Annotated in this window: 108 protein-coding genes, 1 tRNA gene and 1 other RNA gene (2 of these 110 cut by a window edge); 88 read left to right on the top strand and 22 right to left on the bottom strand. The window is 38.5% G+C overall.

Going from position 1 to position 115,343, the window contains the following annotated elements; genetic code table 11:
• Positions 1 to 25: the 5' end (the start) of an RNA polymerase-binding protein DksA gene (gene dksA, locus PCNPT3_RS11170; protein ID WP_015465977.1), read on the bottom strand. It extends 425 nt beyond the left edge of the window; the window shows 25 of its 450 coding nt (coding positions 1-25); its start codon is at positions 23 to 25; its stop codon lies off the left edge, out of view.
• 223 nt (positions 26 to 248) lie between these two features.
• On the opposite strand from dksA, the gene hrpB reads away from it, so the two are divergent.
• The 4 genes from hrpB to rlmF are packed head-to-tail and all read left to right on the top strand — an operon-like array spanning position 249 to position 6,184.
• Entirely contained in the window at positions 249 to 2,729 is a 2,481-nt protein-coding gene (hrpB, locus tag PCNPT3_RS11165; protein ID WP_015465976.1) for an ATP-dependent helicase HrpB, read from the top strand.
• Positions 2,730 to 4,871 (top strand): penicillin-binding protein 1B, encoded by a 2,142-nt coding sequence (gene mrcB, locus PCNPT3_RS11160; RefSeq protein ID WP_015465975.1) that lies wholly within the window; start codon positions 2,730 to 2,732, stop codon positions 4,869 to 4,871.
• Between the two features lies 1 nt (position 4,872).
• The gene (locus PCNPT3_RS11155) at positions 4,873 to 5,295 is read left to right on the top strand and encodes a SufE family protein (RefSeq protein WP_015465974.1); all 423 of its coding nucleotides are present in this window, start codon (positions 4,873 to 4,875) and stop codon (positions 5,293 to 5,295) included.
• On the top strand, positions 5,285 to 6,184 hold the full coding sequence (gene rlmF / locus PCNPT3_RS11150) for a 23S rRNA (adenine(1618)-N(6))-methyltransferase RlmF (protein WP_015465973.1): 900 nt from the start codon (positions 5,285 to 5,287) through the stop codon (positions 6,182 to 6,184). The genes PCNPT3_RS11155 and rlmF overlap by 11 nt, the downstream gene beginning before the upstream one ends.
• A gap of 59 nt (positions 6,185 to 6,243) precedes the next feature.
• Here the strand turns inward: rlmF and serA are convergent, their stop codons facing one another.
• The 9 genes from serA to PCNPT3_RS11105 all read right to left on the bottom strand — a co-directional run bounded on the left by serA (position 6,244) and on the right by PCNPT3_RS11105 (position 14,703).
• Entirely contained in the window at positions 6,244 to 7,473 is a 1,230-nt protein-coding gene (gene serA / locus PCNPT3_RS11145) for a phosphoglycerate dehydrogenase (protein WP_015465972.1), read from the bottom strand.
• A 161-nt stretch (positions 7,474 to 7,634) separates the two neighbouring features.
• Complete coding sequence (gene rpiA / locus PCNPT3_RS11140; protein ID WP_015465971.1) at positions 7,635 to 8,291, bottom strand: ribose-5-phosphate isomerase RpiA; 657 nt, start codon at positions 8,289 to 8,291, stop codon at positions 7,635 to 7,637.
• Between the two features lie 77 nt (positions 8,292 to 8,368).
• Positions 8,369 to 8,962, bottom strand: coding sequence for a 5-formyltetrahydrofolate cyclo-ligase (locus PCNPT3_RS11135; protein ID WP_015465970.1), 594 nt, complete (start codon positions 8,960 to 8,962; stop codon positions 8,369 to 8,371).
• Positions 8,963 to 9,186: 224 nt separating this feature from the next.
• Positions 9,187 to 10,377: an ABC transporter permease gene (locus PCNPT3_RS11130; protein ID WP_015465969.1), complete on the bottom strand. Its 1,191-nt coding sequence runs from the start codon at positions 10,375 to 10,377 to the stop codon at positions 9,187 to 9,189.
• Positions 10,367 to 11,494, bottom strand: coding sequence for an ABC transporter permease (locus PCNPT3_RS11125; protein WP_015465968.1), 1,128 nt, complete (start codon positions 11,492 to 11,494; stop codon positions 10,367 to 10,369). The genes PCNPT3_RS11130 and PCNPT3_RS11125 overlap by 11 nt, the downstream gene beginning before the upstream one ends.
• On the bottom strand, positions 11,491 to 12,465 hold the full coding sequence (locus PCNPT3_RS11120) for an HlyD family secretion protein (RefSeq protein WP_015465967.1): 975 nt from the start codon (positions 12,463 to 12,465) through the stop codon (positions 11,491 to 11,493). Before PCNPT3_RS11120 ends, PCNPT3_RS11125 begins: the two co-directional genes overlap by 4 nt.
• The gene (locus PCNPT3_RS11115) at positions 12,462 to 13,874 is read right to left on the bottom strand and encodes a TolC family protein (RefSeq protein ID WP_015465966.1); all 1,413 of its coding nucleotides are present in this window, start codon (positions 13,872 to 13,874) and stop codon (positions 12,462 to 12,464) included. The genes PCNPT3_RS11120 and PCNPT3_RS11115 overlap by 4 nt, the downstream gene beginning before the upstream one ends.
• 232 nt (positions 13,875 to 14,106) lie before the next feature.
• Positions 14,107 to 14,290: non-coding RNA, 6S RNA (gene ssrS / locus PCNPT3_RS14010), on the bottom strand.
• 119 nt (positions 14,291 to 14,409) lie between these two features.
• On the bottom strand, positions 14,410 to 14,703 hold the full coding sequence (locus tag PCNPT3_RS11105; protein ID WP_015465964.1) for a cell division protein ZapA: 294 nt from the start codon (positions 14,701 to 14,703) through the stop codon (positions 14,410 to 14,412).
• Positions 14,704 to 14,837: 134 nt separating this feature from the next.
• Between PCNPT3_RS11105 and PCNPT3_RS11100 the strand changes: the two genes are divergently transcribed.
• The 12 genes from PCNPT3_RS11100 to PCNPT3_RS11050 all read left to right on the top strand — a co-directional run bounded on the left by PCNPT3_RS11100 (position 14,838) and on the right by PCNPT3_RS11050 (position 27,752).
• Positions 14,838 to 15,407, top strand: coding sequence for a UPF0149 family protein (locus PCNPT3_RS11100; protein WP_015465963.1), 570 nt, complete (start codon positions 14,838 to 14,840; stop codon positions 15,405 to 15,407).
• 14 nt (positions 15,408 to 15,421) lie between these two features.
• Positions 15,422 to 16,720, top strand: a complete 1,299-nt coding sequence (pepP, locus tag PCNPT3_RS11095; RefSeq protein ID WP_015465962.1) for a Xaa-Pro aminopeptidase — start codon at positions 15,422 to 15,424, stop codon at positions 16,718 to 16,720.
• A gap of 4 nt (positions 16,721 to 16,724) precedes the next feature.
• Positions 16,725 to 17,945, top strand: coding sequence for a 2-octaprenyl-6-methoxyphenyl hydroxylase (gene ubiH / locus PCNPT3_RS11090; protein ID WP_015465961.1), 1,221 nt, complete (start codon positions 16,725 to 16,727; stop codon positions 17,943 to 17,945).
• Positions 17,942 to 19,150, top strand: a complete 1,209-nt coding sequence (locus PCNPT3_RS11085) for an FAD-dependent monooxygenase (RefSeq protein WP_015465960.1) — start codon at positions 17,942 to 17,944, stop codon at positions 19,148 to 19,150. Before ubiH ends, PCNPT3_RS11085 begins: the two co-directional genes overlap by 4 nt.
• A 189-nt stretch (positions 19,151 to 19,339) precedes the next feature.
• Positions 19,340 to 20,542, top strand: coding sequence for an enoyl-ACP reductase FabV (gene fabV / locus PCNPT3_RS11080; RefSeq protein WP_015465959.1), 1,203 nt, complete (start codon positions 19,340 to 19,342; stop codon positions 20,540 to 20,542).
• A 127-nt stretch (positions 20,543 to 20,669) separates the two neighbouring features.
• Positions 20,670 to 20,746, top strand: a tRNA-Pro gene (locus tag PCNPT3_RS11075).
• A gap of 838 nt (positions 20,747 to 21,584) precedes the next feature.
• On the top strand, positions 21,585 to 22,598 hold the full coding sequence (locus PCNPT3_RS11070) for an HNH endonuclease domain-containing protein (RefSeq protein WP_015465958.1): 1,014 nt from the start codon (positions 21,585 to 21,587) through the stop codon (positions 22,596 to 22,598).
• Positions 22,598 to 23,188 (top strand): class I SAM-dependent methyltransferase, encoded by a 591-nt coding sequence (locus PCNPT3_RS11065; RefSeq protein ID WP_015465957.1) that lies wholly within the window; start codon positions 22,598 to 22,600, stop codon positions 23,186 to 23,188. The genes PCNPT3_RS11070 and PCNPT3_RS11065 overlap by 1 nt, the downstream gene beginning before the upstream one ends.
• Before the next feature lie 553 nt (positions 23,189 to 23,741).
• On the top strand, positions 23,742 to 24,974 hold the full coding sequence (locus PCNPT3_RS11060) for a serine/threonine protein kinase (RefSeq protein ID WP_015465956.1): 1,233 nt from the start codon (positions 23,742 to 23,744) through the stop codon (positions 24,972 to 24,974).
• 236 nt (positions 24,975 to 25,210) lie between these two features.
• Complete coding sequence (locus tag PCNPT3_RS14295; protein ID WP_198006665.1) at positions 25,211 to 25,363, top strand: hypothetical protein; 153 nt, start codon at positions 25,211 to 25,213, stop codon at positions 25,361 to 25,363.
• Positions 25,360 to 26,286 carry a DMT family transporter gene (locus tag PCNPT3_RS11055; RefSeq protein WP_015465955.1) on the top strand — a complete coding sequence of 309 codons (927 nt, stop codon included), beginning with the start codon at positions 25,360 to 25,362 and terminating at the stop codon, positions 26,284 to 26,286. The genes PCNPT3_RS14295 and PCNPT3_RS11055 overlap by 4 nt, the downstream gene beginning before the upstream one ends.
• Before the next feature lie 11 nt (positions 26,287 to 26,297).
• Positions 26,298 to 27,752 (top strand): sodium:solute symporter family protein, encoded by a 1,455-nt coding sequence (locus PCNPT3_RS11050; protein WP_015465954.1) that lies wholly within the window; start codon positions 26,298 to 26,300, stop codon positions 27,750 to 27,752.
• Positions 27,753 to 28,050: 298 nt separating this feature from the next.
• On the opposite strand, the gene PCNPT3_RS11045 is transcribed toward PCNPT3_RS11050, so the two are convergent.
• The gene (locus PCNPT3_RS11045; RefSeq protein WP_015465953.1) at positions 28,051 to 28,956 is read right to left on the bottom strand and encodes a helix-turn-helix transcriptional regulator; all 906 of its coding nucleotides are present in this window, start codon (positions 28,954 to 28,956) and stop codon (positions 28,051 to 28,053) included.
• A 223-nt stretch (positions 28,957 to 29,179) separates the two neighbouring features.
• On the opposite strand from PCNPT3_RS11045, the gene PCNPT3_RS11040 reads away from it, so the two are divergent.
• Positions 29,180 to 30,136 carry a KpsF/GutQ family sugar-phosphate isomerase gene (locus tag PCNPT3_RS11040; RefSeq protein ID WP_015465952.1) on the top strand — a complete coding sequence of 319 codons (957 nt, stop codon included), beginning with the start codon at positions 29,180 to 29,182 and terminating at the stop codon, positions 30,134 to 30,136.
• A gap of 287 nt (positions 30,137 to 30,423) precedes the next feature.
• On the opposite strand, the gene PCNPT3_RS11035 is transcribed toward PCNPT3_RS11040, so the two are convergent.
• Both PCNPT3_RS11035 and rsmC read right to left on the bottom strand, forming a co-directional pair.
• Positions 30,424 to 32,142: a methyl-accepting chemotaxis protein gene (locus PCNPT3_RS11035; protein ID WP_015465951.1), complete on the bottom strand. Its 1,719-nt coding sequence runs from the start codon at positions 32,140 to 32,142 to the stop codon at positions 30,424 to 30,426.
• Positions 32,143 to 32,679: 537 nt separating this feature from the next.
• A complete protein-coding gene (rsmC, locus tag PCNPT3_RS11025; RefSeq protein WP_015465949.1) occupies positions 32,680 to 33,726 on the bottom strand; it encodes a 16S rRNA (guanine(1207)-N(2))-methyltransferase RsmC in 1,047 nt (348 codons plus the stop codon).
• A gap of 93 nt (positions 33,727 to 33,819) precedes the next feature.
• Between rsmC and PCNPT3_RS11020 the strand changes: the two genes are divergently transcribed.
• The gene (locus PCNPT3_RS11020) at positions 33,820 to 35,766 is read left to right on the top strand and encodes an EAL domain-containing protein (protein WP_015465948.1); all 1,947 of its coding nucleotides are present in this window, start codon (positions 33,820 to 33,822) and stop codon (positions 35,764 to 35,766) included.
• A gap of 108 nt (positions 35,767 to 35,874) precedes the next feature.
• On the opposite strand, the gene PCNPT3_RS11015 is transcribed toward PCNPT3_RS11020, so the two are convergent.
• The 5 genes from PCNPT3_RS11015 to PCNPT3_RS10995 all read right to left on the bottom strand — a co-directional run bounded on the left by PCNPT3_RS11015 (position 35,875) and on the right by PCNPT3_RS10995 (position 40,111).
• On the bottom strand, positions 35,875 to 36,507 hold the full coding sequence (locus PCNPT3_RS11015; RefSeq protein ID WP_015465947.1) for a heme-binding beta-barrel domain-containing protein: 633 nt from the start codon (positions 36,505 to 36,507) through the stop codon (positions 35,875 to 35,877).
• Between the two features lie 345 nt (positions 36,508 to 36,852).
• A complete protein-coding gene (gene lipA, locus PCNPT3_RS11010) occupies positions 36,853 to 37,821 on the bottom strand; it encodes a lipoyl synthase (RefSeq protein ID WP_015465946.1) in 969 nt (322 codons plus the stop codon).
• Positions 37,811 to 38,473 (bottom strand): lipoyl(octanoyl) transferase LipB, encoded by a 663-nt coding sequence (gene lipB / locus PCNPT3_RS11005; RefSeq protein ID WP_015465945.1) that lies wholly within the window; start codon positions 38,471 to 38,473, stop codon positions 37,811 to 37,813. The genes lipA and lipB overlap by 11 nt, the downstream gene beginning before the upstream one ends.
• Positions 38,470 to 38,739: a DUF493 family protein YbeD gene (gene ybeD, locus PCNPT3_RS11000; protein WP_015465944.1), complete on the bottom strand. Its 270-nt coding sequence runs from the start codon at positions 38,737 to 38,739 to the stop codon at positions 38,470 to 38,472. Before ybeD ends, lipB begins: the two co-directional genes overlap by 4 nt.
• Positions 38,740 to 38,953: 214 nt before the next feature.
• Positions 38,954 to 40,111, bottom strand: coding sequence for a serine hydrolase (locus tag PCNPT3_RS10995; protein WP_015465943.1), 1,158 nt, complete (start codon positions 40,109 to 40,111; stop codon positions 38,954 to 38,956).
• A gap of 268 nt (positions 40,112 to 40,379) precedes the next feature.
• On the opposite strand from PCNPT3_RS10995, the gene PCNPT3_RS10990 reads away from it, so the two are divergent.
• Positions 40,380 to 40,718, top strand: coding sequence for a P-II family nitrogen regulator (locus PCNPT3_RS10990; protein WP_015465942.1), 339 nt, complete (start codon positions 40,380 to 40,382; stop codon positions 40,716 to 40,718).
• A gap of 21 nt (positions 40,719 to 40,739) precedes the next feature.
• On the top strand, positions 40,740 to 41,957 hold the full coding sequence (locus PCNPT3_RS10985; RefSeq protein WP_015465941.1) for an ammonium transporter: 1,218 nt from the start codon (positions 40,740 to 40,742) through the stop codon (positions 41,955 to 41,957).
• A gap of 374 nt (positions 41,958 to 42,331) precedes the next feature.
• On the opposite strand, the gene PCNPT3_RS10980 is transcribed toward PCNPT3_RS10985, so the two are convergent.
• A complete protein-coding gene (locus PCNPT3_RS10980) occupies positions 42,332 to 43,363 on the bottom strand; it encodes a lipid A deacylase LpxR family protein (protein ID WP_015465940.1) in 1,032 nt (343 codons plus the stop codon).
• A gap of 133 nt (positions 43,364 to 43,496) precedes the next feature.
• Between PCNPT3_RS10980 and PCNPT3_RS10975 the strand changes: the two genes are divergently transcribed.
• The 62 genes from PCNPT3_RS10975 to PCNPT3_RS10665 all read left to right on the top strand — a co-directional run bounded on the left by PCNPT3_RS10975 (position 43,497) and on the right by PCNPT3_RS10665 (position 105,524).
• Positions 43,497 to 44,069 (top strand): hypothetical protein, encoded by a 573-nt coding sequence (locus PCNPT3_RS10975; protein WP_015465939.1) that lies wholly within the window; start codon positions 43,497 to 43,499, stop codon positions 44,067 to 44,069.
• A 125-nt stretch (positions 44,070 to 44,194) separates the two neighbouring features.
• Positions 44,195 to 44,521 (top strand): flagellar hook-basal body complex protein FliE, encoded by a 327-nt coding sequence (gene fliE / locus PCNPT3_RS10970; protein WP_015465938.1) that lies wholly within the window; start codon positions 44,195 to 44,197, stop codon positions 44,519 to 44,521.
• Between the two features lie 37 nt (positions 44,522 to 44,558).
• Positions 44,559 to 46,274, top strand: coding sequence for a flagellar basal-body MS-ring/collar protein FliF (fliF, locus tag PCNPT3_RS10965; RefSeq protein WP_015465937.1), 1,716 nt, complete (start codon positions 44,559 to 44,561; stop codon positions 46,272 to 46,274).
• Positions 46,267 to 47,304, top strand: a complete 1,038-nt coding sequence (gene fliG, locus PCNPT3_RS10960; protein ID WP_015465936.1) for a flagellar motor switch protein FliG — start codon at positions 46,267 to 46,269, stop codon at positions 47,302 to 47,304. The genes fliF and fliG overlap by 8 nt, the downstream gene beginning before the upstream one ends.
• A gap of 28 nt (positions 47,305 to 47,332) precedes the next feature.
• Positions 47,333 to 48,268, top strand: a complete 936-nt coding sequence (gene fliH, locus PCNPT3_RS10955) for a flagellar assembly protein FliH (protein WP_015465935.1) — start codon at positions 47,333 to 47,335, stop codon at positions 48,266 to 48,268.
• Complete coding sequence (gene fliI, locus PCNPT3_RS10950) at positions 48,261 to 49,592, top strand: flagellar protein export ATPase FliI (RefSeq protein ID WP_015465934.1); 1,332 nt, start codon at positions 48,261 to 48,263, stop codon at positions 49,590 to 49,592. Before fliH ends, fliI begins: the two co-directional genes overlap by 8 nt.
• Before the next feature lie 18 nt (positions 49,593 to 49,610).
• The gene (gene fliJ, locus PCNPT3_RS10945) at positions 49,611 to 50,057 is read left to right on the top strand and encodes a flagellar export protein FliJ (protein ID WP_015465933.1); all 447 of its coding nucleotides are present in this window, start codon (positions 49,611 to 49,613) and stop codon (positions 50,055 to 50,057) included.
• A gap of 98 nt (positions 50,058 to 50,155) precedes the next feature.
• The gene (locus PCNPT3_RS13585) at positions 50,156 to 51,661 is read left to right on the top strand and encodes a flagellar hook-length control protein FliK (RefSeq protein WP_015465932.1); all 1,506 of its coding nucleotides are present in this window, start codon (positions 50,156 to 50,158) and stop codon (positions 51,659 to 51,661) included.
• Positions 51,662 to 51,747: 86 nt separating this feature from the next.
• Entirely contained in the window at positions 51,748 to 52,269 is a 522-nt protein-coding gene (fliL, locus tag PCNPT3_RS10935; protein ID WP_015465931.1) for a flagellar basal body-associated protein FliL, read from the top strand.
• A gap of 11 nt (positions 52,270 to 52,280) precedes the next feature.
• On the top strand, positions 52,281 to 53,339 hold the full coding sequence (gene fliM, locus PCNPT3_RS10930; protein ID WP_015465930.1) for a flagellar motor switch protein FliM: 1,059 nt from the start codon (positions 52,281 to 52,283) through the stop codon (positions 53,337 to 53,339).
• Positions 53,340 to 53,348: 9 nt separating this feature from the next.
• Positions 53,349 to 53,738, top strand: a complete 390-nt coding sequence (gene fliN / locus PCNPT3_RS10925) for a flagellar motor switch protein FliN (RefSeq protein WP_015465929.1) — start codon at positions 53,349 to 53,351, stop codon at positions 53,736 to 53,738.
• Positions 53,735 to 54,148, top strand: coding sequence for a flagellar biosynthetic protein FliO (gene fliO / locus PCNPT3_RS10920; protein WP_015465928.1), 414 nt, complete (start codon positions 53,735 to 53,737; stop codon positions 54,146 to 54,148). Before fliN ends, fliO begins: the two co-directional genes overlap by 4 nt.
• Positions 54,138 to 54,887, top strand: a complete 750-nt coding sequence (gene fliP / locus PCNPT3_RS10915; protein WP_015465927.1) for a flagellar type III secretion system pore protein FliP — start codon at positions 54,138 to 54,140, stop codon at positions 54,885 to 54,887. Before fliO ends, fliP begins: the two co-directional genes overlap by 11 nt.
• 8 nt (positions 54,888 to 54,895) lie before the next feature.
• Positions 54,896 to 55,165, top strand: coding sequence for a flagellar biosynthesis protein FliQ (fliQ, locus tag PCNPT3_RS10910; protein ID WP_015465926.1), 270 nt, complete (start codon positions 54,896 to 54,898; stop codon positions 55,163 to 55,165).
• Positions 55,165 to 55,959, top strand: coding sequence for a flagellar biosynthetic protein FliR (fliR, locus tag PCNPT3_RS10905; protein ID WP_015465925.1), 795 nt, complete (start codon positions 55,165 to 55,167; stop codon positions 55,957 to 55,959). Before fliQ ends, fliR begins: the two co-directional genes overlap by 1 nt.
• Positions 55,960 to 55,968: 9 nt before the next feature.
• Positions 55,969 to 57,108 (top strand): flagellar biosynthesis protein FlhB, encoded by a 1,140-nt coding sequence (flhB, locus tag PCNPT3_RS10900; protein WP_015465924.1) that lies wholly within the window; start codon positions 55,969 to 55,971, stop codon positions 57,106 to 57,108.
• 159 nt (positions 57,109 to 57,267) lie between these two features.
• Complete coding sequence (gene flhA / locus PCNPT3_RS10895; protein WP_269571711.1) at positions 57,268 to 59,361, top strand: flagellar biosynthesis protein FlhA; 2,094 nt, start codon at positions 57,268 to 57,270, stop codon at positions 59,359 to 59,361.
• A gap of 12 nt (positions 59,362 to 59,373) precedes the next feature.
• Positions 59,374 to 60,819 carry a flagellar biosynthesis protein FlhF gene (gene flhF / locus PCNPT3_RS10890; RefSeq protein ID WP_015465922.1) on the top strand — a complete coding sequence of 482 codons (1,446 nt, stop codon included), beginning with the start codon at positions 59,374 to 59,376 and terminating at the stop codon, positions 60,817 to 60,819.
• A 27-nt stretch (positions 60,820 to 60,846) separates the two neighbouring features.
• Positions 60,847 to 61,707, top strand: a complete 861-nt coding sequence (locus PCNPT3_RS10885; RefSeq protein ID WP_015465921.1) for a MinD/ParA family protein — start codon at positions 60,847 to 60,849, stop codon at positions 61,705 to 61,707.
• Positions 61,708 to 62,415 carry an RNA polymerase sigma factor FliA gene (locus PCNPT3_RS10880; RefSeq protein WP_015465920.1) on the top strand — a complete coding sequence of 236 codons (708 nt, stop codon included), beginning with the start codon at positions 61,708 to 61,710 and terminating at the stop codon, positions 62,413 to 62,415. It begins immediately after the preceding gene.
• A gap of 159 nt (positions 62,416 to 62,574) precedes the next feature.
• Positions 62,575 to 62,958, top strand: a complete 384-nt coding sequence (gene cheY / locus PCNPT3_RS10875; RefSeq protein ID WP_015465919.1) for a chemotaxis response regulator CheY — start codon at positions 62,575 to 62,577, stop codon at positions 62,956 to 62,958.
• A gap of 4 nt (positions 62,959 to 62,962) precedes the next feature.
• On the top strand, positions 62,963 to 63,709 hold the full coding sequence (locus PCNPT3_RS10870; protein ID WP_015465918.1) for a protein phosphatase CheZ: 747 nt from the start codon (positions 62,963 to 62,965) through the stop codon (positions 63,707 to 63,709).
• Between the two features lie 11 nt (positions 63,710 to 63,720).
• Complete coding sequence (locus tag PCNPT3_RS10865; protein WP_015465917.1) at positions 63,721 to 65,865, top strand: chemotaxis protein CheA; 2,145 nt, start codon at positions 63,721 to 63,723, stop codon at positions 65,863 to 65,865.
• A 110-nt stretch (positions 65,866 to 65,975) separates the two neighbouring features.
• Positions 65,976 to 67,115 carry a protein-glutamate methylesterase/protein-glutamine glutaminase gene (locus PCNPT3_RS10860; RefSeq protein ID WP_015465916.1) on the top strand — a complete coding sequence of 380 codons (1,140 nt, stop codon included), beginning with the start codon at positions 65,976 to 65,978 and terminating at the stop codon, positions 67,113 to 67,115.
• On the top strand, positions 67,108 to 67,860 hold the full coding sequence (locus PCNPT3_RS10855; protein WP_015465915.1) for a flagellar motor protein: 753 nt from the start codon (positions 67,108 to 67,110) through the stop codon (positions 67,858 to 67,860). The genes PCNPT3_RS10860 and PCNPT3_RS10855 overlap by 8 nt, the downstream gene beginning before the upstream one ends.
• Positions 67,860 to 68,783, top strand: coding sequence for a flagellar motor protein MotB (locus tag PCNPT3_RS10850; RefSeq protein ID WP_015465914.1), 924 nt, complete (start codon positions 67,860 to 67,862; stop codon positions 68,781 to 68,783). Before PCNPT3_RS10855 ends, PCNPT3_RS10850 begins: the two co-directional genes overlap by 1 nt.
• Position 68,784: 1 nt before the next feature.
• Positions 68,785 to 69,558: a ParA family protein gene (locus tag PCNPT3_RS10845; protein WP_015465913.1), complete on the top strand. Its 774-nt coding sequence runs from the start codon at positions 68,785 to 68,787 to the stop codon at positions 69,556 to 69,558.
• The gene (locus tag PCNPT3_RS10840; RefSeq protein ID WP_015465912.1) at positions 69,559 to 70,218 is read left to right on the top strand and encodes a chemotaxis protein CheW; all 660 of its coding nucleotides are present in this window, start codon (positions 69,559 to 69,561) and stop codon (positions 70,216 to 70,218) included.
• 87 nt (positions 70,219 to 70,305) lie between these two features.
• Entirely contained in the window at positions 70,306 to 70,800 is a 495-nt protein-coding gene (locus PCNPT3_RS10835) for a chemotaxis protein CheW (RefSeq protein WP_015465911.1), read from the top strand.
• A gap of 14 nt (positions 70,801 to 70,814) precedes the next feature.
• Positions 70,815 to 71,213, top strand: a complete 399-nt coding sequence (locus PCNPT3_RS10830) for a DUF2802 domain-containing protein (protein ID WP_015465910.1) — start codon at positions 70,815 to 70,817, stop codon at positions 71,211 to 71,213.
• Between the two features lie 373 nt (positions 71,214 to 71,586).
• Positions 71,587 to 72,222 carry a cytochrome c biogenesis heme-transporting ATPase CcmA gene (gene ccmA / locus PCNPT3_RS10825; protein ID WP_015465909.1) on the top strand — a complete coding sequence of 212 codons (636 nt, stop codon included), beginning with the start codon at positions 71,587 to 71,589 and terminating at the stop codon, positions 72,220 to 72,222.
• Positions 72,215 to 72,883 carry a heme exporter protein CcmB gene (gene ccmB, locus PCNPT3_RS10820; RefSeq protein WP_015465908.1) on the top strand — a complete coding sequence of 223 codons (669 nt, stop codon included), beginning with the start codon at positions 72,215 to 72,217 and terminating at the stop codon, positions 72,881 to 72,883. Before ccmA ends, ccmB begins: the two co-directional genes overlap by 8 nt.
• A gap of 21 nt (positions 72,884 to 72,904) precedes the next feature.
• Positions 72,905 to 73,657, top strand: a complete 753-nt coding sequence (locus PCNPT3_RS10815; protein ID WP_015465907.1) for a heme ABC transporter permease — start codon at positions 72,905 to 72,907, stop codon at positions 73,655 to 73,657.
• The gene (gene ccmD, locus PCNPT3_RS10810) at positions 73,658 to 73,864 is read left to right on the top strand and encodes a heme exporter protein CcmD (protein ID WP_015465906.1); all 207 of its coding nucleotides are present in this window, start codon (positions 73,658 to 73,660) and stop codon (positions 73,862 to 73,864) included.
• Positions 73,861 to 74,337 carry a cytochrome c maturation protein CcmE gene (ccmE, locus tag PCNPT3_RS10805; protein WP_015465905.1) on the top strand — a complete coding sequence of 159 codons (477 nt, stop codon included), beginning with the start codon at positions 73,861 to 73,863 and terminating at the stop codon, positions 74,335 to 74,337. Before ccmD ends, ccmE begins: the two co-directional genes overlap by 4 nt.
• On the top strand, positions 74,338 to 76,296 hold the full coding sequence (locus PCNPT3_RS10800; RefSeq protein WP_015465904.1) for a heme lyase CcmF/NrfE family subunit: 1,959 nt from the start codon (positions 74,338 to 74,340) through the stop codon (positions 76,294 to 76,296).
• Positions 76,293 to 76,829 (top strand): DsbE family thiol:disulfide interchange protein, encoded by a 537-nt coding sequence (locus PCNPT3_RS10795; RefSeq protein WP_015465903.1) that lies wholly within the window; start codon positions 76,293 to 76,295, stop codon positions 76,827 to 76,829. The genes PCNPT3_RS10800 and PCNPT3_RS10795 overlap by 4 nt, the downstream gene beginning before the upstream one ends.
• A 3-nt stretch (positions 76,830 to 76,832) precedes the next feature.
• Positions 76,833 to 77,321: a cytochrome c-type biogenesis protein gene (locus PCNPT3_RS10790; protein ID WP_015465902.1), complete on the top strand. Its 489-nt coding sequence runs from the start codon at positions 76,833 to 76,835 to the stop codon at positions 77,319 to 77,321.
• Positions 77,318 to 78,586, top strand: coding sequence for a c-type cytochrome biogenesis protein CcmI (gene ccmI / locus PCNPT3_RS10785; RefSeq protein ID WP_015465901.1), 1,269 nt, complete (start codon positions 77,318 to 77,320; stop codon positions 78,584 to 78,586). Before PCNPT3_RS10790 ends, ccmI begins: the two co-directional genes overlap by 4 nt.
• Positions 78,587 to 78,611: 25 nt before the next feature.
• Complete coding sequence (locus PCNPT3_RS14185; RefSeq protein ID WP_015465900.1) at positions 78,612 to 79,382, top strand: MlaA family lipoprotein; 771 nt, start codon at positions 78,612 to 78,614, stop codon at positions 79,380 to 79,382.
• Between the two features lie 9 nt (positions 79,383 to 79,391).
• Positions 79,392 to 80,066, top strand: a complete 675-nt coding sequence (gene cmk / locus PCNPT3_RS14180) for a (d)CMP kinase (RefSeq protein WP_015465899.1) — start codon at positions 79,392 to 79,394, stop codon at positions 80,064 to 80,066.
• A 106-nt stretch (positions 80,067 to 80,172) separates the two neighbouring features.
• Positions 80,173 to 81,843, top strand: a complete 1,671-nt coding sequence (gene rpsA / locus PCNPT3_RS10770) for a 30S ribosomal protein S1 (RefSeq protein ID WP_015465898.1) — start codon at positions 80,173 to 80,175, stop codon at positions 81,841 to 81,843.
• A gap of 83 nt (positions 81,844 to 81,926) precedes the next feature.
• Positions 81,927 to 82,214, top strand: a complete 288-nt coding sequence (gene ihfB, locus PCNPT3_RS10765) for an integration host factor subunit beta (protein ID WP_015465897.1) — start codon at positions 81,927 to 81,929, stop codon at positions 82,212 to 82,214.
• Positions 82,215 to 82,333: 119 nt separating this feature from the next.
• On the top strand, positions 82,334 to 82,621 hold the full coding sequence (locus tag PCNPT3_RS10760) for a LapA family protein (protein ID WP_015465896.1): 288 nt from the start codon (positions 82,334 to 82,336) through the stop codon (positions 82,619 to 82,621).
• A 7-nt stretch (positions 82,622 to 82,628) separates the two neighbouring features.
• Positions 82,629 to 83,801: a lipopolysaccharide assembly protein LapB gene (gene lapB / locus PCNPT3_RS10755; RefSeq protein ID WP_015465895.1), complete on the top strand. Its 1,173-nt coding sequence runs from the start codon at positions 82,629 to 82,631 to the stop codon at positions 83,799 to 83,801.
• 192 nt (positions 83,802 to 83,993) lie between these two features.
• Positions 83,994 to 84,710 (top strand): orotidine-5'-phosphate decarboxylase, encoded by a 717-nt coding sequence (gene pyrF / locus PCNPT3_RS10750; protein WP_015465894.1) that lies wholly within the window; start codon positions 83,994 to 83,996, stop codon positions 84,708 to 84,710.
• 36 nt (positions 84,711 to 84,746) lie between these two features.
• On the top strand, positions 84,747 to 85,433 hold the full coding sequence (locus PCNPT3_RS10745; RefSeq protein WP_015465893.1) for a MaoC family dehydratase: 687 nt from the start codon (positions 84,747 to 84,749) through the stop codon (positions 85,431 to 85,433).
• A gap of 263 nt (positions 85,434 to 85,696) precedes the next feature.
• Positions 85,697 to 87,397: a flagellin N-terminal helical domain-containing protein gene (locus PCNPT3_RS10740; protein ID WP_015465892.1), complete on the top strand. Its 1,701-nt coding sequence runs from the start codon at positions 85,697 to 85,699 to the stop codon at positions 87,395 to 87,397.
• Positions 87,398 to 87,492: 95 nt separating this feature from the next.
• Positions 87,493 to 87,876, top strand: a complete 384-nt coding sequence (locus PCNPT3_RS13580) for a flagellar protein FlaG (protein ID WP_015465891.1) — start codon at positions 87,493 to 87,495, stop codon at positions 87,874 to 87,876.
• Positions 87,877 to 87,986: 110 nt separating this feature from the next.
• The gene (gene fliD / locus PCNPT3_RS10730; protein ID WP_015465890.1) at positions 87,987 to 90,050 is read left to right on the top strand and encodes a flagellar filament capping protein FliD; all 2,064 of its coding nucleotides are present in this window, start codon (positions 87,987 to 87,989) and stop codon (positions 90,048 to 90,050) included.
• A gap of 624 nt (positions 90,051 to 90,674) precedes the next feature.
• Positions 90,675 to 92,651 carry a motility associated factor glycosyltransferase family protein gene (locus PCNPT3_RS10725; protein ID WP_015465889.1) on the top strand — a complete coding sequence of 659 codons (1,977 nt, stop codon included), beginning with the start codon at positions 90,675 to 90,677 and terminating at the stop codon, positions 92,649 to 92,651.
• Positions 92,652 to 92,662: 11 nt separating this feature from the next.
• The gene (locus PCNPT3_RS10720; RefSeq protein ID WP_015465888.1) at positions 92,663 to 94,051 is read left to right on the top strand and encodes a tetratricopeptide repeat protein; all 1,389 of its coding nucleotides are present in this window, start codon (positions 92,663 to 92,665) and stop codon (positions 94,049 to 94,051) included.
• Positions 94,052 to 94,775: 724 nt separating this feature from the next.
• On the top strand, positions 94,776 to 96,077 hold the full coding sequence (kbaZ, locus tag PCNPT3_RS10710; protein ID WP_015465886.1) for a tagatose-bisphosphate aldolase subunit KbaZ: 1,302 nt from the start codon (positions 94,776 to 94,778) through the stop codon (positions 96,075 to 96,077).
• Complete coding sequence (locus tag PCNPT3_RS10705; RefSeq protein WP_015465885.1) at positions 96,077 to 97,234, top strand: SIS domain-containing protein; 1,158 nt, start codon at positions 96,077 to 96,079, stop codon at positions 97,232 to 97,234. The genes kbaZ and PCNPT3_RS10705 overlap by 1 nt, the downstream gene beginning before the upstream one ends.
• 1,042 nt (positions 97,235 to 98,276) lie before the next feature.
• The gene (locus PCNPT3_RS10700) at positions 98,277 to 98,771 is read left to right on the top strand and encodes a PTS sugar transporter subunit IIB (protein WP_015465884.1); all 495 of its coding nucleotides are present in this window, start codon (positions 98,277 to 98,279) and stop codon (positions 98,769 to 98,771) included.
• A 45-nt stretch (positions 98,772 to 98,816) separates the two neighbouring features.
• Entirely contained in the window at positions 98,817 to 99,590 is a 774-nt protein-coding gene (gene agaW / locus PCNPT3_RS10695; protein WP_015465883.1) for a PTS N-acetylgalactosamine transporter subunit IIC, read from the top strand.
• 1 nt (position 99,591) lies between these two features.
• Positions 99,592 to 100,461 (top strand): PTS system mannose/fructose/sorbose family transporter subunit IID, encoded by an 870-nt coding sequence (locus PCNPT3_RS10690; protein ID WP_041771298.1) that lies wholly within the window; start codon positions 99,592 to 99,594, stop codon positions 100,459 to 100,461.
• A 62-nt stretch (positions 100,462 to 100,523) separates the two neighbouring features.
• Entirely contained in the window at positions 100,524 to 100,964 is a 441-nt protein-coding gene (agaF, locus tag PCNPT3_RS10685; RefSeq protein WP_015465881.1) for a PTS galactosamine/N-acetylgalactosamine transporter subunit IIA, read from the top strand.
• Positions 100,965 to 101,108: 144 nt separating this feature from the next.
• Entirely contained in the window at positions 101,109 to 101,939 is an 831-nt protein-coding gene (gene kduI, locus PCNPT3_RS10680) for a 5-dehydro-4-deoxy-D-glucuronate isomerase (protein ID WP_015465880.1), read from the top strand.
• Between the two features lie 109 nt (positions 101,940 to 102,048).
• On the top strand, positions 102,049 to 103,098 hold the full coding sequence (locus tag PCNPT3_RS10675; protein WP_015465879.1) for a glycoside hydrolase family 88/105 protein: 1,050 nt from the start codon (positions 102,049 to 102,051) through the stop codon (positions 103,096 to 103,098).
• 236 nt (positions 103,099 to 103,334) lie between these two features.
• Positions 103,335 to 104,816: a DUF2264 domain-containing protein gene (locus PCNPT3_RS10670; RefSeq protein WP_015465878.1), complete on the top strand. Its 1,482-nt coding sequence runs from the start codon at positions 103,335 to 103,337 to the stop codon at positions 104,814 to 104,816.
• Between the two features lie 111 nt (positions 104,817 to 104,927).
• Complete coding sequence (locus tag PCNPT3_RS10665; RefSeq protein ID WP_015465877.1) at positions 104,928 to 105,524, top strand: DJ-1 family glyoxalase III; 597 nt, start codon at positions 104,928 to 104,930, stop codon at positions 105,522 to 105,524.
• Between the two features lie 101 nt (positions 105,525 to 105,625).
• On the opposite strand, the gene PCNPT3_RS10660 is transcribed toward PCNPT3_RS10665, so the two are convergent.
• Both PCNPT3_RS10660 and fliS read right to left on the bottom strand, forming a co-directional pair.
• Positions 105,626 to 105,925: a hypothetical protein gene (locus tag PCNPT3_RS10660; RefSeq protein WP_015465876.1), complete on the bottom strand. Its 300-nt coding sequence runs from the start codon at positions 105,923 to 105,925 to the stop codon at positions 105,626 to 105,628.
• Positions 105,926 to 105,936: 11 nt separating this feature from the next.
• Positions 105,937 to 106,332 (bottom strand): flagellar export chaperone FliS, encoded by a 396-nt coding sequence (gene fliS / locus PCNPT3_RS10655; RefSeq protein WP_015465875.1) that lies wholly within the window; start codon positions 106,330 to 106,332, stop codon positions 105,937 to 105,939.
• Positions 106,333 to 106,623: 291 nt separating this feature from the next.
• Between fliS and PCNPT3_RS10650 the strand changes: the two genes are divergently transcribed.
• From PCNPT3_RS10650 to PCNPT3_RS10625, 6 genes are all read left to right on the top strand, one after another.
• Positions 106,624 to 108,060, top strand: a complete 1,437-nt coding sequence (locus PCNPT3_RS10650) for a sigma-54 dependent transcriptional regulator (protein ID WP_041771540.1) — start codon at positions 106,624 to 106,626, stop codon at positions 108,058 to 108,060.
• 114 nt (positions 108,061 to 108,174) lie between these two features.
• On the top strand, positions 108,175 to 109,275 hold the full coding sequence (locus tag PCNPT3_RS10645) for a sensor histidine kinase (protein WP_015465873.1): 1,101 nt from the start codon (positions 108,175 to 108,177) through the stop codon (positions 109,273 to 109,275).
• A gap of 1 nt (position 109,276) precedes the next feature.
• On the top strand, positions 109,277 to 110,665 hold the full coding sequence (locus tag PCNPT3_RS10640; protein ID WP_015465872.1) for a sigma-54-dependent transcriptional regulator: 1,389 nt from the start codon (positions 109,277 to 109,279) through the stop codon (positions 110,663 to 110,665).
• Positions 110,666 to 111,090: 425 nt separating this feature from the next.
• Positions 111,091 to 112,110, top strand: coding sequence for a Fe(3+) ABC transporter substrate-binding protein (locus PCNPT3_RS10635; protein ID WP_015465871.1), 1,020 nt, complete (start codon positions 111,091 to 111,093; stop codon positions 112,108 to 112,110).
• Positions 112,100 to 113,731: an ABC transporter permease gene (locus tag PCNPT3_RS10630; RefSeq protein ID WP_015465870.1), complete on the top strand. Its 1,632-nt coding sequence runs from the start codon at positions 112,100 to 112,102 to the stop codon at positions 113,729 to 113,731. The genes PCNPT3_RS10635 and PCNPT3_RS10630 overlap by 11 nt, the downstream gene beginning before the upstream one ends.
• Complete coding sequence (locus tag PCNPT3_RS10625) at positions 113,731 to 114,774, top strand: ABC transporter ATP-binding protein (protein WP_015465869.1); 1,044 nt, start codon at positions 113,731 to 113,733, stop codon at positions 114,772 to 114,774. Before PCNPT3_RS10630 ends, PCNPT3_RS10625 begins: the two co-directional genes overlap by 1 nt.
• 50 nt (positions 114,775 to 114,824) lie before the next feature.
• Here PCNPT3_RS10625 and glnD read toward each other — a convergent pair whose 3' ends face one another.
• On the bottom strand, positions 114,825 to 115,343 hold the final stretch of the coding sequence (gene glnD, locus PCNPT3_RS10620; protein WP_041771538.1) for a [protein-PII] uridylyltransferase. 2,100 nt of this gene lie beyond the right edge of the window; the window shows 519 of its 2,619 coding nt (coding positions 2,101-2,619); its start codon lies beyond the right edge, outside the window — the gene reads right to left on this strand; it ends in the stop codon at positions 114,825 to 114,827.

Genomic DNA, 115,343 nt, shown 5'->3' with positions numbered 1-115,343 from the left:
TTTTTTTAGTCTTATTGGCTGGCATATTCGTTTCCTTTTATTAAAGCTTAAAAAATGGCTTTAATAGGGTTAATTTAAAGCGCCAATAACAGTTTTTTTTTAGCTGTTAGAAGAGCCCCACCTAATTTGGGCGGTATGTATATCAATTAATCATAGTGTAGTCAAATAGAGCTTGTTGATTTATGATGGTTAAGCTTTGTTTTTGGGTTTGATTGTAGAGCCTTTAACCGTTTATCTTTGGAGTTGTTTTGTCTTCGTTACCTATTGATTCTGTTTTAAGTGAGATCAAATCAAGTTTGTCCGCTGCACCACAAGTGATTTTACAAGCACCTCCGGGGGCTGGTAAGTCTACTTTTTTGCCGTTTATGATGCTAAAAAATAAGTGGTTTACGGGAAAAATCATTATGCTTGAGCCGAGGCGATTGGCGACAAAAAATATTGCTTATTATATTGCCTCTTTATTTTCTGAAAAAGTCGGTGAGCGTGTCGGTTATCGCATGCGAGGTGAGAGTCATGTGAGTAAAAATACGCAACTTGAAATCGTCACCGAAGGCGTTTTAAGTAAAATGATTCAACAAGATGCAGAATTAAGTGGCGTGGACTTACTTATTTTTGATGAGTTTCATGAGCGCAATTTACAGGGAGATCTGGCGCTTGCCTTGGCATTAGATTTACAAGCGGGGTTACGCGATGACCTTAAAATACTGATCATGTCTGCAACCTTAGATAATAGCCATCTGCAAAAAAAGTTGCCAAATGCACTTTGTGTTAGCTCACAAGGGCGTGGTTATCCGATCACTATGTATCATTACGGATTTAATACCTCGGCGAACTTAATGGTGAGTCTTATTGGCTTGATAAAACGTGCTTATAAAGAACAAAAAGGCGATATATTAGTATTTGTAGCGGGTATAAAAGAGATAAAACAGTGCACAACGCAGTTAAATGTTTTTTTTGAGAATGCAGTAGAGATCCCGCTTATTGCGCCGTTATATGGCGCATTAAGCTTACAAGTTCAGCAACAGGCAATGCAAATAGCGAAAAATGGACAACGTAAAATCGTGATCGCGACCAATATTGCTGAAACCAGTTTAACTATCGCGGGTATTACGGTGGTTGTGGACAGTGGACAGGAGCGTAGCGCTATTTATCAGGCTAAATCGGGTGTGACTAAGCTACAGACGCAGATGATAAGCCAAGCGAGTGCTACGCAGCGTGCTGGACGTGCAGGGCGCGTGCAAGCGGGATATTGTTACCGTTTATGGTCGGCAGAGGTGCTTCTTCCTGCGCAAAAGACACTGCCGATACAGCGTAGTGATTTAACCTCTTTGTTATTAGAAATATTATACTGGGGAGTGAGTGATGCAGAGCAACTTCCTTTTATTGATCAACCTAATCGCAGTAACCTTGCCCAAGCTCGCACTTTACTCACGACTTTTGGCGCATTAGATGCAAGTAACCAATTAACGGCTTATGGTCGCGCCATGATTGATATGGGCACTGAGCCTCGTTATGCACATCTATTGTTACAAGCAAAACGTTTACATGAAGCACATTATTGTGAGGGAATACTGGAACTTGGCTGTTTATTAGTGGCGCAACTTGAAAGTAATGAGCCGAGTGTTGATGATATTAGTGAGGCGATTTTACAACCTTCTTACCTGGTTAAACAACGCCAAAAAGCGCTATTTAAGCGTTTAAAACTGCGCGCAACGCATACGCCTGCCTCGTTACATGCTTGTGGCTTGTTACTTGCCTTTGCTTTTCCCGACAGGATCGCATTAGCACGTGATAACGCAGGGTGTTATTTACTCAGTAATGGTATTGGCGCACAATTATCTGCGCATTCTTCCTTAATTAACCAAAAAATGTTGGTCGTTGCTGATCTTGGTCTACTTGGCTCGGCACGTAATAGCCGCATTTTTAGTGCTTGTAGTATTAACCTTTGCGATCTTGAAAATAATATAAGCGCTTATTTTAGTCAAAAAAATGAAATATATTGGCAATTAAGTAACAAACGCTTAATTGCTGAAAAATGTACTTACATTGGAAAGTTATTAATACATAAGAAAGCATTGAGAGATTTAAGCGCACAGCAAAAAAGTGATGCGTTACTTTGTGGTATAAAAAAAGCGGGGCTGAGCGCTTTAACTTGGTCGGCTCAAAATGAGCAATTGTTGTGTCGATTGCAATATGCGCATGCACAATATGCAAAATATGGCAGTCATAATGCGTTTGTAGATTTTTCTAAAGAGACGCTTCTTAATACCTTAGATGAATGGCTAGGACCCTATTTAAGTGCACTCAGTAAACCGGATCAGTTAGCGCGTCTCGATTTACAAGGTGCATTATTAGCGCGTTTAAATTGGGCAACGTTAGCGCAATTTAAAACGGATTTCCCAACACACATGCGCGTTGTGACGGGTTCAAATATTAGTATTGAATATCGCGAGACGCAAAATCCATTACTCAGTGTACGTATGCAAGAATTATTTGGGCAAAAAGATTCTCCTTGCATCTTTTCAGGGCGGATCACGTTACAATTGGCATTACTTTCACCCGCAAGACGGGCATTACAGTTAACGCAAGATCTGGCCTCTTTTTGGGCGGGTGCTTATGTTGACGTAAAAAAGGAAATGCGAGGGCGTTATCCAAAGCATTATTGGCCGGATGATCCACAGCTTGCAATCCCAACAAAACGCACTAAAAAGAATATGAATGGAAAATAAATGTTAAAAATAGGAAATCTTTTTTCTAAAAAGAACAAGAAAAAAAAGAAAGTTAAAAAATTGTCAATCAAAGCGCGCTTACTGTCTTTTATTTGGTCTTTATTTTGGAAAGTGAGTTTAGTTACTATTGCCACTATGCTGATTTTAGGCATCTATTTTGATTCTAAAATTGAGCGAAAGTTTGCATCTGGCACTTGGGAGTTACCTGCACAAGTGTATGGGCGCGCCTTGAAACTAGAAGTGGGAGGGGCACTTTCCTCGACTCTACTGATTGAAGAGTTAAAGCTACTTAATTATAGACCTGTGCGTGATGTTCAAGCGCCGGGGCAATTTTCCGTTAATAATAATAGCGTTACTTTTTATCGTCGCGCCTTTGATTTTGCCGATCGTCCTGAAGGGGCAATCGCGGTAAAAGTTAATTTTAAAAACAAAAAAATCCATTCCCTTTATGTGCAAGGTCGCTGGAGTAATAGTACGCGTTTAGATGCCTTGCTATTAACGCGTCTTTATTCTGATGATATTGAAGATCGCCTGTTTATCCCTTTTGAAAAAATACCTGATCTGTTTATTAATACCTTATTATTAATGGAAGACAGAAATTATTACCACCATCAAGGTATTTCTCCTTTTGCCATTGTGCGCGCTTTTATTACTAACTTTAAAGCGGGCCGAACGGTTCAAGGGGGGAGTACGTTAACCCAGCAGTTAGCGAAGAATTTGTTTTTAACACAAAAACGCAGTTTATGGCGTAAGTTTCAAGAAGCTTATATTGCATTATTAATGGATCATAAATACAGTAAAGATCAATTGTTAGAAGCCTACCTAAACGAAGTGTACTTAGCTCAAAATGGAAAAACGGGGATTTATGGTATTGCTTTAGCGAGTCATTTTTATTTTTCACGGCCTGTTAATGAATTACGTATTGAACAAATAGCGTTGCTGGTGGCTATTATTAAAGGGCCCTCTTATTATGATCCCCGTCGCCATCCTGAGCGTGCATTAGCAAGGCGCGATCTGGTGCTGCGCTTGATGGTTGAGAATAACTTAATAGGCACGCAAGATTATCGTTATAGTGTGAGTGATGCGCTTAATGTAAGTGCGCGTAAAGCTTTAAATAAAAGCTCAAATCCTGCGTTCATTAGCCGTTTATATCGAGAACTGGCACAGCGCGTACCGGGCATTATAGAACAGCAAAATGGTTTGCATATTTATACCTCTATCTCGCCTTTAGCGCAAAAACACGCTGAATTTGCAGTGCAAAATGGTATACAAAGAGTACTGACGCAGGGCCAAGAAGATCTGCAAGGGGCGATGCTAGTTAGCGATCGTCAATCGGCTGAGATCCGTGCCATTGTTTCGGGAAAAGACGTGAAATTTAGTGGTTTTAATCGCGCTTTAGACGCAAAACGGCCGATAGGATCTTTGGTAAAATCTGCCGTTTATTTGACCGCCTTAGAAAACGGTTACAGCTTAAAGAGTCGCATTAAAGATCGCCCCATTATTCTTAAAAATGCAACAGGGCAACGCTGGGCGCCAAAAAATTACGATAGGAAATATCGTGGAGAGGTGTCGTTAGAATATGCCTTAGTGCATTCGCTCAATGTACCGACAGTTAATTTAGGCATGCAAGTTGGTTTAAAGCGTGTTATTAACACCTTACATAAAATGGGCGTCAAAGAAAAAATAAAAGCTTACCCATCATTAGTATTAGGCAGTTTATCTTTGTCTCCTGTGCAAGTGTCTCAAATGTATCAGCCGATAACAATGCAAGGTCGCTATCAAAGACTGGCGATGATCCGCTCTATCAGTTCTGCCGATGGAGAATTATTATACCAACGTAACGATCCTATTGAGCGCCACTTTTCAGCATCTGCGGTGCGCGCGCTAAACAGTAGTTTACATGAGGTCACACAATCAGGTACGGCGCGCAGTTTGCGCTGGCGTAATCCACAAGGTTACTTTTATGGAAAGACCGGTACAACAAACAATTTAAAAGACAGTTGGTTTGTTGGTTTTGATGCAAATGAATTAGTGACAACATGGGTTGGTAAAGACAGCAATAAGAGTACAAAATTAACGGGGAGTAGCGGGGCTTTGGTTCTTTTCTCCTATTATATGAAACAGAAAAATAAAGGTAAATAATGTGCAAGAAGCATTAATCAATGTGGCGCAACTTGAAGGCAAGTTTGCACAAAATAAAAGCTGGGACGCGCAATATCGAGTGCTCATTCAATTAGGCAAACAACTGCCTGAAATGGCTGAAAGTGATAAAAACGCTAAAAATGAAGTACTGGGGTGCGCGAGCCCTGCGTGGTTAAAAGTAGAGTTAGAGCATAACCATTACCACTTGACGATGCACAGTGAGACGCGCATCGTAAAAGGCTTGATGATGATATTATTGATTGTTTATCAGCATAAAAGCGCAACGGAAATTGAGCACATAGAAATAAACGCTATTTTTGAGCGACTTGGTTTACTCAATCATTTAAGCCCATCACGTACCAATGGGTTATTTGCTATCGTTAAACGTATTACACAATTAGGCTTGGATGAAAATGACCAATAAACCCTTGTTACACCCGCGCAGTTTACATCATGGGCGTTATGATTTTGATGCGTTATGTGCCTGTCTGCCTGCGTTGTCAGAGTTTGTTATCTGTAATGAACACGGTATTGTGACGATAGATTTTAGCAATCCTGATGCTATATTGACCCTTAATCAGGCCTTATTAAAGTTTTTTTATCATATTGATTTTTGGCAAATACCTAAAGGTTATTTATGCCCACCTATTCCTGGGCGCGCGGATTATATTCATTATCTTGCCGATCTTTTAAGCAGTTCAACGACGCTTAATGTGCATAGCGCGCAGGTAAAAGTACTCGATATAGGTTGTGGTGCAAATTGTATTTATCCGCTACTAGGAAGCCAAATTTATAATTGGTCTTTTGTGGGTGTTGATATTGATACGTTAGCTATCAAAATAGCAAATTTACTGATCAAGTCGAATAAAGTCTTAAATAAAAAAATAAAAACGCGCTTACAAAAACAACCTAAATCTATTTTTAATGGCATTATTCAACCTCAAGATAAATTTACATTAAGTATGTGTAATCCGCCTTTCCATGCATCTATGGAGAAAGCATTAGCGGGCAGTACGCGTAAAGTGAATAATTTAAATAAAGGCAAAACAAACGTGCCCGTTAAATTGAATTTTGCAGGCCAAGAAACAGAGTTGTGTTGCGCTGGGGGAGAGATCGCTTTTTTAAAGCAGATGGTAACTGAGAGCGTGCAATATGCACAGCAAGTATTGTGGTTTACCAGTTTAGTGTCTAAATCTGAAAATATTGCGCCATTAAAAAAACTATTAAAACAGTTAAATGTTCCTAAAGTGCAAGTTATCAAGATGCAGCAGGGACAAAAGATAAGCCGTTTTATTGCTTGGTCATTTGTTTAGTATTGTAAAAATCTACTTTAAATAGTTAAAAATTGCCCCAGATGACTGGGGCAATTAAATTATTTAAGTAAACGGGCGCGAATAGTACCTTCTATCTCTTTTAATTTAGAGAGAGCCAATTGAGAATCATCACTGTTAATATCAATAACGACATAGCCAATATTTGCATTTGTTTGTAAGTATTGAGCTGCAATATTGATATTGCTTTGTGCAAATGCCAAGTTGATTTTAGTCAGTATTCCCGGTTGATTATGGTGAATATGCAATAGTCGACAGGCGTTCTTATGCTCAGGAAGAGACACTTCCGGGAAGTTTTTAGACGATAACGTAGAGCCATTATCAGAGTATTTAACTAACTTTCCTGCCACTTCATAACCAATATTCTCTTGTGCTTCCTGGGTGCTACCACCGACATGTGGCGTTAAAATCACATTGTCGAAGCCGCGCAGTGGAGAGATAAACTCTTCCTCTTTTGATTTAGGCTCTGTCGGGAAAACATCGATGGCTGCCCCTGATATTTTTTTGGTTTTTAAAGCGTCACAAAGCGCCTCGATATCAACCACTGTGCCTCTGGCTGCATTCATAAAAATAGCGCCATCTTTCATGAGTGCAAACTCTTTAGCGGCGATCATGTTTTTAGTTGAAGCAAGCTCGGGTACATGTAAACTTATTACATCCGATGTTTTGAGCAATTCTTCAAGGCTTGCAACTTGTACCGCGTTACCTAAACTGAGTTTATTTTCAACATCATAAAAAGAAACACGGAAACCCAGGCCTTCCGCTAAAATACCAAATTGAGTGCCGATATGACCATAACCAATAATACCTAAGTTTTTACCGCGCGCTTCATACGATCCTGTTGCTGATTTATCCCACTGCCCGCGATGCGCTTTAGCGCTACGCTCTGGTACGCCACGTAATAAGAGAAGGGCTTGACCTAATACCAATTCTGCAACACTGCGCGTGTTAGAGAAGGGTGCATTAAACACCGCAATGCCTTTTTGCTGCGCACTGTCTAAATCGACTTGATTCGTGCCAATACAAAAACAGCCAATCGCGACCAATTTATTGGCTGCGTTAAGCACTTTATCATTGAGCTGGGTGCGAGAGCGGATACCTATAAAATGCACATTCTGAATTTTTTCAATTAATTCATCTTCACTCAAGGAGGTACTAATGCTTTCTATATTGTTGTAACCGGCATGCATGAAAGTATCTAGGGAGCTTTGATGGAGACCTTCTAAAAGGAGAATTTTAATTTTATCTTTATTGAGAGAAAGCTTATTCATTTTATTTCCTTGCGCCTAAGTGGAGCTGTAATGTTAAATGTGCTTTAGGTAATGATTTGTTTTAATTGTTCTTTTATTTAAAAATAGCAAAAAAATGAAGAGATGTGAACATTTGCGTGGCAGTTCACATCTTTTAATTGATATTGGCGCGAATTTCGCGATTATTTTAAGGTTTTAACGCCTTCAGGTGTGCCGACAAGTACAACATCAGCGCCTCTGTTTGCAAATAAGCCATTGGTGACAACGCCCGCTAATGCATTAATAGCCGTTTCTGTTTTTAGTGGCTCTGAAATTTTCATGGCATGTACATCTAAAATAATATTGCCATTATCTGTTATCACGCCTTGACGATAGATAGGCGTACCACCCAGTTTAACCAGCTCTCTTGCAACATAACTGCGCGCCATTGGGATAACTTCAACAGGTAGCGGGAATCCACCTAAAACATCGACGTTTTTAGTGTTATCGACAATACAAATAAACTTTTTAGCAACCGCTGCGACAATCTTTTCGCGTGTTAAAGCAGCTCCTCCGCCTTTGATCATCGCGTTATAAGGGTTAATTTCATCTGCGCCATCCACATAAACACTCAGCTCAGTCACTTCATTAAGATCAAAAACTTCGATGCCGTAAGCACGTAGTCTTTTAGTTGACTCTTCAGAGCTCGAGACAGCCCCTTTTATGCTTCCTTTGATGGTTTTTAGCGCATCAATAAAATGATTGACGGTAGAGCCTGTACCCACACCGATAATACTGCCAGATTCTACATATTCAAGGGCTGCGTAGGCGGCTGCTTTTTTCATTTCATCTTGGGTCATGTGATATTCCTTTTAATGTTTAATGTGTAATGTTTATTGCAAAAGGGAGACTACAACTATTCTCCCCAAAAAAATAATTAGCTAACATTGTTGAACTGATAATGTGCTGATGGCGTAAATATTTCAGCCTGTGGTACATCCCAAGGATTTGTAGGCAGAGTGTCGATGCGTTGACAGTCATGCGCGAGTCCAATGGGATAGGGCCCTGTTTTATTTTTTAACCAAGGCGAAAGCATGCGATCATAAAAGCCTCCCCCCATACCGAGGCGTCGACCTTGCTTATCAAAGGCAACTAAAGGGGTGAAAACAATATCTAATTGTGAAAAAGGGCAGATCGTTAATACATTTAACTGTGGCTCCGCAATCCTGTAGCGATTTAATTGCAGTGGTGTATGTCTTTGATATTCTAAAAAAAGCAGATGCTTAGGGCTAAACGGGTGGATGACGGGAAGGTACACTTTTTTGCCGTTTTCCCAGCACCAGTGAATAAAAGGTAGCGTATCAATTTCAGCATCGTGCGTTAAACTCAGCGCTATTTTTTTGGCGCGTAGGATGCGCGGATTTTTTTGTAATCTATTCAATAGTTGTGCTGCATTGTTTTGTTGTTGAAATGGGCTTAATGCATTACGAGCTCGACGCATATCCAAGCGGATCGTGGTTGCAGATATCATTTAACAAGCTCAGCTAGGCAATGAATAGGTGGCGCTATGGTAAAAGAAATAAGCCTAAAAGTAAAAGTGCATTATTCAGGTATATAGCAAAGGAACTAAAAAAGAGATCCGTCTTGCTTGTGGAAATTATCCCACCCTGCATTGTTAGTTTTGACGTGAGAACAACCCTCTCCTGCAACTCACGCCTTGCTAGTGTTCATTTATCCGGCGTAATACATGAACGTTTAATTAATTCCATTGGTATTTTTTTTGACGACGCATGCAAGCTTTTTTAATTGCATTGGTATTGTTTTTTGACGGCGACGAATAAAGTATAAAGAGAGGCCAAAAAACACAAAAGTAAGCCCCCATAACTGTAACCAAAGAGGCATAATACTGCTCCATGGCGCGCCCATTTGATTTAGCATAAGCATCGATTTAATTGCTGGGATCGCTGGTATTATTTGTGATATATAAACTAAAGGTGCGGGGATAAGGATCAAAGGCCACACAAACCCACTGAGGAATATGATGGGCATCGATACCAGTAGAAATACTTGCGTAGGGCGATCGCGACGTTCAAAAAAGGTACTTAAAACAATACCTAGCATAATAGTTGCGAGTAAAAAAGGTAGCATGAGCAAGACAACTTGGGGGAAACTGGCTAATAAATTGACGTTGTTCATGTAATAACAGTAGCCAATATAATAAATGCCAAGTGCGCTGTAAATCAAAGAGAAAGCGCAACAACGCACCATAATTAATGTTAATGGGCTTATTGTTTTCCAGTAAGTATTTGTATTCCATTGCCCCGCACCGAGGATCGAAAGTGCGATGAGTAGCGTTTGATGTAAAATGAGTAAAAACAAACCAGGCATCAGGTATGAGGGATAACCTAAGCTGTGATTAAATGCAGGTAAGCTATTTAAGGTAATACTATTGAGCGTTTTACTTGCTACTTTATTATTTCCGCCCTTGGCAAGCAGGGAAAGGTGCTGTAGTTTTTTACCCGTATCCATACCGACCTGCGTTAAACTTTTGGCGATGGCAGAATAAACCAAGAAATAGCTCGCATCTCCTGCGTAGCTTAATGTTGCGCCTTTCCCCAGCAGAAGGTCACGTCTAAAGTCGCGTGGTATCACCAATAATCCATACGCCTTTTTATTATTTATCCACTTTTTTGCCTCTTTAATAGAGTCTACTTTGGCGACGATATGCACACCGGGTGACGCGTCGCTATGGCGGATAATTAAGCGACTTAAAGACGAGTTATCATGATCAACAACGACAATATCTTGTTTGTTTGCCACTTGCTCAAGATAAGGTAACGGGTATAAAAAAGAATAGAAAACAACGCCTGCAAAAATAGTCATAATGATAGATTTATCACTAAAAATTGCGCCAAACTCTAAGCGTAAAAGTTGCCTAAAGGTCATGATTTTTTCCTTTATTGACAAAATAAATAATGGGAATGATAAGCATCGCGAATCCCCAGTTATGACTGAGTTTGAAAATAAACTCACCTTGAGATAAGCCATGACTGATAATGCTGATATGCGTTTCTATATATTGCGTTGACGGGATCAATTGACGCCAGTATTGCGCGAGTACGGGCATGTTATGCGTGGGGAATGTTACCCCCATAAACGTCATAGCCGGCGCAAAAAGTGCCGTACAAATACTGACAACACGGGTACTGTCGAGAAAAATGGAATAGATCAGTAACACAATTAAAAAATCAGCAATAAGCATGATCCAAAAGGCGACGCCTAACATCCATAAAGATCCATGGATGGGGAGGGCTAAATAAAGATAAAAGAAGGTAAAAGCAAACATCGCGTGTATTAATATAATGATGCTGTATAGACTGAATTTACAAGCAAGTACTTTCCATATCCCTAAGCTCTCAGCACTCTTTGCTGAGCGGTTTTCGCTCTCCTGCGTTAAACTGTTTAAAAACACTAACATGCCAATGATTTGCAATAGCGCAATGATAAGCGCCGGTACTAAAAAGGCCACATAATTACTATTTTGATTAAACAGCGCTGTTTTTTGTAAGCTAATGGGGCTTAAATTGATGCCAACGCGCCCTTTGGGCACCCCTTGTGCAAGTTGTTTTAGGCTCGCAAGAGAGCTTAATCCACTTCCTAAGCTGATTTGTAATTCACTTGAAAGCAATTTTCCGACCAGTAAAAATTGGCTGTTATAACGTATTTCAATACTGGGTTGGCGCGCGCTTAATAAATTTTTTCTTAGTTGGTATGGTAAAACAACTAAAGCAAAAACCTTACCTTCTTGCATGGCAAGTTTAGCTTTTGGCAATTGCTGGTAAATTATTGGCGCAATAGTGGGGTTTGCTTGTAGGTCACGAATGAGTAAACGGCTGAGACTACTATTATCCATATCAATAATGGCAACGGGCAATGAACGCGGTACGGCGCTGCTAAATATACCCCATAACAAAAGCCCCCCGATCAAAGGGAGATAGGTGACTAATGCTAATTGCCAAGGCGATGCAAGCATCGCTTTAATTTCACGAATAAATAAGTTCATTGCGCGCTTTGGAGTAAAACTGACATGCCTACACGTAAGTTTTCAATGCGCTGACTCGGTTTAAGCTCAACTTGAAAGGTGCGCATATCGAAATCATGACCATTTTCAGTGGCGCGCCATGTCGCAAAATTAGCCATTACAGCGATATAGGTGACCACAAACTCTGCTTCTTTTTCTAAAGCGGGTATGGACAACATGACTTTATTGCCTTGTTGGAATTTTTTAAGTTGATCTTCACGAATTTGAAAAACAGCCCAAGCGTCCTGCATGTCAATTAAGCTCACGACAGGGAATCCACTGGGTGCCAATTCTCCTTTTTGTAATAAAACCTCACTAACTTCGGCGCTTATCGGCGCGCGCATTTGACTGTCTTTTAATACGGCATTGACTTCGTTAACCATGCCCTCTGCAACGCGCACTTGACCTGCCGCCGCAGCTTTCGTTTCAGCGCGGGCGCCTTCACGGCTCATTTGATACATAACAAAAGCGGCTTGTTTCGTATATTTACTCGCTTGCCACTGCGTAAACGCCTCATCGCGTTTTTGTCTGGCGATAACACCCTCATCAAACAGGGATTGAACGCGGTTGTATGTTGTTTTTGCTAGTTTTTCAGCAACGCTTGCTTTTTTCCATTGCTCTTTAGACGCTTGTATTTGTTGTTTACGTGCGCCATTATCGGCTTGTAATAGCATGGCGTTAGCTGCATCTCTTCCGCCTTCTGCCTGCATGAGTTTCGCGCTTAATTCTGGGCTATTGATAGCATAAAGAATATCACCCGCTTGCACGTGATCGCCTCGTTTCACCATCACTTGCTCAATACGCCCAGGCACTTTTGACGAGATATTATATTCGCGCGCTTCTATTTGCCCTTGTAAAACTTCAGTTTTAGGGGAATAAGCGAGGTAGGCACCGTAACTTAAAAAAAGAACGATAAAGATGGTCGCGATAGCGCTTAATAGTCGGTTACTCATGAAGGTTTTTCCTCGGTTAAAAGCGAGTTTGCAATAAATAGGTTAATTTGTCCGCTGGTGGACATTAAGCGGGCATAGGCTTGAATATAGCGGTATTTAGCAAGCAACTGTTGCGTTATCACTGCGCTTAGTTTCAGCTCTGCATCCACTTTTTCAAGTGAGGTAGACAAGCCTTGGCGAAAGGCAATATCACGTAATCTTTTATTTTCTTGAGCCAGGCTCATCGAGGCTTGTAATGATTGCATCTCTTCTTGTGCTTGTAACAGTTGTCGGTAGGTATGTTCAACAAGCAGGCTCAAATCTTGTTTGGTTTGCGCTAAGGTATAACGTGCTTGTAATTGCGCGCTTTTAGCAGCTTGCACTTTACCACTGCGCCCATCACGACTAAACAGAGGTACTTTCAAGCCAACACCGACTAGCCATTCAGGCGCCATCTCTGAGATTATCGAGTCATCATCATAAAGCGTATAATTTGCATATAAAAACACACTAGGGCGATAACTGCTGTTTTCAACGGCAATTAAACTTTTTGCTTGTGCTTCTTTGGCCTTTAATAATTTTAATGCGGGGTGTTCACTTAAGGTGATACTCAGAAGGTTCGGTAAAGAAAGAGGATCAAAGGAGACAACAAAATCGGAGACGGCATTAATCTTGGTAATATGTAGCAACCGAGTTAATGCAATATTTGCCATTTCAACCTGGCGCACTGAATTATTATATTGTAGTTTCGCATTGGCGAGTGCCATATCTGCATTGAGTCGCTCTACTTTGGCTATTTGCCCATGCTCTTCGAGTTTTTGTGCGTGATGCGCGTGCTTTTGTAAGGAGGATAATAATTTTTTCTGGGTACTTTCTAATGCTTCACTGACCGCAAGTGCATAGTAACGATCCACCAGTTGTAAAAACAACTTATGTTTAGCAAGTTGTAATTGTTGTTCTTTTTCTTGCACTATTGCATCACTGATAGCCTGGGCTGCTGTTATTTTTCCGCCGGTATAAATAGGCCACATAGCCTGTAAACTGGCATGGAATATATCTTGTTCGGACAGTGCTAGGTTGGGGATTTGTTGCAATATTCCAGCAACAAGTGCAGGAGAACCTTCACTGCTTAGGCTTGAAGCCTCAAATTCGAGTGGATCAGATAAATGCGTATAATTGGCATTTAAGCTCAGGCTAGGTAAACCTAAGTCTTGAGTTGCATCATTTTTAGCTTGGGCGCGTTTTACCGATTGTTGCTCTGCTTGTAAGGTATCACTGACTTTTAAGAGTTGTGACCAAGCTTGGTTAAGATCCATGCTTTGCGCTTGGCTAAAAGAGGGTAATAATAAAATAAAAAAAGGAAGTAAGAGATATAGTTTACGTACGCTTACATGGGGCTGTTGTTGATGTTTTTTCAGCATTTTTTGCATCCCAATATTCTTATTTTTCATTAGTGCATGTTTAGTGCTTTATTTTTTAAGCATTAGATTTTGAATATATAAAATAAAGTGCCATATAAGCACATATTACTAAGAAAGGTCGGTTAAAGTGTTAGAAAGCTAGTCTACAGCAGTAGATTAAAATGTAAACAAAAGTGAATTACATCAATAGATTATTACAGAAGTGTCGCACAGGGAGGTATTAATTAGGTGTAAGTTAAAAAGTAACCCAAGGGCATCGTTATTGACGTGGACCTTGAACCCGAAGGTCAAGTGTGGTATCCCAGTGTTTGCCGCAGGCTTCTCGATACTAGCCGAGCATGCACAAGAGCATCCAATCCAAGTTACCAGGGTATTACTTATCGGCTCAGAGACTTTGTCAAGATCAGCGAATACCCGAGGGTTAAATAAACTTTACGCTACATTAGAAGGTTTGCATAGTATTTTAGGTCGTAAACATGTTAATTTTATGTGAGAAAGTTATTTTTTTCGCAAATTAATGATATTATCGGCATCAAAGTGTTAATTATTTTTCAGGAGGCAGTAACGCTTCCTCTATAGATTGGTGCAAAGCTTGAATTCGCTGGTTTAATTGTTGCGTTTGTTGTTGGTTTTTTTCTTTTTCAGCATTTAATTCATGGCATAAGTTAAGTGCAACCATCACAATCAGTTGTTCATTACGTAAAGTTCGTGTATTACTTTTCATCTTGTTAAGTTTTAGGTTAAATTGCTCAACGGTTTTTTGTAATGCTTTTTCTTCACCTTCTGGGCAGGCTATTTTATATTGTTGTCCTAGGATAGAAATTTCAATATTTGCCATAATTAACCTATCTAATAAAATTTAATAAATAAATGTAATATTAACTATCTCCGAGCTAACTTTCAAGTGCTTAGTAGCGACATGTTAGGCGCAGTGTTAGTATTAAAATTTTTCAATTTAGAAGAGAATGAGCAATGTGTAAAAAATCTAAATTAAGTTTTGATGATATCACGAAAATATTGAGTGCCACAGAGCTTTATACTACACCTTCAGAAGCACATGGAATTTTATCTGGGCTTATTGCTGGCGGGGTTTCTCTGGAAGATCAAAGTTGGCAAACTTTGTTTAATGACGTGGTAAATGAAGGTATGGGGTTAGATCTACCCGTGAAAAAAATGATAGGCAGTCTTTATGCTCAAGTTATTGCCCAGTTTAGAGACGATGGTTTAGGTTTTTCTCTTTTATTACCTGAAGAAAAAGTGCCCTTAGATGAGCGCTGTGAGTCCATGGCAAAATGGGCGCAAGGTTTTTTGTTAGGATTTGGTTTGGTGCAACAAGGGTTAAACTTAGCATCCGAAGAGATCCAAGATATTATTCGTGATATTCGTGATATATCACAACTGTCTTTAGATTTTGAAAAAGAAGATGAAGCATCTGAAATTGCTTTTGCAGAAATAGTTGAATATTTACGTATGGGGGCCATGCTTTGTTTTAATACATTTTCACGTGCCCCTCATATTCCATTATCCAAAACGCTACATTAAAGGGGTCTCTCAATATGCAACAGTTTAATAAACGCCGTGAACAGTTTTTTGACAAAATGTTAATGAATAGTATGGCTATTTTTGCCAGTGCGACAGAAAAAACACGTAATAATGATTGTGAATATCCCTTTCGTCAAGAAAGTAGCTTTTTATATCTGAGTGGCTTTAATGAGCCAGATGCTTATATTGTATTGCTCAAATCAGAGCAAGGTAATAAATCCATTCTATTTAATAGAAAAAAAGACAAAAGTGCAGAGATTTGGCATGGTTATCGTGTTGGACAAAAAGCTGCCTTAAGTGATTTTCATTTTGATGATGCGTATATTGTTGATGATTTTGAAACGCAGCTTACGAGTATGATGAATGGTGTAAAAGCAATTTATTACCCTATTTTTCAAGCGCCAAAATTAGAAAAATGTTTGGCTGGCGTTATCAATCAATTACGAGCGGGCTCGCGCAAAGGCAAAGTAGCACCGACGCAGTTTTTTGATAATTTAACGATCATTCATGAGATGCGTCTTTTAAAGTCTGAGCATGAGTTATCTTTACTCGCTGAAGCGGGTGACATCTCAGCGGCCGGACATGTACATGCGATGAAAGTGTGTAAAGTGGGCATGTGGGAATATCAGTTAGAGGCTGAGATAAAATGTGAGTTTGCGCGCCAAGGTACTCGTGAAATCGCTTATAACAGTATTGTTGCTGGTGGTAATAATGCCTGTTGTTTACATTACTCTGAAAATAATCAACAACTTAAAGATGGTGATCTGGTGTTAATTGACGCGGGTGCTGAGTATCAAGGCTATGCTGGCGATATTACCCGTACTTTCCCTGTTAATGGCGTATTTAGCCCTGCACAAGCGAAATTATACCAATTGGTGCTGGATGTACAAACGAATGCAATTAGCTTAATTAAACCCGGCATTGCATTGTTAGATATTAATAAGCAAGTGATACAGCAAATGGTTGAAGGACTTGTTGCTTTGGGATTAATGCGCGGTGACGTACAAACTTTAATTAAAAATGATGCGATCAAAGATTTTTACATGCATGGTATTGGCCATTATATCGGTTTAGATGTGCATGATGTGGGTGATTATGGCAGTCTTGAAAATCCTCGTGTATTAGAAGCTGGCATGGTGATAACCATTGAGCCGGGTATATATGTGAGTATGGACGCTGATGTTGATAAATATTGGCAGGGCATTGGTATCCGTATTGAAGATGATATCGTGGTGACTGAAACTGGCGCGCAAGTGTTAACGGCGGGCGTTCCGAAAAGCATCGAGGATATCGAAGCGATTATGGCGAATTAATACAATGCAAAAAAAACATTCTCCTGATTTTGATGTGGATATTGTCATCATAGGTGCTGGGATCTCGGGTTGTATACTTGCCCATGCTATTTTAAAGCAGAGTCCTGCACTCAATGTTTTATTAGTTGATAATAATTCACCCTTAGAAAACGCCGCAAATCATCCCGGATTTGATGCGCGCTCTATTGCGCTAAGTGCGGGAAGCTGCGATATTTTAGAGGCTTTAGACTTGTGGTCACCCTTAAAGAATAAGGTGACAAATATTGATGACATTCATATTTTTGAACGTGCTGGCTGGGGAATGTTGGATTTAATGCGCAAGCAGGATGCTTTTGGCGTGGTTGCGCCATTGTCTACAATGGGGCAACTTCTAACGCTTAAATTAAAAGAACATTCGCAATTGACGCGACTCTATAATGTTAATTTAGCGGCTCTTGATCAACATCGAGAGCATGTTATTTGTGGCTTGCAAGATGGGCGAAAAATCCGCGCAAAATTATGCATTGGCGCCGATGGAAGTCACAGTCTCACCGGGAAACTTGCAGGGGTAGGCTCCCAATGTGTTGATTATGCCTGCTCAGCTATCATTGCCAATGTGCGATGCTCTGAAGATCATAAAAATAGGGCCTTTGAACGTTTTACCCCTTCGGGTCCCATTGCCTTGTTACCACTTAGTGATGAATGTTATTCGCTCGTTTGGTCGCTTAAAACAAGTGAGTTAGAGGCGCTTTTAAATTTAGATGACGAGGCATTTTTAAACGCGTTGCAAAAGGCATTTGGCTACCGCGCGGGGCGCTTTGTGCAAACAGGGACGCGCCATAGCTATGCACTGAAATTAATACATAGTACACCCGCTTACGCACATCGCGTTGTTTGCATTGGTAATGCTGCGCAGAGTTTGCACCCTGTCATGGGCCAAGGCTTTAATTTGGGTTTGCGCGATGTATACGAATTGGCACAACAAATTAAGATCGCCTCTAAAAATGACTCAGTGGGCTCGTTTAAAATGTTAAATCAATATTGGTCTGCACGAAAAAACGATCAAAATCGCACCCTATTAATGACGCACTCATTAGTCACTTTATTTAGCAGTGAAGCTTGGCCTTTAGTGTTAGGTCGTAATATAGCCTTGCAAGCGATGTCTTGTTTACCGCTACTTGCGGGGCCTATCATTCGTCAAGCAAAAGGCCAATTTAACCCCTTTGTAAAAGAAAATATATCATGATGTTATCTTATGATTTAACCATAGTTGGCGGTGGAATGGTGGGGCTTACGCTCGCTGTGTCACTGGCCAAAAGCGATTTGCGCATTGCTATTATTGAAAATAAAGAAAATAAAAAAGTAGATCCGTTGAGCGTATCTCGCGTTAGCGCGATCAATGTAGCTAGTCGCACTATTTTTGAAAAATTAGGCGTTTGGGATCATATTAATGCGGATCGCATTACTGCGTATGCCAATATGTCCGTTTGGGAAAAAGATACCGCTGCTAAAATTGAGTTTTCAGCGCGTGATGTAAATGCTCAGCAGTTAGGTTATATCATTGAAAATGAGCAGATACAAAACGCGCTTATGGCGCGCCTTAAACAGCAAAAAAACGTGACGTTTTATGCGCCCGATAAAATTTGTAAAATAAGCATGGGTGATGGTGAAGCGTGGCTGAGCCTTGAAAGTGATCAGCAGTTAACCAGTAAACTGCTTGTGGGAGCCGACGGGGCTAACTCGTGGTTACGCGAGCAAGCGAATATCCCTTTGACTTATTGGGATTATGAACAAGATGCTTTAGTAGCAACGATTAAAACGCAATTTTCTCATGAGCATTGTGCGCGTCAAATATTTACGCCATCAGGGCCATTGGCTTTTTTACCTTTATTTGAAGAAAACTTATGCTCCATTGTATGGTCAGCACCAAGCGATGAAATTGAGCAGTTAAAAGCATTAAGCGAAGATGAATTTAATAAGCAATTAAGTCGTAAATTTGATAATCGATTAGGGGCCTGCTCGTTACAGGGGGCGCGTTTACATTTTCCTTTACGCATGCGTTATGCTCGCGACTTTGCGAAACATCGTATTGCTTTAATTGGAGACGCCGCGCACACCATCCACCCTCTAGCAGGGCAAGGTGTAAATCTAGGATTGTTAGATGCATTGAGTTTATCTGAATGTATTCTTTTGAATCAAAGTGCGGGTAAAGATATCGGTTTATATGACAATTTACGTTACTTTGAACGTTGGAGAAAAACCGAAGCGGTGCAAATGATCGCTGCGATGGAACTTCTTAAGCGTCTTTTTCAAGGCGATGATCCGGGTAAAAAAATATTGCGTAATATCGCCTTATTGTTTGCCGATAAAGTAAACCCCTTGAAAAAACAATTTATACGTCAAGCGATGGGTTGTAGTGGCGAATTGCCTGCTATTTTGAAGCCATCATAAAAAACGTGTATATTATGCACCTTATTCCGTGAAGTATTGAAAGGGTGCTTTTTTATAGATACATTTAGCGCTTTTGTTGGACTACGCATTCTTTTTATATTGATGATGCGCGTAAACAACATGGGTATATACAGAACTCCTGAAAGGTTGCATTAAGCGACCTTTTTATATTAAAGAAGAGATTTAACTATGATCATAAAACCAAAAATTCGTGGCTTTATTTGTACCACAACACATCCACTAGGCTGTGCTAAAAACGTACAAGCACAGATTGAATACACTAAGCAACAAGGCAAAATCAAAAATGGGCCTAAACGTGTATTGATCATTGGTTCATCTGCAGGTTACGGCATGTCAACTCGTATTGCTGCTGCCTACGGTTCTGACGCCTCTACTATCGGTGTGTTTTTTGAAAAGCCGGCAACAGAGCGTAAAACAGGCTCTGCAGGTTGGTATAATAGTGCTGCTTTTGAAAAACAAGCACACCAAGATGGTTTATATGCAAAAAGCATCAATGGCGATGCGTTTTCGCATGCAATGAAAGACAAAGTAATTGCGCTTATCAAAGAAGATCTAGGTCAAATTGATGCGATTATCTACTCAGTGGCAGCCCCTGTACGTAAAATGCCTGATACGGGTGAAGTTATTCGCTCTAGCCTAAAACCAATTGGTGAAGTCTATGTATCAACTGCCATTGATACTAACAAAGACATTATTATTGAAGCGCAAGTAGAGCCTGCTTCAGAAGAAGAGATTGCCAATACAGTGACCGTTATGGGTGGCGAAGATTGGGAACTTTGGCTTAGCGCATTAGGCGATGCTGGCGTTTTAGCTGCTGGCGTTAAAACGGTTGCTTACTCATATATTGGTACTGAGTTAACTTGGCCAATTTATTGGGATGGCGCATTAGGCAAAGCTAAAATCGATTTAGATCGCGCCTCAACAGCTATCCAAGCGCAACTTGCTCCACTACAAGGTGAGGCTTATGTTTCTGTGCAAAAAAGTGTTGTAACACAAGCAAGTTCAGCGATCCCTGTGATGCCTTTATATATTTCAATGGTCTTTAAAATCATGAAAGAAAAAGGCTTACATGAAGGGTGTATGGAGCAAATTCATCGTTTATTTACCACTCAACTTTACCGTGAAGATAATGCGCCAGTGACAACTGACTCTGCGCGCCGTTTACGTCTTGATGATTGGGAACTGCGTGAAGATGTACAGGCTCAGTGTACAAAACTATGGCCATCAATTTGCACTGAAAACTTATTCGAGTTAACAGATTACAAAGAATATAAAGAAGAGTTTTTACGTCTTTTCGGTTTTGCGATTGAAGGTATTGATTACAGTCTTGATACCGACACATTAGTTGATTTTGATTGTTTAAGCATTTAGTCTTTTTAGGCTAGATAAAAAACACCCACCTTGTGTGGGTGTTTTTGTGATCAAGCCTATGAAACATATACAATAAAAACAAAAAAGTTGCATCCTGAATGTAACTTATTAAAATAGCTCACTTATTCGGTATGTAGCGCAGCTTGGTAGCGCACTGCTCTGGGGGAGCAGGGGTCGTAGGTTCAAATCCTATCATACCGACCATTAACCACTTTTAAGTGGTTTTTTTACACCCAAACTTTGTCTAACACCCTCCTAACTACCTGTGTTTTCTTTCCTGTAAGCGTTTTTAAGTTTTTTTGTCGTTTCGTATTATCCAGTCTCTAGTGGAACATTGAGAATCACTTTAGAACTCAGCGTTCCAGTAATGATGTTTTAGATAGTTAAATTATCTGGTTACGTCTTCGTATGCATAAATAGGGCTGCTCGGGTATTAAGGACTCATGCTGGCTATGGAATATGTGTTTTATAGGAGCGATGAGACAACTATCATAGTAAAGGCTAGTACTAATAAAAAAGGTTTAGTCTTGTTAATCACCATTAAAGAATGCCTACCCTAGCAAAGGTATTTCCTTGTGATATTAGCTAACGCAGGGGCGTAGACTCGTGCTGAACGGGTATTCAGTATTTTTTTGAAAAATGTTCTATTATTAATTAGAGCGATATTTAGCGTGTAATTTTACCATTTTTAATCTGTTTTCTTATCTAAAATGACGGTACTGCTCCCCATAATGTCTGACTATTAGCAGAGAAGGCTCAATGTGTTTAGGCGCGCAATTAAACTACGTTAATGACGATCAAAATTTTGAATAGGTTATAATGTGAAACTTAAGTATTAATAAAAAATATAATTATATTTATACCAAAGGAATTAATTAAGTTTTCATGTATTGCGTAGGAAAAATTAACACTAGCAGGCGTGAGTTGTAGGAGATAGTTGTTCTCACTTCAAAACTCACAACGCAGGTAGGGATAATTTCAACAAGCAAGACGGGTAACCTTTTTAGTTCCTTTGGTATTAGGTTATGACCGAGGCCATAGTATGGAATTTTATCAAGTAGATCCTTCTTTAGAGAACTATTGGCGATCAATTATATTATTTGGGCGTAATGTTGCTTCTTATAAGTTTGCACTAGCTAAGTCTTTATATGAAATGAATAAGTCTGAAAATGACCTGATCACTCTCGAAGCCTTAGCTGAACCATTCAGTCGTCATTTATGTGAACATTTAAAACATACCCCTAAGCAAATTACTTCAAAATCAAGCAAGTTTCTTGATGTCTGTAGTGCTTTCAATGAAGGAACATTGAGTAAAGATCTTTTAGTCACTTCCACAATGAAACTAGGATTCAATAATGTGATTGATGCTTTTCATAATGTAAATAATGAAGAGATAGGAAAACGATTTTTTTTAGATGAGCGTAAAACCCAAAAGGGAATTCGATTAACGGATAACTTTTTCACATTAGCTGAAAGTGAACAGTTTGAGAGCTTTGAAAACGAAACGGAGGCTCGCTGGAGGCTGGTGGAGCAGGGCTGGAAGATGGGGGTGTCACGTAGCTTAATTTCGGTTGAATACGATAGAGAACTTAAGACGCTGTTTACAGTAGATAAAGAGCGAAGAGTAGACATAACTAGTTGTCGTGATAGCTTGAATGGATACCAAAAAGGCCATTGTTTCTATTGCCATGACCATATAAGTGTTGAAAAAAAATCTGAAAAACTAGCAGATGTAGACCACTTTTTCCCTTGGATGCTGAAGGACACAATCAATAATGTAAATGGGATATGGAACTTGGTATTAGCTTGTAGTGACTGTAATCGTGGCCAAGATGGGAAATTCGCTAAAGTGCCAAATATTGAACTAGTTAAACAGCTACACAAACGTAATGAATACTTTATTAATAGCCATCTACCGCTCAGAGAAACACTTATCCAACAAACTGGTAAAAATGAACAACAGCGAAAAAGCTTTTTACAAAACCAATATAGGTTAGCCAGAAAAATGGCCATTCATGAATGGTACCCTGAAATTAAAGGAATTATAACTTTCTAATGAGTATTCAATACTACCAAAATAACGCAGATATATTCTTTGAAAATACAGTTGGTGTAGATATGGAAGAACTGTATCAACCTTTTATTAGCCGTCTACCTAAGAACGCATTAATTCTGGATGCTGGGTGTGGTTCTGGTCGAGATAGTAAGGCATTTATAAGCAAAGGATTTCGCGTCGATGCATTTGATGCATCAAGTGAAATGGTTAAACGAGCTAAAGATCTAACAGGGTTAGATGTACAGTTTAAACGATTTGAAGAAGTAGATGATGTGGCTCATTATGATGCTATATGGGCTTGTGCTTCACTTCTACATGTACCAGAGAAAGAATTAGCCACTACTTTTGAGGTGTTATCGAATGCATTAAAATCGAAGGGTATTTTTTATGTGTCATTCAAACTAGGTGAAAATCAACGTGAAAAAGATGGGCGAATATTTACTGATATGACAGAAGAACGGCTTAAAAAGCTATTATCAAATTTTTTAGACCTATCTGTTATTAATATCAACTTAACAGAAGATAAAAGGCCTACTAGAAATGAAGTTTGGCTTAATGCATTATTAATTAAGAGTGTTAAACATTTATAAGATGCTATCTGGGATGGTGATGAGCTATTTTACTGTTGAATGTCAGAGTGAAAATAAGTTTACAACAAACTTTAAGTAGGATCGAACAGTATCATGACTCTCTAAAAAGGTACATCACTAGATAGACTGTAATGATTTGCCTTTTTTTTGGTACCCTGTTGATTTTAAATGGTATCTTGTTCTTGTTCAAATCCTATCATACCGACCATTATTTTCTCTGCTGTTTTTATTATTCCTATCTCTACTCTTTATATATTTACTCAAAATAACACAATGTGATCTCTAAAAATAAAGAGAGATTGCTTCTTATCTATAAAACTTTATTAATTTCCCCTTTAATATCATGGTAAATACGCAATATTCATGTGTAACTTGTCTCGCCTAACATTTTTTATATGCTCAGCAGAAAACAGTTAATTGTTGTCATTAAAAGACTATTATCTTTTTCTAAATCCTCGATACTGGCTGTGTTGAAAAGGAAAGATGTCATATTTTTTAGTCTAAATACAAAAAAATAAAAACATTTTATATATTACAATATAGGAGATTTAGAATGAGTATTTCCAGTGATTTATATCCAAATGCAATGCCTGCGTTACAAAGAAAAGATTCCGGTGTGCCTATTGTACGTGAAGGTTTACATGTCGAATCTTATAATGATTTTGATCCTTTACGCCACGTTATCGTGGGTATCGCAGATAACCAACATATTCCAGAAGCTTGCCCCGCAAGTAATGAAAAAATTCCAGCCGATTCTCCAATGCGTGGCGGTAAAGCCGGACGTAGAACACAAGAATCGATTGATATTGCCAATGAATGTTTAAATGATTTTTCTAAATTATTAGAAGATCGCAATATTATTGTAGATCGTCCCAGCGCCGTTGACTGGCATGAGCGTATTACTACGCCAGATTTTACGATCAGCTCAGGTTTTGGTGTTATGCCTCCACGTGATTGCCTATTAACTATGGGTAAATCAATGTTAATGGCACCAATGAGTTTCCGTAGTCGTTATTTTGAATATTTGGCGTATGTTGATCTTCTTCGTGAATATTTTGAATCTGATCCAAATTGCTTAATAGAGCAAGCACCACGACCACGCCTAGCCGATGAAAGTTTCCGTATGGATTATGTGGCTGCGTACGAGTTTTTATCTGATAAAGAAACAATGGAGCGCTCATTACGTAAAGAATATAGCACCAAAGAAACGGATATTTTATTTGATGCTGCTGATGTTATGCGCTTAGGTAAAGATATTTTCATCCAGCACGGTCTAACCACTAACTTAGCGGGTATTCGTTGGCTAAAACGTAAATATGAGCCTCAAGGTTACCGTATTCATACCTTAAGCTTTGAAGATAATCATCCCATTCATATTGATGCTACATTCTGCCCACTTCGTCCAGGGCTTATGTTACTCAACCCTAATCGCCCATTATTTAAAGGTCAACGTGAAATCTTTGAGAAAAATGATTGGGAAATTGTGGAAGCGGTTAAACCATCTTGGGATACACCACCGGCACTTTGTTACTCAAGTACATGGTTATCGATGAACACCTTAATTATCGATCATAAAACGGTTTGTGTGGAAGCAACAGAAACAGCACAAATGGAGCAATTTGATAAATTAGGCTTTGAAGTACTGCCTGTTGCAATGCGTGATGCTTATGCCTTTGGTGGTGGATTACATTGTGCGACGGCCGATGTTTGGCGTGAAGGTACTTGTGAAGATTATTTCCCTAATCAGTTTAAAGGTTCACATAATGTAGATCATTGGGATTATTAATCCTTTTATTACAATACCTTAAAGGCTTCTTCGGAAGCCTTTTTTTGTTTTTTATTAATATATGTTATATTTTTCAGTAAGATAGGAATTGTTTTTTCTTTTTTTATTGTTTTGGTCCTCATTGTTTCATGACGAGCAAGGAATCGTTAGTTACTGGCAGTTTTTTACTAGTATCTATTTCTAATTAAAACAGAATATATTCAACCCAATTTATATCGCCACTAAAGGAGATAAAAATGCTCACGAGATACTGGACAATAGATGTTTTTATTATCGCTAATTTATTATTGTGCACGTTTGTTTTTGTGGTGTATTTGTATTATCAAATCGTAGGTGGTGGGGAAATGAGCGAACAAGCTAACAATGACAAAAAAAGGAAAGGATCATGAATACGAAAACATTAGGTTATGTCACGATGATTGCCTCTGCCATTTTAATGGGGTGTGTTGGACTTTTTTCGAGAAATATAAATACCAGTGGTGATGTTATTGCTTTTACGCGCATGCTGGTGGGGGCGATATGTGTCGTCGGCATGTTATTTTATCAAGGTAAAATGCACTTGATTAGAACCACGAAAGTAAGCGCATCTATGCTTGCTAGTGGTATTTGTTTGGGGCTTTGTTTGGCAGCTTATGTCTCAGCAACACAATATACATCACTTGCGAATGCGGTATTTCTTATTTATACCGGGCCCGTTTTTTCTACTATTTTAGCCACTATATTTCTTAAAGAAAAAATATCACCTTTAACCGCAGCGTTGTTAACGGCTGTTTTTATTGGCTGTCTGTTTATCATCGGTATCATAAAATATGATGCTATCAATGGGCTAAGTGCATCATTAACGTTTTCTAAAGAAACATTTAAAGGCGATATGCTGGGCTTACTCTCAGGTATTGGCTATGGCTTATATCTTTTCTTTAGTCGTTACCGCACCGATGTGCGCTCTGATTCGCGTTCATTTTTCAACTTTTTATTCGGCGCGATTGCGATAGCATTGTGCTTTATTGTTAACCCGCCATCACTTGCGGATATGGATACAAGCTCTTGGGTATGGTTGCTTTCAATGGGGTTTTTCATTGGGTTTTGTGCTTTAACGTTATTAACCATAGCAGCAAAACATTTAAAGGCGGCCGAGCTTGCATGTATCTCTTATTTAGAGACGGTTGTGGGCGCAGGTATTGGGATATTAATGTTTGCTGAAACGCTCACTACATTACAAAGTATTGGTGGAGTGTTAGTTATCGCGGGAGGAATGGGCGAGATTGTGATCACCATAACTAAAAAACAAAGAGCTAAAAGACAAGCAATTTAAGGGGTGAACGCATGATTTTATTTAACTGGATGTTACTTATTTTAACTGTCATTTTAATGGTAGGGATAGCGTTATACAGTAATAAAATCATGAAAAAAAGTACGGGCGAAGGGGGGTTTTTATTAGGAGGGAGTGCGTTAGGTCCTTTTGTCGGTGCTGCTACCATTGTCGCTACGGGATTTTCTGGCTGGGGATTTATGGGCTCTCCGGGAGTTGCCTATAAATATGGCGCCATTGAGCTTCTTGGGAACTTCTTTTTTGCACCGGCAATGATACTCGCGGTGCTTTTTTGCGCGCGATTTTTACATCGAAAATCGCAACAAATGGGCAGTTGCACTATTGCTGAATATATTGCGCAAAGTCATCAAGGAAGTGCGCTTGCAAAAAGAATAACGCAAGGCCTTATCGCTATCATAAGCATTGTATTATTACTTATTTTTTTAGTGGGGCAAATCAAAGCCCTTGGGTTATTGACTGGGCAGTGGTTAAATATTGATAATAATAGTGCCTCATTACTGATGATAGGCATTATTATTATTTACACTTCAATTGGCGGTCTGGCAGCCGTTGCATTAACAGATGCAGTGATGGTGGTTGGTATGTGTATTTCTGCCGTGATCATTATCTTTACTATTTTTAGTGATGTTTCACCGAGTGAATTAATGGACGGTTTAAATGCTATCGATGTTAATTTATTGTCACCCGATGATTCGGGGCCGTACGGTTCAACGCCATGGCATGTTTTTATGGTGCTACCTTATGCTTTTATTTATGCGACTACGCTACCTTACATGTCAGTCAGGTTGATGGCGCTTGCCAATACAACCAAAGTGCACCATGTTGCCATGTATATGGCGCCCATCGCTTGCTTATTGAGTTTAGTGCCCTTAGCGGGGTTATATACGCGTCTTAAAATACCGGGACTGACCGATCCCGATACCGCAATGCCCACTTTTCTGATGAATTTTCTCTCGCCGGGTGTTTCTGCCATTGTGACGTTATTTATCATTTTTGCCATGCAATCAACCGCAAATTCTGTGTTACATGCTATCGCGGGGTCAGTATCTCATGATTTACGTCAAGCGATTTGGCCAAAATGTAAGTTATCACAGCGTGCATTACTTATTTTAAATCAGAGCTCTGTCTGTGTGCTGGGTATGGTCGGTTTTGTTTTAATGTTGCTTGCTCCTCCGTTTATGCTTTCAATGTTAGCCATATTAGGCTCTGGCACCTTGATGGCAGCCTTAGTCGCTCCGACGTTATTGGCGCATTTTATACCCGCGAATATTTATGCTGCGCTTTGCTCTATTTTGGTTGGCGTAGGCTCTGCTTGTCTTTTCTTTTTATATTTTGATTTTGGTTGGGTAATAGCGCCAATTATATCCTCTATCCTTGCCTGTATTGTGTACGGAGCATGCGCGTTATATTCATATTGTTGCTCAGTAACAAGAGTCTCACCACGTTAAGTAATCGCAAAGTAACTAAAAAAGGGATCCCTTGCGTGTTGAAATGATCCCAACTGCGTTGTGAGTATTGGCGGGAGAACAACCCATTCTGGAAAATTACGCATGAAAAGCATCCCAGTAGCGGGTAGGTTTGTCGATTTTTAGATTAAGAGGGGGGATTTTAAGAGGTATTAGCCTACCTGAGTTGCCTGCGTTCATATTAATTCTGCAAAGGGATTGATAGGGAGAGCATCTCTATTATATTCAACATGCCTTGACGAAATATTGAATAATATGTGAACGTGTGAACAGCGTATCGTCAGTTTAATTGTTTTTGTAACTGTCCTTTTATAGATTGTCGGGATTCTATGCCAACGCGCATATTTAAATGCGTATGGCGATATTCGCGGGGCGTAACATTTAATAAACTTTTGAACTTAGCATTAAAATTTGAAAGGGATAAAAAGCCCACTTCTGCGCCAATATAAGAGATAGACCAATCTGTTGAGATCAGGTACTTAGTCGCTTGTTTAACGCGTTTACTGATCAAATATTGGCGAAAAGTGATGCCCACATTAGCGTGGAAAAAACGTGAGAAAGTACTGTCTGCCATATAAAGTTGTTTAGCAACTTTACTGACTGATAAGGAGTCTGCAAGATTGTTATTAATAAATTTTTTCGCAAGTTCAATACGATCTTCGACTTTTTGTGTATCTTGTATGTGTGCTTTGTCCTTTGATAAATAACGCTCTGGTGATATTTTAGACAGGTTTTCAAATATATTTAATACGGTGATAACGTGTTTAAAATCAAAGGAATTATCAATTTTATTTAACTCAAAGAGTATGTTTTTAATCGAATCTCCAGTGAATAAAGAAGCATCTCGTGATTTTTCAAGCATCGTTTTTACTTGTTGAAATTGAATGCTATCGACAAAGGTTCGTCCCAGTGCTTTTAATCTAAAATACAACACATGCCCATGATCCTCATTAATAGGATCTTTTTGGGCAGAAATAAACTGAAAAGGTGTAAAAGGAGAAAGTAAGATCAATTGATTTTTATCTAAAGCATGCGACTTATCGGATAAGTGCAATACACACCCCGATTTTTTAGGGAAAATTAAAATATAGTCACTATTATAATTCATGCACGATGTTTCTTGTATTGGTTGTAGATCAAACATTAGAAAATCATAGCTATTTGCTAACAGTCTTTTATTTAACATTTTTTCCCTACTCATAAAGTGCTATTTAAGCGCATGGTCAAGCATTTAATATAAATACTTATGCAGTCAAAACAATCAATTCATCTCATAATTGAGACGGTGGTTTATTTTTTTACATTTTTAATGTTTACGTAATGAAAAATTAATTTTTAATATAATAATTGCTTTAAAAATAAATAAAAAACAGTAAAATTAGCCCTATCAACGTTAAGGGAAATTTTATATGCCAGTCTTATTATCAGAAGAGCAACGATTAAAAGAAGTTCGTAATGTTTTTAAAATACAAAGTGATGCATTAGATGCTCATAGAAAAGGCTTAGGAACAGAGTATTTAGATGCTTTAGATCTTATGAAAAGCTGTACAGGCCGTATTATTGTTTGTGGTATGGGTAAATCGGGGCATATTGGTAAAAAAATATCTGCGACACTTGCCTCTGTTGGTACTCCCTCTTTCTTTATGCACCCTGGTGAAGCTTTTCATGGCGATCTTGGGATGATCACAACAGAAGATTTACTGCTACTTATCTCTTACAGTGGTGAAACGGATGAAGTGCTAAAAATAATTCCATCATTACAACATTTCGGCAATAAAATTATCTCTATTACTGGCGCGAAAGACTCGACACTTGCAAAAAATTCAGATGTTGTGTTAGTGGCCGCTATTCAAAAAGAAACCTGCCCAATTAACTTAGCTCCAACGACATCGACGACGTTAACCTTAGTGATTGGCGATGCGCTATCGTCAGTTTTAACCTTAGAAAAACATTTTACCCCTATGGATTTTGCACGTTTCCATCCTGGTGGCAGTCTAGGTAAGCGTTTACTTACCTTTGTGCGTAATGAAATGCGCCATGAGAATCTACCTTTTGTTAAAACGGACACATCATTAACGGATATTTTATTAGTGATGACGCAAACGCGTACCGGTCTCGCTTTAGTGATGCATGAAGATCATTTACAAGGCGTGATCACGGATGGCGATTTACGTCGTTTTATGCTCTCTGGAAAATCGGTTCATGAGACGATAGCGAGTGATCTCATGAATAGCAATCCTTGCTTTATTTCGCCTAATGCACGCCTCAGTGAGGCAGAAGATTTGATGCGAGAAAAGCATATTAAATGGCTGATTGTGAGCGCGAATGAAAAAGATATCGAGGGTATTATTGAGTGGGGTCAATAAGAGCTTTTGCTTATTAATTAAGTGAATTAAAAAAGTGTTATGCCTTTTACTTAAATATGTCAGGTGTGATTATTTCACTCTGATTTTTTATAAAAGGCCCAACAAGATCAGATACTCGAGGATATTTATGGCTGAGAAATATAATTTCATTTAAGCGTGGCTTTGAGAGTTGATATAAACAAAAAAAAGATAAAAGGCTTTAATACCTTTTATCTTTTTTTGTTTATATACCCAACCGAACACCTAATAAAGTATTTTTAGGTGTTCGGTTAGAGATAAAGCTTATATTAAGACACTTTTCCTAAATCAATGGTATCAAGTTGCTCTTGTAATCCAACTGCCATCGCATTGAGTTTCAGCGCGTTTTTCTGTAGTTCAACCGCTTCACTCGTCGCTTCATTAGATTGATTGTTAATCGACAAGATATTTTGATTCATCTCTTGGGATACTTGGCGTTGCTCTTCAGCTGCCGTTGCGATATGTGAATTCATCGTATTTATCTCTTTAATCGCACTGCTGATACGCGTAAAGCTTTCTTTAGATGTTTCTACTTCAGCTAGGGCTGTTGAAACTTGCTGAATATTGTCTTCCATCGCCTCAACTGCGCCACTAATACCACTGTGTAAATTATCGATCATGCCACGAATTTCACTGGTCGCATCTTGAGTGCGCGAAGCAAGTGAACGTACTTCATCTGCAACGACCGCAAATCCTCGACCTTGCTCACCTGCTCGAGCAGCCTCAATGGCCGCATTAAGTGCGAGTAGATTCGTTTGCTCTGCAATGCTACTAATAGTATCGGTAATGGTACTTATCTTATTACTCTCGTCAGCAAGCCTATTAATAACACTGGCTGTCTCTTTTACTTCATTGGATAATTTTGTCATCGCAGTATGCGCAGTATTAACAACCTCAGCTCCACTTTGAGAGTCTTCATCTGCTCTTTCTGTTTCTTTAGAGGCCGTTTTAGCATTGTTTGATACATCTTCAACAGATGCCAACATTTCATTCATCGCCGTGGCAACTAAATTCGTATCGTCTGTTTGTTTTTGCATACCTTGTTGCATATTAAGGCTACTACTTGATACGTTATCAGCAGAGGCGACAAGTTGCTCTGTTGTTTCAATAAACTGCCCAAAGATAGTACGTAAACGTGCTTGCAGTAATTTTACTGCCATGGTCGCTTTGCCGATCTCATCGGTTTTAGTGGAGTCTACGATTTTAGTTAAATCTCCTCCTGCAATTAAGCGCAGTTGCTCACGAATTTTAATGATAGGTTTTATCATTGAATTAAGCATAAGGAGCCAGAGAGTAATAATAAGGGCTCCTACGACAGCCATTAGGCTAAAGTTTATCAATTGATCATTATTTTGTGAAAGAATATATTGTTGTAAGTTTTGTTGCTCTGCGCTTAAGCTTGGTATATTTTGCAAAATAGATAATTGTTCGGCTAACATATTATTACTGTGATTAGTTTCAAGGCCATAAAAGATGGCTAATGCGACCATTACCATTAATGTCATGCTAACGAGATAGGATAATTTACGAGACATATCAATGTCTCCCCATTTCACCTTATGCTTGATGGTTAAGCTTTTGTTGGCATTTAGCGTCCGATAAAGTGCTTCTGCGCCCTCTATCTGCGCGCGAGTTGGAATGCTACGAATCGATTGATACCCTACTTTTTGGCCATTTTTATAAACAGGGATAACATAAGCATCAACCCAATAAAAACTACCGTCTTTACATCTGTTTTTTACAATACCGCGCCATTCACCATCTGTTTTTATCGTGCCCCATAAATCAGCAAAGGCGGCTTCAGGCATATCTGGATGGCGAACAATATTATGGTTTTGACCGATTAATTCTTCTTTGCTAAAACCTGAAATTTCTTCGAAATCACTATTAATATATTCGATAACACCGTTAGTATTGGTGACTGACACTAAAGTACTACCGACTTTAAAATGCTTCTCATTAGTATTAATGGGTTGGTTATTTTGCATTTTATTTCCTTTTGTATGGCTGCATTTATTTATATTAGTTTCATTACTCCAAAAGGATAATTTATTTACTTTATTTATTTGTTTTTGTGCTGCATATCAAGTTTAAAGTGTGAGATGGATTTTAAGTCAAAAATAAATCGGATTTTTTAAGGTTGTGAATTTAAGGGGGTAAAATAAGGGCGGTTATCGGGAGGTTGATTTGTAAGTTAGGTGTCTCATGGTTATTCACTTTAATTATCAGTGTATTAGATTGTTTTTTATTTTTTTATGTAAAAAAACCAACTGAATTATTAGATGTTTTTATTGCTTTGTTGTTATTCTTTTTGGCTTTAATTTTATGTTTTCACCTAAAAATGAGGCGTTTTTGGGAGTGTTGGTTTTTGCGTGTTAGTTTTTGATGAAATGTGTTTTTTTTTGACAATTAAATATTGTAGACATCGAATTAAAGGGACGATAGTTTGAATCGATTGTAATACAAACTCAAATCTCTATTCACCCATTAGGGAGAATAGGGATTTAATATGCAATAAAATTATCTTATTTAAGGGTGTAACTTAAGACTTTAAATTTATTGTTGTGTTGTACTTCATTTGCTTCTTGTAATACTTTTTCAAGTAGAGGCTCGTAGCGTAAAAACTTATTGGCAACAATATTTAATTTACCGCGACGGGCTAAAAAGTTTACAGATTGCTCGATAAAGGTTTCAGCAGCTTGATAATCAGTTTCTTTACCCGAGTGGAAAGGTGGATTAGAAATTAATAAGTCATATTTTTTATTTACATCAGAAAAAACATCAGAGGGGAAAACCTCGCCTTCTAGGTTGTTTTTTAATAATGACAATTTAGCACTTGCTAACGCATAAACATTAACATCAATAAGATCGACATTAAGATCGCTGTATTTGGTGAGCAAATAACAAGCAATGACACCCGCCCCACAGCCAAAATCAAGAATGTTTCCTGATATTTTATTAGGCAAACTTTGTAATAACAATGAGCTACCTTGATCTAAAGCGCCATAGCTAAAGACGCCCGGCAGTGAGCATATATCTAAGTGCGTCTCATTAATGGTGATGGGGTATGTTTTGATCCAATCTTGTTGAATAAAAGGTTTTACGGGTTTATCGAGCTCAGCATATAAAACAGAGCAGTGTCTTGCTGAATCAATTGCATTGACATTAGAGGCGTAAGTTTTTAATAAGGTACTTGCACTTTTAATTCCACATTTCTTCTCACCCACAAGAATAATGGCTGCACCTTGTTGTAAATGCACACTTAAACTTGCAAGAAGATATAAGGTTTCTTGCTTAGCTTTTGGTAAGTAGATAAGTAATAAATCGAAAACCTCGTCGCCTTGATAATTATCTGTAAAGTAGACCTTTGATGCGCCTAATTTATCTTTAATTTGTCGGTAGTAACGATAATCACTAAAACAAAAAGTACTCGAATGTGCTAGGGTTTGTAGCGCGAGAGGGTACTCATCAGTGATGTTCCCCGCAACTAAAATATTTTTGTTTTCAAACAGTGAGTAATTGCGCTGTAATAATTGACTTGGGTTTGCATATTTTTGCGGCATAACTGGCATTTATGTATCCTGTGTAAAATCGTGATCTATGATATTTATGCATTATATTGTATAAATGCAATAGGATGAAATTATTTAGTAACTAAGGGATTTATGAAATTTACGGACAAATTTACATTGCTGACCACCGCGATTGTACTTAGTTGTATCACTTTGATTTTATTAGGGGGAATATTTAGTTTACGTAGTTTGTCACTTAAATATCATCAACAACGTATGGATGCGATTGTTAATCTAATAGAGATACAACTTGATAAAAATATAGATCATAAAGCCTTAGATGCTTGGCTCCCTGATTTGTTGAAGGTATCTGGGGTGATCCGTTTACAATTAAAAGATCATGAAAATGTTTTAGTCGACAATTATTATGAAAATAATATCGCTTATCCAGATCGCTTATTATTACGTTTTAAATATCCATTAAAAAGATACCCACGCTTAGTTCTCGAACTCGAAACCATCCAACCCTATGATGAAGTCCATTTTAGTTTTTACCCGTTATTAGGCATATTATCTGCTATTTTTTTAAGTTTGAGTTTGCTTTTTGGATCTGTTTTTTGGATAAAAAAACACTTTAGAGGGGCCGAGTTATTAGAGCAAAGAGCTAAGTACTTATTACAAAAAAATCCCACAGCGCGCATTCCATTGGCGGGAGAGTGGCCTAAATATGCCAGTAAAGCTCTGTATGATTTATCAACGCAGCTTGAAGAAAGTAAAAAGCAACGTAGCCACTTTGATGCCTTTATTCGAAGTCAGGTTTTTATTGATACGACAACGGGGCTTGCTAATCACTTTGCATTTATTAACCGCTTAGAAATAGCGACAGAAGATAATAGTGTGTTATCGAGTGCATTATTAATTATCAACTTTAAAGAGTTAGAGTCTGTTTACTGGAGTGAGGGTGAAACGGAATATCATAAATTATTATTGCAAATAAGCTCTTTATTAACGCAATTTGTTAGCCCTTACGAAGATAATTTTCTGGGGCGTTTTTCAAAGTATGAATTTGTTCTTATGATCCCACAAGTCTCATATTCTGAAACTGAGATCTTGTCTAAAAGATTAATGAAACGTTTGTTTTTACTGTATTTGCCGGATTGTCTGGATAAAGACTGTTTCTTTCACATTGGCGTGAGCCATTTTAATAGCGGTGATAAGCCTGCGTTACTCATCGAAAATGTAGAGCGCGCGTTATTAGTTGCTGAGCATCAAAAAGCAAGTGGTTGGTTTTTAGAAGACCAATCAATTTTACAAAATAGTTTACAAAAGGGCTCTATCTATTGGGGGCACTTTTTAGAAAAAGTATACACTGAGAAAAAGGTTTTCTTTTACCAACAACAAGTGATTTCTGCGCGACAAAATAAATGTCACTACGTGCAATTATTAGCGCGTATATGTAAAGATGATAACCCCTTACTTCCTCCCTCTGTTTTTTTAGTGATGGCTAAAAAATGTGGATTCCAGCCTCAGATGGAAAAATATATTCTTACTCAGATTTTGGGTTTATTAACCAAAAGAGGGCGCAATAGTATTGCGATTGGTATCTCTATCAGTACTGATATTTTATTAAACAGGCGTGTTTTCCAATGGTTTATTTATGAATTAATGCAACTCCCTAAGGCACTTCGTAAAAAGTTAGTGCTTGAAATATCAGAGCAATGTATGGCGCATCATTATGAGGACTTACGTAAGCCGTTGGTAACGTTGCAAAAAATAGGATGCAAGATTGCGATTGATCAAGTAGGAAAAGTGGTCATAAGTACACAATATATTATTGATTTTAATGTGGATTATATTAAAATCCATCAAAGTTTGATCCGCGATGTGCAATGCAGAAAAAACAATCAAATTGCATTGCAAAGCTTAGTCGCAAGCTGCTTAAACAGCCGTACTAAAGTGATTGCATTGGGCGTAGATAATGAATATGAGTGGAAATATTTGCGAAAATTAGGTATCTATGCAGGCCAAGGTGAATTTTTGTCCTCAGCATCATCATTAACTAACAGTCCCTCTTTATGCGTTTCTGGGGTGAAATGTTGAGTTTTTGGGCTCCTGATCAGGCGCCCAAAGAGAGGATTTAAAAGGTATCGATAAAGCTTAAATTTAGATCTTAATATATGAGTGTATCAAGCTTCGCCATGTTGCTATTTACTGTATTCTTTTTAAGGTGGCAGAATCAGAATGAGAAAAAGCTTTACCATAAACATTTAAGCTAGTCATTTGAGTGTATTTTAAAATATCTTTTTTAGACAGATCCAGTGACATCGTAAACTTTGTTGTCGTATCCTTTTGGGTCATAAATCCACTCTCTGCAATACCTCTTGGTGCACTTTCAAAATTAATTATTTTACTGCTATTATCTATTTTCGCTTGCGCGACAATGCACACGGCACGAGGTATACAAAAGGAGTTGTATAGCATATTTTTTTTCTTGTCATAAATTAAATAACCGCGCTGATCATGAAATTTTTGATTATCACGCGATCTAAAAACTTCTTGTTTATAATACAACGCGGTTAAATATTGTGTGCTGGCATTGGTTGCATCTGCTACAGCTTGGTAGGTGATTGTTTCATAATAGGGCTCAATTGCGACGCCCCCTTCACCAACAGCGCTTTGTGTCTGCCCGGGTGCAACATCAATGCCTCCGCTATCGATGCTCTTCCATGTGCCAATTAAAGAGGTTAATGGGCCGAGATCTAAGCCGTTAGTTTGTGCTGCTTGCGCTGAGCTGAATGCGCAATATGTCATCAAAGTGCATAATAATAATTTTCGTTTCATTTTTTGTCCCATTTTAGTTTTTTTTAATGTATATGCTTAATATTTGATTTGGATTATTTCGTGAAATTGATTTTAAAAACAATGATATGCTGTTGTTTTGTGAGCAAGTAGACTTTTTATGCAAAGAAATACACGTTAACTAGCCTCTGTGAGTAGATGCTAGGTAGAGAGTGAGAAATGTAGGTGTATAAAAAAGAGGCGTTAAATGGAATGCTTTATGAGAATGAGAAGAGTTGTATATGAAACAGAGGGAATAATGATAAAAAATGAATCGTTATAAGGCGTTTGTAGATAAAAACAGAGCAGAGAAAATGCGATCCTCTACTCTATATTTAATGAATGAAATTACTTAACTTCATGTCCTGATGCTTGTAAATCAGCATGGTAAGACGATCGTACTAAAGGGCCGCAGGCTGCATGTTCAAAACCAATTTCTTTGGCGCGTTTTGAGAAGTTAGCAAACTCATCTGGGTGCACGTAACGTTCAACGGCTAAATGTTGTAAGCTTGGTTGTAAATACTGACCGAGCGTCAGCATTGTTACGCCATGAGCGTGCAAATCTTCTAATACTTGTTCAATCTCCGCATTATTTTCACCCAGTCCCACCATTATTCCTGATTTTGTCGGTACCTGTGGATGTTGTTGTTTGAATTTTTTCAATAATTGTAAAGACCATTTATAGTCAGCACCGGGGCGAACTTTTTGGTACAAGTGTGGCGCTGTTTCTAAGTTATGGTTAAATACATCCGGTATATCATGTTCAAAGCAGGCTAATGCTTTATCCATTCTACCTTTGAAATCAGGTACCAATATTTCAATTTTAATGGCTGGACTTAGCAACCGAATTTCACGAATACAATCTGCAAAGTGTTGTGCGCCTCCATCTCGTAAATCATCTCTATCTACCGAGGTGATCACAACGTACTTTAATTTCATATCGCGCACTGTTTCAGCTAGTTTTTTTGGCTCATCTTTATCGACAGCTAAGGGTTTACCATGGCCAACATCACAAAATGGACAGCGACGTGTACAGATCTCTCCTAAAATCATAAACGTGGCGGTGCCATGATTAAAGCATTCATTTAGGTTAGGACAAGAAGCTTCTTCACAAACAGAAAATAGTTTGTTTTTGCGTAACGCTTTTTTTATTTCATTAACGCGCGTATTGTCGGTTTTTATTTTTATTCTCATCCATGATGGTTTTTTTAATATTGTATTTTTATCTGAAGTTATCACTCTGATCGGGATATGCGATAGCTTATCAGCATCACGTAATTTTTTGCCTGCGGTGAGTTGGCTTGGTTTATTGCTCATGGGAGAAACTCTCTATCTGTACATAATGTAATTGTTGGCTTAGTTTGTCGACTAAGATTGGTGCTAATTCTTTTAGGCTAAGTGTTAACCCTTCATTGATACATTGGGTCATTTTAAGGCCGGGATATCCACAGGGATTAATTTGTAAAAAAGGTGTTAGATCCATGTCTACATTTAATGCCAAGCCATGAAAAGAACAGCCTTTACGAATTTTAAGGCCAAGTGAGGCTATTTTTTTTTGGTTAACGTAAACACCGGGCGCCTCTTTTTTCGCGTTAGCGTCAATATTATGAGCACTTAAAAGTTGGATAATACTCGTTTCGATGATGCTGACTAAGTCGCGTACATTGAAAGCTTTGCGGCGAATATCAATCATCAAATAAATAATTAATTGGCCGGGTCCATGGTAGGTTATTTGCCCGCCACGATCGCTTTTGACCACTGGGATTTCACTTTGAGATAATAAGTGCTCGGCTTTACCCGCACTGCCTTGTGTAAAAACAGCTGGGTGCTCTACGACCCATATTTCATCAATAGTTTGTTTATCTCGTGAGCTGCTTAAGTCGCTCATCGCTTGCCAGGTTGTTAGGTAGTCTTGTAAACCAAGATAACGTATGTTTAATCTTTGGCTTGTTTCAAGAGCTGTGATCATAAAATATGACGGACCAATTCAAGGGCGCTAATATCGCTGTAGATTGATTCAATTTGCTCATTACAGGTGACGGTGACGGGGATATTTAAAGCTTGATAAGTGCCTTTTGAACTTTCTTTTACAGTAGGTGCATAATCACCGGGGGCATGGCGCTGTATCACTGCAATCACGTCGATCATAAGTTTAGGATCGGCAACGCCCATCACTTTAAAGGCAAAGACACAAGGGAACTCTAAGAGTTCATCAAATTTAGTATTTAGGGCCATACATTTCTCTATTTATAAAAAGGCGAAAACGAATGTATATTATTTGCGTCATATTAGCGTTTTTTACTAATAGATACAGATATATTTAGAGGTGATTGTTAAATGAATGTGTTGATGAAGTGGCAATTTGTTAATGATTATATCTCGACGTAAATATGTAAGCATTTGATTAAAATGGAAAACATTATTTAGTCGAGATAAAATTAAAACGAGATCAGTTAAACCAACCGATAAAAAGTAATTTGATATAATCAATAAAACGACTGAAGATACCACCTTCATCGATACTTTCTAACGCGATGAGATCATAAGATGCAATGTTTTTATCATCGAGGGAGTAATTCACTTGACCCACGACTTGACCTTTAGTGATGGGAGCGCGCAGCTCTTTATCAATAACAAAGTCTGCATTTAAGTTTTTGCTCTGACCTCGAGGTAAGACCAAAGTAGTATCAACATTCACACCTAAGTTTATTGTTTCTTGCGTGCCCATCCAAATACGCTCATTGGCTAGTTTGTCACCTGCATGATAAGGCGTTAATGTTTCAAAGAACCTAAATCCCCAGTTTAATATTTTTTTGCTTTCAACATTACGGGCCGTTGAAGAGCGAGTTCCCATAACCACACTGATCAAACGCATATCACCTTTCACCGCAGAGGAAACTAAGCTGTAACCTGCAGCGTCTGTATGTCCTGTTTTGAGTCCATCTACATTTAGGCTTTTATCCCATAATAAGCCATTACGATTGTATTGCTCAATACCATTGTATTTGAATGATTTTTTGCTATAAAGCTTATATTCTTCAGGGAGGTCGCGAATTAATGCTTTTGCAAGCGTCGCCATATCTTGCGCTGTTGTGTAATGATCCTTCGCATTTAATCCATGACTATTCATAAAGTGCGTATTATTCATGCCAAGTTGAATTGCCCATGAATTCATTAAATCGACAAAAGCGCCTTCACTGCCTGCAATGTACTCTGCCATTGCAACACATGCATCATTACCCGATTGAATAATAATGCCGTGGTTTAAATCATCAACACTGACTTCTTTACCCACTTCAATGAACATTTTAGAGGATTCAGGGAAGTTTTTAGACCATGCTTTTTCAGAAATAAGCACTTTATCGTCACGGTGTATATTACCCACTTTAAGCTCATTACCAATGATGTAACTGGTCATCATTTTAGTTAGGCTCGCAGGGGCTAATATTTTTTGACTGTTGTTCTCGGCAAGTACTTTACCTGAATCAAAGTCCACTAAAAGATAAGCTTTAGCCGCAATAACGGGGGCATTGGGGATCACACGTGGCGTTGCTAGCGCATTAACACTAAATGCGAGACCAACAAAGAGTAAACCGAGTCGTTTCATGGAGGAGCCTTTGAGTTATAGAGATATAAAAAGTGCGCTCACTATAGCAGGATGCATGGCAGTTTACTAAGGACCCCTGTGTATTTCTTGATGATTTATGTGTAAAAACCATAGGTACTTATGTTCAAAATAGGACATGTTTGCACTAAGGTGGTGCGTTATTGTTAATTTGTTTATAGAACAACAGTTAAGTCTTTGTTTTTGCTTGCCTTTAAAGTTGGCACGGACATTGATATATGATGTTTACTTATAAAAAAAGGAACGAGCAATGAAAATGTTAGTGGTGATCATTAAACCCTTTAAATTAGACGATGTACGAGAGGCAATCATGGATGCAGGCATTGCAGGGATGACAGTCTCGGAAGTGCGTGGCTTTGGGCGTCAAAAAGGGCATACAGAATTATATAGAGGCGCTGAATATCAAGTTGATTTTTTACCAAAGATAAAATTAGAAATCGCAGTGAAAGATGAAGATGTTGATTTATTGATTGAGGCTATATTAGGGGCCGCTAATACGGGAAAAGTGGGGGATGGGAAAATATTTATTCAAAATTTAGAAAAAGTAGTGCGCATTCGTACGGGCGAATTAAACGATGAAGCATTATAAGTACGAATAAGGAATTTAAACATGGAAAATACGTTAACAGAATTAAAATTTGCACTTGATACCTTTTATATTTTGATCTCTGGCGTGCTGGTTATGTGGATGGCTGCAGGCTTCGCAATGCTCGAAGCGGGATTAGTGCGATCTAAAAACACAACTGAGATCTTGACTAAAAACTTGGTCTTATATGCATTGGCTTGCATTATGTTTTTATTAGTCGGTTATAACATTATGTATATCGGTAATAGTAACGGTGGTTATTTTCCCGCATTTGGGGCGCTCATTGGCGAGCAAAAATTGCATGCAAACTATGCGTTATCTGCTGATTTTTTCTTTCAAGTGGTGTTTGTTGCAACGGCGATGTCAATTGTCTCTGGCGCTGTTGCTGAGCGTATGAAATTATGGGCTTTTTTAGCCTTCGCTGTCTTGATGACTGGCTTTATTTATCCGTTCCAAGGATATTGGACATGGGGTGGCGGTTTTTTATCTGCAGCCGGATTTATTGATTTTGCGGGTGCGGGTGTGGTGCATCTTGCAGGTGCCTCCGCTGCGCTTTCAGGGGTAATATTGTTGGGCGCAAGGCAAGGTAAATATGGAAAAAGAGGCGAAGTGCATCCTATTCCCGGCTCTAATATGCCTTTGGCAACATTAGGTACCTTTATTTTGTGGATGGGCTGGTTTGGTTTTAATGGTGGCTCTCAGCTGTATATCTCGGATATGGAAAACGCCTCTGCGGTCAGCCGTATTTTTGTCAATACGAATACAGCGGCCGCCGCCGGCGCAATTAGCGCCCTACTTATTAATAAATGGAAATGGGGGAAAGCGGATTTAACGATGATTTTAAATGGCGCCTTAGCGGGTCTTGTTGCAATAACGGCCGACCCCTTGTCACCCTCGCCATTGATGGCAACACTGGTAGGCGCATGTGCGGGTGTATTGGTGATCTACAGTATTTTACTTTTTGACAAATTAAAACTAGATGATCCTGTTGGTGCATTATCCGTACATGGTGTTTGTGGTGTTTTTGCGTTATTGGTAGTGCCATTGAGTAATGATAAGGCCTCTTTTTTAACACAAATTTATGGCATTGTGAGTATTTTTGGCTTTGTATTTTTAGCTTCGTTACTCATTTGGTGGTTACTTAAACGGATCATGGGAATTCGCGTGAGTGCAGCCCAAGAAGATGCTGGAATGGATTTGCATGATTGTGGGCTAGAAGCTTATCCAGAATTTACCGATTAATAAGCCATAAAGTTGCTAGGTTATACCAAAGGAATTAATTAAGTTTTCATGTATTACGCAGGAAAAATTAACACTAGCACGGCGTGAGTTGTAGAAGATAGTTGTTCTCACTTCAAAACTCACAACGTAGGATGGGATAATTTCAACAAGCAAGATGGATCACATTTTTAGATCCTTTGGTATTAGTACATGCTTGGTAACGTTATATGCAGAGCATCAAAATGTGAAATCAGTAAATCAAATTTTGACGCTCGCTCGAAGATCGATCCTGCCGGCAACACAATAAAAAAGGGATAGCCATTAACAATGGTTATCCCTTAAGTTTTTATCCGTGCCAGTGTTTGATAACGTAGCGCAAGTAATATGGATCTCTGTTAATAATGGTAAGTTACGCTGAGTGAGCCATATTGATTATTTGACTCTTGGCCTTCAAAGTCTTTATTGGCATGCTGCACAGAAAAAATCATTCCCCATTTTTTGTAGCTTATCGCGACCCCGAGACTCAAAAGCAAGCGTTGGGGAATAATATCAACATAATGACTGTCTGCAAAAGTGTTGCCATTAAGGGTAATATCATTAAAAAGATAGCTAGCATAAAGGGAAGTAAAGGCTTGCCACTGCCAAGGTGCTCCATCAGTTTTAAAACTATTTTGCATGGCACTACTCGTCGGGTTTATGGATGCATAATTATCGTCGAGAGAGGTACCTAAACGAAGCGTTATGCCAGTGCCGATATCACTGCGTAAATTACCGATACCCACTTCACTATAAAGACTGCTGTCAAAGCTAATGTTCGGTGTGAGTTTATACGTATAAAAGCGTTCAACATGCTCTGCGGTAAGTCGAAAAACGGGTTCATTTTTAATTTGATGATCCCAACCTCGTGGCTTAGAAGCTCCGATCCATTGATGCATTAAGTCCTGCGTTTGCTGAGCTAAAGAGGCCGGACCGACAACGCCTAAGCTTAATGCAAGTGAATCGACACGGTTATTTGCATAACTACGTAGTTTAGCCTGCCATAATAAAGTGCCTGCATAGGGACGATCATTTTCGATCAAATCAGGTTGAGAGATATCTTGAGGTGTATACATGGATTGCGATAAAGCATACGCAAGTGAATAATCTTTTTCGGCGCCTTTATCAAGGTAGGTCCATGCGCTGATAAAGCGGATCCAGTCTGGCATGTCAATGCTTTTAAAGTCGTTTACGGGAGCTTTAGCCCAAGCAAATAGCAGGCCGTTAGTATAGCCATCATCGCTGGCATGCAATCTGCTCATTACGTCGTTGTCAAAGGTAACTTGATACCAAGTTAGTGTGTCTTCTTTTTCATTTGCCAAAATATTGGCACTATAAGAGACTGTACTGTACAAATAGGTAATAAATAGAAGAAGAATACGTTTTTTCATTTTATTTTAGATCCTGAGTGCTGTCATGTAATTTGTAAAATCAAAGCAAGTGTTGATGTTTTTTATGCTAGGATCTGCTTAATTTGTTTTTGTGTATATACTTTGGGTTTTAACTATAAAGGAATGGTGAATAATGTTATTGAAATATAAATTAATCGGATTGTCTACTTTATTTTTATTAAGTGCTTGTGCGAGTGACCCTGCACAAGAGACTTCTGTCGGCGATATCCCGAGTTGGATATTAAACCCGCAAGTTGAAGAGGGGATTGCAGTTGCTGAATGTGTCTTGTTTTCGGGTAACATGTCAATTGATAAGCAACAAGTATTAGCAATTGCACGCACATCTTTAGCACAGCGTATCGAAACGCGTGTGAGTGCGATGGATAAAATCTATCGTGAAAAAATAGAAGTTAAAACAGGTGTTCAATCAGGATCTACTTTCTCAAGCGTCTCTAAATTGATAACAGAGCAAGTTTTAGTGGGCACAACGCCCCTTAAAATGGATATTACTAAAATAGCCGGTAAAGATAATTTATGTGTTTTAATGGCGATGGGTCAAGAATCGACTAAAGCACTTTTTGAAAGCTTAGTCACCAAAGCGGATAGACCAATGTCTGCAGATCAAGAAGATGTATTATATCAGGAATTTAAAGCGCAACGCGCCAATGATGAACTGAACCTTGAATTAGAAAAGTTACATAAGTAAGCGTTAAAAAGAGCATAAAGTGAAGTCAGTACTATATGCTCTTTTTTTGTCTATTTTAGCGCAGAGTTTAACTTGGTATAAAAGTTGCTTGTATCTGTCTATGTGTCAAAAAATAGGTAAATACAATGAATATTAATAATTCGGCTTTATTAAACAATTTACAGCTAACGGGTTTACAAAACCGTGGTGTTGATAGTGAACTTTCAATGCCAAGCATGAAATCTAATGCACCTGATTTTTCACAAATGCTTAAACAAGCTATTGATAATGTGAATGGTTTACAACAAAATACATCTTCGTTACGTAATAGTTTTGAGATGGGTGATCCAGATGTTAGTTTGGCGCAAGTCATGATCGCGTCAAATAAATCTGGACTTGCCTTTGATGCGACAGTGCAAATTCGTAATAAAATGGTTGAAGCATATAAAGAAGTGATGAGTATGCCTGTCTAATTCTTATGGCAGGAATGATGAATTAAAAGGAAAGTAAGTGGCAGAATCTGAAAATGCTCCTGAGCTGTTGATTGAAAATAATAATTTTGATGGTGAAGACTCAATGTCTGAACCAACAAAAGGGGCGCTAGCTACCTTTTTTTCTAATGTGGATGTTTTACGTCAAATAAGTATGATCATTGGGCTTTTGATTGTACTTGCTATCGTTGTTATTATTTGGTCGTGGGGAAAACAGCCTGATTATCGTCCGTTGGGAAATTATCAAACAGATGAATTGATCAGTACCTTGGACTTTCTTGATAAAGAAAAAATAACGTATCAGTTAGAAGGTAATTCCGTACTGGTCGAAGCTGAGCAGTATCAAAAAATAAAATTATTGATGACGCGTGCAGGTCTTACCCAAGACACTAATGATAGTGGTGACGATATCTTATTACAAGATATGGGCTTCGGTGTGAGTCAGCGCGTCGAGAGAGAACGTTTAAAACTCAGCCGTGAGAGGCAAATATCGGTTGCTATCATGTCGATGAAAAACATCACAAAAGCACAAGTGTTACTCGCTATTCCCAAGCAAAGTGTGTTTGCCCGCAAAGAGCGAAAAGCCAGTGCGACGGTGGTGATCACCACCTCAAAATCTTATACTCTATCGGCACAAGAGATAGACTCTATTGTTGATATTGTGGCCTCATCTGTCCAAGGTTTATCGCCAAATAGTGTAACGGTGAGCGACCAACGTGGACGTTTATTGCATTCAGGTAGTCAAGATGGTTTATCGTCACGAAGTAGCGCCGAATTTGCATTAGAGCGTGGCCGTGAGAATGAATATAAATCCAAAATTGATGCCATATTAATTCCTATTTTAGGGCTATCAAATTATACCTCTGAAGTCGATTTGGCGATGGATTTTACCATCAAAGAAGAAACCCAAAAAATATTTAATCCCAGTAAAAAATCAGTGCGCAGTGAAATGCTGGTCGAAACAAAATCAACGAATTCAATTTTAGGCAATATCCCGGGTGCATTAAGTAACCAGCCTCCGGCTGCCTCATCTATTCCTGAAGAGTTGCGTAAAGATGGCGATAAAAAGAAATCCGTGATTGGTAATAGTCATAATGAAGAAACGCGCAATTATGAAATGGATACGACGGTCGTACATATTAAACATAAAGTAGGCACCATAGATCGTCTCGCAGTTTCAGTTGCCCTTGATTATGTTCCGACAACCAATGAAGCAGGAGAGGTCACTTATGCGCCTCGAACCGATGCAGAAGTTGAAAAATTGCGCCGTTTATTAATGGGTGGACTAGGGTTAGATATAGAGCGTGGCGATATTTTGGAAATGGCATCCGTGCGTTTTAATCGCCTCGATTTAGATGCCGTGCCGGAAGAAGAATTTTGGAAAACGGAAGCTTTCCAAGGTTATATTCGCTTTGGTGGTAGTATGTTGGTGATATTACTCACCTTGCTACTCATTGTTAGACCTATCATGAAAAAACTGCTTTATCCTGAAACATTAGAAGATGAAGATGATTATGATTTAGGGGGCGCGATTGGTGATCTGGGTAATGATAATTTACAATTATTAACCGCAGATGAAGATGTGAGCATGGAGTTTGATATCGGTGGTGGGCATATTAAATTACCGAACTTACATAAAGATGAAGATTTATTAAAAGCAGTGCGTGCGCTGGTGGCGAATGAGCCAGGGCTATCTGCACAAGTAATTAAAGAGTGGTTAACGTCTGATGAGTGATAACGAAGATAAAAAAAAAGAAGCGGGCAATGAGTTTGATGTGTCGACGTTACCGGGTGTGGTTAAATGTGCGCTATTAATGCTGAGCTTAACACCGGAAGATGCAGCGCAAATATTTCGTAATTTAGAGCCTAAACAGGTACAAAAGCTCGGTATGGAAATGGCTGCTTTAGATGATTCATCACAAGTGCGAGTGGCAAGTGTGCATCGCGCTTTTATTAATGATATTCAAAAATTCAGTAATATTGGCTTAGACAGTGAAGATTTTGTACGTGCTTCTTTGATCGAAGCATTGGGCGCTGATAAAGCCGGTAATTTAGTTGATCAAATTATTCTCGGTAGTGGTTCAAAAGGTCTGGATTCATTGAAATGGATGGATGCACGTCAAGTGGCTTCTATTATTCAAAATGAGCATCCACAGATCCAAACCATTGTATTATCGTACTTAGATCCCGACCAATCGGCAGAAATAATAACCCAGTTCCCTGAAAAAAACAGACTCGATTTGATGATGCGTATTGCAGATCTTGAAGAAGTTCAACCTGCAGCATTACAAGAATTAAATGAGATCATGGAGAAACAGTTTGCCGGACAAGCAGGTGCACAGGCTGCTAAAATGGGTGGCACTAAAGCTGCAGCTGATATCATGAACTATTTAGATACTGCGATTGAAGGGCCTCTGATGGACTCATTACGTGAAACGGATGAAGACATGAGCCAACAAATTCAAGATCTGATGTTTGTATTTGATAATCTTGTGGATCTCGATGATCGAGGCACACAAACGCTGTTACGTGAAGTACCGGCAGAGCAATTACAAATGGCACTAAAAGGCGCCGATGATCAGCTGAAAGAGAAAATATTGAAAAATATGTCTAAACGCGCGGCTGAAATGTTAGAAGATGATTTAGAAGCAATGGGCCCAGTGCGTATTAGTGAAGTTGAAGCAGCTCAAAAAGAGATCCTAACTATTGCGCGTCGATTATCAGATTCGGGTGATATTATGCTCGGTGGTGGTGGTGGTGATTAGTTCTTATAATAAAAAAAGGTAGGCGGACATGTCGGATAATAACGACGAATATTTACAATGGTCCTTACCGGATCTTAGTGATGATAAACTTGATAAAGATATCGACAACACAGAAACGTCTTTATTTGGAAAACCTGCGTCCTGGTATCAAGGCTCAAAAAACACACCAGAAGTTAAAGTAGAAGAGCCAAAGCCTCTTACTATTGATGATATCGAAGAAATTCGTCAATCTGCTTATGATGATGGTTTCAAAGAAGGCTTAGAAACCGGCACTGCGCAAGGTTTGCAAGAAGGTACCGAGCAAGGTCTCGTAAAAGGTTTAGAAGAAGGCACCGAGCAAGGTTTAGCGCTTGGCACCGAGCAAGGTTTAGCGCTCGGAAAAGAGCAGGTTGATGTGCAAATCCAGCAATGGGATTCGCTATTAACGCGTTTACATACACCTTTAGAATTACTCGATGAAAATGTCGAGTACCAATTAGTGACGTTAGCGCAGCATCTTGCAGAGCAAATCTGTCGAGTGGAGTTGAAAACCGATCCTAAAATCATATTGCAGGCGTTAAAACAAGCGGTAGAGGCTTTACCGCTGAGTGAACAAACCCTAAAAATATTATTGCATCCCGATGATTTACTCTTTGTGCAACAAGCATATTCTGTTGATGTTTGTAAGGAGCGCGGTTGGAATTTAAATGAAGATCCCACTTTATCCCGTGGTGATTGCCAAATACACACTAAGACCTCTAGTATTGATTATGCCTTTAATACACGAGTTGATCAGGTGTTAAAGCATTTTTTACAACAAAATCATGAACACATCCCCAAGAAAAATGATGATTCAAACCTTTTAAATAATACGCCTCTACCCGCTCAAGAAAATATTGATAGCGAGGCAGGAGAGCAAGGTGAGGTCGTCGATATTGCAGATGCGCCGAGCAATCCTTCCGTTGGTAATTTAAAGGATGAATAAATTAGGACAACGCTTAGCGCAATATAAAACAGGTGAGTCAGTCACCAAACCGACGGTGTCAGGTAAACTGATACGTGTGGTGGGTCTGACGCTTGAGGCGATTGGCTGTATTGCTGCTGTGGGTAGTTTATGCAAAGTCGAGAGCCAAGATGGATTTATTGACGCTGAAGTGGTGGGCTTTTCGGGCGAACGCTTATTTTTAATGCCCAGTGAGCGCTTAACTGGCGTGTTACCTGGCGCAAAAGTCATCCCACAAACACATCAACAAGGGATCCCTGTGGGCATGGAGTTATTAGGCAGAGTGCTCGATGGCATAGGTAAACCTATTGATGGCAAAGGGGATATCGTTACCGCTCAAACCAGTAATTATACACACGCCAGTATTAATCCCTTAAGCCGTAAAGCTATCACAGAGCCTCTTGATGTTGGTATCAAAGCCATTAATGCGTTACTCACGGTAGGGCAAGGGCAACGCATGGGGTTATTTGCAGGCTCTGGTGTGGGGAAAAGTGTGTTACTTGGCATGATGACGCGAGGCACTAATGCGGATGTTGTGGTGGTTGGGCTTATTGGCGAGCGTGGCCGAGAAGTTAAAGAATTTATTGAAGATATATTAGGGGAAGAGGGGCGAAAACGTGCGGTTGTGATAGCCGCTCCCGCTGATGCATCGCCGTTAATGCGCCTTAAAGGGTGTGAAACCTCATTAACTATCGCGGAGTATTTTCGAGATCAGGGTTTAAATGTTTTATTATTAATGGACTCCTTAACGCGTTTTGCACAAGCACAACGTGAAATTGCTTTAGCAATTGGTGAGCCTCCTGCGACGAAAGGCTATCCGCCTTCTGTTTTTGCAAAATTACCGGCATTAGTGGAACGCGCGGGTAATGGCAATGAAAATCAAGGCTCGATCAGTGCCTTTTTTACGGTTTTAACCGAAGGTGATGATTTACAAGATCCCATTGCTGATGCATCCCGTGCTATTTTAGATGGGCACATTGTGTTATCGCGTGAACTTGCCGATTCGGGGCATTTTCCTGCCATTGATGTTGGTAAATCAATCAGCCGTGTTATGCCAATGGTGACCTCTGAGGAACATCAAACCCTCGCCCGTGTTTTAAAGCAAGCGTATAACTTATATCAAGAAAATAAAGAGTTGATCACCATTGGTGCTTATGCAAAAGGGAGCGACCCGAGAATTGATAAAGCCATTATCATTCGTCCTAAATTGGATCATTTCTTGCAACAAGGAATGAAAGAGAGCATCAGTTATAACGATTGTTTGACGCAACTTGCTACCTTGACGCAAGAGTTTGTTAACAGTTAGAGACAAAAGAGATAAAACATGGCTAAAAACGCATTAAAGCTTGTTTACGAGCAAAAACAAAAGCAAGTTTCAAGCGCCTTGCAAGCATACCAACAAGCACAAACTATGTTGTTTACGCAGCGTCAGCAATTACAAAACCTACAACAATATCGGCGTCAGTATAGTGACCAATTAAGTGTAAAAGGGGCTGCTGGCTTGACCGTGCCAGAATTAAGAAAATACCAGCAATTTATTGTGCAGATTGATCAAGGTCTATCGACACAGCAACAAGGGTTGGTTAAGTTCGAATATGATGTACATACCCAGAAGAAATTATGGTTAGACAGCCAAATAAGCTGTAAAGCCATTGCGATGTTATTGAAAAAAAAAGCATTAAAAGAAGAGCAAATAGCCAATAAAATAGAGCAAAAATTATTGGATGAATTTTCGATATTTCAATACTTTCAAAAAAGATCTAAAACGTAATTTTTTGGTCTAAAAATTGCTTGTTATCATATAAAGTTTAAAATGATGCCTTAAAGGCAATTCTTACCGTCTATCTGTTATGGAAAAGAGACTTATTTATGATGCAATCCATATTAATGGCGCCCGGCAGTAATACCGATTTAAAAGCGGGTAAATTAGAAAGTGGCGCGGATTTAAAAAAAGAGGCGTCAACATCTGAAACAGGTAAATCATCCAACTTGTTTTCTGAGTTACTTGAATCTGCGCTTGGCAAAAACCAAGGAGATGCTTCTTTGTTAAAAGAGGCGAGTCTAAAAGAGGGTTCGCAACTCGAAGAGGCTAGCGACACTGAAACGTCTGAAGACGCAGAAGGCAGTGACGATCTAGCGTTATCGATTGAAGTGAGCTCTGATGTCGCATTAGAAGATGAGAGTCAGATTTCTTTAGAGGGTAATGAAGGCTCTGATGAACCGGCCGTCAATGAGCCAGTTACTAATGAGCTAGTTGCTAATGAGCTAGTTGTGCAAAGCGACGAACATGATGTTCGTGCAGATAGCGTAGATATTGATGATGCGCAGGATGCCTCCGATACACGTGAGAGCATGGATGGATCAGATACATTTGATACGCTCGATCCTTTATATGTAAATTCCCCTGTAGACAATCAAAATAAGACATCAGCATCGCAAGCGGATTTAAACTCGTCGGCAAACAACCCGTTAAATGTAGAAGCGCAAGGCTCAACGCTAAATACGGAGACAGCGCGCCTATTAGCTAAAATAGAAGCAGCTCAAAAAATGGATACAAAGGTGACTAATGTTGGCGAGGGCGATGAGGCGTCGACAGAAGACGTTGATGAAAAATCGTTTAAAGCACTTCTTTTAGATGCAGATAAAAATACCTTACCGAAAGACAAAGAATTACTCTCCGCTTTGGTAGAAAAATCCAGCAATAAAGAGGAACAAGACAAATCAATGGGGATGCTTAAAGCGCAAGCTGCGGTTGCAACCTTAGAAAATAAAGATAAGCCTGAACTTGTGAGTACATTTAAAGCAGAGACTCTACATGGTATGAGTCAACTCGATAATGATTCAAGTAAACATAGGCAGGTATCTTCACTCGATAAATTGGCAAATTTAGGCGTGACGAATGAAAAACAAAATGCATTAGAAAAACCCTTTGAATTACATGCCAAACAAGCATCAGAAATGTTGGGCAAGCGTATTTTGATGATGATAAGTCAAGGCAAACAAGAAGTATCTATTCGCTTAGATCCCGCTGAATTAGGATCAATGCATATAAAGCTTGTGATACAACAAGATCAATTACAATTACATATTCAAACACAGCATGGACAAAGCCGAGATTTGATTGAACAACATTTACCCCGATTACGTGAGCAACTGGCGCAACAAGGTATTAATCTAAATGCGAGTAATGTCGAGCAACATGCCCAACAACAAAGTCAACAACAAAATCAACAGCAGCAAAACGCCACAATGCATCAACAAGATAGTCAATTAAGTGCATCAATGGCAAATATATCCTTATCCGCGGACGAACAAATGTCGTTAATGGGGGCGAAAACAGTGGGTTCAGCTCAAGGAATTGATTTTTATGCGTAAAGCTCTCTATTATTGCTGGATCAATCAGTAAAATGACTTAAAATTAGCACCTAGAGTAAAAACAACATCAGAAGGAATAAAATAGTATGGCAGATGATAATAACGATATTTCAGTTGATGGCGAGTCACAAGGTGGCGGCAAAAAAAAATTAATCATCATGATTGTTGCATTATTGTTATTACTAGGTGGGGGAGGCGCGGGCGCGTATTTTTTCCTTTTTAGTGATAATGAAAGTGTCGAAACTGAAGCGATAACGGAAGAGGTTAGCACTGAAATAGATGAGACGTTACAAGCGATTTATGTGGCAATGCCTCGTCCCTTTGTATTTAATGTAATGGAAGGGAAACGCGACAGATTAGTGCAGATCAAAGTACAATTGATGGTGCGTGGTGATGAAAACCAAACACTTGCAAAAAAACATATCCCTCTTTTAGAAGGCACCTTAGTGCGTATTTTTGGTGCTGCAACCGTGGGGCAATTACGTAGTCCTGAAGGCAAAGAAGAGTTAAGAAAATTTGCATTAGAAGCACTGAATAAAGAAACCATGAAAGTGGAAGATAAAGGGCTGATCAATGCCGTTTTATTTACCGGTTTTGTTTTACAGTAAAAGGGATTTGTATGGCAGATTTATTATCTCAAGACGAAATTGACGCGCTATTACATGGTGTTGATGATGTTGATGATGAGATAGTTGGAGACGAGGGTCAAGATGGTGGTGCTGAAGATGATTCACATATTCATTTTGATTTTTCATCTCAAGATCGTATTGTTCGTGGGCGCATGCCTACACTTGAGTTGGTTAATGAGCGTTTTGCACGACATTTAAGGATCAGTTTATTTAACATGCTACGACATACGGCAGAAGTGTCGATAAATGGCGTGCAAATGCTAAAGTTTGGCGAATATGTACACACCCTTTTTGTGCCAACAAGTTTAAATATGGTACGTTTTCGCCCGCTTAAAGGAACTGCGTTAGTCACTATGGAAGCACGCTTAGTGTTTATTTTAGTGGAAAACTTTTTTGGTGGTGATGGTCGTTACCATGCGAAAATTGAAGGGCGAGAGTTTACGCCGACAGAGCGTCGTATTATTCAAATGCTATTGAAAATAATATTTGAAGATTATAAAGATGCTTGGGCACCGGTAATGACAGCTGATTTTGAGTATTTAGACTCAGAAGTAAACCCGGCGATGGCAAATATCGTCAGTCCAACTGAAGTTATTGTTGTTAATTCTTTTCACATTGAATTAGATGGTGGAGGTGGTGATTTCCATATTGCAATGCCGTATTCAATGTTAGAGCCAATTCGAGAACTGCTCGATGCGGGTGTACAAAGTGATAAAGAAGATACAGATCAACGTTGGAGCCAAGCGCTTGAAGATGAAATAATGGATGTTGATGTTTATCTAACGGCAAAGCTCTTAGAAAAACAGTTACCCTTACGTGATATGATAAATTGGAGTGTTGGTGATATTATTCCCGTTGAACTCCCTGAAGAATTACTTGTTTGTGTTGAAGGATTGCCCTCTTTTCATGCTAAATTAGGAAAATCCAATGACAATCTGGCTTTAAAGATAATAGATCGTATTAAACGCCCTGAAGTACAAAACACCCAATTAAAATTAAGTAATTTAAAGAAAGCGACAGAAGAAGAAGATGCAAATGCAAATGAATAGGAAAACACGATGAGTAGTGAACAAGATATGGCGGATGAATGGGCTGCTGCTCTAGATGAGTCTGGGGATACTGATAGCAGTACTGTCAATAATGTGGAACTAGATGACTTTCAAGAGTCGGGCTCTGATGGTGAAAGCACGGTTAGTATTGACAGTATTATGGATATTCCAGTTACTATTTCTATGGAAGTGGGCCGTAGTAGAATAAATATTCGTAATCTATTGCAGTTAAATCAAGGGTCTGTGGTGGAATTAGAGCGCGTCGCTGGAGAACCCTTAGATGTGTTAGTGAATGGGACTTTAATCGCACACGGGGAAGTGGTTGTTGTAAATGATAAATTTGGTATACGTTTAACAGACGTTATCAGTCAAAATGAACGTATTAGAAAGTTAAAATGATGCGTTTATTGATCCTACTTTGTAGTTTTTATCCCATGACAGGTTGGGCACTTGATGTGAAAAGTGCCCGTCCAGAACTCGCGCTGAGTACTTTATTTGCCTCATTGCTACTGGTAGTTGCTTGTATTTTTTTATTTGCATATTTAATAAAAAAAACCAACCTGTTAAAAAGCCAAACAGGAAAACACGCACTTAAAATAGTCGCGACACAAGCGTTAAACCGTAAAGGTCAGGTGCAAATTATTGACGTGAATGGGCAACAATATTTGTTAGGGGTGACGGAGCAACAGATTACGTTACTGGATAAACTAGATACGCCTCTGCTGATAAAGGAGCCCTTGGAAAATAATGTGAGCTCTCCTTTTTCTATTTTATTATCTAAAATAAGCAAGAAAAACAATGAAAAATAAGCTGATCTTTTTTATCCCCTCTCTTTTATTGTTGATGTCCCCCTCCTTGTCAGCACAAACGGGCGCGCTAACGGCGTTAACCGTGACAACCAACAGTTTAGGTAATCAAGAATATAGTGTGACATTGCAAGTGCTGGCTTTTATGACCGCACTCAGTTTTTTACCTGCAATGCTAGTATTAATGACCTCTTTTACGCGTATTGTGGTGGTGATGTCCATTCTGCGTCAAGCGTTAGGTTTACAGCAAACACCCTCGAATCAAGTGATCAATGGTATCGCCTTATTTTTGACTTTTTTTATTATGACCCCGGTTTTTGATAAAATTAACGAAGAAGCGTTACAGCCTTATTTAAATGAAGATATGAATATCGTACAAGCGATTGAGCAAGGTAAAAAACCATTAATGGCTTTTATGTTAGCGCAGACGCGTTTAAAAGATTTAGAAACTTTTTTAGAAATAGCGAATGTGCAGGTGGATACACCCGAAGAGGTGCCTTTTACCGTGCTTATTCCCGCGTTTGTGACCAGTGAATTGAAAACTGCATTTCAAATCGGTTTTATGATATTTATTCCTTTTTTAATTATCGATTTAGTGGTGGCAAGTATCTTGATGGCAATGGGGATGATGATGTTATCCCCGATGATCGTCTCTCTGCCTTTTAAATTAATGTTATTTGTACTCGTGGATGGTTGGAATTTGATCATGGGAAGTTTAGCAAATAGCTTTGGCTTATTGTAGGAGAAAAGATGGAACCCGAAGTCTTTGTAAATATTTTTAGACAAGCATTGTGGACCGTTTTATTGTTAGTGTCTGCCGCTATCATCCCCAGTTTATTGGTCGGCTTAGTCGTGGCCGTTTTTCAAGCAGCCACGTCAATTAATGAACAAACCCTTAGCTTTTTACCGCGTTTAATGATGACGTTGACGGCGCTTGCTTTTGGGGCGCACTGGGGGTTTGGGAAGTTGATGGAGTTCTTTATCTCTATGATTGATCAGATCCCACAAGTCGTGGGCTGATGAACTTTCCAGCTGAGTATTTATTAGAATTGTTGGCGACCTATCTTTGGTCCTTCTGCCGTATTGCAGCCATGTTGATGGTGATGGTAGCTGTCGGCTCTCGCACAACGCCTGTACGAATTCGTCTTTTTTACGCACTTGCCATTACGATTGCTGTTTTACCTGTTTTACCGATTGTACAAACGAACATTGAGCTGTTTTCATTAGGCAGTGCTTTTATTATCTTACAGCAGTTATTAATTGGCATTGCCATAGGGACTATTTCTGTTTTTGTAGTGCAAACCTTTGTGGTAGCAGGGCAAATCATCGCGATGCAAACGAGTTTAGGTTTTGCTTCGATGGCAGATCCTATGAATGGTCAATCATCCCCCGTAGTTGGCCAATTTTATGTGTTATTAGTGACATTATTGTTTTTTGGCGTTGATGGGCACTTATTAATGATAGAGTTTATTATTCGTAGTTTTGATACGTTACCTGTTTCAATGCATGGCTTGTTAGCCACCGATTATAAAAAATTGGCAGGCTGGTTTTCCGTGATGTTTAGTGCTGCACTTGCATTTTCGTTGGCTTCGATGGTCGCAATGTTACTGGTAAATTTGTCGTTTGGTATTATGACTAAAGCGGCTCCGCAGTTAAATATCTTTAGTTTAGGTTTCTCTATTAGCATGGTTTTTGGCCTTTTTGTATTATGGGTTACACTTGTTAATGTGCCGGCTCATTTTGAAAATCAGTGGCTCAGAGGCATTGATTCTATGTGCGAAATGCTTAATGGCGTTTGCACGACGAAGCCCTAGGAGAAAAGTATGGCTGAGAATGAGAATGGAACAGAACGTTCGGAAGAGGCCACCCCCGAGCGAATACGAAAGTCCAAAGAAAAAGGACAAGTTGCGCGCTCTAAAGAACTCGCAACCGCCTCTGTTTTAATTTCAGCAGCCATTGCCATGATGACCTTTGGTGGGCGCCTTGCCTATGAATTATCTATTATGATGAAACGTTCGTTTACTTTTGAGCGTAGTGTGCTCTTCTCTCCTGAGTATATCTGGCTACATCTATCAACCAGTTTTTATGGTCTTGCTTGGCCAATGTTCATCATTTTATTTATGTTATTTGTGATCTCAATATTAGGTAGTTCATTATTGGGTGGCATGTTGTTTAGCACTAAAGCTTTGATGCCAAAATGGAATCGTTTAAGCCCGAAAGCGGGACTTAAACGAATGCTCGGCATGCAGGCTTGGGTTGAACTTTTAAAATCAATTTTAAAAGTGCTGGTTGTGGTTGGCGCAGCTTGGTGGATCTTAGGCGCTACTTTTGAACATATATTACATTTGTCGGTTTCCTCATTACCAGGAAGTGTTTACGAAGCTTTAGATATGTTGTTGTGGATGTTTTTGATGTTATGTTGCTCATTACTGATAATTGTCGCGATAGATGTGCCTTATCAGATATATAAGCACAAAGAAGAACTGAAAATGACCAAGCAAGAAATAAAAGATGAATATCGAAATTCAGAAGGTAAGCCCGAAGTTAAGCAACGTATTCGTCAATTACAATATGAGGCCTCACAACGTAAAATGATGGAAGATGTGCCTGACGCAGATGTCATTGTTACCAATCCAACCCATTATTCGGTTGCTTTAAAATATGAGCAAAATGGTGAAAGAGCCCCTTATGTTGTCGCTAAAGGGGTAGATTTTATGGCACTAAAAATACGCGAAGTGGCACGTGATAATGAGATACCCGTGATGGAGTCCCCTCCACTTTGTCGTGCGATTTATCATACGACTGAAATTAATGAAGAAGTGCCTGAAGAGCTATTCATCGCTATCGCTCAAATATTGGCTTATATTTATCAATTAGAGCAATTTAGAGCCGGGCGCTCATCACGACCTAAATCATTACCGGATGATCTTAATATCCCGAAAGGTTTTCATTATAAGGATTGATTTTTAAATAAAACATTCTACGCTGTACTTTATGATGTTAACTAAGCGTTTATTCAAATATATAGAAAATATATACTAATATATCGTAAGTTTTTCATTACATGGCACTTTACTTGCTGCATAATGCGCAGTAATCACAATATATTATAGGTTATTCATATCAAGACAGTACTCACCTCTCTTTGGGCTAAAAAAATAAAGGTTATTTCAGGGCTGGGTACGCCTGTGATGGTTTTGGCCGCATTAGGTATGATTATTCTACCAATGCCGACGTTTCTGTTGGATATCTTATTTACCTTTAATATTGCTTTGGCATTAGTGGTTTTATTAGTCTCTATTTATACTAAACGCCCATTGGATTTTGCTGCGTTTCCTACCGTACTTTTGATCGCAACGTTATTACGCCTAGCCCTTAATGTTGCATCGACTCGAATTGTGTTATTAGAAGGTCATCAAGGAGGGGATGCCGCGGGCCATGTTATCGAGGCTTTTGGCTCTGTGGTTATTGGTGGTAACCTTGCGGTCGGTTTAATTGTTTTCCTTATTTTAATGATCATTAACTTTGTGGTGGTGACCAAAGGTGCTGGGCGTATTTCTGAAGTAAGTGCACGCTTTACGCTTGATGCGATGCCAGGTAAACAAATGGCCATTGATGCGGACTTAAATGCGGGACTCATTGATCAAGAGCAGGCGCGACTGCGCCGAGAAGAAGTGACCATGGAAGCTGATTTTTATGGTTCAATGGACGGTGCCAGTAAATTTGTAAAGGGTGATGCCATCGCCGGTATAATGATCTTGTTTATCAATATCATAGGTGGCTTCATTATCGGTATGGTGGAATATGATTTACCGCTTGCAGAAGCGGCTGAAATTTATACGCTGTTAACGATTGGTGACGGCCTCGTCGCGCAAATCCCCTCTCTATTATTGTCTATTGCAGCTGCTATTACGGTTACCCGTGAAAATACGTCTGCGGATATGGGCGAGCGGATGCTGGGGCAGATGTTTGATGATCCCAAAGCGTTGATCATTACATCGGGTATCTTACTGGTAATGGGCATTGTTCCGGGGATGCCTCATTTAGCGTTCTTAAGTTTAGGTGCACTGTCGGCTGCGGGTGCCTATTGGCAAGTAACGAAAGTAAAAGCAAAACAATCGAAAGAAGTAACCGAAGCTGAAAAATCGAAAAAAGGAAGCGCGCCCAAAGAGTCGAAAGAGCTCGGTTGGGATGATGTGCGCAGTGTTGATACCATTGGTCTTGAAGTTGGATATCGATTGATACCTTTAGTGGATAAAAGCCAAGGTGGAGAATTATTAGACAGGATAAAAGGGGTACGTAAAAAACTATCTCAAGAAATGGGTTTTTTGATCCCACCTGTACATATTAGAGATAACTTAGATCTTGCCCCTAATAATTATACAATATCTTTAATGGGGGTTGCCTGCGGGCAAGCTGATATCTATCATGATAAAGAAATGGCGATCAATCCAGGGCAAGTTTTTGGCCCAATTGATGGCGTGGTTGGTATTGATCCCGCCTTTGGGTTAGAAGCTGTATGGATAGACGTACAGCAACGAGAACAAGCTCAAGCATTAGGTTATACTGTGGTAGATACCGCCACAGTGGTAGCGACACATTTAAGTCAAATATTAAGTAATAATGCAGCGCAATTATTAGGTCACGAAGAAGCGCAAAGTTTATTGGATTTACTCGCTAAGAAATACCCAAAATTAGTCGAGGGGTTAGTCCCTGAAATATTATCGTTAAGTACCATTGTAAAAGTATTACAAAGTTTACTTAATGAAAATGTAGCGTTACGTGATATGCGCACTATCGTGCAAACATTGGTGGATTATGGACCTCGTAGTCAAGACGCCGAAGTTTTGACGGCCGCCTGTCGTATTGCACTAAAACGTATGATAGTACAAGAAATTATAGGTAACGAATCAGAATTACCTGTTATTACCCTATCTACAGAGTTGGAACAAATATTGCATCAGTCCATGCAGGCGGGTGGCAGTGATGGTGCGGGTATTGAACCTGGATTGGCAGAGCGCATTCAAAACTCTTTAGTTGAAGCCTCGCAGCAGCAAGAATTAATAGGTCAAGCAGCCGTATTATTGACCTCTGGCGTACTACGTGGCACCTTGTCGAAATTTGTTAAACATACAATTCCGACATTGCATGTACTTTCATATCAGGAAATTCCTGATGATAAGCAAATTAAAATAATTAGCTCAATTGGACAGTAAGTGATTGTATAGATGAAAATTAAACGATTTTTTGCAAAAGATATGCGCACCGCTATGAGCGAAGTCAAAGACGTCTTAGGGCCTGATGCGGTTATTATGTCAAATAAGAAGGTAGTGGGTGGTATCGAGATTGTGGCGGCCGTTGATTATCAAGCGCAACAAGAAAAGATGCAGGAGAGCAAGAGCGAAGATCCTTTTGCATCACTTAAAGATGATCATGTGCAACTGTCATCACAATCAAAAAGTATGCCTAGTAAACCGCCTAAACGGCGTAATGGCGCGAAAGACAGTGGTGAAGATTTTGCGAAATCTTTAAACTCTTTCTTTGGGAAGGTTAATGCGCAGCAAAAACAAAATAACCGTCTGAAAAAAGCAGAAAATAGCCAGGGGCAAGCGCCCTTTAATTTTCAGCAAGCATCTTCTGAAAATGCATCTTCAGCGCCTAAAACATTAGCTGAGCAGCAACGCTGGCAAACACCGAAAAGTAGTGTGAATAATACACAATCAATGCGCAAAGAAGCCTCTGCAAGCCGAATGTCAGAAAACAAAGAGATGGCGAAAATGAGCGCTGAGATGGCTTCATTAAGACAGCTTCTAGAGCATCAAGTATCAGGACTGATGTGGCAGGAGATGGAACGTAAAGAGCCTATCCGCGCTATGCTTATAAAATGGCTTAGTAAAGCGGGATTTTCAGATGACATTGCCGACCAATTAGCAAGTTATGTACCTGAAGATGCATCTGCGACAGAAGCGCACCAATATATGCGCACTTTGTTGCAAGATAAAATATATGTGGGTAATAATGAAATTTTATCGCAAGGCGGGGCTATCGCACTGCTTGGGCCAACGGGTGTGGGAAAAACCACCACCATCGCTAAGCTAGCAGCTCAATTTGCGATGAAATATGGCGCAGATCAAGTGGCGTTAATAACCACCGATACCTATCGGATCGGTGCGCATGAACAATTAGCAACTTACGGTAAAATAATGGGTTGTAGTGTCCGCGTCGCTAAAGATGCGGATGAATTATCAACAATATTATACCAATTTAGAGAAAAACGTTTGGTATTGATAGATACAGCAGGAATGGGGCAACGAGATATTCGTTTATCGGAGCAACTTGATACATTAATGCGTAATAATAGTGTTAATATTAAAAGCTATCTTGTGATATCTTCGACCTCACAACGACGCATTGTCGAAGAGGCCCTAGAGCATTTTAAAAGAATTCCGTTATCTGGTTGTATTTTAACCAAAATAGATGAAAGTATTGGCCTGGGTGAGGTGTTAAGTGTGATGATGCAGCATGCATTACCTATCGCTTATATGACAACGGGGCAACGCGTACCAGAAGATATTGAAATAGCAAATGTAGAGCGTTTAATCGCAAGTACTTTAGAGATGATGAAGCATCTCTTTGAAGATCAGCATCAGTGGTTTAGTAGCTTTGATGAATAGATAATTAATGATGATAATGAGTAGATTATGATTGCAGACCAAGCAAGTGGTTTAAGACGAATGAAACAAGGCCAAATTAAAGTCATTGCTGTCACCGGAGGAAAAGGCGGTGTAGGAAAAACAAATGTGACATTGAATATGGCGGTTTCCCTTGCTCAACGAGGTAAACGAGTGTTGGTGCTTGATGCCGATTTAGGTTTGGCAAATGTGGATGTTTTGTTGGGGATCCGCGTTACTAAGAATTTATCGCATGTTTTATCCGGAGAATGTACGCTTGATGAAGTGATCGTGACTGGCCCAAGTGGGGTGATGATAATTCCTGCAACCTCAGGATCACAATCTATGGTTGAGCTGAGTGATGTTGAGCATGCTGGCTTAATTCAAGCATTTAGCTCACTGCAGACGCCGATAGATATGCTATTAATTGATACCGCCGCCGGTATTTCTAATATGGTGGTGAGTTTTGCACAAGCTGCACAAGATGTGTTGATGGTTGTGTGTGATGAACCAACGTCCATCACAGATGCTTATGCACTGATCAAAATATTGAGTAAACAAAATGGCGTTTATCGCTTTAAAATCGTAGCCAATATGGTGCGCAGTTTACGTGAAGGACAAGATCTGTTTACTAAGTTAACGCGTGTAACGGATCGTTTCTTAGATGCATCCTTAGAGTTGGTCGCATGCATTCCGTTTGATGGGAATGTTCGTCAAGCGGTGCGCAAACAAAAAGTGGTTGTTGAAGCTTATCCTAAAACACCGGCTTCACTTGCATTTAAAGCATTAGCAAATCGGTCTTGTGATTGGCCTATCCCGCATCAGCCCGGTGGTCATTTAGAATTTTTCATCGAAAAATTATTACTAAATAATACAGACGAGCAACAATAAGTGAGCAGAGTGCAAGGTTATTACACGGATACAGCGGAGCTTATAGAAAAGCACACTGGATTAGTGCAAAAAATAGCCTATCATTTGATGGCGAGACTGCCAGCGAGTGTATTAGTTGATGATTTGTTGCAGTCTGGCATGATTGGTTTACTTGAAGCTGCACGTAATTTTGATGGCTCAAAAGGGGCCAGTTTTGAAACTTTTTCAGGGATCCGTATCCGAGGCGCAATGCTCGATGAAATGCGTCGAGGCGATTGGGTGCCTCGTTCTGTGCATAAAAACAGTCGCGAGATTAGTAATGCGATTAGTGCAGTGGAGAAGCGTAATGCTGGAGATGCGAAAGAAAGTGAAATAGCGTCACAGCTCGGCGTAACGTTAGCAAAATATCAACAAATGCTACGTGATGTTAATTGTGCGAAATTAGTTAACTACGAAGATTTAGGTGGTGCAGAAGCGACCTTTAGTAGTAGCGTTAATTCGGAGGTTGATCCAACCTTTAATTGTGTCAGTGAGAGTGAATATTCTGAACAATTATTGTTAATGATCAAACAATTGCCAGAGCGTGAAGCATTAGTATTATCATTGTATTATGATGAAGAACTAAATTTAAAAGAAATTGGCTTAGTGCTTGAACTCGGTGAGTCAAGGGTTAGCCAAATTCTCAGTCAGGCGTTACACCGCTTAAAAGCAAAAGCGCAGACTGTGTAGATTATAAGCAATATTTCAGCTAGGATAAGAGCTCGATCACAGTTGAGTTAAGAAGCTGAAATATCTGCGTTTATAATGGTGTGTTTTTATGATATGTATTTATATTTACTTTACGAGTGCAGAGTAGATAGTGGCAGTTTTTTTACTTAGGGGAATGTTTTGAACCGAAATATGAAAGTACTGATTGTTGATGATTTTTCAACAATGAGAAGAATAATTAAAAACTTATTAAGAGATCTAGGGTTCACGAATACCTTTGAAGCAGATGATGGCCATACGGCTCTACCGATGCTTAAAGATGGGGATTTTGAATTTGTAGTGACGGATTGGAACATGCCTATTATGCAAGGCATTGACCTTTTGAAAGAGATCCGCAAAGATCCTAAATTAAAACACCTTCCTGTTTTAATGGTAACAGCAGAAGCTAAGCGTGAACAGATCATAGAAGCTGCTCAAGCAGGCGTAAATGGTTATATTGTAAAACCTTTTACAGCGGGAACATTAAAAGAAAAACTCGATAAAGTTTTCCAACGATTAGGTTAAATACATGGCAAAGGAATTGATGCCACATCTTACTTTAGAGCAAGCTAGACAGTTAGTGCGTTATTTAGAAAATGAAGATGTTGCAAGTGCAAATGGAATTGTAGAATCGGCTAATGTGATACATGCTGAAACGGATGTTGTTTTTGATAAAGTTGGTGAGTTAACGCGTGAGTTACACGACGCTTTACAGGATTTTAGAAATGATACCCGTTTGATGGATCTGGCTGGAAAAGAGCTTCCGGAAGCAGAAAACCGTTTAAATTATGTGATTAAGATGACCGGCGAAGCTGCGAATACAACCATGGATGCTGTCGATGTTTGTCTTCCTATTGCGGACAAATTAGTCTCTGATTTAGAGAGTATATCTCCGAATTGGCAAGCATTAATGACGCGTCAGTTGGCACTTGGTGATTTTAAAAAATTATGTCATCAAGTCGAAGATTTACTGAAAGATTCAGAACAAGGTGCACTTAGTTTACGTGCTTCTTTGATGGATATTTTAATGGCTCAAGGTTTTCAGGATTTAACGGGACAAATTATTAGTCGCGTGATCTCGTTAGTACAAGAGATAGAGATAAAATTAGTACAGATATTAACGGTATGCTCTGCACCTGAAAATATCGTTGTTAAAGAAGAAACAGATCAGGCTGATATTAGTGCGGAAGGTCCAATTATTGATGCAAGTACCCGAGATGATGTGGTTAATGGGCAAGATGACGTTGATGATTTACTTTCTAGTTTAGGATTTTAAGGAAACAGAAAATGACATTTGAAGTAGATGAAGAGATCCTCCAGGACTTTTTAGTTGAAGCTGGAGAAATTTTAGAACTGTTATCTGAGCAATTAGTTGAACTAGAAAACAACCCCAATGATACTGAATTATTAAATGCTATTTTCCGTGGATTCCACACAGTAAAAGGGGGCGCTGGTTTCTTATCGCTCACCGAATTAGTCGAAACATGCCATGGGGCTGAAAATGTTTTTGACTGCTTACGTCAAAAACATCGCGAGGTGAACTCGTCTTTAATGGACACCATCTTAGCGGCCTTAGATGTTATCAATGAGCAATTTGACGCAGTGCAAACCGGTGATGTTGCTAATGCAGCGCCTCCAGAATTAGTGCAACAGTTACACCGCTTAAGTAGACCTGCCACTGAAGATGAGAGTGCTGAACCTGAAGCCACCGCGACGGAGTCTGTAGACACTCAGGGTAGTATTGATGATATTACTGAAAATGACTTTGATGCATTATTAAATGAATTACACGCCGAATCTGGCTCTAGCATTGAAGCTGCGGAAGCGAAGCCTGAAAATGCAGAAATTGGAGAAGATGAATTTGAATCATTACTTGATGAATTGCACGGTGTAGGGAAATCATTGCAAAATGCGGTAACAACGCCTGTTGCGCCATCAAATAGTAATGATATATCTGATGACGAATTTGAGTCAATGCTTGATGAACTCCATGGTAGTGGATCGCATAGCATAGCAAAACCAGCGCCAGCACCATTGACCTTCAGCACTGATGATATTTCTGATGATGAGTTTGAATCTTTATTAGATGAATTACACGGTGCAGGTAAAAGCGCTCAAAATACAACCGCGCCTGTCGCTGCCCCTGTCGCTGCCCCTGTAGAGCAAAAGAAAGAGCCAGTTGTTGTTAAAGAAGCGCCTAAAGCAACGCCTAAACCCGCGCCAGCTAAAGCGCCTCCAGCGAAAGCTAAAAAGACCGCCGTTGCTAAAGCGGAACCGACAGTACGTGTTGATACTGCGATCCTTGATGAAATCATGAACATGGTCGGTGAGTTAGTATTGGTACGTAATCGCTTAGTGAGTTTAGAGACAACCTCTGACAACGAAGAAATTTCTCGTGCTGTTGCTAACTTAGATATTGTTACTGGGGATTTACAAGGCTCGGTAATGAAAACACGTATGCAGCCTATCAAGAAAGTCTTTGGTAAGTTCCCGCGTGTAGTGCGTGATATTGCGCGCACATTGGGCAAGAATATTCGTTTAGAGTTGGTCGGTGAAGAAACAGATTTAGATAAAAACCTAGTGGAAGCTCTTGCTGATCCATTAGTGCATTTAATCAGAAATGCGGTAGATCATGGTATTGAAATGCCGGACGTTCGAGTGAAAGCCGGTAAAGATAAAGAAGGCCATGTTTTACTCTCAGCGTCACAAGAAGGCGATCATATTTTACTTGTCATTGAAGATGATGGCGCAGGAATGGATGCTGAACTCCTCAAAAGTATTGCGATAAATAAGGGTATATTGGATCAAGATGGCGCCGATAGAATGTCAGATAGAGATGCCTTCTCCTTAATATTTGCGCCAGGATTTTCGACTAAAGTTGAAATATCAGACATATCAGGTCGTGGCGTAGGTATGGATGTTGTTAAAACAGGTATTACTAAATTAAACGGAACGATTTCTATTGATTCTAAGATGGGAAAAGGAACGCGTTTAGAGATAAAAGTACCTTTAACATTAGCCATATTACCAACATTAATGATCGTGGTGTCGGAGCAGACTTTCGCGTTACCACTGACCAATGTGAATGAAATATTCCATCTGGATTTAGAAAAAACAAACATGGTTAATGGGCAACTCAGTATTGTTATCCGAGACCAAGCTATCCCACTCTTTTACCTAAGCGATTGGCTTGCACCTCATTTGGCCCCTGTGACTAAAAGTAAAGGTGTTGGGCATGTCGTTATTGTGCAATTAGGCGTACAACAAGTCGCATTTGTTGTTGATGCATTGCTCGGTCAAGAAGAAGTGGTGATCAAAGCATTAGATCAATTACTTTCTGGCACGCCAGGAATGGCCGGCGCAACTATTACCAGTGATGGTGGTATTGCACTTATATTAGATCTGCCAAGTTTATTAAAACATTACGCATAGGGATAATCGGCCACTTGCATCATCTGTTTTTCATAAACAGATGATCTGTTGTTTAAGTGGCTGTTAGTTTGTAAGTATTTTTTATTATTTATAATTAAATAGGATATAGAATGGCAGTAAAAGTATTAGTTGTTGATGATTCTAGTTTTTTTCGTCGTCGTGTTAGCGAAATAATTAATAATTCACCTGCATTAGAAGTTATTGCTACCGCAAATAATGGGCAAGAAGCCATCGATATGGTGATAAAATATAAGCCTGATGTTGTGACGATGGATATTGAAATGCCAGTTATGGATGGTATTACCGCCGTTAAAAAAATAATGGCAAGTCACCCCGTACCTATTTTAATGTTTTCTTCTTTAACGCATCAAGGTGCCAGCGCGACGCTCGATGCGTTAGAAGCTGGGGCTGCAGATTTTTTACCAAAAAAGTTTGAAGATATTGCACGAGATAAAGAAGAAGCGATTTCTTTATTACAACAACGTATTTTAGCTATATCAAGACGCCGCGTTGCACGAGTGGTTACGAAACCCATTGTGACGGCTACACCCGCTCGTAGTGCATTACGATCTACACCGCTAGTGCGAACACCTCTGGCGACAAGTCGCCCCTCTGCGCCTGTTGCTAGTGTGGTAAAATCGACTATCTCTAGAGCGTTTAAAGCATCAGGTAAAACGTACAGTATTTTAGCGATAGGTACATCAACAGGTGGACCAGTTGCGTTGCAAAAAGTGCTTGCGGAATTACCGGCTAACTTTAAATTGCCGATTCTTCTTATTCAACATATGCCGGGTACGTTCACCAAAGCATTTGCGGATAGATTAAATGGCATTTGTAAAATAAACGTAAAAGAAGCAAGTGATGGAGATGTCTTACAAGCTGGTTGTGCTTATTTAGCGCCAGGTGGTAAACAACTTTTAATAGAAGGGCGCAATGGTAATGCGCGAATTCGTATCCTTGATGGTAATGAAAAGTTAAATTACAAACCAAGTGTCGATATCACGTTTGCATCATTATCAAAAATATATACAAATAAAGTATTGGCTGTTGTTTTAACAGGTATGGGCGCAGATGGACGTGATGGCGCGCGCATGTTAAAAGACAAGGGATCTGTTATTTGGGCCCAAGATGAAGCAAGTTGCGTCGTATATGGTATGCCTCAAGCAGTATATAAAGCGGGTATCGCAACAGAGTCTATTCCACTTGATCAGGTGGCAAAATGTATCAAAATAGAGTTGAAGCATGAATAAACTGGGGCTCTTTGGTTTTTTTGTCATTATTGCAAGTTTGCTGTTTTCTCAAATTTACCATGGTGTGTCAATTAGCGGGTTATTTGATCTGCCCGCGTTTTTAATTGTTTTTGGTGGTACATGTGGTGCGGTATTAGTGCAGTCTTCTGCAAAACAACTGACCCATGCACTACGTTTATTACCTCAGGTTTTTTTCTCCCCTCCTTTACCTCTACACAAGCAATCTTTGTTGATTCAAAAATGGTCTGATAAATCACGGAAGTTGGGATTATTAAGTTTAGAGCCCAATGCTAATGAGTCATTAGATGAATTTACAAGCAAAGCATTATCAATGCTTGTTGATGGTTGTGAGCCTTTGGTTTTACAAGAAATATTACAGCAAGATATTGATCTTGAAAGTGAACATTATGAGCGCAGTGCTCAAATCTATGAATCGATGGGAGGTTACAGCCCTACGATTGGTATTATTGGTGCGGTAATGGGCCTGATTCAGGCGATGGGTTATTTAAGTGAGCCGGATAAGTTAGGGGCGGGTATTGCCGTTGCATTTGTTGCCACTATTTACGGTGTTGGTTTTGCAAATTTTATTTTCCTGCCGATTGCTAATAAAATTAGATTGTATTATCAGTATATTGCACTTTATAAAGAGATGACGTTAATCGGTTTACTGGCAATAGCACATGGTGAAAATAGTTTATTATTAGAGCGCCGTTTGAGTGGTTACCTTGATAGAGGCTCTTATTAATGCGAGTTCGGCCTCGTACGCGCCTTAAAATGCATTCGGGTAATGATTTACACCGTTGGACGGTTTCTTTTGCTGATTTTATGACCTTAATGTTTGCCGTTTTTGTTTTACTGTATGCGGTTTCGATTAATCAGGAAGAACAATATAAAGAGGTGATTGTTAAGATCCAAAAGGCCAGTAAATTATTAAATCAATCGGTTTTTAGTTCTGAACGAGAAGGGATTTTAACAGAAAATAGTAACAGTATTATAGAAGACAGTGGCCCTGCAATTCGCTCAGAAGGTATGATAAATCAAGCGAATGATGAACTGTCGGATGTGGATACCTTAAAAGCTGGCTGGGAACTCAAACAATTAAAAACTGAGTTAGAGGTGCTGTTATCTTCAGAAATAGACGAAGAAGTTTTAAAGTTGGATCTTGATGGCGACTGGTTGACTATTGAAATGGGGGGGGATTTATTGTTTGCAGGTGGTAGTCATACGTTATTGATTGCTGCTAAAAAGCGTTTAAATAAAATTTCAGAAGCATTAAAACCCATTAATAATTTATTACGAATTCGTGGTTATACCGATAATAATTTGATTGCAGATGAAATATACCAATCTAATTGGGAACTATCAGGTGCTCGGGCCTTTAGCGTGCTACATGCTTTAAATAGTCACGGTATTGATGGACGGCGTATGGTAGTTGAAGCGTATGGTCGTTATACCTTAGCCAAAGATGCACAAGGTAAAATAGATAAATTAGGAAGCCGAAGAGTGGTTATCGCTATTTCTAAATATGCGTTAGTTGAGCCGGTTGCTATCATTAAAGCTAAAGTTGAAAAAAAAGAACCGATCAAAGCGAAAGTAAAAGACAGTGAAAATATACAAGAAATATATTTGCCTAATGAGCGTTTAATTATAACCACAAGGATGGACTAGATTGCGAATTTGGACAATTGCAAATCAAAAAGGAGGCGTGGGGAAAACAACCACCGTTATATCGCTTGCAGGATTGTTAGCTGAGCGAGGTTTTCGTGTGTTAGTCATTGATACTGATCCTCATGCGTCTTTAACCAGTTATTTACAATATGATCCAGACCAGTTACCGGTCAGCTTATACGATCTTTTTGAAGAGCCTGCAGAGGTTAAAGGAGAAATAGATCAGGTTATTCTGCCCACTGAAATTGCTAATATTTCGTTGATCCCTGCCTCCATGGCTTTAGCTACATTGGATCGCGTGTTAGGCGAAAAAGAGGGCATGGGATTGTTTTTGAAAAAACAATTAGCCTTTGTGGAAGAAGATTATGATTTTGTGCTGATTGATTGTCCGCCTGTACTCGGCGTGATGATGGTTAATGCATTGGCAGCTTGTGAAAAAATATTGATCCCCGTGCAAACTGAATTTTTAGCATCAAAAGGGTTAGATCGAATGATCAGCACCTTAGGTGTGATGAAAAAATCGGCGGGAGTGAGTTTTAAATATTGTATTATACCTACAATGTATGACAAACGGACGCGTGCATCACTTAATACATTAGCGCTTATAAAGGAACGTTATCAGGAACAAGTCTGGAATGGCGTGATCCCGGTTGATACTAAGTTTAGAGATGCGAGCTTACAACATCTGCCTATTTCTATGTATGCAAAACGCTGTAGAGGTGTTTTTGCGTATGAAACTTTACTTAATTATTTGTTACAAGCAGAGTCTTATTAAATGAAAAACCATAATGATGAAGCAATGCATGCTTATTTTAATGCGATGTTATCCGAGTCAAACAGCGAAACACAACTGACAAAAGAGGCCGTTTTAGAAAGAGATGAAACGCTTAGCGCGCCTATTTTTAGCCGAGAGTTATCTTTTGCAGAGCAAGAAAAAATGCAACTGCAAACAGAGGAAGAGCCTCCGCAAGAGGATGAATGGCAGAATTTACAATTAGAGCCTGAATTTCAAGTTTTGTTTTTTTCGCTTTCTGGATTAAATTTTGCAGTTCCCTTAACTGATTTAGGGGGTATCCATGCATTGAGTGATTCAATGAACAAATTGTTTGGTAAACCTGCTTGGTTTTCCGGGGTAATGACACATCATGAAAAATTATGTAATATCGTGGATACCGCGCAGTGGATGAATACGGGTGAGAGTGCTAACACTCTGAACTACAGTCATTATATCTTATTAGGTAATAGTGAATGGGGCCTTTCTTGTGAGAACTTATTAGGAACACAAACATTAAATCAATCAGAAATAAAATGGCGCGCTAGAAAAGGTGATCGTCCTTGGCTCGCCGGTATGGTAAAAGATAAAATGTGCGCCTTGATCCATACTGACGAATTAGTTAAGCTGTTGAATAATGGAATGAATATGTATGGGCAATAAGTTTTTTGAGATCTAAAAACTGGATAAATTTTAATTTATGGCTAATATGTACATTAAACTTAATTCACTTAATGAATAGAGAATACTATGAATAGAGACAATAACATCCCGAGTTCAGATGCTTCATCTGATGATGAAATTTTTCAACGCGTTACGTTTCAATTAGAAAATGAAACTTACGGTATCAATGTAATGCAAGTTCAAGAAATATTGCGTTACACTGAAATTGCAGCTGTACCGGGAGCCCCTGATTATGTGCTCGGTATTATTAATTTACGTGGTAACGTTGTGACGGTTATTGATACGCGTGCACGTTTTGGTTTGATGCCTGTTGATACGACAGATAATACCCGTATTGTTATTATTGAAGCTGAAAAACAAGTCATTGGAATTTTAGTGGATAGTGTTGCTGAAGTGGTTTATTTGAAAAAATCAGATATGGAAGTGGCGCCACATGTGGGTACTGCAGAAAGTTCTCAGTTTATTCAAGGTGTTACTAACCGTGAAGATGGTTTGCTTATCTTAGTTGATTTGAATAAATTATTAAGTGAAGATGAGTGGGATGAGTTAAGTATTCTATAATTGAAGAGTTATTGATGTATTTACAATATATACCTTGGCTAACCCTAATGTTAGCCTTTGTTTTTTTTATTGGATGTTATTTTTTAGTAAAAAAACAAAATAAAAAAATTGATGCTTTATCACTATTAGTGAAGTCTTTATTAGCAACAAACACTAGTTTTAAAAAGGAATTTTTAGAGCTGCATTCTGGTGCGATTGGAATGGGGCGAAAAATACAAAGTTTAGAGTTAGTGATTAAAAAGACACAAGAAAACCAACAAAGTTTTGTTGATCAATCCCCCGAAAATCGTCTGTATACACGTGCGACAAAAATGGTGGAGTTAGGCGCATCTATTGATGAATTAATGCAAGAATGTGAACTGCCTCGTGCGGAAGCCGAATTGTTATTAAGCTTACATAGAAAAAACAGTTAATATTTAAGAAGTAACAGCAGACTTTGTATATCCCCTGATACGTTAAGATGAAAAATCAGAACGCGAGATAAAGCATCTTGAGGTAACATGCCTATATAAGTCGGCGATGTTCAATCGCCTGTTATTTTTTAGTCTGTATTTCCCCCCATTATAAACTCCCATTTTGTTAATTATCTGAAGCAATCCCTGCCTTTAAAAAGTACTCACTATTAGAACAATAAATGTTAATATAATGTTTTATTGTTGATAAATGATGTTAATTGTTAATATCTTGGCACTTGTCGTTGGCTATTGGTATTATCTCATGACTTCTTTTTGGCATCTGTGTTAGGATCTTTTTTTACCGTGATATATTAACAGTTAGGCGAATAACATGCTGCAATGTAACCAATTAACATGTGTTCGAGAAGAAAGGATCTTATTTGAAAATTTGAGTTTTAGTGCGAATAATGGGCAGATAATTCAAATTGAAGGCCCCAATGGGGTTGGGAAAAGCACGCTATTTAGAACCCTTATTGGATTATCTCGACCTTATTCAGGACAGGTGCTTTGGATGCAAAAAGATATCCATCAACATCGTGAGCCTTTTTATCAAAAACTATTATATTTAGGCCATAAAAGTGGCGTAAAATCAGACCTTAGTGCGTTAGAGAATTTGCAGTTTTTTCAACAAATGCATCAAAGTCATGAGCACGTGAACCTGTATGAGATCTTATCGAAAGTTGGGCTAGCGGGCTATGAAGATATGCTGGTTTCTCAGTTATCTGCAGGTCAGCAACGGCGCGTTGCATTAGCGCGATTATGGTTAAATGATTGTCCTTTATGGGTGTTAGATGAACCGTTCACTGCATTAGATAAATCGGGCATTAAGGTATTAGAAAATTTATTTCTAGAGCATGCAAAACAAGGTGGCATTATATTAGTGACGACGCATCAAGATATGAGCATAGATAGTAGCCACTTTACTAAAATAAAATTACAAAAAAGTGCGAGTGAACACTATGTTTAATGCTTTCTATCAAGTACTTCAAAAAGAAATCATCAGCGCTTTTCGCCATCCCAGTGAGATCCTAAATCCCGTTTGGTTCTTCGTGATAGTGGTGACACTTTTTCCATTAGCAATTGGTACTGATCCTAATTTGCTGGCAAGGATTGCCCCCGGAATTATTTGGGTTGCTGCCTTATTGGCTGCTTTATTATCTTTTGAACGTTTGTTTAAAGATGATTTTGTGGATGGGACGCTTGAGCAATTAATGTTAACGCCTTACCCTCTTGCCTGGCTCATAAGCGCTAAAATATTAGCGCATTGGCTATTAACGGGTGCGCCTCTCTTATTAATATCTCCTTTACTTGCGCTTTTTTTAGGATTAGATATTAAGACATATTGGGCTTTGTTTTTAACGCTACTTATTGGTACTCCGATATTAAGTCTCCTCGGCAGTATTGGTGTGGCGCTTACGGTCGGTTTACGTAAAGGGGGAATATTGCTTAGTTTAATTATGCTTCCTTTGAGTATTCCTATTTTAATTTTTGCAACGATGGCAATAGATGCCGCCGTTGTCGGTCAACCGTACATTGGATTGTTGGCATTATTAGGGGCAATGTTAGTGACATCAATTACCCTTGCCCCGTTTGCTATTGCCGCTTCATTGCGCGTTAGCCTTAGTTAAATTTATTTATAGAGAAAAATTATGTGGAAATGGCTACATTCATTTGCAAAGCCTGAAAAAAGCTATCAATTTGCAGGAAAATTACTACCTTGGTTTGTTGTTACCTGTTTGTGTGCCTTTATGGTTGGCTTAACGTGGGGGTTATTATTTGCCCCTGCCGATTATCAGCAAGGCGATAGTTTTCGCATTATTTATATTCATGTGCCGGCTGCTATGCTGGCGATGGGGGCATATTCAAGTATGGCTATCGCAGCCTTTATTGGTTTAGTGTGGCAAATCAGAATGGCAGAAATGATGGTCGCGACAACTGCGCCTATTGGCGCCGTGTTTACTTTTATCGCTCTAGTGACAGGCGCCGCTTGGGGTAAACCTATGTGGGGCGCTTGGTGGGTGTGGGATGCGCGCCTCACCTCTGAATTGATTTTATTATTTGTATACCTAGGGATCATTGCGCTGTATAACGCGTTCTCTGATAAAGATCTCGCGGGGCGAGCTGCCTCTATTTTAACCTTGGTGGGGGTGATTAATTTACCCATTATTCATTATTCGGTAGTGTGGTGGAATACGTTACATCAAGGCGCAACTATCAGTAAATTTGATAAACCGTCAATGCCCGCTGAAATGTTATGGCCATTGATCATTATGATTTTTGCATTTGCTATGTGTTTTGTGGTATTGAGCTTAATGCGCTTTCGTAATGAAATATTAGCGCGTGAAAGTCACCGTCGCTGGGTTAGTGAACTGGTTATGTATCAATTAAAAGGTAAAATGTAGATGGCTTTTGATTCAATCAATGATTTTTTTGCGATGGGTGGTTACGGCTTTTATGTGTGGTTATCTTATGCTCTTTTTTTATTAAGTTTAGTTATTATTACGTTACATACTATTTATGAAAAACGTAAAATATTTCAGAAAGTTCGTTCACGTCTAGCACGAGAAAAACGTATTAAACAAGCACAAAATTTGGAAGGTACCTTATGAACCCAAGGCGTAAAAAAAGACTTATTATTACCTCTGCGTTAGTGATTGGCCTCTCACTGTCCGTGGGCTTAGTGCTCTTTGCTTTACAGCAAAATATTGATCTTTTTTATACTCCCACAGAGATTGTTAAGGGAAAAAATGAGACCGGAGAAAAACCTCAAATAGGGCAACGTTTACGTATTGGTGGGATGGTGGTCAATGGCAGTGTAAAGCGTGACCAAACGAGTTTAAAAGTCAGTTTTGATTTAATTGATGATGGCGGAGAGAGAGTCACTATCTTTTTTGATGGTATTTTACCTGATCTTTTTCGTGAGGGGCAAGGCATTGTCGCCCAAGGTGTGTTATTAAATGCAACACAAATTAATGCCTTTGAGGTCTTAGCAAAACATGATGAAGAGTATATGCCACCCGAAGTCCAAGAGGCTATCAAGGGTATGAAACATTTGAAAATAAATAAAAAACAGGAATATTAGATGCTGGCTGAAATTGGACAAATTGCACTCGCAATCGCTTGTATGTTAGCGCTTCTACAGGCGGTATATCCGCTGTATGGTGTTTATAGTGGTCATCAAGGTGCAATAAAGTCGGCGAAAACATTTACTATTTTACAATGTATTTTTGTCACCTTGGCTTTTATTATTTTAAGCTACCTCTTTTTAATTAATGATTTCACAGTGGCTTATATTGCCTCGAACTCTAACAGTGCATTACCTTGGTATTATCGATTATCGGCAGTATGGGGATCGCATGAAGGATCCTTATTATTATGGGTATTTTTATTGTCATTATGGAGTATGGCGGTAGCGGTGCTCAGTAAGCGATTACCCATAGAATCGGTTGCGCGTGTCTTAGCTATTTTAGGGCTGTTATCTTTGGGGTTTTATTTATTTGTATTATTTACATCTAATCCTTTTTTACGAACGTTGCCTTATTTCCCTGTGGATGGACGTGATTTAAACCCATTATTACAAGATGTTGGGCTTATTATCCATCCCCCTATGTTGTATATGGGCTATGTGGGATTTTCTGTTGCGTTTGCTTTTGCAATTGCTGCATTAATGGAAGGTCGTTTAGACAGCGCTTGGGCTAAATGGTCTCGACCTTGGACGATGGCAGCTTGGATATTCCTGACATTAGGTATCGCATTAGGCAGTTGGTGGGCTTATTACGAATTAGGCTGGGGCGGTTGGTGGTTTTGGGATCCTGTTGAAAATGCTTCGTTTATGCCTTGGCTAGTGGGCACTGCTCTTATCCATTCTTTAGCTGTGAGTGAGAAGCGAGGCGTCTTTAAATCTTGGACTGTGTTACTTGCCATCAGTGCATTCTCATTAAGTTTATTGGGGACGTTTTTAGTGCGCTCTGGCATATTAGTATCTGTACATGCTTTTGCCAGCGATCCTTCTCGTGGTTTATTTATTTTAGCGTTTTTAATTTTAGTTATCGGTGGCTCGTTATTACTTTTTGCCTTGCAAGCTTCAAAGGTAAAAAGTCGAGGCCGTTATGCTTTTATCTCGCGTGAAACGTTTTTACTGATTAATAATATTTTATTGATAGCCGCTTTAATTGTGGTTTTATTAGGAACATTATTGCCATTAGTGCATAAACAGCTGGGATTGGGGAGCATATCAATTGGTGAACCTTTCTTTAATCGTATGTTTAGTGTGTTGATAGTGCCTTTTGCTTTGTTTTTAGGTGCTGCGCCTTTATTGCGCTGGAAACGCCAAAAAATGAGTGAGCTTTTTAAACCTTTTTTACATTCATTACTGCTTAGTATTTTAGCGACGTTCTTGTTTTTATATACATTTAGTTCGCATTTTACATGGCTTGCATTGATGGGCGTTTTCCTTGGGTTTTGGATAGTGATGACCGTTACTTATGAACTCTACTTACGCTCTACACATCGTAACAGCCTCTTTCCTGGTTTAATGAAATTAGGATATAGTCATTGGGCGATGAGCTTAGGGCATTTGGGTTTTGCTGTGCTTATCATTGGTATCACGATGACCCAGAACTTCTCTATTGAGCGTGATGTAAAACTGGCCGTTGGGGACAGTATTGTTTTTGAAAATTATGAATTTAATTTTGATGCGGTCGAGCCTCTGGTTGGTAAAAACTACACGGGCACTGCCGGTATTTTTAATATTAAAAAGCAAGGCCAACATGTTGCCACAATGAAAGCGGAAAAACGCATTTACAGTGTGCAACGTATGCCAATGACGGAAGCTGCCATTGATGCGGGTATTACGCGCGATTTGTATATTGCAATGGGTGAAATGCTAGAGGATGGATCGTGGGCTGTACGTATTTATTATAAACCGTTTATTCGTTGGATCTGGTTTGGACCTTTATTGATGGCCTTTGCCGGATTGTTGATGATGCTCGATAGCCGTTATCGTGTTAAAAAAACGCCTCTAAAAGGAGGTGTGTCATGAAGAATAATCGCCGAGTACTCACGTTGTTTATTCCTTTTGTTCTTTTTGTGATTGGTTGTTTCTTTCTCTTTAAAGGCTTATATGTAGATCCGCAAAAATTAGAGTCGGTTTTGGTGGGTAAAAAAGTACCCGAGTTTACCTTACAGAGTCTTTATGATCCGAATAAGCAGTTCGATGCCGATATATTAAAAGGGCAAAAGATGCTTCTTAATGTATGGGCAACTTGGTGCCCGACATGTTATGCAGAGCATCAATTTTTAAATAAATTATCAAAACAAGGGATATACATTGTCGGCATGAATTATAAAGATTCACGCGTCAAAGCAATACGTTGGTTAAAGGACTTAAATGATCCGTATAAAATTAGCTTATTTGATAAAGATGGCATGTTAGGTCTTGATTTAGGGGTATATGGCGCGCCGGAAACCTTTTTTATTGATAGTAAAGGAATTATCCAATATCGTCATGTTGGGAACTTAAATGATGCTATTTGGCGATCAAAGCTGTCAAAAATATTTAATGAGATGGAGTGATCAATGAAAAAATTAATACTCATTATCGTGTTTTTTAGTGCGTTTTTTAGTCTGCCTGCGGTGAGTGCGATTGATTCGTTTAAATTTGAAAATGAAGCCCAAGAAAATACATTTCGTAATTTAACCCATGTACTGCGCTGTCCTAAATGTCAGAATCAAAATATATCTGACTCAAATGCGCCTCTTGCTAAAGATTTACGTACTAAAACATATGATTTAATACTCCAAGGTAAGACGGAAGATGAAATATTAGAGTACATGACAGATCGTTTTGGTAATTTTATTTTATATGATCCACCGATGACGATTGCCACCATTTTTCTTTGGGTTGGGCCTTTATTTTTTATTATTTTAGGATTTGGTTATTTGTTCTTTCAGGTCAAAAGACAAGGTAAAAAAGAGTCGTCCTTAGAAGAGCAAGATGCTTTAAGGTTGCAACGTATTTTAAATGCAAACAACGTCGAAACAAAATCCACAGAGGATAGAAAATGATTTTACAATTTTGGTTAGCCACTATCCTATTATTGGTGATTGTGAGTGTGTTTTCATATGTACCATTTATAAAAAGAAAGCAAGATGAGAAGCGACAAGATAATACGCGCAACCAATTAAATCGTTCATTATATGATATTCGTTTATCAGAATTAGAGCGTGATGCTGAGCAAGGCGTACTGAGCGATAAAGATAAGATGCTGACGGAGCTGCAATATAATTTATTAGATGATATTGATGATAACGAAGAAGTAAAACATCAAGGTGCACCTAAGTGGATTTTTTTGCCGGGTCTTTTGCTGTTGGTCGCAGGCTCGCTTGCTTTGTATAGTAGTGTTGGTTCGTATCAAAAAGTAGTGCATTGGCAAGATACGGTGCAGCGTTATCCTGCGCTGCAACAACAACTCTTTAAAAATCCAAACGCACAACCTACAGAGCAAGATCTACGCGATATTATGTTAGGTTTACGCACAAACTTATACAGTAATAGTAATGATGCACAGGGCTGGTTATTGTATTCACGCTTAGGCATGGTGTTTAAAAATTCAGAGTTGGCATTAAGTGCGATTAAAAAAGCCTATCAATTGGCGCCAGAATCAGTGGATATACGTCTTCTTTATATTCAATTGAAAATGCAAAGCGGAGATGAATATTTACAGCAACAAGCACAGTTCATGTTGACTAAATTATTAAGCGATCAACCCAATAATATGGACGCTTGGTCAATGTCAGCTTTTATGGCGCTTGAAAAAGAAGATTATACAGCGGCTATTTTTAGCTGGAAGCGCATGTTAACGATGATACTTCCTAACACGGAACAGGCACGTATCTTAAACGATAGTATCGATTACGCACAAAATAGATTGGCAGAGGGAAAAGTGCAGTTGCCCGTTAAGCGCACTAATATTGATAAGACAGCATTAAAAAAGGGACACTACCGCGTAGAAATAAGTTTAGCAAAAGAAGTGGTGATACCGAAAAAAGGTACTTTATTTGTTTATGCTCAAGCGACAAACGGATCGTTAATGCCGATTGCTGCAATTAAAATGGCAATGCCACGCTTTCCTGTTAGCATTGACATCTCAGATGATAACTCGATGGTCGAAGGTTTGAAGTTAAGCTCTCATAATGAATTTACCATCAGTGCGCGATTATCGATAGATGCGAATGTGAATAACAAAAAAGGTCAATGGCAGGGTCGTAGTGTGGTGATTGAAAAAGATCAACGCACACCCATTTTGATTAAAATTGATAGTGCATTGTAATATGAATATAAACAAGGGTCGTACATTGAAAAAATTAGTGCTGTCATTGTGCGCTTTTATACCTTTTATTTTACATGCGCAAAATGTTATTGATAGTAAGCAAGATATGAGCGACCCCTTTGAGCCTTTAAACCGTGTTATTTGGGATTTTAATTATGATGTATTAGATCATTACATCTACTTGCCGGTAACAAAAACCTATGTAAAAACAGTGCCAAATTTTGGGCGAAAATCTATTAATAATTTCGTATTAAATTTTGAAGAGCCAGCAACGATTATTAATAGTTTGATCCTTTTTAAGTTTGAAGATTCGTTTAATGCCCTTTTACGGCTGTCTCTTAATAGTACGTTTGGTTTATTGGGCTTTATGGATGTCGCTTCTGATTTAGGTGTAAAGCGTAAAACAGAAACGTTTAGTAATGTATTAGGACATTGGTCGGTTCCCAATGGGCCTTATTTAATGATCCCTGTGTTAGGTCCGCGTAGTACACGAATTTTAGTCGGAGGATTTGTTGATAGTTTTTATTTTCCGAGTCGTTATTTAGAGTGGTGGCAGGTGCTTGGCTTATGGACCTTAGATGGTTTGGATATTCGTGAAAATTTACTGGGCCAGGATAAAATACTAGATCAATCGCTAGATACCTATATATTTGTAAAAGAAGCATATATTCAGTATGAAGCGTTTAAATTTGTGCAAAGTAGTGACGATATCGAATTGTTTAAACAAACAAGAGAAGTTATATCAGAAGATGAGTTTGATGATGATTTGTCAGGCTTTATGGACGAGATTGATTAAGAGATAAATATGAATTTAATTACAATTGATGGGCCAAGTGGCTCAGGAAAAGGCACGGTTTGCCATATACTTGCTAAAAAATTAGGCTGGCACTTACTCGATAGTGGTGCGTTATATCGTCTTTTAGCATATTCTGCGTTACAAACAGAAACCGCATTGGATAATGAAGCCGCGTTAGTTGAGCTAGCTTTAAATTTAAACATCGAATTTGTATCTAATGGCACGGGTGTTGATAGTTTTTTAGATGGGGAAAATGTAGGGGATAAATTGCGCACCGAAAACGTTGCCCATGCAGCCTCTAAAGTGGCCTCGCTTGTACCTGTGCGTGACGCTTTATTAGCTCGCCAAAAAGCATTTTATCAAATGCCGGGTTTAATTGCTGATGGGCGTGATATGGGGACGGTTGTTTTCCCAGAGGCTCCGGTAAAAATATTTTTAGATGCCAGTGCAAACGAACGCGCAAAACGTCGTTTTGAGCAGTTGCAAAATAAAGGATTTAATGTTAATATCGCTGAAATTTTAAGCGATATTGAAGATCGTGATCTACGAGATAGAACACGTCTTGTTGCGCCGTTAAAAGCTGCAAGTGATGCGCTTGAAATTGATTCAACTTCACTCTCGATCGATGAAGTTGTGATGAAAGTGCTTGATCAAGTCAAGCTTAAACTAAATATAGTGGTATAATAATTATACTACTTTTAATATTACTTTATGGATGAAGTGATAATTTTTCTTGCCTCCCTCGCAAATGGATGGTGATGGGTTGTATAAAATAAGTGTGAATAAATAGATGATGGAATCTTTTGCAGAACTATTTGAAGAATCTCTTCAACAGGTAGAAACTCGCCCAGGTACGATTGTTAAAGGTACAATCGTAGGAATTCGTAACAACTTAGTATTCGTTGATGCGGGTCTTAAATCTGAAGCGGCAATTGATATTGCTGAATTTAAAAACGCAGCTGGTGAATTAGAAGTTGCTGTTGGTGATGTTGTTGATGTTGCGCTAGACGCGGTAGAAGATGGTTTCGGTGAAACTAAACTTTCTCGTGAAAAAGCTAAACGTCATGAAGCTTGGATCCAGCTTGAGAAAGCATACGAAGATCAAGAAACTGTTATCGGTGTTATCAACGGTAAAGTTAAAGGTGGTTTCACTGTTGAATTAAACGGTATTCGTGCATTCTTACCTGGTTCATTAGTTGACGTACGTCCGGTACGTGACACTGCTCACCTTGAAAACAAAGATATTGAATTCAAAGTGATCAAGCTAGATCAAAAACGTAATAACGTTGTTGTATCTCGTCGTGCTGTTATCGAAACTGAAAACAGTGCAGAGCGTGAAGAGCTACTTGAAAATCTTCAAGAAGGTCAAGATGTTAAAGGTATCGTTAAAAACCTAACTGACTACGGCGCGTTCGTAGATCTAGGTGGTGTTGACGGTCTATTACATATTACTGATATGGCTTGGAAACGTGTTAAACATCCAAGTGAAATCGTAAACGTAGGCGATGAAATTACGGTTAAAGTACTTAAGTACGATCGTGAGCGTACTCGTGTTTCTCTAGGTCTTAAACAACTTGGTGAAGATCCATGGGTTGCTATCGCTAAGCGTTACCCTGAATCAACTCGTTTAACTGGTAAAGTTACTAACTTAACTGATTACGGTTGTTTCGTTGAAATTGAAGAAGGTGTTGAAGGTCTTGTACACGTTTCTGAAATGGATTGGACTAATAAAAACATCCACCCATCTAAAGTTGTTAGTTTAGGTGATATGGCTGAAGTTATGGTTCTTGATATTGATGAAGAGCGTCGTCGTATTTCTTTAGGTCTTAAACAGTGTAAAGCTAACCCATGGGAAGAATTCTCTTCTACTCATGATAAAGGTCAGAAAGTTACTGGTAAGATCAAATCAATTACTGATTTCGGTATCTTTATCGGACTTGAAGGTAATATCGATGGTCTAGTACATCTTTCTGATATCAGCTGGGATGTTGAAGGCGATAAAGCCGTTCAAGAGTACAAAAAAGGTGATGAAATTGAAGCTGTAGTACTTCAAGTTGATCCTGAGCGCGAACGTATCTCTTTAGGTATTAAGCAAATTGAAGCGGATCCGTTTAACAACTATCTAGCAGAAAACAAGAAAGGGTCTATTGTTACAGGTACTATTTTAGAATCTGATGCAAAAGGCGCAATTGTTACACTTTCTGATAGTGTAGAAGGTTACATTCGTGTTGCTGATATCTCACGTGATCGTGTTGAAGATGCTTCTACTGTTCTTAAAGTTGGTGAGTCTGTTGAAGCTAAATTCGTTGGTGTTGATCGTAAAAACCGCGTAATTAGCCTTTCTATTAAAGCGAAAGATGAAGCTGAAGAGAAAGAAGCAATTGATAGCTTGAAAGATCAAGATGAAGCTAGCATGGGTAATGCTATGTTAGACGCGTTTAACGCAGCAAAAGGCAAATAATTAAAAAGTGGCCGGTTTCGGCCACTTTTTAAACGCATGGATGTGTTGGTTTGTTATATAAGTTATTGAATGCGAGGTGTATTATGACTAAGTCAGATTTAATTGAAAAATTGACCAACAAGCACTTTCAATTGTCGGTCAGAGAAGTGGAAGACAGTGTAAAAGAAACTCTACAGCTAATGACTAATTCGCTTGCTCAAGGTGAGCGTATTGAAGTCCGAGGTTTTGGTAGTTTCTCGTTACATTATCGTGCCCCACGTATTGGACGTAATCCTAAAACAGGAGATAAAGTCGAATTAGGGGGGAAGTATGTCCCTCACTTTAAACCCGGCAAAGAATTACGAGAGCGTGTTAATATCCATAATGCGTAATGTCTAAAGAAAAGGTGCTTTAAAAGCACCTTTTTTATCTCAAAAATAAAATAGCAGATTTATTCCCGTGTTGTTTTATAATATAATGTTAAATATTGTTACTTCGTTTAGGATCCGTTATGAAACGTCTTATTACGCTTGTTTTTAGCATTTTATTGTTTATTGTGGCTCTTCTTTTTAGCCTTAAAAATCAGCAAATAGTGAATGTTAACTATGTACTGGCACAAAGTGAATTACGCTTGTCCACGTTACTTGCCATCATGTTTTTCTTTGGTTTTTGTCTTGCAATGCTATTCTCCTTTTATTTCTATTTAAAATTAAAATTTAAAAATAGCCAACTTATCAAAAACAATAAAAAACAACGTAAAGAATTAAATAATTTACGTTCATCAAAAGTCGAAGAGTGAGCGTTTAGTGCAAGAAATCTTTTTCCTCCTGTTACCTGTCGCAGCCTTTTACGGCTGGTATATGGGTGTGCGTAGCGTTCATCAAAAAAAACAAAAGAAAGGTAATAAACTTAGCCGAGATTACGTACAAGGCTTAAACTTCTTATTAAGTGACCAACCGGATAAAGCGGTAGATCATTTTATTGCGTTACTTGAAGTCGATAGTGAAACCATTGAAACTCATCTTGCATTAGGCAACCTTTTTCGCCAACGTGGCGAAGTTGATCGCGCTATTCGCATCCATCAAAATTTGATAGCCCGTCCTAGTCTAACGCGAGAGCAACGTGATTTAGCCTTGTTGCAGCTCGGTAATGATTTTTATCAGTCCGGACTCTTTGATCGTAGTGAGGAGATCTTCTTACAATTAAAAGAGTCACCTGAATATCAGGAAGTTGCCTTAGAAAAATTATTAAATATTTATCAGCAATTAAAAGAATGGCAAGAAGCCATATCAGTGACTGAGCGACTTAATAAATTGGTATCAGGGAAAAATAATAATCGCACATTATCCTATTTATATTGTAGTTTGGCGGACGAACTCACTGAGCTCTCTGATATTAAGAAAAAATTAGGCTTATATAAAAAAGCATTAGCAACTTATCCTGCGTGTATACACGCGATCCTCGCCTTATCTGATTATTATTTAGATCAACAAAAACACCATAAATCATTGCAAACATTAGAGCTTGTTCTTGAGCATGACATTGATTTTACTGAAGTGATTTTGCCTCGTTTGTTACACCTTCATCAATGTATTGGCACCGAAAAAGATTTTATCAATGAGCTTTATCGTATTGTGAGTTTAGGGGGAGGGGCAAGTTCTGTGATCATGCTTGCACAATTAGTGGCTAAATATAAGGGTAATAAAAAAGCGCAAATATTTATGTTACAAGAGTTACGCCGTAACCCCACTATGCAAGGTTTTAGTCACTTAATGCACTATCATTTGCAGCTTGCAGAATCGAATAGCGAAAAAGAAAGCCTGACGTTCTTACAAAAATTAGTCGCAGAGCAAATAAAATTAAGGCCGAAATACAGTTGCAGAAAATGCGGTTATTCGAGCAAGAAAATTTATTGGCAATGTCCATCATGTAAAAAATGGGGGCGGATAAAACCTATTAGAGGTCTCGATGGCGAATGAACATTACCTAATAGCAAAGGAACTAAAAGGTTAGCCGTCTTGCTTGTTGAAATTATCCCTACCTGCGTTGTGATTTTTGAAGTGAGAGAAACTATCTCCTGCAACTCACGCCTTGCTAGTGTTAATTTTTCCTGCGCAATACATGAAAACTTAATTAATTCCATTGCTATCACTATAAAAGAAAAATAAAACATGAAAAACGAAAGTATGGTTAAAAACGATCCCAAAGTATTGGTCGCATTAGATTATAGTAATAAACAAGAGGCGCTCAATTTTATTCGCCGTTTAGATCCTTCTGTTTGTCGTTTAAAAATAGGTAAAGAAATGTTTACCCATTTTGGACCGGATTTTGTTAAAAACTTAGTACAGCAAAATTTCGATGTTTTTTTAGACTTAAAATTTCATGATATTCCTAACACAGTGGCCAAAGCGGTAAAAGCGGCTGCAGATCTTGGCGTGTGGATGGTGAATGTGCATGCCAGTGGTGGCCGGCGCATGATGCAAGCTGCTAAAACGGCGCTTTTACCTTATGCAGATAAAGCGCCACTTTTAATTGGCGTCACTGTGCTTACCAGTATGGACGAAAGTGATTTGTTAGAGCTTGGGATCACTCGATCACTGAGCGAACAAGTTAAACATTTGGCTAAATTAACACAATTAGCAGGCCTTGATGGTGTGGTTTGCTCTGCCCATGAAGCCGCGCAATTGAAGGTTTTATGTGGCGCGAAGTTTAAACTAATTACGCCTGGCATTAGGCCTCAGGGCTGTGACGCTGGAGATCAAAGACGCATTAAAACACCTCGAGAGGCGATGGATTTAGGCTCTGATTATTTGGTTATTGGCAGACCAATAACGCAGGCGACTAATCCGATGCAAGTGTTAACTGAAATTAATGCTTCTTTACTGTAGAATGCGCTTGAAAAAATAGGTTTAACTGGAATTTTAATGAAAAAGTTTGATATACAGAAATATAAAATAGAATTTATGGAAAAATTCCCTTTCGATTTTAGTACATGGATGTCGCCGACTATTCGTGATTACTATTCTCTTTGTATTAAAAGAGCGCATTCGAATCGTGAGCAATTTCGTTTGTGGGTGAAAGAATATAGTATCTTAAAAGATGGAAAAACGATTAATGTAGCGCAAAAGCCGGTCAACCTTTCACCCGAAGCGCGTGAATTGTTTTTAACCTTGCGAGCTCAAATTGGTGAAGAGGTGCATGTGGGCGACTGGTTGGCGATTGAGCAAACGCGTATTGATCAATTTGCACACGTGACAGAAGACAAGCAATGGCTACATACGGATGTACAAAGAGCAAAAAAAGAATCGCCTTTTAAGACGACGATTGCGCATGGTTTTTTAACACTTTCGTTATTGCCTTACCTAACGGACAGTGTAGATCCTGAAAAATCGCCTTATCCGGGGGCGAAGATGACAATCAATTATGGTTTAAACCAAGTACGTTTTCCGTATCCGATAAAAACAGGGAGCGTGGTGCGAGCACACAGTCGTTTAATTAAAGTAACCCCTATAAAGCGCGGTTTAGAAATAGAGAAAGAGATCTCTGTTGAAATAAAAAACACGCGTAGGCCCGCCTGTGTAGCGGTTTCTGTCGTTCGGGTCTACTTCTAAGTTTATATACCTATCCCCCAAAAGCTTTAAGGATGAAACCTTAAAGCTTTTTTTTTAATTAATTTCCTAAAGTTATTTTGTAGGCAGTCGATATAGTATTTAAGTCTGAATATCGACTGTTTTGAAAATGAAGCGACACGGCAAGTAAAATAAATTTTAAAAAAAGTTTAAAGTTATTTTTTAAGCGGTCGATACAAGATATATACACAATTACACTGCTTTATATTTATAAGTAAAGTCAGAAAATAACCTAGGAGTAGATTATGGCTCAAGTAGTAAACACCAATGTGATGTCATTGAATTCACAACGTCAGTTGAATAAATCACAAGCGTTAGGTAACCAAGCAATGGAACGCCTATCTTCTGGCTTACGTATCAATAGTGCAAAAGATGATGCTGCGGGTCTTGCAATCTCTACGGGAATGCAATCACAAATTAAAGGTATCAACCAAGCCGTACGTAATGCAAATGATGGTGTTTCAATGTCACAAACTGCAGAAGGGTCTATGGATGAAATGACCAATATTTTGCAACGTATGCGTGAGCTATCTGTACAGTCTGCCAATGATACTAACTCATCATCAAACAGACAATCCATTCAAAAAGAAGTGGATCAGTTGCATTCAGAATTAGATCGTATCGCTGAAACAACAGAGTTTAATGGAGCAAAACTACTTAATGGTACAGCGGGTAGTACTACGCTACAAATCGGTGCTAATGAAGGTCAAACATTAACTTTTTCTATCGATTCTGTAAGTACTAATGCATTGGGCCTAAATGGCGATTTGAACAAAGCCGACCTTAATGGTGGCCGTGTAGTAAGCGCAATTGCTGAATCAACGATTGATATCAATGGCGTGACTATCGGTACTGCAACGGATATTACCGGTAATACAGCCCAGGCTAATGCCAATGTAATTAATGATAAAACATCAGAAACAGGTGTTATGGCAACAACGTATAATGTTGTTCAAGGTGCATCGACCGAAGCAGGTAAAGCGGTATCTGGTATCACTACGGGATTAGAAATTAAAATTGGTGACGATGCAACGGTTACACTGGGCGCAACATCGTCTATGTCTAACTTAGTAGAAACAATTAACCGTGATGTGGGTGGCGTAACAGCTTCTTTAGATGATAACGGTGGCTTACTATTAACCAATGATACAGGCAAAGATATTACTATCGGTGGTACAGTGGATAACTCTGGTTTAACTGCCGCTACAAGTACTGGTTTTATTGCACTTAAAAGTATTGATGGCTCTGCGATTAGTATTAATGATAAAGGGGATCCGAGTGCGGGTGTTGAAACACTTAAAACAGGTTTCTTAGTATCAAATGGTGCGGGTACATTAACAACTGACTCTACTGTTGCATTAGATACTGCGACCGTGTTAAAAGAAGATAAAATTCAAATTAATGGCATTGATTTGGTATCGACTGGCGGTACTGCCGGTGAGTTACTCGGCGCTGTGAATGCACTGACAGAACTTACGGGAGTTACTGCAACTGAAGTTACAGGTGGTGGATTTGTACTAAGCTCTAAAGATGGTAGCGCAATTGAAGTGACATCTAAAGCGGATGGTCAAGCAGCACAAGCAACTGCACTAGCAAAAATTGGTATGGGTAATGAAATGGGTGGTAAAGTTATCCGCTCTTTAGGCACCAACGTATCTACAATGGCGGGTGCATCAAGTGCAATTACTTCGATTGATAAAGCACTGGGACAAATCAGTGGATCACGTGCGGGCTTAGGTGCATTACAAAACCGTTTGGGCTCTACCATTTCGAATTTAGAAAATGTATCACAAAACTTGTCAGCATCTAACTCTCGAATTCAAGATGCAGATTTTGCTCTTGAAACTTCTAAAATGAGTAAAGCGCAAATTCTACAACAAGCGGGTACTTCGATGTTAGCACAAGCAAATGCATCAGCAAAAAGTGTACTTTCTTTACTTGGTTAAAGATGAGGGTGCTACCTTTATATAGTGTTAATATAGCTCCCTAGCAATAGGGGGCTTTTTCGCTATTTATAACAATGGATTATTGTGGAGGTTATATGTCAGATTTTACTATTTCATCATCACCTATAAATAGACAGGCGAATGAAACCTCGAAGGAACGAGACGTCGAAAAGATCGATACTAAGGATCAGATCAAGGAAGATAAAGCCCTCGATAGTATGAGTGCTAAAAGTGATCCTAAAGATTTGAAACTGGGTATTGATAACATTGAAGAGACCGTTGCTGAGATTAATGATTTTATGAGTAGCATGCAAAGTCACCTTTCTTTTCATATTGATAAAGAGCTTGAACAAGTCATTATATCGGTGATTGATGGTGAAACGGATGAGGTTATTCGTCAAATTCCATCAGAAGATTTAGTGATCTTATTAAAAAAGATGGACGGTGTTAAAGGAATGTTGTTTGATACCAAAGTATAGCTAAAGAGTAACTTAGCTAAATATTAATTATATGTGGTGATGTTGGTTCATTTCTTGCTTAGATAGTGATATTCGTGCATTAATGAGTCATATCAATTAAGGAGTTTCATATGTCATCAGTAACTTCAACAGGGCTTGGCTCTGGACTTGATATTAATGCAATTGTTGGTGCAATTGTTGGGGCGGAAAAAGATCCTGCTTTATCTAAAATCACCAAAGAAGATGCCAAAGCCACCGCTATAATTTCTGCTTATGGATTACTTAACGGTGATCTTGATGATTTTAAATCGTCTTATAAAGACCTCGCCTATAGCTCTACATTTTCAGCCGCCAGTGCTTCAAGTAGTGATACTTCCATTCTTGATACAAAACTCGGTGTGGGTGCTCAAACGGGTACATGGCAGTTTGAAATCAAACAAAAAGCACAAGCACAAACACTCGTTTCTGGCGCTAATAGTAGTTTTTCGAGTGTTAAAGATCCTATTGGTGAGGGTGTTATTTCGTTGCGTTTTGGGGCTTATAATGAGGATGGCAGTGATTTTTCTGTTAATGCGGATAGGCCTATCGAAAAAATCACGATTGATGGTAAAAATAACTCATTAGAAGGCTTACGTAATACCATTAATAATGGTGATTATAGTGTTAATGCTTCGATTATTAATGATGGTAATAATTACCGGTTAGTCTTAACCAGTAAAACAACAGGTAAAGAGAATGCATTAGAAATAACGGTGGCAGATGCCAACGGAGACGCTCTTCCTAGCTCGAATGCTTTAAATAACTTTACGTATACTGCAACTCAGAAAAATTTAGAGCAAACATCTTTGGCACAAGACGCCATCATTGTGATGAATGGCATTCAAATTACTCGTGATAGTAATGAGATCACCAGTGTCATTGAAGGTGTGACTTTAAATATTAATGGTGAAACTGCGCCGGGTAAAAAAGTAACACTTAAAATTGATGCTGATAATAGTAAAGTGAAAGAGCAGATAGAAGCTTTTGTTGAAAACTATAATGCCACGTTTGCTAAAATGAATGAATTAACCTCTTATAAAGGCGCTAAAGCCGATAATAACGGTGTGTTAAACGGTGATTCAACGATCCGTAATATAAAAAGTATGATGCGTGGCGTGTTAAATACACAGGTTAAACATATTCAAGGTAGCATCCATAGTTTTGCTGACCTAGGTATTTTAACGAAACGTGATGGTACGTTAGAATTAAACTCTTCAAAGTTTGAAGATGCATTAAAGAATGACATGCAAGGTATTGCTGACTTTTTTACGGCAACAGGTGTTGCGAGTGATACTTTAGTTTCATTTGATAAAAATAGTAGTTTAACTAAGCCTGGGACTTATGATGTTGAAATTCTCAAGCTAGCGACACAAGCAACACTTAAGGATGGGCTTGTATCTAGCCTGACTCCATCCGTTAATTCAGGTAATGATACGTTTAAAATGCGTATTGATGGCTATCTTTCTGAAGATATTGTACTGAGTCAAAAAACCTATGCATCCATTGATGATTTAGCAACAGAAATGCAGTTGAAAATAAATTCAGATCCTAATTTCATAAAAAACGGGATCAGTATTAGTGTGCTCAATGACGCGGGTAAACTTTCTTTTACATCCAATAAATATGGATCGGGATCAAGCTTGGCTTTTAATGAAGTGGGTGCTGATTTTTATGCTGATTTTGGTGTTGGTGTTGTATCAGCGGGGATTACGGGTAGTAATGTACACGGTAAAATAGACGGTCACTTAGGTTATGGAGATGGTCAATTTTTACTATCAGAAAAAGGCGATTCTACAGGCATCAAGTTATTAATAGAAGGGGGTGCTTTAGGTCCTCGTGGCGATGTGACTTATGCCGAAGGTATGACTAAATTGATGAATAATTTATTATCGGGTATTATTGATAGTAATATATCGGGCTCTAGTGGTGACACGAGTACAAGTAGTGGCATTATCGATGGTAAAGTAGATTCTTTATATAAGAAAATAGCGTTACTTGATACTAGAAAAGAAAGTTTAATATACCGAATGGATAAACTAGAAGCACGTTTATATAAAAACTTTAATGCGATGGATTCGGCCGTTTCTATGATGGGTAATACCATGACCAATTTAAAAAACTCTTTAAAAGCGTTACCGGGTTATACACGAGATTAACATCACGATCCTCTTATTTTCTACATTAAATAATTTAAAATATTTAATGTGGAAAATCGTTTTTTAACACGAATATTCATTACCGCCTTCTTTTTATCGTGCTCAATCCCTTATTTTATATCCATTACCAATCAAAGTGCTTTATTCAGGTGTCAGTTCGGATACTAAGGCAAGGCGCAGTATGATGACAATGCCCCGCGTTTATCAAATACAGCAACGCTGAATTAGTTTTCGGACTGACGAGCGGAAGCTTAAAGGCAAACATCTTCTGCATAAGAACGTTTCAGTTAAAGCCGTTATACCTTCAACTTTCTTCCTATAATATATTTGCTTCGCCACTTTCTTAATTTTTAACCTTGAATGATAACGGGTATATATAGCTGAAAGGGTCATATATTTTTTTGTGTGTAAAGATCCTAAATGGGTCTATCTCGGCGGACTTAGACTAAATAATAATTTATAGTATTTATAGTGAGTACGTCATAATTTATGACGCATTTTCCTTGTTAAAAATACAGGATATTGTATATCTGTTTTCTTTATATTAAAATGATATTTGTTATGTGATCTAAATGATTATATGTGAATATTATTTATCCGTTAAATTAATAAGGTTTTTAAAGCATGCCAGCAGATCCTCTCATTGTTAAAATTCAAAGTCAGTTATTACGAGCTACATTCATAAAAAACATGCTCACGCTGAAAATGGAAATGCCGGATCTTTATAATTTTTATAAAAATTATCAGCCATCAAAGATGCAATTAGGGATCGATGAGCAAGATCAGGTTAATTTAATGAGTGCGGGAAAATTTGTTTATAATGGTGATCCTAAATTATTTAGTCAGGCACAAGTCGATGCTTTTTTTATAGCCCCTCCTAATTTTAGTTTTGATGTTCTTAAACAAGAAAAACAAAATTACCAGCATGAAAAAGTGATCCATGAGATCTTTGAAAAAAGAAGAGAAGAGCTATGCTCCGATAGACCGAGTCAATTAAAAAAACAGGGAGAGATAACTTTTCTCGCTATTATAGGCTCTGGTTTAGGTTATCATATTGAATCTCTTTTTAGTCAAAGTGCTATCCGTTCTGCCTTTATTTTTGAACCTGAGCCTGATTGTTTTTTTGCCACCTTACATTGTCTTGATCTTGCTGAAATCATTCACCATTGCCGTGAAAATGGGGGGGAACTGATCATTAAAGTTGGTGGTGGTGAAATGGAATATGTTAATGAGGTTAACGCCTTTTTTAAGAAAAGAGGTTATTTTAATGTCGTTAACATGTATTTATATCGGCACTATTGTAGTGATAAGACCAATGATGCGTTTAAAACGATTAATGATCTTGCTTATCGTTTTCGCAGTGGTTGGGGATTTTGTGAGGATGAAGTGATCGGCATTAGTCATACATTAACTAATATCTCGGAAGATCAGGCTCCTATTTTATTAAATAAAGGTAAGAAAAATAAGCAGAAAATGCCTGTTTTTATTATAGGAAATGGGCCATCACTCGATCATTGCCTTGCGTATATAAAAGAAAATCAAAATAATGCGATTATTATTTCATCTGGAACATCATTAAAACCCTTATTAAATTATGGCATCATTCCAGATTTACATGTGGAGCAAGAGCGGCCCGCGAGTATCTACCAATGGGTGAAAAAAATAGGCCATGCACAAACATTAAAGAAAATAGATCTTATTTGTTTAAATACCGTTTACCCTAAAATTTTGGATTTATTTAAAAAGACGCATATAGCATTAAAGGCGGGTGATGCAGGCACCTCGTTTATTCATGATTATATTTCTACAAAATACAAAGAACTCTTTTTCTGTAATCCAACCGTTACCAATGCATCAACGGCAGTAGCGGTGGCGATGGGCTTTAAAAAGTTATATTTATTTGGCTTAGATTATGGTTTCAAGTCAGAAGATGAGCATCATGCACAAGGCAGTATCTATTTTGAAGATATGAGCGACTTTAAAATGCAAGGCGAGTTTAAGGTGCCGGGTAGCTTTAGTGACTCTGTCTTTTCTACGCGTATTTTTGATCGATCGCGTGGCGTTTTGGAGATGTTACTCGATAAAAATCGTGATGTGAAATGTATTAATAGCAGTGATGGTGCCGCCATTATGTTTACAAAAGCTATCCGCGTTGAAAATTTTAAAAAATTAAGTCCCATTAAGTATAAAGCGAAGGTCGTACAATCTTTATTAACAAAAAACTTTGACAACAGTTATCATTTAAGTCGAGATCTTAGTGTTGATTTTAGGCGTTTACTGGTTGATTTTCATAAATACATGACACAAATTATTGCCTATACGGATCTTGTGAGTGATAGGGAAACAATGCTGAATGCCTTCTCGTTACAATATGAATTCATACAAAATATTGAAAACGATCGAACAAAAAAACTTTTTCATCGCTTTATGAGTGGCTCCCTTAATTACTTACAATCGAGCGTTGCGAGTAACGTTTATCGTTACCAGGACACGTCTCAACAAGCACTTTTTATCAGATTTAGTTTAAATAAAATGAATGAGCACTTAACCTGGCTGGTTAATGATCTTGCGGAAAATTTTAATCAGCCAGCCAAAGCTTAATAGGATATTTTATGGATGAGCGACAGTTACGATTAAAATTAAAACGCGCTGGCACGCTTGCTAAAAAGCGTGACAATATTAAGTCCATTGCATTATGCAAAAAAATAATCAATGCGGCGCCGCAAGAGCCGCATGCGTATAAATTACTCGTTACAAATTTGATCGCATTAAAGCGTTTTGATGAAGTCGAAGAAAATTTAAAGAAAGTACTCACAATATTGTCAGGTGAAGAATCGAATGTCTTAGTGCATTTATTAGGGTGTAATTATTTAAAGCAAGAAAAATATAGTGATGCGCTCACAATATTAGAAGGGCTTTTTAATCAAACGGGACATAGCCATATATTATTAGATATAGGACTCGCATTATTCCATTTAGGCGAATATAAACAGGCACGAGAGGTGTATTTAAAATTAATCGAAATCGAGCCGGATCATCATCAAGCTAAGTTTAATTTATATCCTATATTATTATATTTTGAAGAATATAAGGCGGCTTGGACATGCTTTCATAGTCGTCTTGAACGCCAAGAAATAAAGGATCAAGTACACTGGTTTGCACCTAAATGGAACGGAGAGTCACTTGTAAATAAAGTTATTATTATTTATCCAGAGCAAGGTATGGGTGATAACTTAGCCTATAGCGGTTGTTTTGATGAGGCAATTTTAGATGCGAAGCAGACTTATATTATTTGCGACCCGCGTTTAAAAAAACTGTATGAATATAATTTCTCAGGGGCAATTATTTTATCTTTTGAGCAAATTAATACAACGCATTGTATTGATCAAAAAGTAGATCTACAAATACTAGCGGGTTCGTTGTCTTATTTATATCGACTTTCAACCTATTCTTTTGTGCAACAGCCCCTCCTTAAGATAGCGCCTCATTTAATCGAGGATAAAAGAAAAAAATCTAACCAAGTAAAACTCCATGTTGGGATATCTTGGTTTCATGGGAAAGTGAATAATAACAATGTAGATTCAATGCCATTAGAAGCGTTATTGCCCTTATTAAAAATACCAGGTATTGAATGGGTTAATTTGCAGTTCGGAGAGCATCAACGAGAACGCGATGAATTAAAGCATAAATATGGCGTTGATATATTACATTTTAATGACTGTGGTGCTGATTCTGATTTTGATCATTATGGGGCTTTAATTTCTAATCTAGATCTGGTTATCTCTGCGAGCAATGCAGCCTTAATGTTTGCGACGCGTTTAGGTGTTAAGTCATGGATGTTTACACCTACAAAAGAGGTGTTTTTTGAAGGGGGGGAGTTTACGGCTCTTTTGGCTGAAAAAAATGCACGTTATTTTTATAAAAAACGAGAGCCCAATTGGGACAATGTCGTTGCAGATTTTTGTGATGAAATTAAATTAATATTAGAGGAGAAGAAATAATACCGGGGATGGATCCTCAATGATCAATCTTTCTTTTTCTCTAAATATTTTATTCTCGATATCTTTCATCGATAAGGCAACGCCTCTTTTATAATAAAAGTATTTTTACATCAATTTAAATCTTTGAATAATTCTGACATGTATTTCTATATTGTTAGCGTCGTCTAAACTGCTTTTTAGTTTTTTCTCTCCCTTTATATATTCTTGCTTTTTTCCTCTTGTTTTTATTGTGTCTTTTGAAAGCGAATGCTTACATATAAAAAAAAAGGTAACGTAAATGTTGCTTGTTGACGCGCTTTTGTCGAAAGACTGTGAAAGAGATCAAGCTTTTTGGTCTTTTTTGTGTTTTCGGTTGTTCTCCTTTGTTGCTTGCGTTACGATAAAGCGAAAGAAAACGAAAGATAAATCTTTCGTTGTATATTTCCTTTTATTTTTACACTTCATTGTAGAGGGTTTATATGACGAAAAGATCCGATCGCTAGTATGGAGCGCATTACGTTTACATTTAGCGAATAAAGAAAATTTTAAATGTACTAATAAAATAAACGTTTCACTTATTTTTGGTTTTTGATTTTAGCTATATAGCTAAGTGCTGAGTATTAATGCGCTATATATAAATGCGCTTAATACTGGGTGTACTTATATAGATGAAAATTTTAAATATCATAAATAAAAAGAAAATGTATTTTTATTAGATCACATTACTATATTTTGGAGTTAGTTAATGAATACCCTTCAACAGATTGTACAACGACATAAATCGGGAGAATCTTGTGGAATTTACTCTGTATGTTCTGCGCACCCTCTTGTTATTGAAGCCGCATTATCTCAAGCCTTAGAAGATGACTCAGTTGTACTTATCGAAGCGACATCTAATCAAGTCGATCAATTTGGTGGCTATACAGGTATGACCCCTAAAGATTTTATTGATTTTGTTCTAGAAAAAGCATTCACACTTAAATTTCCTAGTGAGCGCATTATTTTTGGTGGAGATCATCTCGGTCCTAATCGCTGGCAAAATACTAACGCAAAAGAAGCGATGCAAAATGCAGATGCTCTCATTGTTGCTTATGTATCAGCAGGATTTAAAAAAATTCACCTTGATTGTAGTATGTCTTGTGCAGATGATCCGGTGCCTCTTTCTGATGAGATCGTTGCTCATAGAGCAGCTCGACTCGCTAAAATTGCAGAAGATACTGCCGTAAAAGAATTTGGAAGTAGCGATATCGTTTATGTTATTGGTACAGAAGTACCGGTACCAGGTGGCGCATTAGAAGAATTACTTGAATTAGAAGTCACCTCACCAGAGGCTGCTAAAAAGACAATTAACACGCATAAACAGGCTTTTGCTAAAGTGGGTGTTGAAAGTTGTTGGGATCGCGTTATTGGTCTTGTCGTGCAACCTGGTGTTGAATTTGATCATACGGGCGTTATTGATTATTGCCCAGAAAAAGCCAGTGAACTTAGTGCTGTTGTCGATGCTTATCCGCATATGATATTCGAAGCGCATTCTACCGATTATCAAACAGATAAAGCCTATCATGCCCTCGTTGAAGGACACTTTGCTATTTTAAAAGTGGGTCCAGCGCTTACTTTTGCAATGCGTGAAGCATTATATGATCTTTGCTCTATCGAGGAAAATATGGAGCCTGAAGCAGATTGCAGTCATTTACGTGAGACCGTTGAAGCTAAGATGTGCGCTTCACCTGAATATTGGGAAAAATATTACCAAGGCAATGAGGTAGAGCAACGTTTTGCTCGCACGTTTAGTTTCAGTGATCGTGTTCGTTATTACTGGCCTGATAAAAAGATACAAAATGCACAAGAAATATTATTTTCTAACATTGAAAAATCAAAGATCCCTTTTCCTCTATTAAGCCAATATATGCCTCAACAATTTGATGCATTAAGAAAAGGGTTGATCACTGATTCACCTAAGGAATTGGTTTTAGATAGAATTCGTCATGTATTACGTAGTTATGCGCAAGCCAGTAAACAACGAGTTGCTGTTAAAGGAGACTTGTAATGGAAAAGTATTTGGGTTATGCGGAAAAAGAACTACATGAATTATCCGCATTTTGGACAGCAAAAGAGATATCTCAACAACCAAGTTCTTGGTTAAAAACGGTCGATCTTATTAGCGACGCCAGTGATGATATACAGACTCTTTTAACTAAAATTGATGCCTATTCTGATTTACGCATCATATTAACGGGTGCCGGTACATCCGCTTTTGCAGGAGAGTCGATTGCACCCGCATTAACTGAAAAATTAAAACGCCGTATTGAGGCTATTTCTACAACGGATCTTGTTGGAAACCCAAAACAATATTTCTCTGAAAATATTCCAACATTATTAGTGTCATTTGCTCGCTCTGGTAATAGCCCAGAAAGTTTAGCTGCTGTGGAGCTGGCTGATCAATGTCTTTCTAATTGTTTTCATTTGATCCTTACGTGTAATGCAGAAGGAAAATTATATCAGCAATGCCAAGGTAATAAGAATGCATTGGCATTATTAATGCCTGAAGAAACAAATGATCAATCATTTGCGATGACCTCTAGTTTTTCTTGTATGTTATTAGCGGCTGTTTTAGTTTTATCTTATAAAACTCCTTTTTTAACTGATATGAAAAATATATCTGCAGTCTCAAGTGTATTACTTGAAACGATGCATGAAAATATAACCGAGACAGCAACGTATGATCATAAACGGGTTATATATTTAGGCAGTGGGGGCTTTAAAGGCTTAGCCAGAGAATCGGCATTAAAACTGTTAGAGCTAACGGCAGGTCAGGTTGTTGCTTGTTATGATTCACCTCTTGGCTTCCGTCATGGTCCAAAATCCATTGTTGATGAGACAACATTTATTGTTGTATTTATTTCTAATGATCCTTACACCCGTTTATATGATTTAGATTTATTAGCGGAATTGCGTAAAGATGCACGCGCAAGTAAAGTACTGGCGATCACGGCGCAAAAAGATGATAGCGTTACCGATGGTGAGTATATTTATGTACCTAATATGCAACAGGCCGGCGATGTCGAATTATTATTCCCTTACATGTTATTTGCGCAAGCTTATTCATTCCATCGTGCAATAGCAATTAAGAACTCTCCGGATAAACCTTGTCCGAGTGGAGAAGTTAATCGCGTCGTACAAGGCGTAACGATCCATTCTTTGTAAGTAATTATATTACCCAAAAAGAGTAGCCGTTTTGGCTACTCTTTTTTTTTAGTGGCGCATTGTCTATTTCGTCTTATTGTTAAGCGGATATGTTGCTGTTTAAATGGATTTACGTGTTTTAATGCATAAATCGATGACTAAGATGAATGCTTTTTCTTTTTCTTTTTCTATTTCTATTTCTATTTCTATTTCTATTTCTATTTCTATTTCTATTTCGTTTTATTTTATAATATTATTTTTTCTTGTTTTTTCATATATTGTTCAATTTATTTAAAAATCAACATGATAAAAAAAGTAATCAAGATAAATCCTCACAATAAAAACAATCATTACTTGATAGTCCCTTCACCTTTATATACTTCGACAAATTTTGAGAAAAAAAAGATAAATAATTTAAAAGAAGAATGACCTCATATTTTAATCCATTTTTTTTGTTTTTTAATATTTTCAATATGCAAATGAGCCTTGTATATCTAGCGCAAATTTTATCTGTTATATAAATGAAAAATCGGGTGATTTGTCTATGTTATTTTTTTATCAAATAAAACAATACAAAACAAAATTAAAAACATACTGTTTTTTGTTTTTTATAAAAATAATGAAACGAAAACATTAAAATATCAAAAAAAAAGGTGGTTTATAGATCTTATTTGTTTTTATTTTTTATTTTCTGTTTTTATTACTATATAACAGCAAGGTTGTTACTTTATTCTCTGAATGTTTATCACTTGTTATTTGTAAGGGTAAATGCTTGAGGTAAATAGTTCAGCTTAATATAAGCCACTGTTTTTTAACGTGTTAATTGTTTTTGTTGTCCTGTTTTTTTACTGAAAAATAACCTTTTAATGCGTTGTCTATTCCCTTTTAAATCCATAATTTCCGCCATTTAAAACTAATGTTATTCTCATTTAAATTAATATTTAATATTTATTTAAAGAATTGAAACGCCTTTTTGTTTTTTTGTGCAGTCCATCAAAGAAACAAAATGAAAGATAGTAGATACTCTATTTAGTAAATTTTTCGATCAAAATGGAGAGAGATAATGAGCGACACAAATATAGTATGGACGCGTATTGATGAACGTCTTTTACATGGTCAAATTAGGATCACTTGGGGAAAACATACCGAGGCTAATTTAATTTTAGTGGCTAATGATGATGCTGCTGAAGGACCCAATGCTGCTTTTATGCAAGCAGGAATGAAAGCCTCTGCGGGGGGTGAATATGCAGTGCGTTTCTTTAATATTCAAAAAACAATTGATGTGATCGGTAAAGCTTCCGCAAAACAAAAAATATTTATCTTGTGTAATAACCCGATGGATGTTGCTCGGTTAGTTGAAGGTGGCGTACCTATTACCCAATGTAATATTGGCAATATGCATTATCACGATGGTAAGCGTCAAATCACCAAAACAGTTTCTGTCAATGATGCAGATATGGATGCTTTTAAACGTATTATCGCCAAAGGTGTACCTTGTACAGTGCAAAATACACCGGATCAAAAAGCGGTCGACATTATTGAATTAGTTGCTAAATAAACGAAATATTTTACTTAACATTAAAGACATAAAAAGGAATAAATCATGATCTTTGAAGCTTCGATGGTTGCAATATGGGCCTTCTTTTGTGGTATCGACAAGTACGATGTCGCGCTGAACATTCATCGCCCTCTTATTACGGGACCGGTAGTTGGTTTTATAATGGGAGACATGCAAATCGGTCTGATAGCCGGTGCAACACTTGAGCTAGCTTGGCTTGGCTTAGTGCCAAATGCAGGCGCACAGCCACCAGATGTAACCATGGGTACGATTGCAGCTGTAGCCTTTGCGGTTATGACTGGACAATCTGCTGATGTTGCGATGGGTGTCGGTATGCCGATTGCAGTATTAATGCAAATGTTGATCATCGGTTTCTTTGCGGTAACGTCATTTACGATGGGTATTGCGGATAAACACGCTGATAATGCAAATCCAGGAGGCATTGATAGACTCCTTATTTCAACGATATGTACACGGGCCATGTTATATGCCGTGATAGCCTTCTTTACCATCTACTTTGGTGAGCATGGTGCTGCATGGATTGATGAAAATGCACCAAAAGTATTGTTAGTTGGTTTAGGTATTGGCGCGAAAATGGTACCTGCAATCGGTTTTGCAATGCTACTTAAAATGATGTGGTCAAAAGAGGTGGCGGGTGTCTTCTTTATTGGCTTCGTAATGACAACCTATTTACACCTTCCTGTTATGGCTGTTGCGGTATTAGGCGCATCAGCGGCTGCGATATATTACTTCTTTAGTGCAAGTAGCAACAATAACAATTCAAATACTAGCAATGAGGACTTTGAAGATGGGATCTAATATGAAAAATGAAATGGATGCTCAAGTCCAAGGCTCAATGAGTAAAGATATTGATGCTTATGAAGACACTGCTGTACGCCAAGTTATCACTAAAAAAGATCTTTGGATGTGTGGGTTACGTGGTCTGTTTATGGAAGGTAACTTTAACTTTGAACGTATGCAAGGTGGGGGATTTGTATTCTCTATTATCCCCGCGCTCAAAAGGATCCACGGTAATAATAAACGCGATTTAGCGGTTGCGCTTAAAAATCACCTGCAGTTCTTTAATGCGAGTCCTAAGTTATTTACATTCTTATTGGGTACTTCCATCGCGATGGAAGAAAACAAAGAAAAGCCATCAACTATTAATGTTATGAAAGTAGCAGGAATGGGCCCAACAGGCGGGATTGGCGACGCTATCGATCACATGACGTTGATGCCTTTAACATTGGCACTCGGTGCATCTATTGCGCTTGATGGTTCAATAGCCGGTCCTTTTGTATTCTTCTTCTTATATCAAATCGTTCACTTCTTTGTGTACTTTGGTTTGTTATTTATGGGTTACAAAGCAGGAACAGCCGCCATGGTTAATATGGGCGATACAACAGAGCGTTTAGCAAAAGCTGCCAACATTATGGGTATCTTTGTTATCGGCGCACTATCTGCTTCGTTTATTCACCTGAAAACGACTATTTCACTCGAAATGGGTGGCAAGGTGGTCGAGTTGCAAAGTGCATTATTTGATAAAATAATGCCGAATATTCTGCCTCTTACTTTAGTCTTCTTCATGCTAATGATGGTTAAGAAAACGGGTTTTTGGTCAAAACCGCCAGTGCTTATTTTTGCAACGCTAGCTGCGGGTGTTGTGGGTCATGTTTTCGGAATTGTATAACAAGTAAATAAGTAAGGAAGAGAGGCCTCTCTCTTCCTTTTTTCTTATTAAAGGAGTGGGATATGATTGGTCTTGTTGTTTCAGGGCACATTAATTTTGCAACGGGTATGGCATCTGCCGTGCACGCTATTACTGGCGATCAAGATAACTTAGCCTTTGTTGATTTTGTAACGTCGATGTCCACAGATGAATTAGAGAATGCACTTAATATTGCAGCTGATGCCGTTGATACTGGCGAGGGCGTTTTGTTTTTAACAGATTTACCCGGTGGCTCACCTGCTAATCGGGCCTTATCACTCGTTATTAAAAGTCAAAATAAAGAAGTCATTGCGGGTGTTAATTTACCCATGATAGCCAATGCAGTCTTTGAACGAGACGATGTTAGCTTAAAAGAGTTAGTTCAAATGTTAATCGAAATCGGCACGTCTAGCATACAAGATATGCGTCAACAATTTACATTGGCATTAAATACTGCTGATGATGAATGTGCGGATGGATTGTGATTTTTTTATTCTTTTACTTTGCATGAGTATATAAATCATATTCTTGCATATTTTTTAAGCAAAAGAGTAAAGTATAAAAGTTAAGCTTTTACTTTAAAAAGCAGACATTAATTTAAATGAAAAATAGTTACCTAGGAGTTTCAGATGGAAATACGTCAACCTATTCATAGTGCACATGCAAAACAACTCGATACAGAGCAATTACGTGAGCATTTTTTAATTGAAAATTTATTTCAAGAAGGTCAGATTAATCTAACCTACAGTCATATTGACCGTATTATAGTGGGCGGTATCTTACCAACATCAGGTCGCCTTGAATTGGAAGGTGGTAAAGAGCTCGGTGTTGATTTCTTTTTACAACGCCGTGAGTTAGGTGTTATTAACATTGGTGCCGCTGGACGCGTGATTGTTGATGGTGAAACGTTTGAGATTGGTGCTCGTGAAGCAATTTATGTCGGTATGGGCGCAGAAAAAGTGTCTTTTGAAAGTGTAGATGATAAAAATCCTGCACGATTTTATCTTAACTGCGCACCCGCACATCATGCTTATCCAACACGTAAAATCACACGTAAAGATGCATCGCCTGAAACATTAGGCTCTGCTGAAAACTGTAATGTACGTACGATTTATAAATACTTCCACCCCGCTGTATTACCGACGTGTCAATTAGTAATGGGCATGACGGAGCTTGCTCCTGGTAGTCTATGGAATACGATGCCTTGTCATACACATGAAAGACGTATGGAAGTTTATTTATATTTTGATATGAGTGACGATAACATCGTATTTCACTATATGGGTGAGCCTCAAGAAACTCGCCATTTAGTGCTACGCAATGAACAAGCAGTGATAAGCCCAAGTTGGTCAATCCATTCAGGTGTAGGCACCGCGCGTTACACCTTTATTTGGGGAATGGTAGGTGAAAATCAAACCTTCCACGACATGGATCATGTTGCACTGCGTGACCTTAAATAGCTTGTAATAAAGATGAGCTTTTATTTTAAAAGCTCATCTTTGATAAGATAACAATTTTACTGTAAATCTGATTTACAGTGTTTAACTAGCCTATATAAGGAAGATTAAAATGTCGGTTGGCAGTAAAAAAAACATATTAGAAGCGATGAAACGAGTTTATCGTTATCAAGCACAAAACCAAACACGTAGCGTACTTAGACGCAGTGGTAAAACCCGTTTTATTAAAGATACTGATTGGGAACGTGGTGTCTTTTGGTCTTCAGTTGCAGCCGCTTGGAAAGCAACAGATGACAGTGAATATCTTGATGGGGTAATGAATTATACGTTACATACCGGTTTTAGAACGGGCCCTAATGCACGTTTTGCCGATGATCATATTTGCGTACAAGCCTATTTAGATGTGTACCCTGTCGTTAATCAAAAAGAAGCGCTTGAGCCAACCATTAAAGCATTTGATTTGATGCTTGATGATCCTCAATTAGGACGTAAAGATTGGTGGTGGTCTGATTCATTATTTATGGCCCCCCCGGGATTCGCAGCACTATCTGAATTGACGAAGGATCCTCGTTACTTAGAGTATATGAATACTGCTTTTTGGGATTCAGTTGAGCATTTATACGATCCTGAAACAGGGCTTTTTTATCGCGACCAGCGTTATATACCAAATATTGAGCGCACTGAACTGCGTGAAGCCAATGGTGAAAAAGTATTTTGGAGCCGTGGTATTGCTTGGGTTTTAGCCGCTGTGCCTCGCATACTTGCACACATGCCTGAAAATTATGTAGATCGTCCTAAATACATTGAATTATATAAAAACCTAGCGAAAGAAATTATTAAATATCAACAAGCTGATGGTTTTTGGCGCACAAGTTTATTAGATCCAGAGGCGTTTCCAGCCCCTGAAAGTAGTGCAACGGCACTATTTTGTTACGGTCTAGCTTGGGGTCTCAATAACGAGATCTTAGATAAAGACATCTATTTACCCATTGTTGAAAAATCATGGGATGCATTACTACCTTGTATTCATGATAATGGCATGATCGGTTGGGTACAGTTACCTGCCTTTAATCCGCGTGATGTCGAATTTGAGCATAATATTGATTATGGTGCTGGCGCCTTTATTCTTGCTGCCACACAAGTGATGTTGCTCGGCGAATAAATTTAGTCTCTATTGATATTAAAAGGAAAATATAAGCATATTATATTTTTCTTTTTTTATTTATAGCACATTATTTTTTGATAGGGATGTCAATTAAGTGCTTTATGTTTACGCAGCAACGCGATTTTTATTCATTATCGTGATACCGATACTGAAAAAGTAAAGGTTACATTCGTAGACACATTTTAGGGAGCATATCTAAATTTAGGGTTTTTCCTTAGAGGAGATTTTAAACGATGAGTGTAAAAATAAAAGAAACACAACGACCACATATCCCTTGTGAGCATCCCGATGCCAAAATGTATTGCTCCTTATTAAAAGAAAATGTGCGTCGTCAAATATATAAAAAATCTAAATATCACCGCAATGATAAAAAAATAAAACAGATTTTTCAACAAGATGATGTTGCGTTTAAACAAAAATGTCATTTATTAAGTGCTTATGTAGTAGAAGCCTTTGAGCATTACGCGCTATGGGATAATACTTATGCTTACTACCCTGGGCGCCCTAGCCAACAAAGTGCAAAAACGGATGCACTTGAAGGGGTAAGCCGCGTTTTGCCGACGCTGGCCGCTTGGTTACATGCAAATCAAGGCAATATGCAGGGCTTAACGGCAATGGAAGGCCGGAAGATTGATGTGCAACAAATGTTGTTTAGCGCCTTTTTAGCGGGCACTGATCCTGCGCATAGAGGTTACTGGGGGATACTTTCTGATCATGATCAGAAAATATGTGAAAGTGCAGATCTTGCTTTAGCGCTGTGGATAGCCAAAGATTTTATTTGGGATCAATATAATAAAGTGCAACAAACACAAATCATGACCTGGTTTAAGCAAATTAATCACTGTAAAACGGTTGATAATAATTGGCATCTGTTTGTACTAAAGGTGCAATTTGTGATCAAAAGTCTCAGTGGTGAAGATTTTATCGCCCATGATAAATATGCGCGCATAAAAGAATTTTATGTAGGCGATGGTTGGTTTAGAGATGGTGCTAAAGGTAATTATGATTATTATAATGCGTGGGGATTTCATTATTCATTGTATTGGTTAGATCAAATTGATCCTGATTTTGATGCGCAGTTTATTCATCAAGCAATGGCCTCGCACGTAAAAAATTATCGTTACTTTTTTACCCCACAAGGTATTCCTTTTTTTGGTCGTAGTGCTTGTTATCGACTCGCCGCCGCTGTGCCTCTTCTTGCATCATTAGATCAAGGTAGTTCGGCGATAAGTGTTGGCGAGGCAAAGCGCGCATTTAGAATGAGTCTTGAGTATTTTATTGCACATGATGCGTTGAAAAATGGCGCTCCGACACAAGGCATGTTTAGTGATGACGCGCGTCTTGTTGATAATTATAGTGGCCCCGCGAGTTGTTTTTGGTCCATGCGCGCGCTTAATATTGCACTTTATTGTGGGCAACGCATTAATCTTTGGGACTGCGTTGAAAGCCCCTTGCCGATTGAGCAGGGCGACTTTGAGTTTGATATAGATGCGATTGCCGCTAAGGTTATTGGTATTTCTAAGACCCAAGAAGTCGTGGTTATTTTTAAAGAAGATTATACCAAAGATCAAGATCCTTGTTCGCGAGCATTGCAAAAGCAAAGTATCAAATCAAAGTGTAAAGAGGTGCTAACCGGAAGGGCTGATAGACCCAAAAATAATTTATTACGCAAAGGTGTCACTTGTTATTCTTCTAAAATGGGGGCTTTTTTTTGATCCAGAATTTGAATAATAGGGCACCGTTAACACAAATAATAAAAAACGATGCAAGTACGTATTCTTGCCTTTCGTTTTGTAAATAAAATATATATAACAAAGGAAATTAAAATGTTAAAAAAAAGAGTCGCCGTTTTACTTGCAGATGGCTTTGAAGAAGGAGAAGCGGTTGTCTTTATCGATATAATGCGCAGACTAGATATTGAGGTCGATGTATTATCTTCTATGAAAACGACTGCCCTTAAAAGCTATTTTGAAACGCGGATCACAGCCGATCATACGTTAGACTCTCGTGTTACAGAAACATACGATGCAGTGATGATGCCGGGTGGGCCTGTTGGTACTGATAATTTATCGGCGAATACACAGGTTATTTCGTTTATAAAAAGACACATGCAAGAAGGGAAGTATATCTGCGCCTTGTGTTCTTCTGGCGCAAAAGTATTAGCCGCACATGATTTACTTGAAGGGAAAAATTACACAACCGGTGATGGCCTCAGCGATAAATATGCAGATGGAAATTACCAACAAAAGAAAGTGGTGATTGATGGGAATATTGTCACCGGACGAGGTTTGGGCGTTAGTTTTGAATTTGCATTTAGTGTTGCGAAATTATTACTCGGTGATGAACGAGATCCTAAAAGGGATCGTAATAAAGTGGACTGGCAAGCAGATCACATTTATTTTGAGCATTGGCCTGTTTCTTAAAGTCTGCCGTTCTTCTTAGACGAGTAAGCGTTGTGAAATGTGCGCTATTGCACATATTTCACCTATTTAAAGATAAAAGAGACGTCTCTTTTATCTTTAAATTATTTATAGGCTTGGATTTTACTTTTATTACGTTTTTGTAATAAAGATTTATCTTTAAGTTGCTGGTGGACTTTTTTTGATCTACTTTGTAGGGTTGCTATTGCATCCTCTAAACGTTTTAAATCATCAATAACACCCACGAGTATAGGCTCAGGGTTATTATACAAAAGCGCATTGACTTGATCGGAAAAAAAAACTTGTTGCTGTTGAAATAGCTCATAGTTTTCATCGTCAAGAATTTGATGAAGTTTCGTTTGTAGCTTAAATAATGCCAATAATTGAGTTTGTATATTGAGCATAAAGCACCTTCTTAGCGATCATATTGTCGGCGAACATCAGGAGGTATCGCATCCCATGCCGATTTTATTTCATTTATGAGCGAGCCAACTTCCGTTAATGGGCTGGTGTCATTTTTCATATTAGCTTGGGTAACTTGGCTTATCATATAAGAATATAAGTCATATAAATGGCGCGATATATCACCTCCCTTTTCCATATCTAGACTATCTTGTAGCTCTCCGATAAGGCCAATCACTTTGCCCAATAGTTTGTTTTTATTTTCAATATCTTTGCGATCTATGGCCCCTTTTGCAGCTGCGAGATTACCCAGTATATGTTGCATTATCAAAGAGATAAGTGCATGTGGATCTGCTTGTTCAACATGAGTCATGCTGGTGTTTTGATATTTTTTTAGAGACAAGCGCATGTATAATTTTCCTTACTAACGAGATGTTCTTATTAAGTTTACGTCTAAATGGGTTTTTTTAGAATAATTTAATGCTTTTAATTAACTTTTTTTTTATTGCATGTAAACTAGATGTCATATACTTATGCAATAGGTCTATACAGGATAAAGCAAAAATCGAACCAACATTTTAAATTTTAACAAATTAAAACCGTCATAATTTAGTCTCCGTCACTTTTTTGACATGGATTGTTCGCATTTTTACCTTTTACGTTTAAACTTATGAAAACCTTATTTTTTAGAGCAGGTAACATGCAACAACGATTTCCAATTTATGTGGTTGATATCGACCAAGAACAATACAATGAACTATCTGCAGTATTTAATTTTATTGGCGAAACATGTGAGCGAGTTGAAAAAGCAGAATTATTAGATAAAGTAAATCAAGTGCGTCCCTTAGCCATTATTTTAGGCGCAGTCTCTTCTGACTTATTTCAACAGTTTCCTCGTAGTGCTTTTTTGACTTTATCCGGCGAAATCAATGTTGATAATGATAATCACATCGCAGTATTAACCAAACCCATGATTTATGCCTCGTTAATGCAGTTTTTGTATTATTGTCAGTCTTTTAATTGCCCTAAACAAAAATTACATAAAACCAATAAGTATTTAGTGAATGCCTTAATTGGTCGAGGCGATCGTATTGCAGATATTCGTTATTTGATTGAGCAAGTTGCCGACAGTAAAGCCAATGTTTTGATTTTAGGGGAATCGGGTACGGGAAAAGAAGTGGCTGCCCGTGCAATTCATGATATATCAAAACGTAATAAAGGCCCCTTTGTGCCGATTAACTGTGGTGCTATTCCTGCTGAATTATTAGAAAGTGAATTGTTTGGACATGAAAAAGGCGCCTTTACGGGGGCCTTTGCCCAGCGTAAAGGGCGTTTTGAGCTTGCTTATGGCGGTACTTTATTCTTAGATGAAATTGGTGATATGCCGATGCCAATGCAAGTTAAGTTATTGCGTGTATTGCAAGAGCGTACTTTTGAACGTGTTGGTGGTGTTAAAACGATACAAGCTGATGTACGTATTATTGCGGCGACGCATCGCAATTTAGAAACGCTGATCGAAGAAGGTAAATTTAGGGAAGATCTTTATTATCGTTTAAATGTATTTCCTATCGAGAAACCAGCACTGCGCGACCGATGCGAAGATATTCCTTTATTATTGCAAGAATTATTAGCGCGCTTACAAGTTGATCATAAAGCGACCTTACGTTTTACGCAGCGGGCGTTAGAATCGTTAATGGCACATAATTGGCCGGGTAATGTTCGCGAATTATCTAATCTTTTAGAACGATTATTGATATTAAATGCCAATAAAATCGTTGATCTTAGTGATCTGCCGATTAAATATCGTTATGTAGATGCGCAAGGTGAAGACACTGAGGTTATTGAGTACAGTGAAGAGCAAGAGGCTATCGCTGAGCGTGACGCCTTATGTGATATGTTTTCATATATTCCAGAGGTTACAGAAGATACTGAGGTCTTAAATGGCTCTTTAGGGTTTTTAGGACATTTACCTCAAGATGGGATGAATTTAAAAGATAAGTTAACCGAATTTGAAATAGAGATGATAAAACAAGCGCTTGATAGCCAAGATGGCGTTGTTTCTCATGCTGCAGAATTATTATCAATGCGTCGTACTACGTTAGTTGAAAAAATGAAAAAATATGGTTTAAGTAAATAATACCTGTCATTTATCTGGCACGTTAAGTCTAACTGCATGTAAAACATAGTGTTTTTTGTTGGCACGATCATTGCTCTATTGCTTATATATTAAATTATATAAGCAGGTAAAGTGATGAATACTCGCAATGAGCCACAGAATGCCAAAAAATTGGATGTAGAGTCTTTCTCTGGAGAGCTAAAGCAGTTGCGCGCCCAAGCAAATTATATGCAACAACTCTATAATGAATTGCCTTCTGGTTTGATTGTTCTCGATACGGATGGCGTGATAGAGCAAGCTAACCGTGTTGCTGTTACTTTACTTGACGCACCTTTATTAGGGCAATTATGGAGCGATATTATCGCGCGTTCATTTACCCCTAAAAATGATGATGGACATGAAATATCATTACGTAATGGGCGCCGTATTCAACTGTCTATTTCACCGCTTAATGGTCAGGCAGGACAGCTTATATTGTTAACAGATTTGACCGATACGCGTAGATTACAAGCCCATGTAGCTAAATTACAGCGCTTATCCTCATTGGGTAAAATGGTAGCATCATTGGCGCATCAAATTAGAACGCCTCTCTCTGCTGCGATGTTATATGGTGCTAACCTTGCGAATAAAACATTAACTGAAGCCTCTCGCCAACGTTTTCAGGGCAAACTAATGAACCGTTTAGGAGATTTAGAAACGCAGGTTAACGATATGTTGTTATTTGCACGCAGTGGCGATCAAAAAATTATTGAAGAAGTCTCTGTAGTGCGTCTTATTGAAGATGTTAAAGAGGCAAGTGAAGCACTATTAGCCAGTGTAGATGGGAATTTACAATGTCATTTTCCCGATCCTGATTTAGTGATCCTCGCGAATAAAAGCTCATTAGTAAGCGCGATGACCAATCTAATTTCAAATGCGGTTGAGGCAACTGGGCAAGGCTCTCGTCTCTTTATTAGCGCGCAACGTCGAGGGGATAATTGGATGGAAATATCGGTTATGGATAATGGTCCTGGTATTGAGAAAGAGCAACTTGAAAAAGTCATGGAAGCCTTTTATACCACCAAATCACAAGGTACCGGTTTAGGGCTTGCGGTAGTGCAATCCATCGCTCAAGCACATAAAGGCAGTGTGGAAGTTAAATCAGAGTTTGGAAAAGGTAGTTGTTTTACATTAGTGTTACCGTTGCACCGCATCGGTGAACAGCAAAATTTATTTGGAAAAGTGGTAGGAGGCTAGTATGGCACAGGGAAAATTATTAGTAGTTGAAGATGATGCAGGATTACGTGAAGCGTTAATTGATACGTTATTATTAGCGGGCTACCACTGTGTTGAAGTTGATAGTGCAGAGCAAGCATTGATTGTGTTAAACCAGCAAAAATTTGATTTAGTGATCAGTGATATTCAGATGGGCGGTATGTCTGGCTTAACCTTATTACAAAATATTAAAAGAAAATATCCACAGTTACCGGTTCTTCTCATGACCGCTTATGCCACTATTAATGATGCAGTAAATGCAATGCGTGATGGTGCGATTGATTATTTAGCGAAACCCTTTTCGCCAGAAGTGTTATTAAATCAAGTGAGTCGCTATGCACCTATTAATCATGTTGAATCTTGCACGCCGATATACGGCGACCTACATACTGAAAAATTATTTAGTATGGCTAAAAAAGTAGCATTAAGTGATGCGACGGTTATGATCACAGGCCCGAGTGGTAGTGGTAAAGAAATATTATCGCGTTATTTACATGACCAATCGAGTCGTGCAGAGGGTGCTTTTATTGCCATAAATTGTGGCGCTATTCCCGATACAATGCTCGAATCGACGTTATTTGGTTATGAAAAAGGTGCGTTTACGGGGGCAATACAAGCCTGTCCGGGTAAATTTGAGCAGGCTCAAAATGGCACTATTTTACTCGATGAAATCACTGAAATGCCCCTTGAATTACAGGTTAAATTACTGCGCGTTTTACAAGAGCGAGAAGTGGAACGTTTAGGTGGACGAAAAATAATTAAACTAAATGTGCGCGTCATTGCGACCAGTAACCGTGATATTAAAGAAGCGGTCGCTGCCGGCACTTTTAGAGAAGATCTTTATTATCGTTTAAATGTATTTCCATTGCAGTGTTTAGCGTTAAATAAACGCCCTGGTGATATTTTGCCACTGGCAGAGCATTTATTGGCGCGTCATGCCTTAGCACAAAAACAACCGGTATCAGTATTGAGCGAGGCAAGTAAAGCCTTGCTATTAGCCTATCCTTGGCCGGGTAATGTGCGTGAATTAGATAATGTCATGCAACGCGCTCTCATTTTATCAGAGGGACCCTGCATTGAGCGTAATGCACTAATACTCGAAGACGCACAATTTGAAGAAAGACTTTGTGCGGGTGATTTCGAGCCGACAGAGGCAGAAGATATGGATGAGCCTCTGCCAACAAATGCAGTACTTGATCCTCAATTAGGGCTTGGTAAAGGCTTAAAAGATCAAGAAAAAAAGATAATATTAGATGCCTTGGAAAGTTGCTCTGGAAAGCGTAAAGATGTTGCTGAATTGCTGGGTATTAGTCCTCGTACATTGCGTTATAAAATTGCAAAAATGAAAGAAGAAGGGGTTTTACCCTTATAATGCCAAAGGAACTAAAAAAGTGATCCGTATTGTTTGGTGAAATTATCCCACCCTGCGTTGTGCGTTGTGAGTTTTGAAGTGAGAACAGCTATTTCATGTGATTCTCGCCTTGCTAGTGCTGATTTTTCCTGCGTAATATATGCTCACTTAATTAATCCCACTACGATAAAAAGGCTATCAATAAAGGTAGCCTTTTTTATGTCTTTTATATATAAGGCCTTCGGTGATTGGATAAAGGGTGCTTTTTCTGTTTTCCCTTAAATTCCTTGTTACCTCCATGTTAATGACATGTAAAGTGACGTAAATCCTTATGATTATTAATGTTATTTTAAGTGAAAAGTGTGATTTTAATAGGTTGCAATTACTTTAAAAGGTAACTAGTATTCGAGACTAAATTGATAATCATTATTACCAAGGAGAGTCCGATGATAGTAAAGAAAATGTTCAGCCATGTGGCACTATTGAGCGTATTAAGTTTACCGAGTTTAGCTGCGATGGCAGAAGAAGTGAATGTATATTCATTTCGTCAGCCCTTTTTAATTGAGCCTATTATGCAAAAATTCACTCAAGAAACCGGCATCAAAGTAAATATCTTATTTGCTAAAAAAGGGTTGATTGAGCGTGTTAAGCGTGAAGGCAAGCTTTCACCCGCTGATCTTGTGTTAACGACAGATATTAGTCGTCTGATGAAAATGACCAATCAAGATTTAACACAAGCAGTGCACAGTAAACGTTTAGACAGTAATATACCTGCGCAGTATCGCGATCCTGATGGACAATGGTTTGCATTAACGACTCGTGTGCGTAATATTTATTCATCATCAAAACGTGTAGGACCTGTTGCCAACATTACTTATTTAGATTTAGCAAAGCCTGAATTTAAAGGTAAAATATGTACTCGCTCTGGTAAACATCCTTACAATGTCTCTTTAGTTGCATCTGTTATTGCACATGAAGGCAAAGTAAAAGCAAAAGAGTGGTTAGAAGGTGTTAAAGCTAATCTTGCACGTAAACCACAAGGTAATGATCGTGCACAAGTGAAAGCGGTTAAAGATGGCCTTTGTGATTATGCTTTGGGTAACAGTTACTACTTAGGTAAAATGCTAGCTGATCCAAAACAAGTGAGTTGGGCTGAAGCGGTAAATATTAATTTCCCGAATCAAAACACGACTGGCGCGCATGTTAATGTAAGTGGCGTAGTACTTGCTAAATACGCACCTAATAAAAATAATGCCATTAAATTAATGGAATTTTTATCAGATGATGTCGCACAAAAAATGTATGCAGATGTGAACTATGAATACCCGGTTAAAGAAGGCGTTGCGCCATCTAAACTCGTGGCATCATGGGGAAAATTTAAAGCCGATACGATTGCACTTTCTGAAATTGCTAAGCAACATGAAAATGCAGTTAAATTACTAGATGAAGTGAAATTTGATCTCTAAAAATTGTGTTTACAAGTTACTGCCTTGGGCAGTAACTTGTCTTTTAGTAACGCCTATCATAGCACTTATATTAAGTGCTTTTTCTATTGATAAAACGGGTAGTTTTCAGCATATTATTGATACGGTACTTTGGGATTACTGCTTAAATACCGGTCTTTTAATTATTGGCGTGATGTCATTAAGTTGCCTATTTGCTTTGCCGGTTGCTTGGTTTGTTGCATGCTGTGATTTTCCGAGTCGGAAAACTCTGCAGTGGGCATTGATGTTACCGCTTGCCTTACCCCCTTATATTATTGCTATTGTATATACCGATCTTTTTGATTTTAGTGGCCCAGTACAACATTTTTTACGTCGATTAATGGGCTGGCAATCTTATTCTGATTATTATTTTCCCGATATTCGCACTTTAGCCGGTGCCATTTTAGTGTTAAGTTTAGCTTTATATCCTTATCTTTACCTTTTATTGCGCGCCTCTTTTTTAAGTCAATCTGGTAGTTTATTTCAAGCAGCGCGTAGCTTAGGTGCATCACCTTGGCAGGCGTTTAAAAGAGTGTCTTTTCCTCTCTCTCGCTCATCTCTTGCCGTGGGACTCTCTTTAATTGCAATGGAGTCTTTGGGCGATTTTGCAACGGTTAATTATTTTGCAGTGCAAACCCTCACAACCGCCGTTTATGATACTTGGTTAGAGCTTGGAAGCTTAAGCAGTGCGGCAAAAATTTCATCGCTCATGTTATTGTTTGTCGTTATCTTTATTGGCTTAGAAAGCCATAGTAGGCGTAAGCAAAAGAGCTATCAGCGCAGTGGCGAAACCAAAAGAGAATTGCGTTTTGTGTTACATGGCTGGAAAAAATGGGGCGCATTAAGCTTTTCTTGGACGCTTTTGTTCTTTGCTTTTTTATTGCCGTTAAGTGTACTTATTTATTATGCCTCGCACTATTTTTGGGCTTCCTTTAATATTTTATTATGGCGTTACACCTTAAACAGTGTCTGGCTTGCATTAATAGTGGCAAGTTTAGGACTTGTCGTTGCGCTTATTGTTAACTTATATCAACGTTTACAGCCTGGGATATTTGCAAAAATAAGTATACGTTTATCCTCTTTAGGTTATGCGGTGCCTGGGACTGTTGTCGCTATTGGTGTTTTGATCCCTTTTAGCTCCTTAGATCTTTTATTAAACAAATGGCTGGTCGCTTTTAACTTACCCTCTGTGGGACTTATTTTTTCTGGCTCATTATTTGTATTAGTTATCGCCTATTTAGTGCGTTTTAGTGCGATTGCTGTGGGAAGTGTGCATTCAAATTTAGAAGATGTGTCGCCTACATTAGATTTAGCAGCTCGCTCCTTAGGTCTGACTCAAGGGCAGATGTTACGCCGAGTTAATTTACCTTTAATAAAAAGAGGGATGTTAACGGCATTCATTCTGGTCTTTATTGAAGCGATGAAAGAGTTACCTACGGCCCTTTTATTACGGCCCTTTAACTTTGAAACCTTAGCGACCTATGTGTATCAATTTGTATCGGATGAAATGATTGAGCATGCAGCGCTGCCTGCACTGTTAATTATTTTAATGGGCTTGTTGCCATTTATTTTGGTTAATCGTTTATTAGAGGAAAGTCGTTAATGTCGGCATTAAAGATCCAATCATTAAATTGCTTTTATCAAAAAGAGCAGATATTAAAAGATCTGCAGTTGAGTTTAGAAAAGAATGAAATTATTTGTTTGTTGGGTGAAAGTGGCTGTGGAAAAACCACGTTATTACGCGCTATTGCAGGGCTACAAGATAAAGTGGAAGGCACCATTACAATTAATGATATTACGGTACTAGGTAACGATATTGAACTCGCACCTGAAAATCGTAAAGTCGGTTTTATTTTTCAAGATTATGCCCTTTTTCCGCACCTTAATGTGTTTGATAATATCGCTTTCTCTTTATTTAAACAAAGTAAAAAAGAGCAACGAAAAAAGGTCGAAGATGTTTTAGCTTTGGTGCAATTGAGTCGTTACGCAGATAGGTTCCCACATCAACTTTCAGGTGGTCAGCAACAACGCATATCAATTGCTCGCGCATTAGCTTATCAACCTGATTTAATGCTATTAGATGAGCCATTTTCAAATTTAGATCAACATGTGCGTCTGCAGTTAATTCAAGATATTCGTCATCTTTTTAAAGCGCATCAGATCAGCGCTTTATTCGTGACGCATGCCAAAGAAGAAGGCTTTGCCTTTGCGGACAAAATAGCCTTAATGCAAGCCGGTAAAATTGTACAAATAGGCAGTGCTAAGGCACTTTATTATCAGCCAACGTCGCGTTATGTTGCGGACTTTATGGGGCAAAGTAATTACTTACAAGTACAAGTTCAAGATGAGACTCATTTCCATTGTGCTTTAGGGGTGATAAGCAGTGCAAACCAAATCAAAGAAAAAATAGGTAAGCATTTACTTCTGTTAGTGCGTCCTGAGCATTTGCTTTTACATATTGATGAAAAGGCAGAGGGCGAAGTGATCAACGTCTTATTTTTAGGTGCATACGTAGAAGTTAAAGTGCGTTATAAAGGCGATATTTACACTTTGAAACAAAGCTCACTACACCCTATTGAAGTGGGTCTTAGGGTTTCATTAGAGTTACTTGAGCATGATTTTGTGTTTTTTGACCTTGCTTCATAAATACTGATCCGTGTTAATAAATCTATTAACACGGATCCATGAAAATGGCCTTATGCGTTTTTATCTGGGCTGAGCTCGAGGATCAAATGCTCCTGTAATTCCTTTTCTTGGACGGGCGTTAAGGCCTCTCCTGCTTTTGTCGAAATAATAAAAAGATCTTCAACACGCGCACCAATAGTGGTGATCTTTGCGGTGTATAGCATCAGATCGAGTTTACGAAAAACTTTTCCTATATTGGCTAAAATACCCGGAGCATCAAAGGCAACGACCTCAATTTGGGTGCGCTTACGACGCGTGGGTAAAAAAGTGATAAGGGGCTCAATTTTAAATTGGCGCTTAATACGAATGAGCTGTTTTTGTTGGCAGTTGACCTTTGCTGGGTTCATTAATGCAACCTCAATGGCTTTTTTCAAACGCTGAATTTTATCGCCTGAAATATGTTTACCATCAAGCTCTAAAACACTGAAAGTACTCAGGGTATAAGCATCACGACTCGAGAGTATTTTCGCATCATAGACGCTCAATCTTTTATTATCAATTTCGGTGACCACTGATGAGAAAATGGACGG

Source organism: Psychromonas sp. CNPT3, assembly GCF_000153405.2.
GTDB lineage: Bacteria > Pseudomonadota > Gammaproteobacteria > Enterobacterales > Psychromonadaceae > Psychromonas.
The sequence above is the reverse complement of the archived record's forward strand: the minus strand, read 5'-3'. Positions and strand labels throughout refer to the sequence as shown.

Coding starts and splice junctions, on each gene's coding strand:
- ccmA (WP_015465909.1), top strand. CDS start 71,587: ATGCTGCAATGTAACCAATTAACATGTGTTCGAGAAGAAAGGATCTTA.
- PCNPT3_RS10990 (WP_015465942.1), top strand. CDS start 40,380: ATGAAAATGTTAGTGGTGATCATTAAACCCTTTAAATTAGACGATGTA.
- kduI (WP_015465880.1), top strand. CDS start 101,109: ATGGAAATACGTCAACCTATTCATAGTGCACATGCAAAACAACTCGAT.
- ccmD (WP_015465906.1), top strand. CDS start 73,658: ATGGCTTTTGATTCAATCAATGATTTTTTTGCGATGGGTGGTTACGGC.
- PCNPT3_RS10985 (WP_015465941.1), top strand. CDS start 40,740: ATGGAAAATACGTTAACAGAATTAAAATTTGCACTTGATACCTTTTAT.
- ccmB (WP_015465908.1), top strand. CDS start 72,215: ATGTTTAATGCTTTCTATCAAGTACTTCAAAAAGAAATCATCAGCGCT.
- fliD (WP_015465890.1), top strand. CDS start 87,987: ATGTCATCAGTAACTTCAACAGGGCTTGGCTCTGGACTTGATATTAAT.
- pyrF (WP_015465894.1), top strand. CDS start 83,994: ATGAAAAACGAAAGTATGGTTAAAAACGATCCCAAAGTATTGGTCGCA.
- lipA (WP_015465946.1), bottom strand. CDS start 37,821: ATGAGCAATAAACCAAGCCAACTCACCGCAGGCAAAAAATTACGTGAT.
- PCNPT3_RS10745 (WP_015465893.1), top strand. CDS start 84,747: ATGAAAAAGTTTGATATACAGAAATATAAAATAGAATTTATGGAAAAA.
- PCNPT3_RS10725 (WP_015465889.1), top strand. CDS start 90,675: ATGCCAGCAGATCCTCTCATTGTTAAAATTCAAAGTCAGTTATTACGA.
- PCNPT3_RS11065 (WP_015465957.1), top strand. CDS start 22,598: ATGAGTATTCAATACTACCAAAATAACGCAGATATATTCTTTGAAAAT.
- ubiH (WP_015465961.1), top strand. CDS start 16,725: ATGCAAAAAAAACATTCTCCTGATTTTGATGTGGATATTGTCATCATA.
- fliH (WP_015465935.1), top strand. CDS start 47,333: ATGTCGGATAATAACGACGAATATTTACAATGGTCCTTACCGGATCTT.
- PCNPT3_RS11070 (WP_015465958.1), top strand. CDS start 21,585: ATGGAATTTTATCAAGTAGATCCTTCTTTAGAGAACTATTGGCGATCA.
- PCNPT3_RS11130 (WP_015465969.1), bottom strand. CDS start 10,377: ATGACCTTTAGGCAACTTTTACGCTTAGAGTTTGGCGCAATTTTTAGT.
- fabV (WP_015465959.1), top strand. CDS start 19,340: ATGATCATAAAACCAAAAATTCGTGGCTTTATTTGTACCACAACACAT.
- PCNPT3_RS10650 (WP_041771540.1), top strand. CDS start 106,624: ATGCAACAACGATTTCCAATTTATGTGGTTGATATCGACCAAGAACAA.
- PCNPT3_RS10790 (WP_015465902.1), top strand. CDS start 76,833: ATGAAAAAATTAATACTCATTATCGTGTTTTTTAGTGCGTTTTTTAGT.
- PCNPT3_RS10795 (WP_015465903.1), top strand. CDS start 76,293: ATGAAGAATAATCGCCGAGTACTCACGTTGTTTATTCCTTTTGTTCTT.
- PCNPT3_RS10830 (WP_015465910.1), top strand. CDS start 70,815: ATGTATTTACAATATATACCTTGGCTAACCCTAATGTTAGCCTTTGTT.
- PCNPT3_RS10975 (WP_015465939.1), top strand. CDS start 43,497: ATGTTATTGAAATATAAATTAATCGGATTGTCTACTTTATTTTTATTA.
- PCNPT3_RS11040 (WP_015465952.1), top strand. CDS start 29,180: ATGCCAGTCTTATTATCAGAAGAGCAACGATTAAAAGAAGTTCGTAAT.
- PCNPT3_RS10760 (WP_015465896.1), top strand. CDS start 82,334: ATGAAACGTCTTATTACGCTTGTTTTTAGCATTTTATTGTTTATTGTG.
- fliL (WP_015465931.1), top strand. CDS start 51,748: ATGGCAGATGATAATAACGATATTTCAGTTGATGGCGAGTCACAAGGT.
- flhF (WP_015465922.1), top strand. CDS start 59,374: ATGAAAATTAAACGATTTTTTGCAAAAGATATGCGCACCGCTATGAGC.
- PCNPT3_RS11035 (WP_015465951.1), bottom strand. CDS start 32,142: ATGCAAAATAACCAACCCATTAATACTAATGAGAAGCATTTTAAAGTC.
- fliJ (WP_015465933.1), top strand. CDS start 49,611: ATGGCTAAAAACGCATTAAAGCTTGTTTACGAGCAAAAACAAAAGCAA.
- PCNPT3_RS10815 (WP_015465907.1), top strand. CDS start 72,905: ATGTGGAAATGGCTACATTCATTTGCAAAGCCTGAAAAAAGCTATCAA.
- ccmE (WP_015465905.1), top strand. CDS start 73,861: ATGAACCCAAGGCGTAAAAAAAGACTTATTATTACCTCTGCGTTAGTG.
- PCNPT3_RS10675 (WP_015465879.1), top strand. CDS start 102,049: ATGTCGGTTGGCAGTAAAAAAAACATATTAGAAGCGATGAAACGAGTT.
- fliE (WP_015465938.1), top strand. CDS start 44,195: ATGAATATTAATAATTCGGCTTTATTAAACAATTTACAGCTAACGGGT.
- PCNPT3_RS10980 (WP_015465940.1), bottom strand. CDS start 43,363: ATGAAAAAACGTATTCTTCTTCTATTTATTACCTATTTGTACAGTACA.
- PCNPT3_RS10855 (WP_015465915.1), top strand. CDS start 67,108: ATGAATAAACTGGGGCTCTTTGGTTTTTTTGTCATTATTGCAAGTTTG.
- PCNPT3_RS10740 (WP_015465892.1), top strand. CDS start 85,697: ATGGCTCAAGTAGTAAACACCAATGTGATGTCATTGAATTCACAACGT.
- agaW (WP_015465883.1), top strand. CDS start 98,817: ATGATCTTTGAAGCTTCGATGGTTGCAATATGGGCCTTCTTTTGTGGT.
- PCNPT3_RS13585 (WP_015465932.1), top strand. CDS start 50,156: ATGATGCAATCCATATTAATGGCGCCCGGCAGTAATACCGATTTAAAA.
- PCNPT3_RS10645 (WP_015465873.1), top strand. CDS start 108,175: ATGAATACTCGCAATGAGCCACAGAATGCCAAAAAATTGGATGTAGAG.
- PCNPT3_RS11050 (WP_015465954.1), top strand. CDS start 26,298: ATGATTTTATTTAACTGGATGTTACTTATTTTAACTGTCATTTTAATG.
- rsmC (WP_015465949.1), bottom strand. CDS start 33,726: ATGCCAGTTATGCCGCAAAAATATGCAAACCCAAGTCAATTATTACAG.
- fliR (WP_015465925.1), top strand. CDS start 55,165: ATGAACTTTCCAGCTGAGTATTTATTAGAATTGTTGGCGACCTATCTT.
- pepP (WP_015465962.1), top strand. CDS start 15,422: ATGCAACAGTTTAATAAACGCCGTGAACAGTTTTTTGACAAAATGTTA.
- PCNPT3_RS10720 (WP_015465888.1), top strand. CDS start 92,663: ATGGATGAGCGACAGTTACGATTAAAATTAAAACGCGCTGGCACGCTT.
- agaF (WP_015465881.1), top strand. CDS start 100,524: ATGATTGGTCTTGTTGTTTCAGGGCACATTAATTTTGCAACGGGTATG.
- ihfB (WP_015465897.1), top strand. CDS start 81,927: ATGACTAAGTCAGATTTAATTGAAAAATTGACCAACAAGCACTTTCAA.
- fliS (WP_015465875.1), bottom strand. CDS start 106,332: ATGCGCTTGTCTCTAAAAAAATATCAAAACACCAGCATGACTCATGTT.
- cmk (WP_015465899.1), top strand. CDS start 79,392: ATGAATTTAATTACAATTGATGGGCCAAGTGGCTCAGGAAAAGGCACG.
- kbaZ (WP_015465886.1), top strand. CDS start 94,776: ATGAATACCCTTCAACAGATTGTACAACGACATAAATCGGGAGAATCT.
- rpsA (WP_015465898.1), top strand. CDS start 80,173: ATGATGGAATCTTTTGCAGAACTATTTGAAGAATCTCTTCAACAGGTA.
- rpiA (WP_015465971.1), bottom strand. CDS start 8,291: ATGACCCAAGATGAAATGAAAAAAGCAGCCGCCTACGCAGCCCTTGAA.
- PCNPT3_RS10670 (WP_015465878.1), top strand. CDS start 103,335: ATGAGTGTAAAAATAAAAGAAACACAACGACCACATATCCCTTGTGAG.
- PCNPT3_RS11020 (WP_015465948.1), top strand. CDS start 33,820: ATGAAATTTACGGACAAATTTACATTGCTGACCACCGCGATTGTACTT.
- fliI (WP_015465934.1), top strand. CDS start 48,261: ATGAATAAATTAGGACAACGCTTAGCGCAATATAAAACAGGTGAGTCA.
- ccmI (WP_015465901.1), top strand. CDS start 77,318: ATGATTTTACAATTTTGGTTAGCCACTATCCTATTATTGGTGATTGTG.
- PCNPT3_RS10865 (WP_015465917.1), top strand. CDS start 63,721: ATGACATTTGAAGTAGATGAAGAGATCCTCCAGGACTTTTTAGTTGAA.
- PCNPT3_RS10690 (WP_041771298.1), top strand. CDS start 99,592: ATGAAAAATGAAATGGATGCTCAAGTCCAAGGCTCAATGAGTAAAGAT.
- serA (WP_015465972.1), bottom strand. CDS start 7,473: ATGAATAAGCTTTCTCTCAATAAAGATAAAATTAAAATTCTCCTTTTA.
- PCNPT3_RS11060 (WP_015465956.1), top strand. CDS start 23,742: ATGAGTATTTCCAGTGATTTATATCCAAATGCAATGCCTGCGTTACAA.
- fliQ (WP_015465926.1), top strand. CDS start 54,896: ATGGAACCCGAAGTCTTTGTAAATATTTTTAGACAAGCATTGTGGACC.
- PCNPT3_RS10870 (WP_015465918.1), top strand. CDS start 62,963: ATGGCAAAGGAATTGATGCCACATCTTACTTTAGAGCAAGCTAGACAG.
- PCNPT3_RS10800 (WP_015465904.1), top strand. CDS start 74,338: ATGCTGGCTGAAATTGGACAAATTGCACTCGCAATCGCTTGTATGTTA.
- rlmF (WP_015465973.1), top strand. CDS start 5,285: ATGACCAATAAACCCTTGTTACACCCGCGCAGTTTACATCATGGGCGT.
- fliN (WP_015465929.1), top strand. CDS start 53,349: ATGAGTAGTGAACAAGATATGGCGGATGAATGGGCTGCTGCTCTAGAT.
- PCNPT3_RS11055 (WP_015465955.1), top strand. CDS start 25,360: ATGAATACGAAAACATTAGGTTATGTCACGATGATTGCCTCTGCCATT.
- PCNPT3_RS10860 (WP_015465916.1), top strand. CDS start 65,976: ATGGCAGTAAAAGTATTAGTTGTTGATGATTCTAGTTTTTTTCGTCGT.
- PCNPT3_RS10660 (WP_015465876.1), bottom strand. CDS start 105,925: ATGCTCAATATACAAACTCAATTATTGGCATTATTTAAGCTACAAACG.
- PCNPT3_RS13580 (WP_015465891.1), top strand. CDS start 87,493: ATGTCAGATTTTACTATTTCATCATCACCTATAAATAGACAGGCGAAT.
- PCNPT3_RS10840 (WP_015465912.1), top strand. CDS start 69,559: ATGAAAAACCATAATGATGAAGCAATGCATGCTTATTTTAATGCGATG.
- PCNPT3_RS10995 (WP_015465943.1), bottom strand. CDS start 40,111: ATGAAACGACTCGGTTTACTCTTTGTTGGTCTCGCATTTAGTGTTAAT.
- fliO (WP_015465928.1), top strand. CDS start 53,735: ATGATGCGTTTATTGATCCTACTTTGTAGTTTTTATCCCATGACAGGT.
- PCNPT3_RS10625 (WP_015465869.1), top strand. CDS start 113,731: ATGTCGGCATTAAAGATCCAATCATTAAATTGCTTTTATCAAAAAGAG.
- fliM (WP_015465930.1), top strand. CDS start 52,281: ATGGCAGATTTATTATCTCAAGACGAAATTGACGCGCTATTACATGGT.
- PCNPT3_RS11045 (WP_015465953.1), bottom strand. CDS start 28,956: ATGTTAAATAAAAGACTGTTAGCAAATAGCTATGATTTTCTAATGTTT.
- fliP (WP_015465927.1), top strand. CDS start 54,138: ATGAAAAATAAGCTGATCTTTTTTATCCCCTCTCTTTTATTGTTGATG.
- PCNPT3_RS14295 (WP_198006665.1), top strand. CDS start 25,211: ATGCTCACGAGATACTGGACAATAGATGTTTTTATTATCGCTAATTTA.
- PCNPT3_RS10640 (WP_015465872.1), top strand. CDS start 109,277: ATGGCACAGGGAAAATTATTAGTAGTTGAAGATGATGCAGGATTACGT.
- PCNPT3_RS11100 (WP_015465963.1), top strand. CDS start 14,838: ATGTGTAAAAAATCTAAATTAAGTTTTGATGATATCACGAAAATATTG.
- ybeD (WP_015465944.1), bottom strand. CDS start 38,739: ATGGCCCTAAATACTAAATTTGATGAACTCTTAGAGTTCCCTTGTGTC.
- PCNPT3_RS11015 (WP_015465947.1), bottom strand. CDS start 36,507: ATGAAACGAAAATTATTATTATGCACTTTGATGACATATTGCGCATTC.
- flhB (WP_015465924.1), top strand. CDS start 55,969: ATGGCTGAGAATGAGAATGGAACAGAACGTTCGGAAGAGGCCACCCCC.
- PCNPT3_RS10705 (WP_015465885.1), top strand. CDS start 96,077: ATGGAAAAGTATTTGGGTTATGCGGAAAAAGAACTACATGAATTATCC.
- PCNPT3_RS11125 (WP_015465968.1), bottom strand. CDS start 11,494: ATGAACTTATTTATTCGTGAAATTAAAGCGATGCTTGCATCGCCTTGG.
- PCNPT3_RS11115 (WP_015465966.1), bottom strand. CDS start 13,874: ATGCAAAAAATGCTGAAAAAACATCAACAACAGCCCCATGTAAGCGTA.
- PCNPT3_RS10635 (WP_015465871.1), top strand. CDS start 111,091: ATGATAGTAAAGAAAATGTTCAGCCATGTGGCACTATTGAGCGTATTA.
- PCNPT3_RS10700 (WP_015465884.1), top strand. CDS start 98,277: ATGAGCGACACAAATATAGTATGGACGCGTATTGATGAACGTCTTTTA.
- fliG (WP_015465936.1), top strand. CDS start 46,267: ATGAGTGATAACGAAGATAAAAAAAAAGAAGCGGGCAATGAGTTTGAT.
- PCNPT3_RS10665 (WP_015465877.1), top strand. CDS start 104,928: ATGTTAAAAAAAAGAGTCGCCGTTTTACTTGCAGATGGCTTTGAAGAA.
- mrcB (WP_015465975.1), top strand. CDS start 2,730: ATGTTAAAAATAGGAAATCTTTTTTCTAAAAAGAACAAGAAAAAAAAG.
- PCNPT3_RS11085 (WP_015465960.1), top strand. CDS start 17,942: ATGATGTTATCTTATGATTTAACCATAGTTGGCGGTGGAATGGTGGGG.
- PCNPT3_RS10835 (WP_015465911.1), top strand. CDS start 70,306: ATGAATAGAGACAATAACATCCCGAGTTCAGATGCTTCATCTGATGAT.
- PCNPT3_RS11135 (WP_015465970.1), bottom strand. CDS start 8,962: ATGATATCTGCAACCACGATCCGCTTGGATATGCGTCGAGCTCGTAAT.
- PCNPT3_RS10885 (WP_015465921.1), top strand. CDS start 60,847: ATGATTGCAGACCAAGCAAGTGGTTTAAGACGAATGAAACAAGGCCAA.
- PCNPT3_RS10850 (WP_015465914.1), top strand. CDS start 67,860: ATGCGAGTTCGGCCTCGTACGCGCCTTAAAATGCATTCGGGTAATGAT.
- PCNPT3_RS11105 (WP_015465964.1), bottom strand. CDS start 14,703: ATGGCAAATATTGAAATTTCTATCCTAGGACAACAATATAAAATAGCC.
- PCNPT3_RS11120 (WP_015465967.1), bottom strand. CDS start 12,465: ATGAGTAACCGACTATTAAGCGCTATCGCGACCATCTTTATCGTTCTT.
- lipB (WP_015465945.1), bottom strand. CDS start 38,473: ATGATCACAGCTCTTGAAACAAGCCAAAGATTAAACATACGTTATCTT.